Genomic DNA, 115,343 nt, shown 5'->3' with positions numbered 1-115,343 from the left:
AGTTACTTCCTCGGACAGAGGAAGTGTCTCGGCCACACGCGTGGGCGTGCGGCGGTGACGGAGGACGTCGAGGGACGCGGCGGCCGGGGCTGCAGCACGGTGCTAAGCATTGGCGCTGGCGGCTCGCAGCAGGGCGCGGTCAGCGGCTGGGTCATCGCGCCGCCCGTGTGGGTGGAATGGTCATACCGCGGAGCAGGCACCGGATGCCTCCTGCCAGCCGAGGTATCTCCCCCCTGATTATCACAGGCCAGTGGGTTCCCAGTCCCCGACAGAGGCTGGAAACCCACCGAGGATGCCGGTCAGGTCAGGCCTGTGATTCGAGCAGCCAGCTGAGCGGGGTGTCCTCGTTGCGGTCACCGGCGGAGGTCTTCATCCGGCCCACGCTCACCTTCAGGGTGCCGGCATCGAGCGTGAAGCCGACCCTGCCCCCGCCGGCGGGCACGTCATACGTCTGGACGGCCCAGGTGGTCCCTTTGAACACGGCAACGCGGACCTTGGCGTCGTCGAAGTCCGAGCCGAAGGACAGGGAGAACTTCTTCCAGCCGTACGACGCTCCGTCCGTGGGAGGCGGAAGGATCATGCGGACGTAGCTGGGGTGGATGAGCTTGCCGCTTTCGTCGAAGGCGAAGCCGTGGGGGATGTCCTCAGTCTGGAACGATGGCATGGAGGTTTCCTCTCATCAGAGTCGGTCGCCCGCAGGCCGCGGGCGAGCTCAACTACCGGAAAGATCAGCCCTCCTGAGAGGCCGGCACCACCCTTGGCCCGAGCCCAGCAACAGCCTCCGGCCATTGGTGCCGCCCCGTGTTTACCGCGGGCGGCCTGGACGCCAAGCGCCTAGAAGACCGTGACTCGTTCGCCTGCCATCCTCATAGCCACCGCCTAGCACAGTCGCATACGCAAACATGACGCGAAGCAGTCGGCCTTCCTTCACCCACACAGGTGGTCTCCAGGACGTCGCACACGGGGGTTGACAGCGGCTTGATAAGCGAACGAAGCCAAGGCCCCTCGCTACCCGACGTGCTGAACAACTGCTGTCCCGATCTCGTGAATAAGCCAGGGCCGGTCTCGCTTCACCGGCCAGGACCGCTGCGGCAAGTCCTAGCGCGGTACCGTGCACGTCACTGCGGGCGGGGTTGAGGAATGTCTCCCGGCCACAAGGGGCGCCCGGCTTCCGTCCGGGCGAGCTGCCTGCCGATTTCGACCAGGCCCTCGCTCCGGTCGGCGGGCCCGAAGGCCTGGTAGTCCTCAGTCGTCGGATCGTAGGCACGGACCTCGCTGCGCGGTCCGGCGCACACCAGCGCGCGGGCGATGGGCGGCAGGCCCAGGCCGGAGCGTCGCATGCGCGGTCGTGGATGAGCTGGAGCAGGTCCGTGGTGACCGCTGCCCAGTCACCGACCTGAGGCCAGAGCGCCCCGCCGTCCAGTTCGTGGGTGAGCGTGGCCAGGGGCACGATCTTGCCCGGGCGGCGGCCGCGGGTGAGGCGTTCATGTATGCGGGTGCCGTCGGGCTGGCGGACACGGGGGTGCAGCAGGGAGGCTGCGGCCACGAGCGAGGTGTTGATCTCCTCGCCGGGGGTCAGGTGGTACGGCTCGTGGGCGAAGAGCAGGTACACACCGTCGGTGGACTGCTCGGGGCCGTGGTTGGGCATGTCGGTTTCCTCCGTCATCGTCGGTGAAGCGGGCGCTGAGGGCTCGGCGGGGGCTGATGGTGCGGGGCGGGACGGGTGCGGGACGGCGGCTGTCTGCCCGGCCGGCCGTGGCAGGCGGAAGGCTCGTCGTCGGCTGTGGGTGTGAGGATCTCGGCAGTCTGGGCGGCGAGTTGCCGCATCAGTCGCTCCCGGGTGACGAGCACGCCCGTAACGGAGCGGGTGTCGCGGCGTTGGAGGAGGTCTGCTGTGTCGAACAGCTGGTGGTGTCCGATCTGCAGGGCGCGCCGTACTCGGTGCTGGTCGCTGCGGGCGGCCGCGTCGGTGAGCGTGGTGTGCAGGGCGGCCAGGCGGTGGAGGTAGCGGCAGGCGGGTCCGGCGTCGAGGATGCGGACGCTCTCACCGGCGCGGGCATCGAGCACGTCGGGCAGGTGCTCCACGAGCAGCGGGGCCAGGGCGGCCGCCGGCAAGATGATGGTGAACGGGATGCCGTGCAGGCCGGCGAGGGTGGCCGCGGTCAGGGCGAGAGCTGTGACAGCGGCCGTGCCGGGCCGTACGGCCAGTGGGCCGAGGCGGATCCGGTGTGCCCGGCGCCTCGCCAGCCAGCGCAGCCCAAGGCGCTGCGCGCGGGTCGCGAGCGGGCTGAACACGGCGATCCGGTCGAGGTGCTGGGGCAGGCTCCCGTCGGCCAAAACCGTCCAGTCCATCCACCCCCACCCCGTCCGTTCACGGATCAGGACCGGCTCGCAGCCCTGCGCGCAGCCGGCGCCGCAGCAGACGTGGCCGCTGCGCAGCGCGCGGGCCTGTGCCCTCTCCCACCTCCACGGCTGCTGCCGGAAGGGGCGCAGCCCCGGTGCGGGCCCGGTGGCCGGTGGTGTCGGGGTGGTCATGGCGTACTTGACTCGGTCGGGCCGGTGAAGGTCGTGGTGCAGGTGGTGCAGCGTCCGTCGCCGTGAGGGTGGGCGCGGCGCGGGGTGGGGCCGGGGCAGGTTTGGCACAGGGGCCAGTCGAGGCAGGCCGGGCAGAGGTCTTCGCCGGGTGCGGTGCCGGGTACGCCGCAGCCGGCGCATTCGACCAATGCGCGGTAAGTCAGGGCTTCGGTGACGGTGCGGGCCGCGGGCGTCGTGGACGACCGGGCGGGCGTCGAGGGAACGGGCCGCTCGTCGTCCAGGACGTGGCCGCGAGGGTGCGGGCTGGTGAGGGTGGCGGGTGGTGGGTAGGCCTGGGCGGCGCGCAGGCGGGCGGCGATGATCGCGCCGATGCTGGTGCGCACCGGGGCCGGCAGGGGGCGGCCGGCGATGACGTGGCGCAGCTGGGTGCTGGTCCAGCCGGATTCCAGCATCACGGTCACGACGCGGCCCTGGTCGGTCAGTGCCTTCCCGGTCAGCAGCAGCTCGGGCTGAGCGGCCCCGATCTCCAGCAGCAGCTGGATCCCGGGATGCAGCTCATCGGCCGCAAGCACCGGCAGGATCGCCGACGAGGGGTGGGGCGCTGCAGGTGCCGCGGGCGGGCTGCCGGCCGGGGACGCTGCTGCGTCCGGCCGGCCCGTCCCCGAGGAGACGCGCGCGTTGGCGGCGCGGTCGCAGGGACGGAGGGGTCTGGTCTTCTGCTTGTTGGTCTTCTTTCTGTTGGTGTTCTTAGGGGGGCGATTGACCTGCGCAGGTTTATCCACTGGTGGATAACCCGTTTCTGGTGGTGACCTGCGGCTTTGCAGGGCGGGCAGGTCGGTGATGAAGTACACCGCCGCACCGAGGGTTCCGTCTGGGCCGCGCTCGCGTTCGCGGACCAGGAACCCGTGCTGCTCCAGTTCGTTCAGCCCGGTTTTGACCGCCGCCTCGCCGTCACGGCTGCAGCGGGCGAGGTCGGTGACTGTCATCCGCCAGCCCTCCCGGTGTGTGGAGAGCAGGCCGAACAGCCCCTTCGCCTTGAACGACAACCGGCCGTCACGGAAGAGGCCGTTGGCGATCTGCGTGAACTGATCCCCCGCCATCACCCCGCGTCGGATCCCCGTACCAACCCCATCGGCCGACCCCGCCTCCAGGCCCCCAGCCACCGAGCGGGGCCCGGACGGCGCGTCGCGCAGGACGGCGGGGTGGTCGGTGATGCAGTAGACGCTCTCCCCGAGGGTGCCGTTCGGGCGGCGCAGGCGCTCACGGACCAGATAGCCGTACGCCTCCAGCTCTCTCAGACCGGCGCCTACCGCGTCCCGGCCATCGGGGCCCTGGCGGGCAAGGTCGGCGATCGTCACCTGCCAGCCGCTGCGGTGCGTGCTGACATACCCGAAGATCCCCTTCGCCCGGTAGGACAGCCGGCCGTCACGGAACAGACCATTCGCGATCTGCGTGAACTGATCAGCGGCCATCACACCGCGTCGGATCCCCGCGCCGACGCCCCTCACCGCGGCTCCCCGCCCACTGGGGTGACGCGGCCGCCGTCGAGGGCCTGCAGCCGGACTACGACAACAAGCCAGCTGGGCCCGCGGGAAGAGGAGCTGCACACACAATCCATGACGGTCAGCCCACCGACCACCCCCGACCAGACAGACGACCACAACCCCCAACCACCGGTCACGAACCCACAACAAGCGCACCGGCCCGCCATGGTCGGCGCCATGGTCGGCCCAAGCACAGGGCCTCCGGAGCACGGTGGGAATGCACGCTCATGACTGCGCAGAGGCCCCGGCGTGCGCAGAGCGCAGCCGCTGCACACCGCGGGTCGGGGTTCTGCACAGTCGACGTGGGAGGGCGGTTGTGCACAGCAGGGAGTCGGGCTCACCGTTCCTCCCCTGCTACGGGGGTTCGTCCATGGCTGGGGCCATCCAGCCACGAGATGAGACGGGGAAGCACATCCTGTGTTCCCCGACCAGGCAGGCCGCCACGCTCCCGACCAGCCGCCACGAAACCGCGGCGTGCGCACTGACCAGACATGGTCGGCCCCACGGTCGGCCCACCCACAGGGCCTCCGGCGCGCCGGTGGCTTTGTTCAGGAGAACGGGCGCACTGGTTCTGTTCCCGTTCTCGTGGACGGAGCCAGGCGCACTGCCCACCAGCTGCTCGGCCCATGGTCGGGGCGACCACGAGGCCTTCCCGCTCACCCCCGACCAGGCAGGCCGCCGCCACCTCCGACCACCCGCCACGAAACCGCGACCTGCCCACTGACCAGCCTTGGTCGCACTCGTGGTCGGGCCGGCCAAGGGGCCTTTCGCGTGCGCGGGCGAGTGTGCACAGTCGCGCGCAATGCTCCCAGGGCTCAATGTGCAGGTGGCTGCGCAATGCGTGGAGGGGGCTGCACAGTCGGCGTGCGCGGCGAGTGCACACAGCGGGATGCACAGTCGCCGCGGGCTGCACATTCGGTCTGCTGACACGTCAGCCGAGGGGCCGCGCCCTGGTGTTGCCGTGTGCCGGCACGCGCCTCCTGCGTGCCCTGCTCGTTCTCGCGATCCTCGAAGTCGATCGCTGACGGGCGTCGAACTGTCGCGGGCTGCCCGTCTTCGGAGCTGATGGGGTGTCGGGACGGGGCAGGATCCGTCGGCGGCACATGGTGCTGCGGTGCGCGGGCCTGGGAAGGCGGAGATCGCGACCATGGCCGACGACCTGAACGAGACCTACGGCGCGTGGCTCGCCGGACGCGGCCTGTCGGAGGCGATCGAGCGGGCCTGCGCTCGGGGCGCGGCGAGGATGCGCGGGGTCGTAGCGACCCAGCGTCAGTGCGCCGTTTAGTCAGGGTGATGGGGGCGGTTGGGGACGGGCATCCCACCGACGTCGAAGTTCCATACGGCCTCAGGTACCGGCCCGAACGACCCCTCACCGGGCCCGGCCGTGGGATGGTCCGGTTCACGAAGCGGCTGTGCGCCCGGGCGCGCCGCGGCCCGGGTACGCGGTGTGCGTGCCCGGGCCGTGCGGTGCCGGTCCCTGGGGCGGGGCGGGGCGGGTGTCGGTGTCAGGCTGTGAGGGCGTCGTGGAGGGCGTGGAGGCCGTCGCGGTAGATGCCGGTGAACAGGTCGGTGACCTCGTTCTCGGTGGCGCCGTCGGGGTTGAAGCGGCCGGACCACTGGACCTCGGTGGCGTTGTCCTGTCCGGGGACGGTGTGGACGCGGAGGGTGGAGACGTAGCCGTTGACGGGGAAGGGAGCCTGGAGGATGGCGTAGCTGTAGTGGCGTTCGGTCTCGTTGAAGTCGACGAGGCGTTCGACGATGACCTCGCCCTCGGTGTTCCTCAGTCGGCGGACCCGGCCGCCTTCGAGCGGGGTGCTCTCGGGGATGTAGGGGAGCCAGTCGGGTAGGGCGTCGAAGCCGCCGATGAGGCTCCAGACCTTGTCGGGCGAGGCGGGGACGGTGCGGCTGACGGACGTCGAGGCCATGGTGTTTCTCCGGATGGGTGTTGCTGGTGTGGGGGGGTTGGGGGTGGGGGTGGTGGGGGTCAGGCGCCCTTGGGCAGCGGGGCGGCCGGGCTGACCAGGCCGGCGGCCCGGAGGTCGGTCCAGAAGGCGGCCGGGATGTCCTCGTTGAGGGCGGCGGTGTCCTCGGCGATGCGGCTGGGCCGGGTGGCGCCGGGGATGACGGCGGCCGCGACCGGATGAGCCAGGGAGAACTGGAGGGCGGCCGCCTTGATGCTGATGCCGTGCCGGTCGGTGAGGGCCTTGATGCGCTTGACCTTCTCGATGATCTCCGGCGGGGCCTGCTGGTACTCGAAGTTGGTGCCGCCGGCCAGGATGCCGGAGCTGTAGGGGCCTCCGACGACCATGTCCACGTCCTGTTCCTGGGCCATGGGGAGCAGGCGCTGCAGGGCGTGGGAGTGGTCGAGGAGGGTGTAGCGGCCGGCGAGGAGGAATCCGTCGGGCTTGGGCTCGTCCAGGGCGAGGGTCATCTCGATGGGCTCGGTCTTGTTGACGCCCAGGCCCCAGGCGCGGATGACGCCCTCGTCGCGCAGCCGGGACAGGACGCGGAAGGCGCCGGTGCGGGCCTCCTCGAACTTGCTGACCCAGGCGTCGCCGTGGAAGTCCTGGGCGATGTCGTGGACCCAGACGATGTCGAAGCGGTCGACACCCATGCGGCGCAGGCTTCCCTCGATGGAGCGCTCGGTGGCGTCGGCGGTCCACTCGTGGAGGATCTTGTTGGGGTTGCCGTGCTCGAACAGGCCGCCCTTCTCGCCGAAGTCGGGGACCTCGGTCTCGGTCTCGTCGAGGATGACCCGGCCGATCTTGGTGGACAGCAGGTACTCGTCGCGGGGCTTGGCCGACAGGACCTCGCCGAGCCGCTCCTCGGCGAGGCCGGCGCCGTAGAAGGGGGCGGTGTCGTAGTAGCGGATGCCCTGGTCCCAGGCGGCCTCGACGGTGGCGTGGGCGTCCTCGTCGGGGATCGCGCGGAACATGTTGCCCAGCGGGGCGGTGCCGAGGCCGAGACGGGCGGGAAGGATGTTCTTCAAGGACATGGGTGGTGCCTTTTCGATCGGTGCCTTGGTGTGGGGGTGAGGCGTGGAGGAGCGGATGCCCCCCCGTGCGGCGGCCTGTCTGAAGGCGGCCGGAGCACCGGGCGGGGTCACCCGCCGGGGCGGTACAGGCCAACCACATGTGATTGCGATAGCGCCTTACAGGTGAAGACAATAATTGCAGACGCTGGGTAATGCAAGTGGTCCTGTCAGGGAACGATCGCGGGGACCAGGCCGCCTGGCGGCAGCGCTTCGACACCGACTGGGGAGGCAGGAGCCCACGAGACGGGGGCGGAACGTTCACAAGATCCGGCAGGGCGCCAAAGGGCGATCAAGGCGGGCACCGAGCCCTGACGTACGTTCGAACTCGTGACGTGCACCCTGAAATCCCGGCCGGTGTCCCCGTGAGCGGCTGGTGGGCCTACTTGGAAGAACGGACCTGCCAAGAAGTCGATGCCGACGTGCTGCGCGACCGCCGGCTGTTGGCGGTCAGGACCGTCCGGGAGGCGCTGCGCCCGCTGGGGGTGGGCCTGCACGAAGCCGAGCGGGTGGTCCACGCGCGATACGAGGCTCTGGGCGACCGCGTACAGAGCACACCGCCTGATCCGCTGGATCTTCCCTCGCTCGCAGCCCGCGCAGCGGCTCTCCCAGGCCGTGTGAAGGCGGTGGAAGCCCTCTGGGACGGCGATACAGCGCACGACTGGTTCGTACTCCTCATCGCGGTCCTGGACACCCCAGGCGGAGAGGGCCACCTGGCGACCGTCCACCACCAATCTGACGGCCCTCCTCCTGGTGTTGCTGCCGCCGAGGCCGGCCGGACGCTGGCCGGCCACCTTCGCGTGCCTTTCCACTTCGCGTCTCCGGACGTCCCTGATGACGACGCCCCACGCCGGAGGACAATCCAACGGCCGACAAAAAGGCAGTGACCGCGGGAATGGACGGGGTGCTGGGCCGGGTCCAGGGGATACGTCGGAGAAGGGCGAGTAGCGCCGCCGCGGGCCGTGCGCGCTCAGTGGCGCAGGGGCCAGGCCGTGCCGGCGGTGTCGGACTCCTCGCCGGCGTGCCGGGCGCAGGCGTCGGTGAGGGTCTCCAGCAGGGTCAGCGGGTCGGGCAGCGGGGCTCGGGGCCGCGCACCCACCACAAGGAGACCGGACCACCACCTGGTGCCTCCCGATCCCATCAACACGGCCTGAGGTCCGATCCGGCTGCCCCTCCCCGAGACGGTGAACAACTGCTGCCGAGAATCGGGTTCCGGCTCAACTTCCGTGCCGCTGTTACGGAGAGTCAGAATGCCGTGGTCGTTGCCGCGGACGGCAAACAGCGAGTCCGGCTTGCGGCGGGGCCGTCCGACCCGGCCGCGGACCGACGGGATCGCATCGAGCAAGGACAGGAGTTGGGTGACGTCGTTGCGGTTGCCGCCGGTCAGCAGAACCGCGAGCGGGGTGCCGTGCCCGTCGGTGATCGGGGGGTGTGTCGGCCCGGCCTCGGTCGACCGGCGAGGGGCCCGTGTGGACATCCCCGACCAGCGTCAGGCGTTCCAGGCACGTGGTGACGGCCTCATCGGCCAGCAGGGGGTGGCGCGGCTACATCGATCTCCAGGTCGACCTGGTCATGGAAGATCTGAAGACCAAGCCCAACTCCGGTGGCCGCCAGTGGCGATGGCCGGAGCCTGGGTCGCCTTGTGGTGGTACTTGCGGCACCATCTCCGCGAGCAATGAACCGCCCGCCGCCGGACTTGACGGGATCAACCCCACGGGGCTGGCCCCGTCGGCATGATGGCGGGGTGGATCACGTGATAATGGCCGTCTTCGGGCTGAACAAGGACTACACCGTCGCGCTTGTGGGCTTCACAGGGACCTTTCTCGGTGCCGTGGTAGCCTTCCTGGGCATTCGGTGGCAGGTGAAACGCCAGGAGCGGGAGAAGCAGCTCGATCACGCCACTAGAGAGTGCGGGAAGGCTCTGCTGACCCTGCTCCGGCTCTTCAGGAAGCCCGAGTACGAGGGCGGTGACGTCAGCGAGTCCTGGAAGAACGACATGACGGACCAGGTGGACGTCCTGAAGCTCACCATTCCGCTCTTCCCGAATGACGATCTGCGGGAGCGGCTGAACGCCACCGTCGACATCCTGGCTGACTGGCACTACGTGGTCTTCGAGGGGCCCGGCCAGGACGAGTATCCCGAGTCTGGTCCGGTGATACGAGAGGTACTCCAGCACGCGATCGACTGCATGGGCGCGGTCCGCCGAGGAGTACGCCGACTCCCCAAGGAGGGCAAGGCGTTCAAGACCGCCAAGGACAACATCAACGAGTACTGGGCCTATGAGGCGGACAGCCGCCTCTGACCTGCCATAGTCCCTACCAACACGCAGCTGTATTACGCGGGCGCTGACAGACGAAGAGCTGAGCCGGCCGCCGAGGACTTGACCGGATCAGCCCCGAGCGGGTGGTGCCGGTCCAGCGCGGACTGGCACCCGCTGCCTGATTCAGACCCGCTTCACATCCAGGAGGACGCGCTCCAGCGGCATCCCCATGTGGAAGATGATCCACTCCTGGGAAGCGCTCTCGGCCTCACCAGGTGGGCACAGGTGGTCTTGGCCTCCTGCACGTTCAGGTCCCAGCCGTCCCGTGTGGGGGGTGGCTGTCACCGGACACGAGGTGCACTTGCCATGCCAGCAGTTCCCTCCCAACCCCGACCAGATCGGCAACCACCAACTTGACGATCGGTCACACTCCGTCCGGCAACACGTCGGCTGGCTGCCGTGGTCGGGCCCATGGTCGGGCGACCACGGCAGTCGGGTCGTGCAGGCGGCTACGCAATGCGTAGGGAGGTGTGCACAGTCGGCGTGCGCGGCGAGTGCGCACAGCGGGATGCGCAGTCGCCACTGGCTGCACAGTCGGTCTGCTGATACGCAGCCGAGGCCACGTCCGGGTCTTGCCATGTGCCGGCACGCGCCTCCTCGCCCGCCCCTGCCGCTGTGGTTACTGGGGAGGCCGGTGCGGACCCGTGGCGGCCGTGGTCGGGGCTGTGGTCGGGCCGACCGCGGTATTCGTGACCTGTTCGTGATCGTGGTCGGGGTGGTGTGGTCGGTGGTCGGGTCGGGGCTGACGGATTTCCTCAAGGTCAGCAACAACGGTTCCTGACCTGGGAGTTTGACCATGCCTCCTGGCAAGAAGGCCTCACGGAGCGAGGCCGTCCCTGCGATCGCTGCGGGGGTCGAGCTGGAGAAGATGCGGCGGCGCGTGCGCTTGTCGCGCCTGGCGCTGTTCACCGCGATCGCGACCGGCCCCGTCGCCCTGGGCGTCGCGGTGGCCTCCGGTCCTGTCACCGCCGAAGCTGCCTCCCCCCACAGGCCGGCCCCGGTGCGCACGGCGGCGGTCGCGGCCGACCCCGCGGGCTATGCGCAGGTGTTCATCGACGCGTGGCTGCGCAGCAGCGCGGACGAGGCGGGCAGTGCGCAGGCGCGTCTTGCGCAGTCCCTCGCCCCAGATGTGGCGCTGCCGGATCCAGCAGCCGGTGCGCAGTCGAGGCTCCAGTCGGTGACCGCTGTGCGCAGTGTGCAGCGCGACGGGGGTGCGTGGGCGGTGACGGTGGTGGCGCAGTACGCCGACGGCACGGTGCGCTACTTCGCCGTCCCCGTGGCCGGCGACCGGGCGGGTGTCTCGTTTGCGGTGACCGGTGCTCCGGGGGTGGTGGCCGGTCCGGCCCGGGCCGCGGTGCCCGCTTCTCCGTACACGGTGAGCGTTCCCTCCGACGGTGCCCTGTCGTCGACGGTCGGTGAGTTCCTCGGCGCCTACCTCACCGGCACCGGAGAGGTCGACCGCTACCTCGCCCCCGGTGTGAAGCTCACGCCCATCTCTCCCGCCCCCTACCGGGCGGTCACCGCACGGGAGGTGTCGGCGGTCGAGGAAGCCGCGGCCGCCAGGCAGGTACCGGCCGACGGGGCCAAGGCCCGGGTCCTGGTGCAGGCCGAGGCGCGGGATGACGCCGGCCGGTGGCCGCTGGCCTACGAGCTCGCGCTCACGGCCCGATCCGGCCGGTGGGACGTCGCCGCGCTGGAGGCCGGGACCGTCCAGGGCGGGGGTGCGCGGTGAACACGGTGTACGACGTGGTGTTGGCCGGGGAGCTGGACGGCCTCGGGGACGGCTGGATCGCCATGCTCGAGGGCTGGGCGACCAAGGGCCTGCGGGCCGGACTGATCGTGCTGGTCGTCGTCATCATGGTCCAGAGGTTCAGTCTGAAGGCCGGGATCGGCGCTCTCCTGCTGATGATCATCGCGCTGGGCTTGTACAACTCCCGCGAGGACCTCGCGGACATGTTCACCGACGAGGTGAAGAACCCCGCCAACGGCGCCCCCGCCGTCCCCGGACTCGTGCAGGGGACCGGCCCGGCGGCCCGTGTGGGCTCCGGCAGTGCGGGAGGTCTGCTGTGAGCGCCGCCCCCGCGGGCAGGGTCGGGCGTTTCTACACGACCGCGCGCCGTCATCCGTGGGTGCTGGGGAAGGTCGCCGACTGGAAGATCCCGCTCGGCCCCTACACCCCCGCGCAGATCGCCGTCCTCGTCGGCGGCGGGTTCCTTCTCGTCAAGACCATCAGCTGGTGGTCGTGGACGGGCCCGGTCCCCGTGGTGGCCTGGGTGCTGGCCGTGTGGGCGGTACGCCGACCCAAGATCGCAGGCCGCGCTCCGCTGCAGGCGGCGTGGGGCTGGCTGTTGCTGGCCTGGCAGCCGCAGGGCGGCCGGACGGGCGGCCGGGCCGCCCGCGACCACGCCGCCCGCCCCGTACTGGGCGGCTTCACCATCGAGGGAGTCTGTCCGGCTGCTCCGCCGGCGGCGCGGCAGCGCGTGGCCGAGCCGGCCTCCGACCGCAGTGCGCCCCGGGTCCGGGAAGTCCTCGCGCCCGTGCGCCGCCCGTCAACCAGGCAGAGCCGGCCGCCGACGCGGCCTGTGCCCGCATCGCCTGCGCCGGTATCGGCCGCGCCGGTGTCGGGTGTGCAGCAGCTGCTCGCCCGCGTCCAGGAGACGGGGGGTGTGCGGTGAGGGTTCCGGTCCGTCACATCGCCGGCCACCTGGTCTGGTCGACGCACGGCAGCGTGTGGGCTGTCTATCGCCTGCATCCCGGCCCCGATGGGGACGGGCAGCGGGCGGAGACCGTCCAGGGCACCTACGTGCCCGCCGCGGTCCGTGACGAGCAGCTCGCCAAGGTCACGCATCTGGTGCGGTCGTTGTCCGGGGCGCCGCGGTTGTTCGGGCTGTGTGCGCAGGTCGATCCCGGCGAGGTCGCTCTCCAGATGATCGAGGGCATCGAGCCCGCCGGGCAGGTGCCGGGCGAGGGTGCGCATCCGTGGGTGGAGAACGTCGAGGCGACCCTGGATCTGCTGGACGGCCAGGAGATGCACCGCCGCACCCTGTGGCTGGCCGTGCCCCTGCAGAACACCGCTGCGGGCGGGCAGGTGGCCGCGTCGCTGGGAGCGATGTGGGCAGACGTCGCGCCCGTGCTGGGCATGCGGGCCGCGCCCGTGGCGCGCCGTGAGGTGAGCGCGTACCGCGAGCAGGCGTCGCGGGTGGAGGCCGCGCTCGCCGGCGGGATCGCGTTCCGTGCGGCGCGTCCGGCGGAGATCGTGTGGATGGTTCAGCACGCCCTGCACCGCGGCCTGGCGGAGCCGCTGCTGACCGAGGCCGAGAGCAGCGATCTGTACGGCGGGCAGGTGCGGGGCGGGGTGCTGCGCTCCCCCAGTTACGCCGATCTCGGCCAGGCGCGCCTGCAGGAGGGCGGCATCGACCCCGACCTGGACGACGTTGACGAGCTGAAGGGCGCGGGACGTGTTACGCGGTCGGGCCGCTCCGCCTGGTGGCGGCAGAGTGCCGGGTCGCCGCTGCGCAGGCGGTGGCTGCAGGTTGAGACGGACAGCGGGGTGGGCTATCAGGCGCAGCTCGCGTTGGCCGAGTGCCCGCCCGCGGTCGGTGCGGAAGCCGCGGATCTGTTCGCTCAGCTGGAGATGCTCGACTTCCCCGTCGACTACACCGTCGACCTGACCTTGGTGCCGGCGGAGAAGGCCCGGGACCAGGTGCGGCGCAAGAAGAACGAACTCGTCGACCAGGCCGACCAGTACGACGCCCGGCCCACCGGCATGCCCGCCTCCCTCACCGACGCCGCCCGGGACCTGGGTGAGCTGGACGCCCGCCTGTCCCGCACGTCCGTGGAGGTGGAGGTGCAGTCGGTGACGGTGCTGACGGTGTGGGGGCCGACCGCCGCCGTCTGCGATGCCCGCGCCCGGGCCCTGACCGCGCTGCTCAGCGGCGCCGACTACCGGGTGGTGCGCCCCGCCGGACTGCAGGAAGCCCTGTTGACCCTCGGGCTGCCGGGGACCGCCCGGCCGGGCGTGCTGCGGGAGTTCACCCAGCACCAGGTCTCCGAGGACTGGGCACTGTCCGGGGCCTTCACGGTCGGCGAGGTCGGTGATCCGAACGGGATGTTCCTGGGCCTGGACCTGGACTGCGGCACCACCCGCCCCGTGATGATCAACGTCGCGGACGCGCCCAAGCAGGACGCGTCGGCGTCGATGGGCATCGTCGGAGACCTCGGGGCCGGCAAGAGTGTGCTGCAGAAGCTGATCGCGGAGGCCGTGTGGGCGCGCGGCGGCTGCGCGATCTGCATCGACCGCACCCCGGTGCGCGAGTGGGCCACCTTCGCCCGCAGCGCCGCCAGGGGCCGGGTGCAGATCGTCGACGCCGCACGGGCCGAGGTGTCCATCGATCCGCTGCGGATGTTCGACGGGCCAGAAGGCCGCCACTACGCCCTGTCCTACCTCACCCTCCAGCTCGGGATCGGGCCGATGAGCACCAGCGGCGAGGTCCTCCACCACGCCGTCGAGCGGGCCGCCGCCAGTGAGCAGCCGTCCATGCAGCGGGTGCTGGAAGTCCTCGAGGAGATGGCCGGCTCGGAGGCGGGCAGGCGTCAGGACGCGGCGGCCACCCTCGCCGGTCTGATCCGGGTCGTGGAGACCAACCCGCTGGCCCGGATGGTGTTCGACCCCACGCTGCCGCCGGTCAGGCTGGACGCCTCCAGCGCCTCCGACATGATCGTGATCACCACGGCCGGGCTGAAGCTGCCGCCCAAGGCCGCCTTCGACAATCCCGAAGTCCTGCATCAGCAGCCGCTGGAAGCCCTGATCGGCCGCGCGGTGCTGTATCTGATCGCGGCGCTCGCCCGGCAGACCGCGTTCGAGGACCCCGAGCGGTTCACCGCCGTCGTCCTGGACGAGCTGTACTGGCTCACGTCGTCCGCTGAGGGCACCGCCCTCGTGCACGAGATCCTCCACGACGGACGTAAGCACGGCGCCGGACTGATCGCCGGCTCGCACGACGCCGAGGAGCTCGGCCCCGACCGCGGCCTGATGGCCTACCGGGCGCTCGCCCGTACCGCCGACCGCGAGCGGGCGCGCCGCGGTCTGGAGTTCGTCGGCCTGAACCCCGATGACCCCGCGCTGGTGCGGCTGGTGACCACAGGACTGTCCCCCGTCGGCCAGAGCGGCCGCGAAGGCGAGTTCCTGCTGACCTGCCCGCGGCAGAACACCGGACGGGTCAAGACCGTCATCCCGCGCATCGAACGCATCGCCACGTCGATCACCACCACGCCCGGGCACCGCGGCGGCTCTGGCCCGTTGGCCGAGCAGGAGGCGTTGGCATCCAGCGTGAAGAGCAGGCAGGGCTGACCATGGCACGTCGTCCCAGCCCCGGCACGCTCCGCTCCGCCGCCATCATCGTGCTGCTCGCCGGCGTGTTCGTGATGGTCAACAGCCAGGTCGTCTATGCGGCCGGCAGCAACAGCGAGACCGGTGACCTCCTGGCGCCGCTGAACATCACCTCCTCCGAGGGCGTGCCGATCAACGGTTACGAGCTGAGCGCCGAGGGCGGCTCGATCGTCGCCTTCAAGACGCAGGCCCTGGCGTTCGCCCTGTCGGGGCTGTTCACCCTGATCCGGCTGCTGGTCGGCCTGGCCGGGTGGGCGGTCGAGGTGGCCTTCCGGTTCCCGCTGCTGAAGATCCTCACCCGCCCGGCGCAGGAGGTCGCCGACACGTACAACGACGTGGTCGTCGACCAGCTCGGTCTGAAGGGTCTGCTGCTGGCGTGGGCGTTCGTCTTCGCAGGGTTCATGATCGTGCGTGGCCGGGTGGGCCGCGGGCTGGGCGAGATCTTCCTGACTCTGCTGATCGCGGCGTTCGCCGCGTCCGCGTTCGTGCGCCCCGACACTCTTCTCGCGCAGGACGGCCCGCTGGGCCAGTCGCAGCAGGTCGCGGTCGAGGTCGCCCAACAGAGCGTGAACGCCTACGACTGGGGCGGCAAGCTCGCCAGCAAGGGCCCGTGCGACGGCATGGCCGGCAGGCAGGAGATCAAGTGCCTGGAACGGGAGGGGGAGCGCCCCGCCACCGCTGCGGAGGTGGCCCGCCCGCTGCAGGACTCCGTCACCAATGCGCTCATCGTCAAGCCGTACATGCTGCTGCAGTACGGGCGGATCCTCGACCCGGCCAAGGACTCGGACCGCAAGGCGTATGCGGTCCATCTGAAGTGGGTCACGGGCGGCTACAAGACCGGGGACGACGAGCAGGAGAAGAACGACCCCTGCGAGAAGATCCAGGGCCCGGGCAAGAGGTACTGCGAGCGCGGCGACGGCGACAACGGCACGGAAGGCGGGCTGCCGGAGTTCACCCCGGGCGGAGAACTCCTCGATGCGGCCCACCCCGTCCTCAGCGAGGAGGACCAGCAGTTCGCCGCGTTCCTCGCCGACCTGAAGAAGGCCGGCGACGTCGGCAAGGCCTGCGCCGACTATGCGCAAAAGCCCACCTGGTGGCGAGTCGGCGGCGCCGCCCTTCTGCTCGTTGCCGCGCTGTTCATCTGCGGCACGCTCCTGTCCAGCGCCATCGTGCTGCTTGGTACCCAGGGCATCTGTGCCGCGGCCGCCGCCGCGGGCGGTGTCGCCTTCGTGGCCGGCATGCTGCCCGGGCCCGCGCGGCAGTCGGTGTGGAAGTGGCTGTCGCTGTGGGGCATCGCCATGCTCGCCCTGGTCGGCATCTGCGCCTTCGTGCCCTTCTTCGGCATCGCCGTCGACGCCACCATCACCAACGGACCGGACCTGATGGTGGAGCGGATTCTGCTCATCGACGTGCTGGCCATCGCGGGCGCGGCCGGGCACCGCAGGCTGCTGACCGGGATCACGTCCTTCGGCCGGCGCATGGCCATGCGGATGCGGTACGCCAAGGTCGGCGGCACCCACATGCCCGGCGATACCTCCGAACTCGGTGCCGCCCTCGCCATGAACTCCCCGGCCGCTCTGGGTGGCGGTCTGCGCGCGTTCACCGGCGGCGGTGGCGGCCGGTACGGGATGCTCGGCACCCGGCAGCGGCTGATGGGCGCCCTCACCTCCGTGTTCGACGGCACGGGCATGCCCGTCGACACCGGAAGAATGCTCGCCGACGCCACCGCGGAAGCCGGACGCGGCCTCGCGCCGCTCACCGCGGCCGCCGCCGTCGGCGCGACAGGGGTACGGCTCGGCGCCAAGGGCTCGCACTGGCTGCTCATCGGCCGGCGGCCGGACAAAGAGCAGCTGGCCCGGTGGCGGAAGCCCACCGCGGACGGCGACCCGGATGCGGGCACCGCGCAGGGCGGCCCCGGCGACGCAACCGGGGGCAGTGGCAGCGCCGGGCCGCGCCGTCCGGGCGGTCCGCCCGACCGCTACCGCGACGAGGACGGCCAGGTCGTCGACGGCCGCACCGGCGAGGTGCTGCACGACCAGAACAGCGACCGCACCCTGTTGTCGACCCGCGCGCACAACCGGCTGGTCCGCTTCCGCGGCTACCGCATCCTCCACCGCGGCGGCCGAGCCGCCTACGGAGCGACGGCCGGTCTGCCGGAAAACGTCCGGCGCCTGCGAGAGGGCCGCTCCCGCTACTCCCACGACGCCCGCCAGCAGGTACGGGTGTGGGGCAACACCGTCCGAGAAGACGGCCGGGCGTGGGCGGCCGTCGGCCGCCACGTCTCCCGGACCCTGCGGGAGAACACCGACGACCGCGGCGGGCCCGGCCCGTTCGCCGGCCGCCGCCTGCCGGCCGTGACGTCGTCAGCTACCCCCGGGCGTCCGGACGCGTCCCGCCGGCCGGTGGCCGGTGCGACGCCGCCCGCAGCGCGGCGCGACGTCACAGGAACTGCTGGGGCGGCTGTGCGACCGGAGAGGAGGAGCGGTGCTGCCGCTGCAACTGCCAGCGGGGCGGCAGCGGCAGCCCTTCCCGGTGGAAGCCGGGCGGGCAGCGCCGCGCGGGAGGAGGCGCGGGTCCGGATGCAGGAGCTGATGCGTAGGACCGAGCCCGAGGCCGAACGGCTGCGCCAGGAACGGGCGCGGGCGCGTGACGAGGGCGGTGAGGGCGAGTGAGGCCGGTCCGACGCCGTGTGGCCCGGTGGGGGTGTGTGGGGGTGCTGTTGCTGTTCGCCGCCGTGTGCTGTGCCGCGTCTGCCGGGAACGCGATCAGTACCTATGCCGCCCTGAAGTCGGGTGCCCAGGACGAAGGAGGCGGGATCGCCGTCGGCGGCAGCGCAGCGGATATTCCGCCGCGGATGCTGACCGCGTACAAGAAGGCCGTGCAAAAGGTGGGCAGGCATGTGCCGAAGTGCCGGGGCATGCGCTGGCCGATCCTTGCCGGCATCGCCAAGGTCGAGTCCAACCACGCCGTCGGCCGCAACGTCGCCGGCAACGGCGACATCCGGCCCAGGATCTACGGGGTCCTCCTCAACGGCTCAGGTGCGGGCGGGAACACCACCGTGTTCCCGGACACGGACGGCGGCCGCTGGGACGGCACCGCCACCGGGGAGCGAGCCGTCGGCCCGTTCCAGTTCCTTCCCTCCACCTGGGACGGCGTCGGCCAGGACGCCGGCGGAGACGGGACTGCTGACCCGCACAACGCCGACGACGCGGCCCTCGGCGCCGCGGTCTACCTGTGCGGCAACGGACGCGACCTGGCCAAGGAGTCGCAACTGAGGGCAGCGATCTTTCAGTACAACCGGTCCGACGAGTACGTCGCCAACGTGCGCGGTTGGATCGACCAGTACACGGCTGCCGCCGATGGGCCGGACCTGGAGAACGTCACAGGCGACGTCCGCACGGTGATCGAGGCGGCGCTCGCCCAGAGGGGCGTGCCGTACTCGTGGGGCGGGGGGACCGTGAGCGGGCCGAGCACCGGGGTCTGCTGCTCCCCCAGCGGCAAGAGCGGTGCCAGCATCCGGGGCTTCGACTGCTCGGGGCTGACCACCTACGCCTACGCCCAGGCGGGGATCCGCCTGCCGCGCACCGCGGCCGCCCAGGCCGGCGTCGGCCGGCGAATCCCCGCCAGTGCGGGAACACGCGCGCTCCAGCCCGGCGACCTCGTCTTCTACGCCTACGCCCCAGGCCGCGACTCCACCATCTACCACGTCGGGATCTACGTCGGCGGCGGCCAGATGGTCAACGCCGCCCGCCCCGGCACCGTCGTGCGCCTGGACGCGGTCAACGCCATGTCCGGCTACGCGGGAGGAGCCCGACTGCTATGACCACACCCTCGCAGCGCTCACCGCGCCTGCTGCTGGCCGTCACGCTCCTCCTCACGGCAGTGGGGACGGCCATGCTCACGCGGCCGCCCCAGTCCAGTCCCCGAGAAGCCGACGCCCCGGCACGCCAGTCCGCCACCATCCCGTCGGGCCACCCGACTCTGCCTTCCTCGAGCGCGGAGCCTGCGGCGCCCCAGGACAGCACCACCGCTGCAGGCGCATCTGCCCCGGCACCGTCCGCGTCCGCGTCGGCGCTGCCGCCGCACGGCGAAGGGACCGCAGGCGACCGGGCCATCCAGCAGGCCCTGGACACTGCTTGGCCCGCTGACCTCGACGCCGTCGACGAGCGGCAGCTGCTCACGGCCGGCCGTGCGCTGCTGCGAGCCGACGCGACCGGTGTCGGCCGGGACCGGTGGCCTGCGTATTTCGCGCGGCAGGAGGCGATTGCGCCGGCGTTCGCCACGGCCCGCTTCCGGATCCAGGCCGCCATCGCCCGCCAGGACGGCGCCCGAGACCGGGCGGTGGTGCACCTGGTGTGGGCGGGCACCGACCGCGGCGGCACCCACACCGACGGCCGCATCACCGACCTGCACTTCACCCGCACCACCCCGACGAACAAGAAAGAAGGCCCCGCGTGGATCCCACAGCCCCGTCCCTGACCCTCACCGCACCGCTTGGTGACGTCGCCGGGTGGCTGTCCGGCCTGGTCAACGTCGCCGGCTGGCTGCTCACCCACTGGTATGTCCTCGCCCTGCTCGTCGCCGGGTGCTGGGGGCTGGCCGAGTGGGTCGTGCGCCGCCTGGCACGCAAGGCCTCCGCCGAGCGGATGGCGCTGGAACTGGTGCCGACCAGACACTTCGATCCGGGTCCGGAGGAGATCTTCCGCCGCGGCGTCCAGCTCGCCAGGGCGTCCACGTCCATGCCGTGGTGGGCGCCGCGCCGTACGAAGGCCGTGCAGATCCGGCTGCGTGCCGACGGCTCCAGCCCGCTGCGCTACCGCATCGAAGGACCGGCCGGCGGCGAACGACTCCTGTCCATCACGCCGTTCGGACCGGCGGTCACCGTCCAGCGGGGCCGTCCGATCACCGACAAGCCACGCAAGCATGTGGTGCGGGCCGAGTTCATCCTGCGGGGCAAGCCCACAGCCCCGCTGCGCGACGTTCCACTCGACCCCGACCCGCTGCAGCCCCTGGTCGACGCCGTCTCGGATCTGCGGGCCGGACTGGGAGACCTGGCCGAGCTCCGGCTCGACATCCAGCGCGCCCCGAAGTGGACACTGCGGGCCAGGCGGGTGCAGCTGATGTCGGACGCCCGCCGCCGTGAGCGGCGTGAGGCGCAGCGGGCGGCCCGGTGGCTGCGGCAGGACGCCGGCGGTGTGGAGGACTCACTGGGCTGGCAGTTGCAGCAGCTGATCGGCGGCAAGCACAACGGCGGTGGGGCGGGGGGTGGCCGGCGGCTGGTGATGCCGCCGGTGCCGCGCCGGGTGGAGCCCGCCGAAGCGCTGGGCAAGCTCGCCGATGACGACCACCTGGTGCGGGTGCAGCTGCTGGTGATGTGCGCCTCCGACACCGAGGGGCGGGCCGAAGCACGGCTCGCTCAGCTCCAGGCCGGCCTGGACGTGTTCGGCGGCGGCTCCCGGTGGGCGATGCGCGGCTGGCACCTCGGACCGTGGCGTCTGGGGGCGGACCGCTGGCCCAGCCGGCGCGGCTTCGAACGCCGCTGGAACCTGGGGCACTGCCAACCGCCCCGCCCGAACTGGGTACGCCTGGAGGAACTGACCGGACTGCTCAAGCCGCCCACCGTGCACTGCCGGCTGCCGCTGCTCGCCGGTGATCTGCCGACCTTCGAGTTCGGCGATCCCCGGCTGCTCCTGCAAGGCATCTACCAGGGCCCGGACGGTCGCCGTCGTCTGGTCGCCAGCTACGCGGCAGAGACGCTGTTCGAGGTCGGTGTGGGCAAGGCGGGCGGCGGCAAGACCGAGCGGGCCCTCGCGCAGGCGATCGGCTGGGCCCACTCGGGTGGAGGGCTGATGTTCGTCGACCCCCACCGCGACTCCTGGCCCCGCGCCCTGCCGTTCCTCGCCCACGACACCCTCGCGGACCGCATCGCCCTGATCGACCTGGGCGCCCACGGCCCCGCCCCGCACGTCAGCTCGTGGAACCCGCTCGACATGCGCCAGGGCCAGGTCGCGCACGAAGTCGTCGAGGCCACCGCGGACGCCTTCGCCTCCGTCCTCGGCTGGGACGACGCCACAGCGCCCCGCGCCCTGACCATCCTCACCGCCGCCCTCGCCGTCCTCGTCGCCGTCAACGCAGCTGCCTGCCAGGCCGGACGGCCCGAGGACCAGACCACCCTCTTCCACGTGCGGGCCCTGCTCACCGACCCCGCCTTCCGTGCAGCCGCACTCAACGGCGTGGAGGGGCGCCTGGATGAGGAGACCCGCGCCTGGTGGCGCAGCGTGTTCCCCACGCTTCCCGTCGATGCCTTCGCCGTCGTCCTCAACCCGATCACCCGCCTGGCCGCCAACCCCGTCACCCGCGCCTTCCTCGGCCAGCCCGCCGGCGTCTACAACATCCGCGCCGCGATGGACAGCCGGATGATCGTGTGGGTGTGCCCCGGCGGCAACGGACCCACCGACCGGCTCATCACCGCACTCCTTGCCCGCGATCTGCTCCGTGCGGTCCGCTCCCGCCGCGATGTTCCCGAAGCGAAGCGGGTGCCGTTCCGCGCCTACTTCGACGAGCTGATCACCCTCACCGGGGCAGCACCGGAGACGATCGCCGCCATGTTCGAGGACTTCCGCAAATACCGGGTCCACGTCCACGGCATGACCCAGCTCCTCGCCCGCCTCCCCGGCCCGGTACGGCTGTCCCTGGTGCAGAACGCCTCCACCCTCGCCTCCACCGCCGGATCCCAGCCCGCCATCGCCCCGATCACCGCCGAGTGGGGCGACCAGCCAGGTCCCGATGTCGTCGCCGCCCTGGACCGGTTCGACCACTACATGTCCCTGACCGTCCGCGGCCGCCGCGTCGGCCCCGTCAAGATCACCGGACCGCACCTCGACGACGTCTTCGCCGCCTACGCCCGCCCCGACAACGCCGCGGCGTTCGAGCGCGCCGCCCGCACCACGGCCGGCACCGCACCCCTGAACGAACTCACCACCCGCGCCCGCGGCCAGCTCGACCGGGCAAGCGCCTTCCTCACCCAGCTCGCCCCCGCCACCGCGCCAGACAGCCAGGAGAAGACCTACAAGTGACCGCCATCGCCCAGGCCGCGCCCGCCACTCACATCCCGAGCCCCGTCGAACCCCTCCCCCACCAGCTGCTGACCGCACTGGGGCAGCACCGGATCGCCACCACCGGCCAGCTCCACGCCCTGCTCCGCCCCCACGCCAGACGCCAGACCGTCAACACCCCGCTGAACGAGCTGCGCCGCCAAGGCCTGATCGACTCCACGGTCCTGCCCCGCTCCCGCGGGACGCGCGCCTGGTACCTGACCGGTGACGGGGCCCGGATCGTGAAGGACTTCCCCGCCCTGCGAGGCCGGCCGCCCTACCCGATCACCTCCGCCACCGCCGCCTCCCTGAAAACACCCCACACGCTCACAGTGCTGCGCACCCACCTGGCATTCGTCGCCGACGCCCGCCGCCGCGGCGACGAACACGGCTTCCTGGACTGGACACCCGAGGTATCCCACCCCCTCGGCGACGGCGACAAGGTCATCACGGACGCGCTGATGCACTACACCCTCACCGACCCAGGACAGCGGACCAAACTCCGGGCATTCGTCGAAGTCGACCGCACCACCATGAGCAGTGAACGCCTCGCCTCCAAACTGATCGACTACGCACGCCTGTGGTCCTACGAACCACAACCCGTAGGCCGGCAACGCTCACGCCAGCCGGTCCAAGCCGGACCTGGCTGGCTGCGCTGGTACCCCGTCTACCCCCGGACCCTGTTCGTCCTCACCAGCGGCTCCCGGCAAGTCCTGGACCATCGGATCAGAGACCTGCAAGCCATGACGGCGCAACATCCACTCGTGGCAACCATGGCCCGAACGGTGCCGATGGGCGCCGCCGTCCTGGAAGACATCGAGGAGCAGGGGCCTACCGGCGAAGTCTGGACACCGTTGAACAACGGCCAGCCGCGGTCATGGACCGAACTGTGAAGCGATCACCGCCGTGAAGTTGCAGGTGCATCCCGCAAAGGAGGCAGCGAAGGCACACGACAACAAGTCGACAATCGGTTTCGGAAGTGACCGAATACCACCCAAGGTGTTCGAGTGAACTCGCCTCTTCGACTTGGGAGTTGACCGGCATATGCGTAACCTAGCGATCACGCAAACGCATCACCGCAGCTTGGCCGAGCTGTGGAACCGTCCTGCTGTTCGCAGGCGTCGCAGGGCATCGACCCTGTTCACCGCGCCGCACGGGGAGGCAATCGTGGAACGTTGCGCACATCGGATCCTTCACGACCGTACTCATCTGCGAATGTTCTCCGGCACGGTCATGGCACTGTCCGCTGCACTTGCCCTGCCCGCGTGCAGCACGTCTGACGGAGAGGCCAAGACCACCGACGGGGCTTCGAGTGCCGCGCCGGCCCCGACAGCGACTGCGGCACCGAGCCAGTCCAATGATCCGGAGGCGGCTTCCAAGGCAGCTGTCCTGCATGCCTATAACAGCTTCTGGGCCGAGCAGGTTAAGGCGTACGCCAAGGGAGACACGGCAGGTACGGACTTCGGCCAGTACGCCGCTGCAGAGGCGCTGTCGAACGTGCGCAACGATCTCAAGGACTTGCGGTCGAAGGGCATCGTCACGACCGGCGCGCCATCCCATGACGTCACGGTGGAAGAGCTGGTCCCGGAGAAGAAGGTTCCTTACGCCAAGCTGGCGGACTGCTTGGACAGCACGGACTGGAAGTTCGTCTACGCCGATTCCCGCGCGCCTGTGAAGATGCCGAAGGACCGGCTTGTCCGCTACGTGACGGTAGTTGAGGCGGAGAAGTGGGGGGAGCAGTGGAAGATCGTCACTGTCACACCGCAGCAGCGCAGCTGTTAGGCCGCGTCCTCCTCGGATCCGCCGTCGTGGCCGCTTTGGCACTGGCGTTACCTCCGTCTGCCGCTGCCGGGCCGTCCACGGGCGGTAAATGCAGTGGAGCCGGTATGTGGGTGGTCTGCGAGGCCGACGAGGATTCATCCGCCTCTGGCTCGGCCGCCAAACCAGCCGGCTCCGGCTCCGGCTCCGGCGACAAACAGCAGGCCAAACCGGTGTGCACGACCGAGCGGATGGTGCCTCAGCCACCCGCAGGCAGCATGTTCTGGGGTGAGAAGTCACCTGAGGACGGCGCCGTGCACCAGCGGACCTGCCTCAATGGCCCCGGCGGCACTCCGGTGACGGAGAGCGTCGTGCTGGATGGAACGGCGGCCGCCCCCGCCATCGATCCCGAGTTGGTGGCACGGCAGGCGGTGAGCAAGATGAAGCTGCTCGGCCCGACCATCGGCAGTCCGCGGACTGCTGGCCGTTACACGGTCGGGGTGCCGGTGTGGATGTGGGTGGAGCGGACACCTACGTCGTACGGCCCGCAGACGACCAGTGCGACAGCCGGTGCCGTCACCGTCACCGCCACCGCCCGCGTCTCCTCAATCACCTGGAGCATGGGTGACGGCTCCTCCGTGACGTGCAACGGGCCAGGTACGCCCTACCGGTCCTCCGAGGGCATGGCTCAGTCGCCGACCTGCGGCCACGTCTATGCCAAGACTTCCGCGGGTGCTCAGTCCCACAAGTTCACGGTGACGGCGACGTCAACGTGGACGGTCGACTGGAAGGGCGGCGGCGAGGCCGGGGAGTTCACCGAGACCCGTGAGTCCGACGTGCAGGTGGCCGTCGGCGAGTTGCAGGTCGTCAGGTAGAAGCCGCCGAAAGGACAGAACGTTGAGCAAGACCAAGGAACGAGCTGGAGCTCCTGCTTCTGGCGGCATTCCCCACCAGGCTCAGAGCTACGGCCCGGTTGCGCCTCCTCGGGTCTCCGCCCGCAGGCGCCGACCGGGTGTGATCGCTCTGTCGCTGGCGCTGATCGCAGCCGGGGGCGCTGGCGTCGCGGTGCTTCTTCTCCAGGTCGGCAACCGTACCGAGGTGGTGACCGTGGTGCGCGACGTGCAGGTAGGACAGGTCCTGACCGAGCAAGATCTCGGGAACGCGTCGGTCGCCCTAGATCCGGCAGTGAAGGCCGTGCGCGCCGATGAGGTGGAATCGGTGGTGGGCAAGCGGGCAGCTGTCGAGCTGAAGCCGGGTTCGCTGCTGAGCCCGTCGCAAGTCACGAGGGACTCCTTGGTGAAGGCCGGCGAGCAGTTGGTCCCGATCGGTCTGAAGCCCGAGCAAGTCCCCGCAACGGCCCTGGTGCCGGGGCAGAGGGTCCAGCTGGTGCATGTGCCGGTCCAGGGGGCCGCCGAGGCGGGCAAGGAGCCCGGCGGGGACGGTCCGCAGAGCATCGCCGGACGGGTGGTGAAGGCGTCGAAGGCGGCCCCTGGGACGGGGGTGGTGGTCGTCGACGTGTCCACAGCCGCGGAGGACGGCCCGACCGTCGCCGCGTGGGTGTCGGCCGACGCGCTGCGCCTGGTTCTCGACGCTCCGGACGGCAGCTGATGGCCGTGATCGCGCTGGCGGGGTGCAGCGGCGCCCCGGGGGTGACGACCAGTGCCCTCGCTCTGCTGCTGTCCTGGCCGCTTGAGCCGGGCCGAAGGATGATCCTTGCCGAATGCGACCCGGACGGGGGCGCTGTCCTGCATGGCCTGCTGCAGGGCACTCTCGGGGACCGGTACGGGTTGCGGAATCTGTCGGTGGCGGCCCGTAAGGGCGAGTTCGGTGAGGCGTTCTGGCGGCAGCTGATCGATCTGAGCAGCGAGGACGGCAAGGCTGAGTCGCCGCGCGACCGGCTGCTGCTGCCTGGGATCACTGATCCCGCCCAGGCGGCGAGCCTGAGTCCGGTCTGGAAAGGTCTGGCCGCGATATTCCGCGGCATCGACGCCGACCACGGTCACGACGTCCTGGTCGACCTCGGCCGCCGCGGGGCGACCGGCCCGTCGGGTGTCCTGGCCGAGCAGGCCGACCTCGTCCTGGTCGTGGTCCGCAACACTCTGCGCTGTCTGCAGGCCGCCCAGAGCAGGGTGAACGCCCTGTCGGAGCGCGTCGGTGACGTCGGCCTGATCGTGATCGATGAGGGCCCGTACCCGGCGGGTGAGGTGCAGCGGGTGCTGCAGGTTCCGGTGGTGGCGACCCTGCCGTATGCGCCGAAGGAGGCCCGGGTGCTGTCCGACGGGGCAGAGCAGCCCCGCCACTTCACCAAGTCCGCGCTGATGAAGGCTGCCCGGACCACGGGCACGTTGCTGGTGCAGCGGGCGGCCGCCCGCCGTGCCCGTCTCGGCCCGCCCGGGACGGCGGCAAGGAGTGAGGAGGTCAGCTATGCGCGGTAGGCCTCTGCACGCCGACCCTACGGTGGTGCCGCCGCCCGGCAGGCCACCAAAGACGCCGCGTCAGCAGGCGGAGGGCACTCCGGCCGGGTCGGCGGCTGGCACCGGAGTTCTCGGCTCAGCGCCTCAAGTCACGGTCGACTACAAGGTCGCCCGGCACATCGCCTCACAGGTCGCCAAACAGCGCGAAGAGCTGCTGAAGACGGCGCCGGACATGGACCGGGCCAGCGAAGAGCAGCGCTGCCTGGACTGGATCACCGAGGCTGTCGCGGTGTGGTCGGATGCCGCGGCGATGACGCCGCAGCAGGACGAGGCGCTACGCCGGGCGGTCTATGACCTGCTGTACCGGGCGGGGCGGCTGCAGCCGTATCTGGACGATGAGCGGGTCGAGGACATCATCATCCAGGGCCCGCACGAGGTGTGGCTGGACTACGGCGACGGAGAACGCCGCATGGTCGGGCCGATCGCGGACACCGAGGAAGAGCTGCTGGAACTGCTGCGAGAACTGGCCCGGGGTTCCGGGCACCAGGAGCGGACCATCTCCACCGCGAATCCCTCGCTCGCTCTGTCTCTGCAGGACGGGTCGCGGCTGCAGGCGGTCACGGGACTCGGGCCGATGACGTATGCGGTCATCCGCCGGCACCGCGTCTCCCACGCCGACCTGGACGATCTCGTGGGCCTGGGCACCATCGATCCGGTCCTTCGTGAATTCCTGGGCGCGTGCGTGCGTGCGGAGAAGAACATCATGATCGCGGGAAAGCAGAAGGCCGGGAAGACGACGCTGCTGCGGGCGATGCTCAAGGAGTTCGACCCGGAGACGCGGTTCGCGACGATCCAGACCGAGGACGAGCTGTTCGCCCACGCCAACGGCTACCACCGGCAGGTCGTCTCCCTGATCGGGCGGGAGTCCAACGGGGAGAAGGACGCCTCCGGTCGTGGTGCCGGTGAGGTGACGCTGCTGGACCTGATGCATCCGGCGCTGCGGATGTCGCTGGAGCGGATCGTGGTCGGCGAGGTCCGCGGCCCGGAAGTCGTGGCGATGATGCAGGCGCTGACCAACGGCGCCGGCGGCAACCTGTGCACCATCCACGCCCGCCGCCCGGACATCATTTTCGACCGGATCGCCGAGCTGTACGCGCTGGCGCAGGGCAATCTGTCCGAGCAGCTCGCCTACCGGCAGACCGCCAACGGCCTGGACTTCATCGTGTACGTCGACATGACGGACGAGACGCAGATCGGCGGCCACCGCCACCGCTACGTCTCCCACGTCCTGGAACTGACCGGCATCGGCGAGAACGGGCGTCCCGCCACCAACGAGGTCTTCTCGCCCGGCCTGGAGTTCGGTGAGCTGCGGGCGGTGCCGCGGATGGATCCGGGCTGCATCGACGACCTGCGCCGTGTCGGTTTCGACTCCAGCCTGCTGCAGCAGCCTTACGGGGCCTGGCCGGCGCCGCTGGCGCTCAAGGTCGGAGGCGTCCAGTGATCCTGCTGTGGGGGCTGTTGTGCGGCATGGCCGTTGTCGGCGGGCTGATCGGTCTCGTCGCCGGGATCGTCGGGTCGGCGGCACCGCGCCGGGCCCCCTGGTGGCAGCGGATGCTGGCCCGGCGCGGCCCGGACCAGCCTGAGGACGTCCGGATGCGCCGACGGGCCCTGTCCGTCGGCGCTGTCGGGGTGTTCGCCGTGGTCTGGCTGGTCTCGGGGAACTTCGTCGCGGGCGTGCTGCTCGGCGCGGCCGTCATCGGTGTGCCGTGGCTGGTCATGCCGGGGCAGATCGCGGCGGAACGCATCGGCCAGCTGGAAGGCTTGAGTGAGTGGACCGGTCGGCTGGCCGGCCTGCTGCGGCTGGGCATGGGCCTGGAGCAGGCGATGATCACCAGCAGGCAGGGCGCCCCGGACGAACTTGCTGCTCAGATCGTCAATCTGTCCGACCGGCTGCGGCTGGGCTGGCGTCCCGAGGACGCCCTGCGCGCCTTCGGGGATGAACTCGGTGACGTCACCGGCGACAAGGTGGTGGCCGCGCTGATCCTGTCGGTCAATGACCGTGGGCCGGGCCTGGCCCAGGCGCTGGAGGACCTGGCGGGCTCCGTGCGCGACGAGGTCGCCAAGAAGCGCAGCATCGAGGCGGACCGTGCCAAGCCGCGGACCACGGTGCGGTGGATGACCATCATCACCGTGGGCATCGTGGTGGCCGGGTTCTTCGTCCCCTCCTACACCGCTCCGTACTCCACGCTCCTGGGCCAGCTGGTCCTCGCGTTCCTGACGGCCGGGTTCGTGGCCACCCTCGCGCTGATGCGGCAGCTCGGCGCCTTCCGCCACATCCCACGCTTCCTCACCTCCGATCCGGCCAGCACGGTGCGGCTGCCCGCCCCGGCCACTACCGATCTCGATGCGCCGGCTGTGGAGCGCGAGCACGAAGGAGTGAGCCGGTGAACCTTCTGCCTGTCGTGCTGAGCGGTGGGACGGTCGGCGCAGGTGCTGCGCTGCTGGTGCGGGAGATGTTGCGCCCGCAGCCCGCTCTGGCCCCGGCTCTGCAGCGCACGGCGCCGGGCAGCCTGCCCGTGTCCCCGGAGCGGGACCTGGACCGGGACGAGGTGTGGGGGCGGTGGCTGCTGGCCCGCCTCGAGCGCCTGCCCGGCGTGCGCGTGCCTGTCAAGAACCTGGCCCTGCTCGGCCAGGGGCCGGGCCAGTTCATGCTGAAGAAGACCGCGCTCGCGGCGCTCGGGCTGCTGTGCCCCGTGCTGGTGACGATCCCGTGGATCGTGGCGGGTGTCTCGCTGCCGTTCTATGTGCCGGCCGTCGTCGGACTCGCCGTCGCCGTCCTGCTGTTCATCACCCCGGACCTGGCGGTGCGCGACCAGGCCAAGCGGGCGCGGGAGGAGTTCGCCCACGCCCTGGTCGCCTACCTGGACCTGGTCGCGCTCAAGCGGGCCGCGGACGCCGGGCCGACCGAGGCGCTGGAGAAGGCGGCCGCGGTCGGCCGGGGCTGGCCCTTCCTGTATGTGCAGGGCGCGCTGCGCCGGGCCCGGCTGGAGAAGATCCCGCCCTACCAGGCGCTTTCCGAGCTGGCCGCCGAGTACGACCTGCCCGCCCTGGACGACGTCGCCGACATCATGCGCGGCTCCGCCACCGACGGTGCGGCCGTCTACAAGGCCCTGCGGGCGAGGACTGCTGCGCTCAGCGCCGAGCTGCTGGCCGGGCAGGCCGCCGAGGCGAACGCGGCCAGCGAGAAGATGACCGCCCCGGGCGCTCTGCTCGCCGTGCTGGTCATGCTGCTCATGGCGTTCCCCGCGGTGATCCGCATGCTCACCGTCTGATCCGAACCGATCGTGCTGACCGACACCGACAAGGAGAATTCCCGTGAAGCACACCGCTGTCCGTTCCTACCGGGCTGTGCGCTGGCTGACAACGCGGCTGGAGAGCGGCCTCGCCGAGATCCGGCGGCGCCCGGACGGGGGTGACATCAGCATCACCACCGTCATCATCTGGGTCGCCGCCGTCACCGGCGCACTGGTGATCGCCGGAACCATCGCGGCGGTGATCGCCAAGTACAACGGCAGCCTGAGCGGCATCTGATGCTGGACCGTGCCCGCCTGACAGCGTGGTGGCGGGGGCGCAGATGGGCCGACGACCGCGGTGACGCGTCGGTCCAGATGGCCATCGTCTACCCGTTCGTGCTGCTGGCGACGATCGCCGTGATCCAGGCGTCCCTGTGGTACTACGCGCGGCAGATCGCCCTGACCGCCGCCCGCGAAGGAGTCACCGCCGCCCGCGTCTACCAGGCCGGCCCCGCCGACGGCGCAGCCCGCGCCCGCCAGGTCCTGGGGCGCACGGCCGGGGACAGCCTGCGCTCTCTGAGCGTCAGTGCCGGCAGCGACGGTGAACGCGTGCGGGTGCGGGTGACCGGTGTCGCCCAGTCGATGATCCCGGGGGTTTCGGGGCTGACCATCACGCAGTCGGCGTCCGGGCCGGTCGAGAGGTGGACGTCCGCCCCATGAGACTGGTGCCGGTAAGGATGGCTCGCCTACTGCGACGTCGGGGTGGTGACGAGGGCAGTGTCGCCATCGAGGCAGCTATCGTCATCCCGCCGCTGATCATGTTCGTGTGCCTGGCGATCGCCGGGGGGCGCATCGTCACCTCCGGTTCGAAGATCGACGCCGCTGCGGAGGACGCGGCCCGGGAGGCGTCCATCCACCGCACCGCGGCCTCCGCCCAGGCCGCAGCCCAGGCCGCGGCCGCCGAATCTCTGGACGACCAGGGCATCGCCTGCGCCTCCAGCAGCGTCGCCATCGACACCAGCGGACTGAGCGTGCCGGTGGGCCAGGTGGGCACGGTCACGGTGACGGTCACCTGCACCGTCAACCTGTCCGATCTGCTGCTGCCGGGTGTGCCCGGCGCCAAGAGCCTGACCTCGACGGCGACATCGGTCGTGGACCAGTACCGCGAAAGGTCTGATGCACGGTGACCTGGACATGCCGGCCGGCAGAGCGGCTCGACGACCGCGGTGGCGTGACCGTGTTCGTCGCCGTCTGTGTCGTCGTGCTGATCGGCATCATCGGCGTCGCCGTCGACGGAGGCGGCAAGATGCGGGCCACCGAGCGCGCCGACCACATCGCCGGGGAAGCCGCCCGGGCCGGCGGGCAGGCCATCGACCCGGCCGCGGCCATCAGCGGCGACCGTGTCGTCGTCAGGCCACAGGACGCCGTCGCCGCGGCACAGGGCTATCTCCGGTCCGTCGGCGCCACCGGCACGGTGCACGTCTCCGCAGACGGCAAGACGCTCACCGTGCGCACCACCGGCAGCTACGCCACGAAGTTCCTGCCCGTGGTCGGGATCGGTTCCATGCCGGTCACCGGTCACGGCTCCGCCACGCTCCTGCACGGCGTCACCGCACCCCAGTAGAGGAAGACCCTGATGCGCCCCGCCCATGCTCCTGCCGCAGCCGGCCGCACCCCGGTCCGGGTGATCACCGGCATCGTGAGCCTGCTCGTCCTGACCGTCGCGTTCGCCGGGCTGCCCGTACTGCTCGCCTGGGCGACGCCGGTCATCTGGGCGGCAACCCACGACGACCTGGCACACCTGCTGGACCGGCAGGACACCGGCGCAGCGTTCCTGGCACTGCTGCTCGCCGTCGGCTGGACGGGCTGGGCGCAGTTCGCGTTCTGCGCGGTGCGGGAGCTGTTCGCGCAACTGCGCGGGCGTACATGGCGGGCGCCGCGCGGGTTCGGTGCCTCGCAGCGGGCGGCGGCCGCGCTCATCGGCAGCATCCTCGTCCTGCTGCCCACCAGTTCCGCCCTCGCCTCCGACGCACAAGCGGCGACCAGCGCAACCGCGACCCGGCTGCCCGCACAGGCCAACGAGCAGCCTGTCACCGAGCAGGTACAGCCGGACTCAGGGACAAGATCGGCGACGTCGATGCGCACCGTCCAGGCGGGAGAGAGCCTGTGGAGTATCGCCGAACAGCAGCTCGGGGACGGCGAGAGGTGGCGGGAGATCGCCGCGCTGAACGAGGGCCACACCATGGCCGACGGCCAGGTCTTCCAGTCGAACAGCTTCCTGCGCCCGGGCTGGCAGCTGCAGATGCCCTCTGACCACGCCTTCGCGGGCGGTGACCGCACCCAGCTGACCAGCAAGACGACAGCCAACGACGAGGCGAGCGTGCACGTGGTCACCGTCGAGGACGGCGACAACCTGTCGAAGATCGCCGAGGAAGAACTCGGCGACAGCGATCAGTGGCCCACATTGTTCGCCGCCAGCCGCGGCAAGCCGCAGCCCGACGGCCTGCCCGCCATCACCGACCCGGATGTCATCTACGCGGGACAGCAGATCACCGTCCCCGGCGCGCAGCGCGACCAGACGCCGCCCCCGGGCGGCGAGCCGGACCGCCAAAACCGCGTTCCCCTACCCGCTCAGACACCGGACAACGGGCAAGCGCCGGACAACGGGCAGGCGCCCGCGCCAGACCAGGCCCCGCCCCCTGCGACCTCGCCGACTCCCGCCTCGCCGAGCAGTCCATCTGCCGAACAGCCAGGCCCGGAGCGCTCCCCCTCCGCGACGGCTCCGGCGACACCGCAGCCCCACAGCAGCACCCCCTCCATCCCGCCGTCCACGCCCGCCTCGCCGGCTCAGACGCCCGACACCGCAGCCACCCCCACCGACCCTGCCACGGCCGCACCGGCGTCGGCCCGGGCCGACGGTCCGTTGAACCTGCGCATCGTGCTGGGGGCCGGGGCGCTGCTGGCCGCTGCCATCACCGGCGCGCTCGCTCTGCGCCGTACGCTGCAGCGCCGTCGCCGCAAGCCCGGCGAGACGATCGCCATCGCAGGCGAGACCAGCCCGGCCGAGGCGCAGTTGGCGGCGGCCGCCGAGCCCGTCGGCGCTACGCGTTTGGACGTGGCCCTGCGGACCATGGCTCATCAGGCAGCCCGGCAGGAGGACGGGGCAGGTGTGCCGGGGGTGCAGGCTGCGCGGATCGGTGCCCGCACGGTGCACGTGCTGCCCGAGGACCTCTCCCACAAGCCGCCGGCGCCATTCGTGCCTGGGAAGGACGGGTGGTGGGTTCTGGACGCGGACGCCGTCCTCCTCGACGAGGACGCCGCCCGTGACGTGCCGGCTCCCTGCCCAGCTCTGGTCACCATCGGCAGCACGGAGACGGGGGACCTGGTGCTGCTCAATCTCGCCCGGACCTCCGCTCTGCTGCTCGACGGCAACCCCGTGCACATCACCGAGGTGTGCACCTCACTCGCCCTGGAGCTCGCGATGAGCCCCTGGGCGGGCGACGTCGAAGTCGTCACGATCGGGTTCGGCGAGGACCTGCCGCAGCTGCTGCCCACCGCGCGGATCGCCCACATGCGCCAGCCCACGCACGCGCTGCGCGACCTGACCGAACGGCTCCTGGAAGCCCACCAGCTGCCCGACACCGCCCACCAGCCCTACCTGCTGCTGTGCGCGTCCGTCCTGGACGCCGACACCGCCTTCGCGTTCGCCGACGTCCTCGACAAGGCAGGCGACGTCCCGGTCACCCTGGTCGCCCCGGCCAGCACGGCCGCCCCGCACTTCCCCGACGCGGAAATCCTCAACGCCTCCCTCAGCACCCCGCAGATCGTCGACTCCGTCGGCCGAGCGGTTACGGTCCAGCGTCTGGAACACGCCGCCTACCTGCAGATCACCGCTGCGTTTCGCGTAGCCGCACAGCCCGCCCACGCAGCCGAAGGCGCATGGGAGGAAGTCCCGGACGAGCCGACCAGCCTGGACCAGCCGCAACAGCCAGCCCCCGCCAAGCAGGATGAGCAGCAGGAGCAGCAGGCGACGCCCGTGCCCCCGGCGGACTCAAGCGACCCGGTAGCGCGGGTCACAGAGGCAGACAGCGAGGTGTTCCCTGCCCTGCTCGCTGCCGCCACCGACCCCGCCAGTCTGCCCCTCCTGCCCGCGGCCGCACCGACGCCCCTGGCTCAAGAGGAAGACTCCCCCGGCACGGACATTCCAGCAACTCGCACCGCACCGTCCCCGGGCCTCGTCGCCCCGTCCACGAAACCCGGTGAAGACAAGCCCGACACCGGACAGACGACCAGCGCGGCGAACACGACGGCGCAGACGGGACCGGCCGCGGGTACGGCCCGTGACCTGCACGCGCCGGAGATGCGCGTCCTGGGCCCCATCAAGGTCACGGGAGTGGCCGGCACCGGCCACGGTCCCCGACTGGCCCAGCTCGCCACACTGCTCTTCTTCCGGCCCGGGCGCAGCGCCGAGACCCTGTGCGCCGACATGGACCCCGCCCGTCCCTGGAGCCTGAGCACCCTCAACGCCCGGATGCAGGGCCTGCGCCGCTCGCTGGGCAACGACCCCGACGGCCATCCCTACGTGCCGCGCCGCAAGACCGGCAACGACCCCTACCGTCTCTCCCCCGCCGTGCGATGCGACTGGACCCGCTTCCTGCAGCTCACCGAACGCGCCCTGCCCTCAGGCCCGGCCGGCCTGCCCGACCTCGAGCGGGCACTCTCCCTGGTACGCGGCAAACCCTTCGGTGGCACCCCGCTGCCGTGGGCCGAGCCCCACCAGCAGGAGATGACCACCCGGATCGTCGACGTGGCGCACACCGTGGCCACCCACCGCACCGCCCCCGGCCCCCACCGGGATCTCAACGCCGCCCGCCAGGCCGTAGCGACAGGCCTCGACGTCGACAACACCGCCGAGCTCCTCTACCGCGACTGGTGCCGGCTCGAACACGCGGCCGGAAACCGGCAGGGACTGCACACCGCGATCACCCGCGTCCAACACATCAACCGGGAACTCGACTGCTCCCCGGAAACAGAAACCGAACAACTCATCAAGGAACTCCTCAACAACACCAGCAGCGGAACGCGCAAGACCCCGTAGCCGGAAGCACACACGGCCACGGTGGACGCAGGCCATCACGCAGGTTGGAAGGGGATTGCCGATCAACCGACCATCCCCGTCGGCGTGGGACCGACGCGGGACCCCGGGAGAGCAAATTGCTCATGAGCGGAGCATCTCCGCCGGCACGGGGCCGACATCCCGCCAGCCTGCCTCCCCGATGAACTGCGGCGGAACATCCCAGCGGGAGCAGGGAGCAGTCGGTCGTGCTGCCACCGGGTCTGAGGGGGACCATCCCCGCAGGCGCAGGGGCGTCTGCGAGGAGGCCACCACCGGCCTCACGGCCCGGCAGGGGCGTTTTTGTGCGTCCGCGGGCAGGCTACGTGCCAAGAGATTCGATCAGGTGGTCGTCGAGATCAGCGAACCAGTCCTCCCTCCGCCACGGCCGCAGCTCACGACGAGCCCGCCTCAGCCGGATCGATGCCACCCGGCCGCCCATCGACGACGCTCCGTCAATGCACCCGTGCAGTAGATCGGCCGCCGACTCGGGCTCGTTGAGCCGGATCCGGGCGAGGGCCTGATCGGTCGCCACGATCGCCCGCTGCACCCGTTCGCGCGGCGCCCGCAGCGCTGCAGCCGAGTCGGCAAAGTAGTCGTGTGCGTCCCTCGCGTCGCCGACGTACAGCGATGTGACCCCCTCAAACCCGCGCAGGTGAGCCGTAGAGAACGACGTGCCGGCCGGGTCGCCGTCGCGGTCGGCGTCCATGTCAAACCGCGCGAGCGCGAGCGCCGCGCGCGCATGCTTCGCGGCACCTCGGCGAGCGGCGATCTCCGCTTGCAGCGCGTGCGCCCGGGCCCGGACCGTCACGCTGCCACCCGCGCGGGCGTCGCGCACCGCCGCGTCGACGAGTTGCTGCGCCGCGTCTAGACCAGGCGTCGAGTACAGGGTGACCAGGGCGTGACTCATGTGGACGACCGACCGACGCCACGGGACACCGCCCGCCCCAGCCGCGCTGGTCGCCTCTGCGTACAGTGCCTGCGACGCCTCATCGTCGCGTGTCTCGAACGCGAGCCGGCCGCCGAGCGTGTACGCCTGCGACGCGACCGTCTGCAGACCGGGGCGCAACGCGTCTGGCACCGACCCGCCGAGGAGACGGCGGCACGACTCGATCACCGGGGCGAGCAGGATCTGCAACCGCACGAAGGGCAAGCTGCCGACACGGCTATTCACATCAGCGACAACCAGACGCAGCGCATCGAGCACGCCCTCATCGAGCCTGCCGGGATCGCCGAGTGCCGTCGACAGGGCGCCCTCAACCGACGGGCCGAGCAGAGCAAGCAATCCAGCGCCCCTGTCGGTCGCTGTATGCACCAGCAGCGTCCGCAGCTCTTCGATGCGGCGCTCGCTCTCACCGAGGTGCGCAAGCGCGTCGAGCAGCTCGGCGAAGTCACTGCCAGACCCGAGGCATAGACGCCCATCGGTGCCGTAGGCATACAGGTGGGCGAGCAGCAGTTGGTATCGCTCGCCGGGCAGGATCGGTCGTGTGCTTGACTCCCATCGTGCGACGGACCGCTGCACACTCGCGACACTGGCGTCGAACGGCTGCCCGATCTCTGTCGCTTTGTCGACGGCGGCACGGGCGATGTCAGCGAGGGACCAACCGCGGGCGAGTCGTAACCGTTTGAGTGTGGCAGCGCCGACGAGTCTGTCGTACACGCTCATACCGACATGATGCACGGGCGCGGGCTCACACGGGCACAATCAGCCGAGGTTTCCCTCGCTGGGCTGCGTAGTCGATGGTCTGCCACGTGCCCGTCCCCTCCCCAGCTTTGGCGTTGGCGAGCGGGAACCCGAGCACTATATCGGCGTGGTCAACCATGTACCGGTTGCGGGCATGGAACGCCGGCGACCGCAGCTCGTCGGCGCCGAGTTCTATGATCTCGTCGATCCGATCGCGGCACCGCTCGACAGCCTGCCGCGCTTCGGCCGGCTGCTGTGCGACCCTGCCGGGCACGACGATCGTCAGCCGCGATTCGGAATTCCCGGCGAGCCACAGCAGCGAAAGGCTATCGATGCCCCGAGCACCACCGATGTAGAACCGACAGTCGCGTGCCGCCCATGGGGCTAGGTACCGGGCGAACAGGTCGTTGAACCAGACGAGTTCTCGATGCCCGGTCTGCCGCGTACCGGTGATCGCCGCAGATAGAGCCATGATCAACTCCGTGTCATAGGTTGTCAGATCGCGCGGGCGCACGCCGCAAGGTGAGATCGAACCATGGACGCGATGACCGCTACGGCCATACTGGCCGAACAACTCACGGCGCGCGGGCTGTCTGTCACGAAACAGGACGAGGGCACGCTTAGCGTAAAGAACCCCCTGCACTTCCGGCTCGGCGAGACCGTCACTACGGGCGGCGACAGCTACCTCACCGACTACGGATACGAGATCGGGCAATACGGCGACGAGCCTGCTACCGCCGGCCGCATCGCTTTCCTGCTCGGAGTACCGGTCCCGAGCCGACAGGAAGTGATCCCATGATGGCTACTCAGCAGCAGCCCGTTGATGTCGACAAGATCTCGCGGCTCATCGCCGAGGCGCTCAGCGCGACGGGGATCCTGCCACCCATGGACCGGCTCGTGCAGCTCGACGAACTGCTGCGCGCCGAGATCGAGCGGCTCGTACCGATCGTGCAGCGCCGGGCCGACGCCGTTTCGCTCAGGTCCCGTGACTGGTACAAGCTGATCCAGACTGCTGAGCGGGCTGAGGACGCAGCACAGTTCCAGATCGGCACGACCCCGCTCGCCGGGGCAATCCACGTCGCCGAGCTCGCCCGCTGGGTGCACGAACTCCGCGAGGCGCACCTGACGCCGCCGCACGCCTAACTACCCCGCACGCTGACGAGGAACCCATGCCTGACAGCGCCTTCCCGGCACACCCGGCCGCAACCGGCCACAGCAGACGGCAGCCTCCGCAGACCGACGCGATCACGCTGCAGCGTGTCCGCCGTGCCATGGCACTGCCTCTGGTGTTCCTGGCCGTGCTGCTGGGTACCGCCTTCGCCCTCTGGTCGGTTCCTGCGGTAGGTCCCGGCTGGCTCTTGGCCGGGCTGCTCTGCGGGCTGGCCGGGGTCGCGCTGGTGGCAGATCGCGGAGCACGCACGGCCGCAGCAGCCGTGCAGACAGCCCTGGAGGAGGGCCGTACGGCGATGCTGGGCGCGGTCGCGAGGGCGGCGGCAGCCGTCGAGAAGTCGGTGCTGTGGTCGGCGGACGAGCTGTGCCGCGGACAACGCCCGGCGTTGCCGGACACGCAGACGCCGCAGCCTGCCAGTGCGACCGCTGAGATCAACAAGACCTTGGGTGCTCTCCAGGTGCAGGCCGTCGCGTCGCTGATACGCGTGCACGACGAGTCCCAGTCCGTCGTTCTCCTGGAAGTGCTGCGCCGTCTGGCCATGCGCGAGCACGCCCTGGTCGGGAAGGCGCTGGAGGCGCTGAGCGAGCTGGAGATGCTCACCGACGACCCGGAGCTGCTGTCGAAGATCTACGAGATCGATCACCTGGTGACGCGGATGCGTCGCCAGGTCGAAAGCACGGCGGTGCTGGGCGGGCAGTCCCTGCGCAGCGTGCGCCGGCCCGTTCCCGTCGCGACCGTGCTGCGCGGTGCGGTCTCCGAAGTGGTGCAGTACCCGCGGGTAGCGGTCGCGGCCGGTTCCGTCGGTGCGGAGCTGGGCCTTCCCGGACATGTGGGCCCGGACCTGACGCACCTGCTGGCCGAGCTGATCGAGAACGCCTGCGAGTGCTCCGATCCAGCAACCAAGGTGATGGTCCGTGCCCAGCGGGTGTCGAACGGGCTGGCGATCGAGGTCGAGGACCGGGCCATCCCCATGCATCCGCAGACACGCGAGCAGATGAACCGTCTGCTCAAGGCCCCGGGCGAGGTCGACGTCAGCGGTCAGGTGCGGGCGGGGCAGCTCGGGCTGCTGGTCGCCGCGAAGATCGCCCAGTCGCACGGGCTGTCCGTCCTTCTGCAGGAAAACGTGACAGGAGGCACCACCGCCCTGGTCGTCATCCCCGCACGGCTCCTCGTAGCGATTTCCCACGTCGGCGACGCAGACGCGCTCCCCAGGCAAGCCCGTCCCTCCGCACCGCCGAAGGTTGCCGCGGAAGAGAAACTCCCGACGACAGGCCAGATAACGCCCCCGGGCACCGTAGGGGCTCCGGACTCCGCAGAGGCAGGTCACTCTGCTGGTGCGCCCGCCCTTCCCACGCGTACGCGTCAAGCCGGCTCGTTCCGTCCACCCCGTGAGCGGGAGCAAGCCCCCGCGACCGCGCCGACGCCGGGGCTCGCAGCCGCCTTTCGCAACGGCATCCAGGCCGGCGGGACCACCAGCTCTCCCCCCGCCTCGCCAGAGCAAGGCAGGCCCTGAATCTCGCCCTTCCCGCACACCCTCATCTTCAGGAGCGACCCCATGAACACCCATCCCGCGATGAACAACGTGACCGGCGACGCACCCGCATCCCAGACGACGGCAGGCGAACATCGGGACAACATGGCGTGGCTGCTGCGGCAGTTCGCCTCCGACGTCCCGGGCGTCACGCACGCCGTGCTGCTGTCGCGGGACGGGCTGCGGCTGCTGGACAGCGACGTCGACAAGGACTGGGCGGACGAACTGTCGGCCGCGCTCAGCGGAGTGGCCTCCCTCGCGGCGAACATCACCGGCCCCACCCACAAGAAGAGGCCCGCCGGACAGGTCGTCATCGAGCGAGAAGACTGCCTGTTCTTCGTCCAGAGCGCCGGGCGCAGCGCGGCGTTCGAGGGCCATCCGGGTAATGAGCGTGGTGCGGTGGACACGGTTCTCGCGGTCATCGCCACCCCGGACGCCGATGCCGGCACCGTCGGGTATGAGATGGGGCGCTTGGTGCAGAAGTTCGCCCCGTACATGCTGATCCCCGTCCGCGTCGGCACGAGCGGAGAAGTCCGGTGACCGCTCACGGTCACGCGGCCGCGGATGCGAACTTCGTGCGGACGTACGCCCTCACGCGCGGGCGCACCAAGCCGCGGCACCTGCTCGGCCTGGACACGGTGCTGGACGCCGGCCCGGGGCGGCCCGGCCCGGCGCAGGCCGAGGAATGCGAGGAGATCCTCGCTCTGTGCCGGGAGCGCCAGCGTTCGGTGACGGAACTGGCGGGCCGACTCCGCCGCCCCGTCACCGCCGTCAAGGTCCTCGTCTCGGATCTCCTGGACGCCGACGCCCTGGTCGTCCCCGTCACCGCCCCCTGTGCCGCATCCGACACGGACTCGGGTGCCGGCGCCTCCACTCAGCTACTGGCGGCCCTCTCGGCGGGCCTGAAGAGGAAGTGGCCCGATGCCATCGCCTACCCCCAGGCCGGGTGACCCGACCATGATGCTGCGACCCCCGTCGCGCCCGCAGGCCGGTGCACCGAACGTACTGAAGATCGTGATCGCCGGGGGCTTCGGCACAGGCAAGACCACCGCCGTGGGCGCCGTCAGCGAGATCCCGCCGCTGAGCACGGAGGAGTACCTGACCGAGGCGAGCGCGGACGTGGACAGCCTGGCAGGCATAGAGGCCAAGCAGACCACCACGGTCGCCTTCGACTTCGGCCGCCTCAGCCTGCCCGACGCACCCATGCCCCTGGAACTGTTCCTGTTCGGCACGCCCGGCCAGGACCGGTTCGTCGACCTCTGGTACGACCTTTCCCGCGGAGCCGTCGGCGCGGTCGTTCTGGTCGACACCCGCCGCCTGGAAAGCAGCTTCACCCCCGTCAGCTTCTTCGAAGACATCGGCCTGCCCTTCGTCGTCGCCATCAACCAGTTCGACGGAGCACACCGCTACCCGCCCGATCAGGTCCGCACCGCCCTCGAACTCCCTCCATCGGTTCCGGTCGTCACCTGTGACGCCCGCGACCCGAACCACGTCGCCGGCGTCCTGCTGACCCTCGTCGACCACGCCGTCAACCACGCCACCGCGAGCCGTGTTCACCGCGCAGCCACCTCATCCCTCCAGGACGCCTGATGACCAACCAGCCCAACAACCGCTACCCCACGCCTCAGAGTGGCCCGCCACTGTCCTTGCCGCACCGCGGCGCGCGGGACACCCCTCACAGGCCGTCCGTCCCGCCCGGCACCAGCCCGCAGGCCCAACAGGCCCAGGAGTTGGCACGGCGGTATGAGCTGCTCAAGCGCCTCGATGTGCCCACCGTGGCGAGTGAGGGCTTCGACGAGCTGGCCCGGGACATGGCTGTGCGGGCCGGTTTCCTGTACGGGTTCGTCAATCTGTTCCTGGAGGAGCAGACCTTCGTCGGGCTGCACCAGCCGCCCGCGGACAGCGGGTACGTCATCGTCGGCCGCACCATGAGCCGCGACCACGGCTGGTGCCCGGAGGTCGTCACCCGCAAGAAGGCCCTCCCCTTGCACGACGTGCACGCCAGTCCTCGCTTCAGCGGCAACCACGTGGTCGACGCGGTCGGGATCCGCTCCTACTTCGGCGCACCGCTCATCCACGACAACGGCACCGTGCTCGGCACAGTCTGTGTCATCGACCCCGAGAAACGGCCCTTGAATGACGCCCGGCGCCTGCGGGACATCGTCATCAACGCCGGCGCCCAGGTGATGGACCACATCGCCCGAACGCCCGTGCGCTGACACCTTTCGCCACTCGCCCCGGACCCGCTCCGCAGGCCCGGGCCGGCCCACCGTGCGACCTACCGCCAGGGAGAGGGAGACGACCATGTCCGCCACACCCGCCACGCCGCCGCCGGCGCTGCGTCCGTATCTCACTGCTTGCCACGAACTGCTGTGGGATGAGGCGGACGCCTTCGCGGCCGAGGACATCGCGCCGCGCGTCGCTTGGATGGAGGCCGCCCCGGACCGGGTGGAGCGCAAGGTCGCCGAACTGATGGCTGCCCGACGCTGGTTCGCGGTCACCGTCCCGGCCGCCTTCGGCGGGCTGGGCGCCGGACACGTGGCCAAGACGATCCTGGTCCACCGCATCGCGCGGGTCTCAGCGGCTGCTGCGGCCATCCTGCAGGCCACCCTCATCCCCGTCGGTGCCCTGCTGCACTTCGCCACCTACGAGCAGAAGGGCTACTGGCTGTCCCGGGTCGCGGACGGTTCCCTGCTGCTGTCGATCGCCGTGACCGAACCGCAAGCCGGCGGACACATCGGCGGCATCGAGACCACCGCCGAACGCACCGGTAACCAGTGGGCGCTCACCGGAAGCAAGATCCACGTCGGCAACAGCCACCTCGCCGGAGCCCACCTCGTGATCGCCCGAACCGCCAAGCCCGGCGTGAGAACTTCCCAGGCTCTGACCGCGTTCATGGTGGAAGCCGACCGTGCCGGACTCGCCATCTCCGAGCATCGCCCGGGTCTCGGTCTGCACGGCTTCTCCGCCGGCCGCCTCAACCTCGACCACGTCCGCGTCCCTGCGGACAACATGGTCGGAGAGATCGGCCAGGGACTGGCCGTGGCCCAGAGCAGCAGCATCCTGTACGGCCGCCCCAACCTGGCCGCCGTCAGCCTCGGCATCCACGAAGCCGTCGTAGACACCACCACCGGCTACCTCAAGACCCGTCCCCGCTACCGGGGCACCCTGTCCGACCTGCCGGTCCTGCGGGACCGCATCGGCGGCATGGAAGCCCGCCTGCGCGCCGGACGGATACTCGCCTACCAGGCCGTACACCTCCTCGACCAGGGCCTGCCCTGCGACACCGACCTGATCAACGCCAAATACCTCGGCCACCAATGGGCCATGCGGTCCGCCCAGGACGCCATGGAACTGCACGGCGCCCACGCCCTCGACCCCGACTACGCCCTCCAGCGCCGGTGGCGCGACATCCAGCACACCTACCCACCAGCCGGAACCGGCGAGATCCAGCGCATACGCCTGGCCGACACGGCCTTCGACGAAGACCACATCCAGTGGTCCGAACACCTCGCCGCCGAAGCCGCCTGGACACGCCCCGACCCGACCATCGCCTGAGCCCCCGTGCACGGCACCCCGTGAATCCACACGCCGCGCACGGGCCCGTGCCGCCGGCCCCGTCCCCCGCGGGGACCGGCGGCACCCTTCCCACTCAGCGAAGAAAGGTATGGACGCCGTGACAGCCACACCCGGCCTCCCTGGGTGTCCCGATCTTACGAACGACCGTGATCAACCCATCGAAGAAAGGTGGATAGCCGTGACCCCGCCCGTGACGACGAGCGCACCGATCACACCCCTGACACCCGCCCTGCAGCGCGTCGCCCAGCACCTCGCGAACGGCCTCACATCCCAGGAGATCGCAACGGCGACCGGGCTGTCAGCCGCGACGGTCCGGCAGTACGTCCGCGACATCCGCGAGAGCCTGCACTGCCCGCCCCGCTGCAAGCCGCCCGTGCTCGTACACCGCCTGCTCACCGCCCAGCAGGTTCCCCCGCCCCCGGCGGACAGGCCCGCGCCGGACCTCGGCCCAGACCAGCTGATGCTGCTACGAGCCGTCGCCGAGCACAACGACGCCCGCGACATCGCCATCGCCGCCAAACTCGCCCCGTCCGACCTACGTGCCGCGCTCGACCAGCTCCTCGCCGACACGGGCGCACAGGACACCACCCATCTGGTGATCCGGGCGCACGGCTGGAAGCTGCTGACGGCCGGGCCGGCCCACGTGACGCGCAGTGGAGCGAACCGGTGACCAGCCCCCAGACTCCCCTGGTCGCCACGTACGAGGTCCGCACGTTATGTACGGAGGCCGAGCGCGAGGAAGCTGCCGCCCTCGTTCAGGACCGTCAGCGCTGCCTCACCGCACGCGGCCTACGGGTGCCCGCCCGAGCCGTTCAGCTCCCCATTCCGCCCATCCTCTTGACCCAGGACTGACGATGACCACCAATCCAGCTGGCCCGACCGCCCTCATCCAGGACCGGCGCCGCGTCGCCGCGCAGCTCGTCTACGGCATGCCCAACCAGGCGATCGCCGAGCACACCCTCAACACCGACATCGGCAAGGCGATCGGAGTGCGTGGTGACGACGTGCGCACGGAGATTAACGTTGTCACCGCGAAAGCAGCCGCTCTCAACCCGGCACATCTGGTCGGTCTGGCCCACGCTTTGGGAATCCTCGGAAACACGGCACCGTCCGGGCCCCGCCGCCAGTCCGCGCTCGGGTCGCCCACGGCAGGAACTGCCTGATGTGCACCGCTGACACACCGGTGTACGCAATGCTCCCAGTTCTGACTGGCGCGCAGAGAGCCGAAGCTGTGGCGCTCGTCGAGGATGCCACCCGCCGACTCGCCGACCGTGGTATCGACCATCCCACTGATCATATGCTCGGCCTGATCCGGTCGCGGGCCTCCGTCACCGGCTTGTACGACGACGGCGTCCTCGTTGGATGCCTCGCCGTGCATCCCGAACCGGACTTGCGGCACTGGAACGGCGACTGCCCCAGCCTGGGCGTCCTCGTGTCCGTGGCACCGCCGATGCCGGGCCACAATGATCAAACGGCACGGCTGCTGACGCTGTGGCTCGCCGACCGAGCGGCACAGCACGGCTTGGAGTGGGTCTGGTGGGAGGTGCCGTGCGCCACCGACCTGACCCGCGCGACGCTGCTGGACTTTCTGCGCGACCTCGGGTGGGAAGACCTGCCGGCCGTACGTCGCGCCGACGGCGAACGAGTCATACCTCTTCGGCTGCGCGCGGAGAAACGCCCCGCACTCACCGCAGCGGTCTCCGCCTCCGCCGACGCCCTCCCCTTGCTGGCGGTGAGCACCCGATGAGCACTGAGGTAATCACCTGGGCCGCCAGCGTTCACCAGGCATCCCCCTCCACCCTCCTGGTGCGGGCCGGAGCCTGCCACCACGGGCTTGCGGCGAGGCCCACGTGCTGGACACCGCCGTCTGACCAGCGCCCGCCCGAGCGGTCCCCTCACCGACCACTCACCACACGTTCGTGGTGCGCCTGGCCGGAACACACTCACCGAGATCCTCAACCACCCGCTCACCCGCGCGGCGTGAATGATGCCCACGACGCGACCCCCGCACCTTCTATGCCCCGCTTCCCGCCGGCGCGAATCGCCGTCCCGCTCTGCCGTCCCTCACCCGAGAAGTGCGCTGAGGCCTACGCCGGGTTCTGGGAACGCCTCGCCGATCCGGGCCTCCTCGACTGCGCGGTTGGTGTGGAAGTGAACGGCTCCGTACTCCTCGCGATGCCCGTCGGCGGCCTCCGCAGCGGTGGCTATGTGTCGGTAGGAACTGTGGGCGACGCTGTGCGCGTCTGGGCAGCGCTTCGGGGACGGCCTGGATTCCCGCGGGTCCGGATCGGCCTGTCACATCACCGCGATACCTGCCACACCGTCAACTGGGGGCCCCAGCCCCCGGGCGACGCGGATCGCGGCAGGTACTTCGGGTATGCGCCATCCGCCATCCGCCATCGACACCTTCGTCCGTCAAGCTTCGATCCTCGATCAGCAGGCGAGACCAGGGAAGAGTGGACCGGTCCAGCCTGCCGGGCGGGACTGGCAGCAGGATCCGCTGCCCTCGACGCTCCGCGACATCGGCGGTTGCCTGGCCGTGATCCTGATGGGCGTTCTGATCACCCTGTTGGTGTCGGCGGCCCGCGACACCTGGCCGCTGCTTGGCGGCATCTCCTCATCTCTCGTCATGTACAACAGCCCACAGGGCAAGCGATGACCACGAACCTGTCCGGCCCAGCCCCGCGCTCCGCCTCTTCGGTCATGACGGCAGCGGCTCCCGTTCCCGCCCAAGCCGCTCGCCCTACCCGGGAATTAAGCGGTGGCCGGCTTCTGTCGCCCCAGGGTGCCCCAATTGTACGAAGGGCTGCTGCTTATTCATGGCGGGTCGCGAACGGCCGCTCAGGCTGCGGCCTTGGTCAGCAGTTCACGAACACCCTCCGCGTCGCTGAAGGTCTTGAAGCGCGGGACGAGTCCGCGGACGAGCTCTACGCACCGAGGCGCGCCAATCCGGTGCGCAAGCTCCAGGGACTGAGTCGCGACGGCGGCAGCGAGGTCGGGCTCCTTCAGGTCGAGGTGGGTCTTGGCACGATACGCGAGGAAGACCCCGCGGGTCTTGTCCCGGCTGGGCGGCAGCAGGATCTGGCCCTCCTCGATCAGCTGGTGGGCCCTGCGGGTGTCACCGAGGTCGTTGAGGCTCTGCCCGGAGTCCACGGCGAGGTCCGCCTCCGAAAGCCAGGAGCACCACGCGGGAACAGGATCGGGGGTCGGTACGCCGAGGAGGTGTTCGGCGGCGCTCAGGGCCCGCAGCGTCCGTCGCCGTTCGCCCAGGGGGGCCAGGGCTCGGGCGAGCCGGAGGTGGAGCAGGGACCGGGCGGCCGGGTGCTGGGTGCGGGTCAGGGCGCGTTCCAGGATCTGGGCGGCGGTGCGGGGGTCGTTGCGCCAGGAGGCCTGGTAGGCGAGGTCGCTCAGGAGGGCGGCGCCCATGTCGTGATCCGCGCTGGCGTGAGCGCTGTGGAGGCCGGCGATCCAGAACCGGCCTGCTTCACCATGGCGGCCGTGGTCGAAGCGGTGCCAGGCCACGGTCTGGGCGAGGCTCGCGGCCAGGGCGTGGAGCCGGATACCCAGGGCCGGAGAGTAGCGGCCGTCGGCGATCAGGTCGGTCACGGTCGCCAGATGGGCGTCGATGAGCGCAGCGGTGTGCTGCCGCTCCTGGGTGGCCAGAGCCGTCAGCCGCGCGCTGGTCTCCTCCAGGATGACGACGAGGTCCTCGCCGATGGCCTTGCCCTGGACGCGCTCGGTGACTTCCGGCCATGCGTCGGTAGTGGCCCAGGCGCCTGCCAGGGTGATCAGGGCGGTGCCGGAGATCGCGGACAGGACGGTACGGCGGGATCGATCCATCGATGCTCTCACTGCCTCTCGCAGGGCCGGCACGGTACTGGCGGGCCCCAGGGGGACCACGCCGACGTCGGGCAGCCAGCTCGGCCACGACTGCGCGTCGACGTTCTCAAGCGGAACCCCGAAGACCTCGGCGATGTACTCCTGGGACTCCCGGTCAGGTGTGACCCCGTCGACTTCCCACTTGTAGACGCGCTGTTTGGTGGTGCCGGAGCGCAGGCCACGGCGCTCAGCCGCCGCGCGGATCTCCCGGGCGAGGTCGACGCCGGTCATGCCCCGCGCGATGCGCACCAGTGCCAGGGGGTGGGTGTTCTTGGCCACGCCGTCATCCAATCAGCAGAACCCGTGTCGAGCGTAGCCGTCATCCCACCGGGATTACCGGCGGGATTACCGCCAACTCCTGTTAGTGCACGTCCAGTTGATCGACACTCGATCAACCCAGCGATCTCGCCTGCCGGCAGCACGTACCGGTGGCCCGAAGCCGATGTCTCCAGCCTTTCGGCGGCCGGCCCGGGACGCTCCGTGCAGAGCACCACCGAGACCGTTCACACCCCTCGGAACTTCGAAGGACGTCCCGTGACACCCCTGACCACCCTTCCGGCCCGTCGGTACAGATCGACGCTGCGCGTCGCCTCGACGTGGTTGTCGGCGTCATGACCGGCGAGGTCCGTACGCCGACCCGCCCCGAGATCGCGCGGGACCTGATCGGCCGGGTCGAGTCCGCGGCCGCCACCTGGCGCGCCCCGGCCTGGAAGCGTGAAGCTGCTCCGGAAGGAGTTGCGCGTGCGGCCCGGCACGCCATCGAGTCCGACACGCAGGCCCTGCGCCGGATCGTCGCCCGACTGCAAGGTTGGCCCGGCCGCACGCTGGTCGGCGAGGACGGGTGCCAGGCCGCTCTGGCCATCGCCCTGAACAGTGACCACGATCCCGCTATCCAGATCACCCTGCTCCGCCTGCTCGCCGAGGCCGTACGCCGGGGAGACGCGACGACCGCGAAGTGGGCTCACCTGCACGACCGGTGCCTCGTGCGCAGCGGCCGGCCGCAGACGTACGGCACCCAATACTGGCTGCGCGACGGACAACTCGAGATGTACCCCGTCGCCGATCCCGAAGGCCTCGACCAGCAGCGGGCCAGCGTCGGTCTGCCGCCCCATCACGACCGGTTCGTCCTTCTGGAGCGCCGTCACGTCGCCGCGGGGGAGCTGGCCTCGGTCACGCGGGAGAGGTCGGCGGCGTGAAGAACCCGGAACAGGCGACGGCGACGGCGCCGCCAGCGGCCACGGCGGGGCGGCACCACGGTCCGCGCGCGGGCGCTGGAACTGCGGGTCCTCGTCGATGGGGTCGACATGGCCGGGAAGTCCACGCTGGTGCGGGCCCTGGTGGCGGAGCTGGAGGCGCGCGGTGTTCCAGCTGTCCGGCACCGGGGCATGCTGGCCGGTCTCCGCCCTCTGCAGCCGCTGCTGCGGCAGTTGTCCTCCGCGCGGCAGCCGGACAGCTGGTGGACGACCACCGCGTACGTGGTCGGCGGCTTTCTGCTCGACAGACTGCTCGTCCGTCTCCTTCCTCCGCGCCCGCGGGGCCGCGTGATCGTCCAGGACGGCTACGGCGACCGGACGGTGGCGTTCGGGATGGCCGGAGGGCCCTACCTGGCAGCGGCGCTCGCGCTGCGGTGGCCGCGCGCGTTCGCCCGCTTCGACCTCGCCGTCTTCCTGCACGCCTCGCACGAGGCGAGGGCCGCTCGGCTCGGCCAGGGCCGGGACGAACGCACCGTCCGCGACACCGAGTTCACCGAGCGGTTCCGCGCCTTCCATCTCCACGGGATGGGCCGGCGTCACGACCGGCTCGTGGTGCTCGCCAGCAGTCTGCGCAGTCCGGCCGACATCGCCCGGGAGATCGCCGACCGCCTCCTTACCGAGCACGCCCCTCCGGGCCCTGCCCCGGCCCTTCGTCCTCGACCACCGCTACCCGAAGGAGCGAGAAGTGACCGTTCTTGACCCGCCGCCCGCGTCCCGGGCCGGGACCGACCGCACCTGGCACCCCTGGACCCCGATCCAGCAGCGGGAGCGGCTGACGCTCGTCTCCGGACGCGGCTGCCACGTGAGCGACGACCAGGGGCGCAGCTACCTGGACATGCGTTCGGGCACCCTGAACGCGACGGTCGGCTACAGCCACCCGGCGGTGGTGGAGGCGATGTGCAAGCAGGCGTCGAAGCTGATGACCTGGGACCTGGCCGAGGTGTCCACCTTGCCGGCGAGGGCCCTGGCCGACCGGATCGCCGGTCTCCTGCCCGCGCCGCTGGAGTACACGCTGTTTTGCAACGGCGGGTCGGAGGCGACCGAGGCCGCGGTGAAGATCGCGCGGATGTGGCACCGGATCGAGGGGCGCCCCGAGCGCATGGTGGTGCTGTCGTTCGCCGACGGCTACCACGGAGCGACCACGGCGGCGATCGCCGCGACCGCCGCGCCGTTCCGGCGCGAAGGCGTCGGGCCCCTGCCCGAGGGCTACGCTCATCTGGCCACCCCGCGCTGTACGGCGTGCGCGGACGGGACGGAGCACGCCGAGTGCGGCATCCCCGGAGCCGAGGAGTGGGAGGCGCAGATCCTGGCCGTCGGTGCGGACTCGGTCGCCGCCGTCCTCGTCGAGCCGATCCTGAGCATCGGCGGCGTCATCGTCCCCCCGCCCGGTCGGCTGGCCGAACTGCGGGCCCTGTGCGACCGGTACGGGATCCTGCTGATCGCGGACGAGGTGGCCACCGGCCTCGGCCGTACGGGCGCGATGTTCGGTTTCGAGCACGACCTCGGCGCCGCCGGGACGGCCCCGGACATCATCACCACGGCCAAGGGCCTGACCGGCGGGTACGCGCCGCTGGCCGCCGTGACGGTCCGCGCGGACATCCACACCGCCTTCGCCCGCGACCCGCTGCTTGGCGGGCTGCGGCACGGGCACACCACCGGCGGTCACTCGACGGCCTGCGCCGTCGCCCTCGCCGTCCTGGACGTCGTCGAGAACGACAATCTCGTCGCGGCCGCCGCCGCCCGGGGGGCGCAACTCCTGGACGCGCTGGCTCCGTTGAAGGAGAGGCGGGCCGTGCGCGACGTGCGCGGGCGGGGTCTGCTGATCGGCGTCGAGATGGCCTCCATGGAACTGGCCGGCATCGTCGCCCGGGCCGCGCAGGAGCAGGGCGTCCTGATCCGCGCCTTCGGCCCGGTCCTGACCGTGGCCCCTCCGCTGGTCATCAGCGAGGAGGAGGCCGAGTACGGCGCCCGCGTCCTGTCGGACGCGATCGGTGCCGTCACCGCGGAGGGTGCGCGATGAACGGGCTCCGCGACACCGTTGTCCTCCCGCTGGCCGGGCGCGGAAGCCGGCTGGGGCTGCCCACCCCGAAGGAGCTCCTGCCGATCGGGCCGGGCCGCGTGGCCCTGGACGACACCCTGGATCTGCTGGCCCCGCACACCGACCGGCTCCGGCTGGTCGCGGTCCTCGGGCCGGGCCGCGAGCCGACCGCCCGCTACATGGAGCGCCGCTGCCACGAGCTGGGGTTGCCGCTCGCCGTGGTCCGGCAGAACCCGGACCTGCAAGAGTCGACCGGCGCGGTCCTCGGCGCCGCCCCCTGGTACGGGCCCGCGACCCTGGTGCTCCTGGCGGACCAGGTCCTGCACGCGCCGGCCCCCCGGGCCGTCGGCGAGGCCCTGGACCTGATCCACGCCGGACACGAGTCGGTGTTCCTGGCCGCCTGGGAGGACGACGGCGAGCGCCTGGCCGTGGACGGTGCCCTGCACGTGGAGCGGGCCGCCGACGGGCTGCTGCACGTCACCGACTACGCCGACAAGCCCGGCCTGGAGGCTGCGGACCGCTTCAACGCGGTCTGGTTCGGCTACGCCTTCGCCCACCGCGCGGCGGACAGGTTCGTCGACGCGCTGCACCGGGCGACGCTCGGCCTGTCCGAGCACCCGCACCAGATGGAGGCCGTCCTTAGGGCGGCGGCCGTCGAGGTCGGACCGTTCACCGACCTGGGCACGTGGCCCGCGGTGACCGCGCACTGGGCGGGGGCGGGCGCATGAGCCGCATCGGGATCCTTGCCGGGCCCTACCCCGTCGACGACCAGCTCGGCGGGATCGGCCTGCGCCTGTGGGAGATGGCCCAGGCCCTCGCGGACGCCGGCCACCGGGTCACCGTCTGCGCGCCGTACGCCTCGGACTTCACCCACCCCGGCGTCACCGTCGTCGCCGGAGGCGAGAAGGAGACCGTCGCAGCCAGCGATGCGGTGATCACCACCGACCTGCCCGACACCCGGCTCCTGCTGGACGCCTACGAGCGCGGCACGCTCCTGATCGCGGAGAACGCGCCGCCGATCGAGCACCTGCACTTCGACGCCTTCACCGGACCCGGCGCCGAGGTCGAGGCCCTGTACCGGGACACCGTGGCACGGTGGAGGCTGCAACTGCTGCTCGCCGACCACCTGCTGGTCCGCTCGGAGGCCGAACGCGCCTCCACCCTGGGCGCCCTGGTTGCGGCGGGCCGGATGTCGGCCCTGCACCACCGTGCCGGCGCCGACCTCGCCGACCTGGTCAGCCTGGTGCCTATCGGCTACAACCGGCACTCCCTGCACACGGCCGACACCGCCGCCGCGGTCAAGGACGGGGCGTGCGAGCTGCTGTGGAACGGTGGCGTGTGGGACTACTGCCGCCCCGACCCCGTCCTGCAGGCCCTCGCGGCCGACCCCACAAGCGCCTTCCGTCTGCGGCTGCTGTACGCCCCGCCGCCCGGCCGGCTCGAAGGGCTGCTCGCTGCGGCGGACGACCTGGGCGTGGCGGAGCGGGTGCTGCTGCCCGAGGAGCCGGTGGCGCACCGGGCACGCGACGGATGGGTGAAGGCCGCCCGCGCGGTGGTGATCACCGGCGAGCGCACGGCGGAGAACATGACCTGCCACCGGCTGCGGCTGCGGGACTCCGCCCTGTACCGGCTGCCCGTCGTCGTCGACGGCTACGGCGCCACCGGCGATCTCGTCGCCGCCCTCGGCATCGGCCCGGTCATCGACCCCAACCACCCCCAGGCCCTGGCCGCCGCCCTGCGCCACGCTGTCGCCGACGGCCCGGAGCGGGACCGCTACCTCGCCGCCCTGGACACCGCTCGCAGCCCCCACCGCGGCCGGTTCGCCCTGGAACGCCATCTCGCCCCGCTGCTGAGCCTGCTGGAGTCCGGCCACCGGGCGCCGGACCGCACCGACCGCCATCACCAGGCGGCCATCCACACCCTGCTCACCTGCCACCCGGGATTGCGCGAGCAAGCCCCGGCTGTCATCTGACCCCCGGGATCCGGAAGGACTTCTTCTCATGCCCACCCCGCTGATCACCCCCGCCGCCTCCGGCGCCCGGCAGATGTCCGGCTTCACCACCACCCCCGCCCACCCGATCGAGGCCACCGCGTGGAACCTGCCGGACGCGGCCGTACGCCGCCGCATCGCCGACAGCTACCGCAGCCGCGGGTACGCCATCGTGCACGTGCCCGGCACCGCCCCCTCGGCCGAGCACCTGGGCGATGTGTCCGCCGCCCTGCACCTGGGCGAGGTCTTCACCCCGCCGCTGTACACCACGAGCAGCCACACCGCTGCGTCCGGCGTCAGCCGGCTGACCGCCGCCTCCGGCGGGGAGCACCCCTTCCAGGACCGAGCCGGGCAGAACGTGCACTGCGACGGCACCCTCCAGGACCTCCGGCAGATCCCCACCACCCTCATGCTGTGCGTGAGCGCGGCCGCCTCCGGCGGCGTCTCCTTCCTGGTCAACCTCGTCGACGCCTACGCCGAACTGCGCCGGGTCGACCCCGAGGCCGCCGAGCAGCTCGCCCACGACTCCGCCCTGGTGCGCACCTCCACGTTCGCCTCCGGCCGCTCCACGACCGGGCCGGCCTTCGCCCACGAGGCCGACGGATCCTGGATCACCCGCTACAGCCGAACAGCCACCGACACCTACCACGCCACCCCCGGCGGCAAGTCGGCCATGGCGCGGGCCCTGGAGTGGCTCGACGCCGCCGCCCAGCCCGGCAGCGCCTTCCGTACCGACTTCACCCTCAAGCCCGGACAGGCCCTGATCCTGGCCAACGACCGTCTCGGACACGGGCGTAGCGCCTTCCGCGACCACCCGGACACCCCGCGCCTGCTGCTGCGCGCCCTGTTCACCCTCCGCCCGCTCGCATGAGCCCGCACCCGTTAGGACCCTGGCCCATGACCCCGTCCGTACCCAGCGGCGCCGAGCTTCTGACCCGCGGCCTCGATGTGCTGCGCACCCACCAGGAACGCGCCCGGCGCACCCTGAGTCTCATCCCCGCCGAGAACGTCATGACCCCGATCGCGCGACTGCCCTTCGTCGCCGACCTCGCCGCCCGCTACATGTTCGACGAGCGCCCCGACCCGGCGGACGGCGACTGGCGCTTCCCCGCCGGCAAGGAGGCCGCCTGGCTGGAGACCGGCCTGACGGTCCCGCTGCTGCGCCGCCTGACCGGCGCCGCCGCCGTGAACGTCCGGCCGCTGTCCGGGCTGCACGCGATGCAGATGGTCATCGCTGCGCTCGGCGGGCCGCCCGGCAGCACGATCGCCTGCCTCGCCCCGGCCCAGGGCAGGCACTACGCCACCGCGGACGTGGCACGGCAGATGGGGTACACCCCGGTCCACCTCCCCGGAGACGGGACGCACGAGCTGGACACCGACGAGCTGGCCGGCTTCCTGCGCGAGCACCGCCCGAGCCTGATCTACGTCGACCAGTGCCACGCCCTCACCGGCCTCGACATCACCCCGCTCACCGCCGCCATCGACCAGAGCGGACTTGCCACCGCTGTGCACGTCGACGTCTCTCACACCTTCGGCCTGGTAATGGGCGGCGTGCTGCCCAACCCGCTCACCGCCGGTGCGGACAGCCTCTCGGCCTCCACCCACAAGTCCTTCCCCGGCCCGCAGAAGGGCATCATCGCCACTCGCGAACTCACCACCGCCCAGCGGATCACACAGATTCAGCCCCGCATGGTGTCCAACCACCACTTCGCCGCCGTCGCCGCGCTCGGCCTCTCGCTGGCGGCCTTCGCCGACCACGCCGACTCCTACGCCCGCGCCGTCGTCACCAACGCCCGGACGCTGGGCAAGGAGCTCGCCCACGGCGGATGGGCCCTGGCGGGAGCCGAGTTCGGCTACACCCGCACCCACCAGCTATGGGTCACCCGCACCCCCCAGCACAGCGCCCGGGACGCAGCCGGGCGCCTGTACGAGGCCGGATTGCACGTGAACTGGCTGACCGACCTGCCCGTGAACGGACCGGCCCTGCGCCTGGGACTCGCGGAAGCGACGTGGCTGGGGCTGGGCGCCGAGGACATGCCGCGCCTGGCGCAGATCATGATCGCCGCCGCCGACGGGAGCGTCCCGCTGGCCGAACTGGCCGAACGGACCGCCGGCCTGCACCCCGAGGACCCCTACCCATTCACGCCCCGGCTCGACGAGATTGCGACGGCGAGCGCGTCGGCCGACGTGCAGGCGATCCTTTCGGGGGTGACGCGATGAGCACGCTGATGGCTCCCCTCACCGAGGACGCCCCGTGCGTGGCCGTTTACCGCGAACTGCGCGACGGCGTCTCCCGCGCCAGCGCCCAGATCGGCTACGGCTACAACCTCTACCCCACTGCCCCGGCCACCCATCGGTTCTTGCACCGGGCCCTGGCGGAGTGCGCCCGGACAGGCCGTCTGCACGAGTACGGCACCCCCGCCGACGAGCGCGACCGCGCCCTGGCCGCCACCCTGGCTGGCGCCTACCTCGGCGTCGAGCTGGAGGGCGAGCAGGTCATCTTCACCAGCGGGGCCACCGAGGGGGTCGGACTGGTCACCCGGTGGCTGGCCGCGTGCGACGCCGGACTGGTGCTGCCCGCCCCCTGTTACTACGCCTTCGAGCAGACGCCGCGCCGCTGGGGCGGCACCGTCCTGGGCCGCTACCGGCACGACGGCGCCGTCCACGCCACCGGCGAGAGCGCCTCACACACCGCGCTGGTGGAGATCTTCCCCAACGGGGTGACCGGCACCCTCTACACCCCGCCGCCGCTCAAAGCGGACTTCCGGGTCGTCGACGTCGTCTTCCTCGCCGGCGGCACCGGCCCGAGCCCGCACCAGGTCACCGACCGGGTACGGGCCACCCTGTCCGGCCGGGTGGAGGACACGGCCGTGCTGATGACCCCGTCGAAGGACCTGTGCGTCCCCGGGATCCGCCCCGGCCTGCTGATCAGCGGGCACACCTCGCTCCTGCACGCGGTCCGCGACGACCAGTTCGACCGCACTGCCTCGAGCAGCCCCCTGACCGGACAGGTCGTCCTGCTCTACCTGACCGTCCTGCTGCTCGCCGAGGCCGCCCACGCCCCCGACCCGGCCGCCTTCACCCGCCGCTACCGGTGGATCGCCCGCCAGTACGCGCACCACCAGGTCACATGCGTCCCCGCCGAGGTGGACTGCCGGGCCATCGTCGAGCACCTGGACGCGATGAGCCTGCACTTCGCCCGCGGGTTCGAGCTGCTGACCGAGCACGCCGGAGACCTGCTGGAGACCGGCGACCACCTGCGCCCGGTCTCCGGGTACTCGCTGCTGCCCCGCCTGATCGCCTGCCTCGACCGCCCCGAGGAAGCGGTCGCCTGGGTCAACGCCGTCGGCCGCCAGTTCGACCTCAAGCTCAACGCCCATCTCCTCTTCGGCGGCACCAAGGAGTCCTGGCACCACCTGTATCCCGGGCCGCCGCGGATCCGCGTGAACGTGTCCGTCCCGCACGAGAACCTGCTGCACACCCTCGGCCTGCTGCGCGAGGCGCACCGCGGCGTCGTCCTGCCGGCACCCCGGAAGGAGGCGGCGTAGATGACGGACCTCACCGGCCTCCTCACCAAGGCCGCAGGCCGGCGCCCGGACAAGGTCGCCGTCGCCGACGACGAACACGAGCTCACCTACTCCGAGCTGTTCGCCGCTGCCGCGCACACCGCGGCCCGGCTGCGTGAGCGGGGGCTCGGCGGCCCGGTCCTGCTCGCGCTCGTCCCGGGCACCGCGTGGGTGACCGCTCTCCTCGGCGCGTGGCACGCTGGCGTCCCGGCCGTCCCCGTCGACGTGACGCACCCGCCCAAGCGGTTGCGGCAGATTGCCGCCGCCTGCCGGGCCACCGGCATCCTTACCCCCACCGGTAGGGCGCCCGGATGGGCCGAGGGCCTCACCGCCCTCGCCCCGGCCACCATCCCGGTGCCGCCGGGGACCGGGTGGCCGGGACTCTACGCGGACGAGGAGGCGATCGCCTGCATCTGGCACACCAGCGGAAGCACCGGCGCCCCCAAGCCCGTTCTGGTGTCCCACCGCGCCGTCGCCGCCCGCGCGGCGGCCCTGCCTCAGTGGGCGGGCCTCACCCCCCGCGACCGGGTCGCTCAGCTGACCGCCCTCACCTTCGACGCGGTGCTCTGGGAGGTCCTGGGCGCGCTCACGGCCGGGGCCCGGCTGCAGATCGCCGGGCCGCGCGACCGCGTCCCCGGCCCGGCCCTGCCCCGCTTCCTCGCCAAGCACAAGATCACCGCGTTCACCGGCACCCCGACCTACCTGGCCGCCGCCCCGTACACCGAACTGCCCCACCTGCGGCGCATCGTGCTTGGCGGCGAAGCGCTCCACCCCGGGCCGCTGGAGCAGTGGATCAGCCGGTACGACGTGGCCAACGCCTACGGCCCGACCGAGGCGTGCGTCGACGCGATCGTCCACCGGCACGTCCACCCGGACGAAGACCCGGTCCCGATCGGCCTCCCGCTGCCCGGCGTACGGGCCTGGGTTCTCGACGACTACCAGCAGCCAGTAGCGGCCGGGGTGGCCGGGGAGCTCTACCTCGGCGGTGCGGGCCTCGCCTCCGGCTACCTCGGCCAACCCGGCCCGACCGCAGAGGCGTTTCTCCTGCTGCGGCTGACCGGCCCCGACGGTGTCCGGCGGCCCGAGCGGGTGTACCGAACCGGGGACGTGGTGCGCGAGCGTCCGCAGGACGGACGCTTCATGTTCCTCGGCCGCGCCGACGACCAGCTCAACGTCGGCGGCGTACGCCTGGAGCCGGCCGAAGTCGAACAGGCCGCCACCCAGATCCCCGGCGTGCGCGCGGCCGCGCTGCTGACCGACCGAGGGACGAGCGGCAGACCCCGGCTGGTCCTGCACGTGGAGACCGACGACACGGACCTGCCGGAGCGGCTGCGCAGGCAGTTGGCAGGCCGGCTGCCGCCAGCGGCCGTCCCCGCGCTCATCACCGCACGCCTGGCCCTGCCCCGGACCTCCTCGGGGAAGATCGACCGCCGCGCCCTCGCCGCCTCCGACCCCGAGCCCGCGAGCCCGCAAGAGGACACCCAGGCGGTGGAACCGGGGCTGCCCGAGGCCGTCGCGGGCTGGTGGCAGGAGCAGACCGGAGCTCCGGCCGATGGCACGCGGGACTTCTTCGCCTGCGGCGGAGACTCCCTGGGCGCCCTGCTCCTGCTGCAACAGATCAACGAGAAGTACGGCACCGAGATCCCGCTCGACGCGTTCTACGCCGATCCCACCACCCGGTTCCTGAACACTGCACTGACGCCCGGGAGTACACCATGACCTCTTCGGTACGCGGACTGCTCGTCGACGTCGACGGCGTCCTGCGGCTGTGGCCGCGCCGCAGCTCGATCACGGCTGCCTTGGAATGCGGTCTGCCCGAGCAGGCCGTTCGCTCGGTCGCCTACGACGGCGGCTTCGATCTGGCGCACCACGGCGTGTGGAGCCACGAGCAGTGGGTCGAGCAGGTCACCACGCGCCTGAGCGAGGAGTTCGGCGCGGCCGGGAAGCGCGCCGCCGAGCTGTGGGCGGCTGACCGCGGGGACGCCGATCCGGCGATGGCCGACCTGCTGCGGCGGGCCCGCGCGGCCGGGCTGATCACCTGCGCCCTCACTAACAACACCACCGTCGTCGCAGCCGATCTGGAGCTGCACGGGCTTGCCGACGTGTTCGACCACGTCGCCAACTCCGCCGAGATCCGGGTGACCAAGCCCGCCCCCGGCGCCTACGAGGCGGCGCTGGCGCTGATGGACCTGCCGGCCGGGCAGGTCGCCTTCACCGACGACAGCCGGACCAACATCACCGCCGCCCTCCACGTGGGCCTGCACGCCCACCACTACACCGGCGCCGAGGAGTTCGAGCGGTTCCTCACCGGTCTCGGCGTCACGCTCCCCCCGGCAGCTGGCGAGCCTCCGGTCCGCGCCGCGGGCGTGCCCGCCGGGACGGCGCCGCCCTCCAGCCACGCGGAAGCCGACGAGGCGACCACGGTGGCGACCCGCTACCTCACCACCGGCCTGCCCCCGGCGGTGCTCGCCGCCCGCCTGGCCGTACACGACCCGACCGTGACCGTGGTGCCGCTCGGCCCCGACGCCCTGGCCACCGTCGGCGCCGCCGGAACCCTGACCACCTGGCGGCTGCTGCCGCACGGCGCGGACCCGAGGGCCGCCGCCGGACACGTGAACGCCTGGGCGGAGGCGGCCGGTGACGTGGACGCCGAGCACCTGCCGCCCTGGACCCCCGCCACCCGTACAGCCGCCGCCGGACGCGCCGACGACCTGCTTCACCACACCGGCTGGGCCCTTCACCAGCTCGCCGCCGCCGACGCCGGCGGCGACCCGCTGGCGGCCGCAACCCATCTGGACGCCGTCCGTCAGCACCTCACCGCGCTGGCCACCCTGCTCGTGCGGCACCAGCCGGCGCCCTGGCCCGGCGCCACGGCCTCCCGCTACCTCCCCCCGGTCATCCGCGAGGCGCTGACGGCCTCGCGGCGCGCGGACCCGACCTCCCATACCGGTCTCGCCGCCAGCCTCCGGCCGCTGCTCGGCCTCCTGCGCCATCTGCGCCAGATGACCCAGCTCGTCCTGGACACCACCAGCTCCTGGCCGTGGCCGCATACCGCCGCCGCGCTCGCCCCGCTGCTCGACGGGCCCCCGGACCTGACCGCCCGCGCCCCCGAAGACGCCCTCTACACCCCGGCCCTCGCCGCGGTCTACGAGCGGCACCGCCCCCTGGCGCAACCCATGGCCGACGCCCTGCGCTCCTGGGCCGCGAAGGAGCTGTCCGGGTGCGACGTGGTGGAGCTGGGTGCGGGGACCGGGCGGATCACCCGGCAGCTCGCCGGGCACGGGCCCGCCTCCTACCGGGCTGTCGAACCGTCCGCCGCCATGGCCGCCCACCTGCGGGACGCGAACCTTGCGGGTGTCGAGGTCGTCGAGGCCGACGCGCTGCTGCTCCCCCTTCCCGCCCTCGGTGCCGACGTCGTCGTCGAGCACGAGACTCTGCAGTTCGCCGCCGATCCGCTGCTCGCCGCCGACGAGGCGCTGCGCGTCCTGCGTCCGGGCGGCCGCCTCGTCCGGCTGCTGCTGCATCCGGCCGGCCCTCACCCGCTCGCCGGCATCGACGCCGCCTACCGGCGGGCGGCGTTCGCCGACGGTCCGCGCCCGCTGTTCTTCGGCAAGGGCACCGACCAGCGCATCACCGCCCACCTCGCCGCCTTCGGGCGGCCCACCCAGGACCGGACGCTGGCGGACTTCACCCAGCACCGCACCGCCGAGCAGGCCCTCGGTGCGCTCGCCGACCGAGCCTGGCCCTATCAGCACCAGCTCACCGAGCCCGCCCACCGGGACGGTTTGGCGGCCGCCCGGCAGGAGGCCGCCCGCCTGCCCGCGAGCGTGTCCGTGCCCTACGTGCTGCGCGCCCTGATCACGCCCGCCGACCAGGAGGAGTGCTGATGCCCCGCCTTCCCGACGGATACCACTGGGCGTCCGCCCTCGCCGACGCCGCCCGGCTGCTGGACGAGGGAAACGTGCCCGTCCTTCGGCCCGAGGACACCGGGCGCGCCGAACGATGGGCGGACATCCTGCACGCCTACCCGGCGCCCGACCTCGGCCGGGGCGGGCCGCCGCAGGCCCGGGTGGTAAGCCTTGTGGGCCACGAGGACCTCGGCGACCTCGTCGCCCGTATGCTCGGCCGCCCCCACCACGTCCTCGCCCCCGCCCGGGTCCGCGACCCCGGCGCCCTGGGGCCCGAGGGAGGCAGTGTCCTCGTCGTCGCCCGCTCCCGGACGCTCACCCTGAGCGTCCTGATGCCGCTCCTGGAGGCCGCGGCCCGGAACAATACCCTCGCCGGGGTTCTCACCGGCCGCGACGACGCCGCCATCACCTTCGCCGCGGCGAAACTCCTCGCCGCCGACCGGTCCGCCCCCGCGCGCACCGCGCTCCTGGACGGCACCACCGGACTGACCCACGTACTCACCCCCGGGCGCCCCGACCAGCGCAGCACCCTGACCGACGTCCTGGCAGGCGACTTCGCCGGCCTCCTGGTCGACGCCCACGGCTCCGCCGCGCACGCCTCCCTGGGCACCGTGACTTTGTGCGGGTTGAGCGGACCGGCCGAACACGGCCCCGACGGGACAGTACTGGCCGGCGGGTGCACGCCGAGCGTCTGCAAGATCGACCCGGCCGGCCGCACCCGCCCCCTCGCCCCGCACACCCTGCGCGCCCGCGTCCTGGGCCTGTTCGTGTGCAACGCGATCACCCTGGGCGAGAGCGAGCAGTACCCCTCCGACGTGAGCCTGGCCCTGGACGCCGTCGAGGGCTACCCCAGTGCAGTCCTCGGACTGCTGCGCGGCGACCTGGACACCAGCGGGCACGAACCCCGCCTGACCGCCGCGAGCCTGCACTCCGGCGCCCGGCTCGGCCAGATCACCGCGCTGCTGGACGCCGACGGCCACCGCCGGGGCATCCGCGGCCCCTCCGCGATCCTGCTCGGCGACCCCGAACAGCGACTCCACGCGCCCGACACCGCGACCACCGCACCCGTACCGGCGCCCGCGCCCGTCCGGCCGCTCGCCGACGCCGAGGCGCTGAGCGGCTGGCGGGTACGGCTGGCTGACGCCGGAGCCCTCGAACAGGGGCTGTACGCCTCCCTCGATCGGCGCCCAGACGCGGACCTGTCCGCCTGCGTGGAGGAGATGACCTCCTACCGGCAGACCGCCCTGGACACGCTCCTGGCCGCCGCCCGCACGCCGGGCAAGGGATGGGAGGAGCGCGTCGAGGAGCAGAGCCTTCAGTGGGGGCGCACCGTCCTGGAGATCCTCAGCCGTACCCGCGGCGGCGCGTTCTCCCGGCAGCTCACCGCTGCCCGCGCCCACCACCGCACCGCGCACTGGGCGCCCGCGCCCGCGTGCGGATACTGCGGCGCGCCCCGGGAGTTCGAGCACCTGACCAGCCCGCTCGGCCTGTCCGGTCGGCGTACCCTGCGCTGCCCCAAGTGCGGCCCCGCTCTCAGCCTCCCGCCGACCCTGGCCCCCCTCGACATCACCATTCCGCCTGCCCTCCGCCCGGGTCAACCCGCCGAGATCCACGTCACCTTCCCCGAAGAGGCCCGTGGCCTGTTCGCCGTCCATCTGCGGCCCCGCTCCACCCGGCGCGGCTCGTACGATCACGCTGATCTGGCCGCCGCCCCGGGCCAGCACACGATCACCCTCACCCCTCCCTCCACGGACACGCCCCTGGAACTGCACCGAATCTGGGTCGTGCACGCGGACCGCTTCCACGTCGCCTACCACCAGCAGCGCGTCCCCCTCCTGCCCCACCTTGACGCCACCGGCCACCAGCAATAACCGGCCCGGCCGGACACCGGCCGGGGATCAGCACCGAGAACACGAAAGAGACACAAGCATGATCATCTGGGTCAACGGTCCCTTCGGCGGCGGCAAGACCACCACCGCCCAACTCCTCCACCAACAGCTCCCCACCAGTCTGATCACCGACCCCGAGGAGATCGGCTTCGTCCTGCGCAAGAGCATCGGCGATCACCCCAGCCGGCAAAAGGACTTCCAGGACTACCCGGCCTGGCGCACCCTGGTCGCCAGCCTCTGCGCCGAGCTGGACCGCCAGACCCAGGGCGGGCCAGTCATCGCACCGATGACGCTGCTGCGCCGCGAGTACGCCGAGGAGATCTTCGACGCCCTGGCCAAGGCCGGCGTCGAGGTGCACCACCTCCTCCTGCACGCCGACTCCGACACCATCCGGGCCCGTATCGAGGGCAGCATGGAGTTCCCCGACAGTGAGGAGCGCAGCGAGAAGGTCCGCGTCTTCCGGCGCCGCAAGCTCGAGGTCTATCAGCAGGCGTACGCGACCTGGCTGGGTGAGCGGGCCGACGTGATCGACACCACCGCGCTCACCCCGGACCAGGTCGTGGCGAAGGCCCTCACCCTCCTGAACCTGCCGTGAACCACGCGATAGCGAGGATGGCCGGGCCGGCCGAGGTCGTCGCCGACCACAGCTGGCCCGGCACGTCCACCACGGTGCTCCGCCTGCGGGCCACCGACGGACGGCAGATGATCCTCAAGGCCAACACCAGCACCGACAGCTTCCGGCGGGAGCATACGGCCCTCTCCCGCTGGGCCCCGGCGCTCGGCGCGAGCGCGCCTCAACTGCTCGATGTCGACGAGGACGCGCAGCTCCTACTGATGACCGCGGTCGCCGGCCATCCTCTGCAGTCCCTCACCCTCACCGGTCAGCAGAAGCGCCGCGCCTACGAGCGGGCCGGCTCTTTGCTCGCCCGCTTCCATGCCACCGCGCCCCGAACCGTCCTGCCCGCCTTCGGTGCCGAGCGCGCCGCGTACATCCGCGCCCAGCTGACCGACGGGACCCACCCGCTGTCCGGTGCCGACCTCGCAGTCCTTGACGAGGCACTGCACCTGCTGGAAGCCCTCCCTGCCCAGCAGGCGCAGCCCTCGCATCTCGACTTCACCAGTCGCAACGTCCTGTGGAACACCGAAGCAGAGGCGGGCGTCATCGACTTCGAAACCAGCCGCTACGAGGCAGTGGGCCGGGACTTCCTGCGAATCACCCAGCGCACTCTGTACCGCCACCCGGACCTGCGCACCGCGTTCTACCAGGGATACGGCCGTGAACCGGACCGGGCAGAGAGCGAGCTGATGCGCATCTGCACCGTCACCGACGCCGCCGCCATCGTCGTCGCGGGCACCGCCCGCAGACAGCATGCCTTCGCCACCGAGGCCCGCGGCATCCTGACCGCCGCCGTACGCGCCTGGCCCGCCCCGGCGCCGGGGACCGCCATCCCGCACGGACGGAGACCGCTATGACACCCCCACCGAGCGTCGGCGCGAAGACGGCCATCACCGCTACCACCGACTTCCACTCCGCTCTCCACCGCGCCCCCGACCTGATCGCCACACTCCACCGCGCCCGTGCCACCAGCCTGATAGTCGACAGCGGCGACTTCTTCGAGGGCACCTACTACCCCGTGACCAGGGGCGCCGTCGAACAGCGGATCCTCACCGAGCTGTACGACGTAATTGCCCCCCGGCAACCACGGCTGGCCCCACTACACGGGGCGTCTTCACGACCTGACTGTCTGCGCCAACGTCATCGACCCAAGCACGGGCACCTCCTTCTTCCGGCCGCTGCATCTGGCCGAGCTCTCCGGCCGTGCGCTCGCCATCACCGCCGTCATCGGACCGGACGCCTTCGCGAGCATCGCCCCCGACCTTCGCGCTGGCCAAAGGGTGACCGACCCCGCCCGCGCCTTGCACCAGCTCCACGACCAGCACCACCAGGACGTCGACGCCTGGGTCCTGCTCAGTCACCACGGCTACCGGCGGGACCCGGACCTGGCAGGCCGCTGCCCGTTCCTCGACCTCGTCTTCTCCGGCTACTGCCACAGCGCTGACACCGGCCCCGAAGAGATCGGCACCACCACGCTTGTGAAGGCACCCGAGTTCGGTAGAGGCATCGCCACCGCCCGCCTCCACCCGGGCGGATGGACGACCGCCGTCGAGCCGACGGCCTCCCTGCCGTTCCCGGCCGAACTGGACTGGGCGACCGAGGCGATCGGCGAAGCCGAAAAATCGCTGGACGAAGTCGTCGGCCAGCCGAGCAGCCACTGGAAGAACCGCACCTTCAGCCCGGAGGAACTCCTGCGCCGCGTGGCCGCCCGACTACGCCGACAAACTGGGCTCGGCGTCATCCTCAACACCAACGCGATCACCCCCCGCCCCCTCGGAGACGTTCTGACCCGCCGCGAACTGATCGAGCCGGTCCCGTACGACAACCGCCCGCTGCACACCGGCCCCTCGGCGACCGCCCACAGCCGGCCAGTCCAGGACCTGTTCGAGGGCGGTGGCTCCCTCGTCATTCGACGTGCCGGCACGACGCGTCCCGCTCCTCACTACGGACTTCCTGGCGCAGCAGTGCGCAGCCACCTGTCCGTACACGGCCACGCCGAGCCAAGTAGTTCTGGAGGAGCTCACCACGGGGGACGGGCAGTGAGACAGAGCCGACCGGAAACAGCTCACCGACCTTGCGTGCTGACGGCATGCAAAGCGACGGCGTCTCGGCCGGACCGTTAGCGCCGATGCCGCCAGAATCTGCCTGGCACGGGCCCGGCACCACTGCCTCCCTCAGCTACGCCCTCACGACCGCAGGGCAAGTCCACGAACGGGTGACACGAAGCGTTCGAGTATCCCTCCGTGCCCGTCTTGCTGCACTGGAGCGCCGTCCACCGCTCACTAGAACTTTTGTTCACAATCTGCCCCGGGTCTGCCCGTTACAGGTCCATCCGGGGGCCGTTGTTAGAGCACTAGTACCCCTCATGCGCCCTTCTGGAGGACCCAGTGCATCCTGTGCCCGCCCTCGTGAATCCTCCCGCCGCATTCGAACAGCTCCGGTTTGCTATCCCGTATCTGGCCCGGCCCCGACGCAGGGTTGACGCCATTCGCAGCGCAGCACGACCGGATACGAGGTGGGGGGCATGAGCGCCAGCGGTGATACAGGCGCCTGGCCGGAGCACTTCACCGACCACCGCTACGGCACCAACTGCCCGATGTGCGTGAACGACTTCACCGCCGACGACGTCGTCTGGGGCCTCCTTGTCCGGCGCGGGGAGGTCAGCAACGCCTACCTGTGGCGCAGCGGCCAGGTCCGCGGGTACGCCGTCGTGATCTACACCGGCCGTCATGTCGCCGAACCCACCGAGCTGAACGAGGGGGAGGCGGCCGCGCTCTGGCGCGACGTCCTCGCCCTGGGCCGCGCGGTGGAGGCGCTCTACGAGCCGCTGAAGATGAACTACCTGCTGCTGGGGAACCAGATCCCGCACGCCCACTGGCACTGCGTCCCGCGACGTGAAGCCGGAACGGACTTGGCGCCGGGCGGCCCGCTGCCCTTCGACGCACTCGATCTCGGACGGCAGGACGAGGAGCAACTGCAGGCGGATGCCCGAGCACTGCGCCAGCTGTTGCCTCCCACCGGTCGGCCGGGGGTGCGACGATGAACGGCGCAGAGTCGGACGTGATGGTCGTGGCGGGGATCCTGACGCTGTTCTACCGGATCGTCCCGACCGTAGTCGGCGAAGGCCCTGCGGGGACCGCGACCCGCAACTACGTGGCCCGGGACAGCGACGGAGCCCGGTGGTTCGTGAAGGCCTACCCGACGGGCACCGATCTGGACGCGGAACGCCAGGCGCTCGAGCTCGGCCAGTTTGCGCGGCTCGGCCGGATCCCGGTCCCGGTAGTGCGCAAGACTTTGGAAGGTGACCTCATCGCGGCCGCCGGCGGCATGGCGGTGTCAGTCGCGGCGTACATCGAGGACACGGAGACGGCTGAGGGCGGCCTGTCCGGCGACCGGTGGGCCGCGGTGGGCGAGACCGTCGGACGCCTGCACCGGACCCTGGCCCGGCACCCGTCCGGACCTCCGCGCCGCGTGCCCGCCCGGGAAGTCTGCGATGTGAAACGGGCCCGGCAGCGCTTCGACCGGCTGCTCGCCCTCTTCGCCAAGAGGCCGCCCACCTCGGGGTTTCCCGCCTGGGCACGGGAGACCGCCGCACGGCGGCTCGACGCGCTGCCTGCCGTGGCCGCCATGGTCAAAGGTCTGCCAGCGACGTTGACGGTGCAGACCGTCCACGGAGACCTGGCCTCGCCCAACCTGCTCCTGCGGGGACAGAAGGTGGCGGCATTGATCGACTTCCGGCCGCCGGGTCACCGCAGCCCCGCCTGGGAGCTCGGGCGGATCGTCCTCGACCCGCGCACTATCCTGGCGCAGCCTCAGTGGCCTACCGGCCTTGCCGAAGCTGTCGCTGCCTACCGGGCAGCCAACCCGGCGCTGCCGGCCGAAGAGCTCCTAGCCGTGCCCCGCCTTGCCGCCGGGTACCTGGCGTGCTCGGTGTATCCCCTGTCCGAGGCCGTCGACGACCCGGCCGCCGTCACCCCCGAACTCGAGGCGTACGGCCGCAACCGGCAGGCGGCCATGGGCGAGCTGTGCGAGCGCCTGCCGGAAGCCGAGGAGGTGCTCCATGACTTCCTCCACTGACCCCTCCTCCTCTCCTGGCACCCGGCCGTCGTTGTGGCGGCACCGCAACTTCCGCCGCTACCTGACCGGGCAGGCAGCCAGCGTGACCGGCAGTTCGATCAGCAGCATGGTGATCTCCGTGTTGGCGGTGCTCGAACTGGACGCGACCACCGCCGAGGTCGCCTGGCTGACGTTTCTGGGCCAACTGCCGCCCGCACTGCTGGCATTGCACGCCGGGACTCTCGCCGACCGCCACTCCAAGCGGAGGCAGATGATCACCGGGGACCTGGTCAGCGCCGCCGCGCTGGCCAGCGTGCCGGTGGCGGCCGCGCTGGACCGGCTGTCCCTGTCCCAACTGATGGTGGTCGCGGTCGTGCAGGGCGCGGCGGGGGTGCTGCACGATGCCGCCGCGATCAGTCTGCTGCCCAGTCTGGTCGACCGGTCCTTGCTCCAGCGGAGCAACAGCCGCGTCGGCAGCCTCTTCGCCGTCGCCGCCACCGCGGGCAGCAACCTCGGCGCCGTCCTGACCGCGTTCCTCGGCCCGGCTCGGGCGCTTCTCGGAGACGTCCTGTCCTACCTCGTCAGCGCTTGGTGCACCGCCCGCATCCAGGCCCCCGAAAGCTCCCGGCCGGCAGCGGAAGGCCGCCGTCTGCACACCGAGATCGGTGAGGGCCTGCGCTACGTGAACGACGACAACCGGCTGCGCACCCTGACCCTCGTGAACGCGACGACGTCGTTCGCCCTGGCGCTCCTCGATACCTTGTGGGCGCTGTACCTGCTCCGGTCAATCGCGATGAGCGCGACCGCCTTCGGCGTGGCCCTGGGTATCGGAGCCCTGGGCGCCGCGGCCGGGGCTCTGGCCGCCCCCTCGCTCGCGGCCCGATACGGGCCCGGGCCGATGATGCTCGCCGCGCTCGCGATCACCCCGCTCACCCAGATCCCTTTGCTCCTCGCCTCCCCAGGCCTCCTCTGGCAGGTCGCCATCAGTGGTGCGCTTGTTTCTTCAGCTGGCCTGTGCCGCGGCCGCGGGGACGACCCAGCGGACCATTCGTCAGGTCGTCACCGCCCAAGGCATGCAGGCCCGGATGCAGGCCGTGAGCACCTGGCTCACCTCCGGTGCACGGCCAGTAGCCGCGCTCCTCGCCGGCGGGCTCGGCACCTGGATCGGCGTGCGCCCCACCCTGGCCGCCGGCACCTGCCTCCTCCTCGTCCCCCTCATGGTTCTCTACCGCTCCCCGCTGCGCAGCCTGCTGGACATGCCCAGCGCGCCCGCCGTGGCTTCTCCTTCACCCGAGTCCGTCACACCTCCCACGCCGTCGGGGCCGACCGTCCCCCATCCTGCAGTCGCCGCGGATGTGCGGGACGACCGCTCCTCGGAAGGCGGCCCGTGAGCACGAACCCGGACACGGCCCCCAGCCCGGAGCCGTCAGCGGCGAGCCCGCCGCCAGGCGCGCCCCGCTCTCCCCGCCCGTACATCCCGTCCCACATGTCCCGAGGTGATCACGTGCCGCCCTCCCGCTCTGATATCCGCGCGACCATCGGAAGTGAACCAGGCGACTCCTCTCTGGAAGCGACCCTGCGCCGGGAGCTCGCCGAAATGGTGCCTGGCCTGGAACCGGTCGGCCTGACGCCGTACGCCGTGGAGGAGGCCACCAGCATCGACGGCCTGGCGGTGCCCGTCGTGGCCTACGCGGGCTGCTGGAACGGTGACCCGGACGCGGTGGACCTCCACGAAGGCGTCCTGCTGAAGTGGTTCACTGTCGACACCCTCGACCGGGTCCAGCTCAGCCGCGGACTTGGAGGTCTGATCCGCCGCCACGCGGCCGAACACCCCGCCGTGGAAGAGCCCCCGGCCGCGGCCCGTCCTCTACCTGGCGAGGCCCCGGCCGGGACGGTGCTGCACGTCGTCGGCGTCCACCTCCACCTGGAGCGCGACGGCAAGGTCCTGCTGGGACTGCGGCACCCGGACTCGGCGTACGCGGGCGGATCGTGGCACGCCCTCGCCGGACACCTGGAGGGGGAGGCGGCGACCGCCGGTCTTGCCCGCGAGGCGTTCGAGGAGGCCGGGCTGTTCATCGATCCGGCCGACCTCGAGCTCGTCCACACGGTGCACACGGTGGACCGACCCGGAGCCCGGCCGAGGATTCAGCTCTTCTTCCGCCCCCGCCACTGGGAGGGCACTCCCGAGGAACGCGAACCCGACCGGTGTCTCGCCTGGGAGTGGTGGGACGCGAAGGACCTGCCGGAGCCGATGGTGCCCCTACCCCGTGTCGCAATCGAGGGCATCCGGGCCGGCCGCTCCTACAGCGAGCTGGGATGGGAGCGTTGAGCGACTTCGCGGCGATCGGCGCCGCCTACGCCGCCCCTGCGCGCGGCGCGCGAGGACGCCTGTTACAGGCATCTCGGGCCCTCTGCCTGACCGTCATGCCCGTTGCGCCGGCGCCCTGCCATCCACCGCGTCAGGAAGAGGACAGTCATGTCTGCTGACCTGTCCACTACGACAGGTGCCCGCCGCGCCGCTATGGTGGAGCAGCTCAAGGCAGACGGCGTGCTGACCGATGTCCTGCTGCGCGAGGCGCTGCTGTCGGTGCCGCGGGAGGTGATGCTTCCCCACGCGTACGTACGGGTGAGCGATCCGGGCGTCGAGCCGATCGAGTGGCGCCTGCTCGACGGTGCGCATCCTGAGGACCAGGAGGAATGGCTCGACCTGATCCACAGCGGTGAGTCGGTTCTGCTCCAGCGTGACTGGGAACAACTCGACGCGCTCGTACGCGGGCCGGTGACCGGCGGGAACATGACGTCGATGTCGACCTACGGCCAGGCCACCGTTGAAGCGTGCCAGACGCTGCAACTGGCACCTGGGCAGCGGTACCTGGAACTCGGCCCGGGCCCGGGAGTCTCCCTCGCGCTCGCCGCCGCCGTCACCGGCCCCCTCTCGCCGTCGGCGTCGAACGGGACGGTTACGTGGCCGCCTTCGCTCAGCGCAACCTCGACCTGGCCTACCTGATCCACGTCCAGACCAAGGACGGCGATCGCAGGGAAGACAAGGAGTGGGAGTGGGGCGCGTACGCCTTCGGCGAGCAGGGGCCCGCGCTCGCCGAGCGGCTGGTGGCCACGGTCCTGGCCTGGGACCGCCACATCCGCGCCGAAGCCAACGACCAGTACGCCGACCCCGTCCTGACGGTCCACCCGGCCAGCACGCCCAACGATGCGCTGCCCGCCGGCGACGTCCTGGACAAGCGGCACTGCCGCTTGGTGTTCCGGTGGCCGTGACGTGGTGCTGCCCGGGCCCGTTGAGCGTCCTGCCGCCGATGTCGTCGCGGAGGGGGTATGACGATGGAACAGGTCGTCCAGGAGGCGGTGTTCATCGCACCGACGGAGAAGCCGCCTGGGTGCAGCCCCGGCTGACCGGCCCGGACGATGTGACCACGCCGCGCCGCTGGGTCCCCCGGCTGCGCGCCTCGAACCCGGGACGGCCGGGAAAGGTCGATGACCGAAGGCGTCGTCCTGATCCGGCGCGACGCCTTCGGCGCAGTAGGCGGGTGGGAAGATCAACTCTTCCTGTATCACGAGGGGTTCGACCTGGCCTGGCGGCTGTACGAGGCGGGCTGGTGCGGCTGGTACGCGGCGTCGATCCGCATGCACCACCCACTCACCGAACCCACCCGCCACGTGCTGTACCACCGGCTCGCCGCCCGCAACCGAATCTGGATCGCCCACCGCAACCTCCCCGCCCCGCTCCTCCCCCTCTACCTGAGCGCCTGGACCACCATCACCCTGGCCCGGGCCGTGCGCGGCGGCGGACTGAACCAGACACTGCACGGCATGCGCGAAGGATGGACGAGCCGACGTACGAAGCGGCAGCGTCCGATGAGCTGGCGCACCGTCTACCGGCTCACCTCCGCCGGACGGCCGCCGATCATCTGACCTCGTTGCCCCCTCCGCCACTCGAGGAGCCCTTTTCGCCATGAACAAGCCGTCTTTGCCCTCGCTGATGGGGGTGTTCGCGCATCCCGACGACGAGAGCCTGCTGGCCGGCGGTGTGCTCGCACAGCACCACGCCGCTGGCGCCCGCACCTCCGTCGTCACCGCCACCTGGGCGCCGACGAGCCACCGCGCGCCCGAGCTGGCTGAGGCCCTCGACGTCTTGGGCGCCGGGGCCCCGCGGTTGCTCGGCTACGCCGATGCCCGCAACCCCGCCTCGGCACCCGACGGCGCCGTGCGCCTCGTCGACGCGCCCCTCGACGAAGCCGTCGGCGGTCTGGTTGCACACATCCGTGAGGTCCGGCCCGACATCGTGATCGGCCACGATGCCCTCGGCCAGCTCACCGGGCACCCGGACCACCGGCGCGCCCACCAGATCACCCTCCTCGCCGTCGAGGCCGCCGGCCTGCCGCACCTGTATCCCGACTCCGGGGAGCCCTGGCAGCCTGCCGCGCTGTACGCGGCCACACACTCGCAATCCGGTGTGGGTCGACTCGGCCCGCTACTCCAGAGCGTCGGGAAGACGCTCCTCACGGTGCCGGAGGCGTACGTGACCACGACCGTCGACGTCTCACCCTGGGCCGCGGTGAAGATGAAGGCGATCCTCGCGCACCGTAGCGAAGCCGCCCGCGAGCGGCCCCTGCCCGGCCTGCTCGCCCGCCTGCCCGAGCCGGAACGCCACGAGATCATCACCACCGAGTACTTCACCCGGCTCACCCCCGGCCCCGCGCCGGGTGCCCCTCACCGGCTCGTCGCCTGACCGACCGCCGTCCACTCGGTCCCTCCCGCACGATCGGAGACGAGATGACTGTCAAGCCCGCCCCTGACACGTCGCCCAGCACGATGATGGCCGACGAGGAGTACAGAGCCGTACGCGCCGCAGCCGCCCTATGGGTGGGAACGTCCGTGCTGATCACAGACGAAGGCGGCCGCATCCTGGTCCAGCACGTCAACTACCGCACGACCTGCCTCCTAACTGGAGTACGAGCGGGTTCCCACGAGTGCTGAAGCGGTACGTCGTGCCATCTCAGCTGGTAGGAGGCTCGCTGGACTCGATGAGCAGACCTCCCGGATTTTAGGCTGTTCTCCTGAATTTCAGGAGCTGCTGCTGTAATTTCGCTGTCCATGGCAGATCTCAGGACTCGCGTGCTCTCCCTTGTACCGCCGCTCAGCGAACCGCCTTCCGCAGACGGGGAGTTGCCGGGCGACGAGCAGGGGCTGAGTGATGTCCTGTCGCTGCAGCGCAGGTATGCCGGTGGGGCCGACCGGGAGGACGAGCAGCTGTTCTTCATGGACACGCTGGTCGAGTACCAGTGGGCACGAGATGTGGCGGGCCTGGCGTCCTCGACGCTGGACGGGCTGACGAAGCCGGTGATCGAGGTGTGTGACCACTACGGCGTGGTGCCGTGGCGGTTGTCGCCTCGTCATGTCGATGCCTACTTCGCCGGGATCGGCAAGCGCCAGGCGCCGACAGTCCGATCGAAGCTGAATCGGATCGATCACTTCTTCGCGTTCCTGGAGCAGCGCTACGCGCACGAGATCTTCCGGCGGTTCGGGGCGACGGTCGAGTCGCCGATCGATCCGTTCAACCGGCACGCACACCGCGGCGACTTCGGCCTGCGGGTGCCGCCGTCGGCGCGGGCGGTCGGCGAGTTCTTCACCGGTTGGCGACGGGAGCTGGCGCACGCCCGCAAGGAGGCCGTGGCGTGCAGGGACTACCTGATGGCGAAGTTGATCTACATCTCCGGGGTACGCGCTTCGGAGCTGTGCCAGATGCGTATGAAGGACCTGCACTGGGAGGCGGGCGACTTCGGGCGATTCGTCGTCCAGGGCAAGGGCGCCCGAGGATCGGGGCCGCGGCAGCGCGAGGCGTTCCTGTTCTCCGAGGGTCGTGAGCTGTTGTGGTGGTACGTGGAGGAGGTGCGCGGGTTGTTCTCGGACGACCCAGAGCACCCCGAGTCGCCCGTTTGGCCCTCGGAGCGCCTGGCCCGGGATCTCGGGGGCGAGCCGAGTCCGGTGGGGCCGGCGGTGACGACATCGACGTTGCGGAAGGCGCTGGGACGGGCCTCGGCGGCTCACCTGTCGGGTCCGGTCGAGCGGATCTTTCCGCATCTGCTTCGGCACGCTTGTGCCACGCACCGCTACGAGGCGGGGATGTCGCTGTGGGAGGTGCAGAAGTTGCTTGGTCATGATTGGACGACGACCACGGTTCGGTACATTTTGTCTGCTCAGGGTGATCCGGAGATGGCGAGCCGGCGCTCGTCGGCTCGGGCATCACAGCGGTTGCGCGTGGACGCGGGGGGTCTGTCGTGAAGTGGAACTTGCGGTGGGCGGCGGCCAACCGGGGCATCTGGCGGCCAAGCGAGCTGATGCCCGTGTTCGAGCAAGTCGGGTTCACTCCGTCGCTGTCGAAGGTCTCCGCGCTGTGGTCGGGTACGCCGGTGACGGTGCGGCTGGAGGACCTCGACCTGATCTGCGCCGCGCTGGACTGCACGGTCGCGGACCTTCTGGTCGCCGAGCCCGTGGCCCGGAAGACTCCGGCAGCCCAAGGCGAGGAACTGGCGAAGGCTGCGGGAGAGCTGCCGCGGCCGGTGCCACGCCGACCGGGCGGAGCGGGGCGGCCGAGGTCGCTCCCGCCGAACTGAGATGGCCCGATCACGCCTTCCTTCGCTGGGGCAGTGCGCGGGGTGTCTCGGCTGGGGACCGCGAGCGCAACCGCCATTCTGTTCCCCGTGCCACCAGTGGCGCTCCAAGCGTTACCACCCGGCAGCCGAGTGCAGACGCTGCAAGCGGCTGTGGCGGGTCAACAAGGAAGGCTTGGTTGCGTCCTGGGAAGTGGTGTACGGGTTCCCACCTGATCCGGGCGTTTGTCCTGGCGTCGGAGTGAGGGTCCGGATATGAGAACGGCCACCGGCTGATCTTCGAGGTGTCGAAGCTCCAAGGAGATCAGCACGATGACCGCACCCGACAGTCTGCCCCTGCACGCCCTCGCAGAGGAGAATCTGGCCGCGGCGAGTCCCGATCTGCTGCGCGCGATGATCAAGACGTTCGCCGACGCCCTGATGTCCGCGGAGGCTGATGCCCTCTGCAACGCCGAATACGGGCAGGTCAGCGACGAGAGGGTCAACCATCGCAACGGCTATCGCCCGCGCGAGTGGGACACCCGGGCGGGCACGGTCGAGCTCGCCGTTCCCAAGCTGAGGCAGGGCAGCTATAAGGTAAAGCCGATAAAGCAGACGGTACGTGAACTACTCGGACACCCCTACCCCTCACGCATCCCCAAGGGCGTGTTTGTCGAGCAGTGGGTGGGAATCTCCACCGACGAGTTCCACCGCGCCAAAGACGCCGACGTGAAATACATGCGCAACCGGCATCCACTCCTAGAACTTGGCTGGAGCAGAGCGGACTGTGTCCGATACCTGACCTCGCTCGGGCTGGCCGATACACCGAAATCGAGCTGCCTGGGATGCCCGTTCCACGGAAATGCGCAGTGGAGGCATATCAGGGACACATCCCCTTCCGAGTGGGCAGACGTCGTCGAATTCGATGCGGCCATCCGGCAGGGCAATGCCCGCGCCAACGCCTCGGGCAGCCGACTGCTCGGCGAGGCGTTCCTGCACCGCTCCCGCGTCCCGCTGAGCCAGGCGCCGATCGACCACGTCACCGCCGCCGAACGGGCAGCACTGCGCATAGACGCAGACGAAGCCGACGCGCTGGAGAACGGCGTCGTGGACGGCTGCTCCCCCTGGGCGTGCCGAGGGGACACGGACGCGCTGACCCGCGACGACTTCAGGCTGGCCACGTGATACTCGACCTCTTCGCGGGGCCGGGCGGCTGGAGCAGGGCACTGGGCGTCCTCGGCGTGCGCGACGTCGGCCTGGAATGGGACGAGTGGGCATGCAAGGCGCGCGTGGCCGCTGGACAGTTGACGATCCGGACCGACGTGGCCATGTATCCGACGTGGCCCTTCCTCGGCCGCACGCGCGGGCTGATCGCCTCCCCGCCGTGCCAGGCGTGGAGCATGGCCGGCAAACGCCTCGGCCTGGTGGACCAGCCGCTGGTGCACGCGGCGGTGGAGGATCTCGCTGCTGGACGTGACACCCGCGAGCGTCTCCTCGCCGCCTGCCGCGACGAGCGCTCCCTGCTCGCGGCCGAGCCGATGCGCTACCTGCATGCCCTGAACACGGTCGGAAAGCCCGAGTGGGTCGCGATGGAGGAGGTGCCGGACGTTCTGCCGCTGTGGAAGCAGTACGCGGCCGTTCTGCGCGGCTGGGGTTTCTCGGTCTGGTACGGGATCCTCAACGCCGCCGACTTCGGCGTTCCACAGACGCGCAGGCGAGCGATCCTGATCGCCTCCCGGGTGCGTACGGCACAGCCTCCCACGCCCACCCACGCCCAAGTCGCCGAGCCTGACTCGCTGTTCGGTCCGGGCCGCGCCCGCTGGGTCAGCATGGCCGAGGCCCTCGGATGGGGCGCGACTGACCGGCCCGTTCCCACCGTCTGCGCCGGCGGCGGACCCGGCGGCGGACCCGAACCGTTCCCTTCGGGCTCCCGCAAGTCGCTCTCCGACGCCCGGGAGCACGGCACCTGGATGCCCAGGCCGGACGGTGTTCTCCTGCAGTCCCGCCGCGAAGGAACTGGCTGGAAGGCACGGCACGGCGCACGACAGAACCGTGCCGCCGACGCTCCGGCGCCGACGTTCACCGCCGACGCACGCCGCTGGTCCTGGTCCCTGCGCAGCAACAACCAAGCGAACGCCACCGTCCGCCCGCTGTCCGAGCCAGCGGGCACACTGTTCTTCGGGCACCGCGCGAACGAGTGCACCTGGGTCGCCGAACCAGCCTCGCCTCCGACCGAGGACACGGACACGCCAGTGGTACCCGAGCCGATCCGGATCACCGCCCGCGAGGCCGGCCTCCTGCAGACCTTCCCCGCCGACTACCCCTGGGCCGGCAACAAGGGCCAGCAGTTCTCCCAGATCGGCAACGCCGTACCGCCGTTGCTCGCCGGCCACCTCCTCGCCCCGCACCTCGGCGTCACCGTCAACCCCGACGACTTCACCCTCGCAGCCTGATGCCCCACGTCCCCGAACCCGAAGAAGACCACCTCGATGCCATCGCACCGCCGCAGCCGGTGTTCCACGTCGAGCAGGCCCTCCTCGGCGCCCTCCTCCTTCATCCACACCGCCTCGGCGACGTGACCGGCATCGCCACCGACTCGTTCTCCACCGCCGCGCACGCCGCCCTGTTCACCGCCATCAGCACCCTGCCTCCGCCCGACCCCGCCGAGCACGCGAAGAACACCAAATGGCTCGACCAAGTGCTCGCCACGGGGCGCGAACAGGCGCGCGGACTGACCGCCTCCTACCTGCACACCCTCGTCCAAGTCTGCCCCTGGCCCCGCCACGCACCGGCCTACGCACGGATGGTCGAGGCCGAACACGCCCGCCGGCGCCTGCAGACGGCCGCCGAACGCCTCATCCAGAGCGTCGACGACGCCACCCACCCGTACCCAGTCGAGACAGTGCTCGCCGAGGCCGACGCGCTCACCGCGGTCGTGGATGACATCGCGAGCCGGTTCCCGCCGCGCACCGGAGTGCTGCCCCGCACCGCGGCACCGCCGCCAGCCATCACCACCGACCACTCCGAGGCGGTCGAGGAGGAGCAGCTGCTCCTAGCGACCGCCACCGCCCACCCCGCCGACATCGAGTCCGTCCGGTGGTTGCTCCCCGACGACCTCACCCGACCCCTGCACGCTGGCCTGTGGCAATGCCTGACCGCCCTGGCCCGTCGCCGCGAGCCCGTCGACCCCGTCACCGTCCTATGGGAAGCCCAACAGCGCGGCCTGCTCGACAACGCGAGTGAACCCAGCAAGGTGCTCCGCCTGCTGGCCGAACCGGCCGGATCCGTGGAGCACTGGGCCGAACGCGCCCTGCAACGCTCCCTCCTAGCCACCGCCGACCACGCCTGCCGGCGCATCTCGGCGTACGCCGGAGACCCGGCGAACACCCCGTACCAGCTCGTCGTCGGCGCCCGCCGCGCCTTCGCCGACATCAGCGCCGTCCGCACCCGCTGGCAGCACGCCACCGGAACCGTCCCGCCACCACGACCGCGCCCGGCACCCGCCACTCGCGCCGGCTCGCCGACCACGACGGCCGCTCACGCCACCCGCGCCACGCGCGCAACCCGATAAGCACCCCGCACACGCCGGTGGCCGGGCCCGAAGGCCCGGCCACCGGCAGAAGAGACGACACCCCAACGTGACTCCCCCCATTGACGCTCACGTCCGCCTCGACACTCACCCAACCCATCCCAGCGCCGTGACCGCCGTCCTGACCGGCAGCCAGGCCCGCATCACTCTCATAGCTCTCGAGGCAGCCGACTGGGCCGTCCTCGCGGCCAACGTCCTGGTCCTAGCCCGCATCGACCACGAGGAGCCCTACTGGGCGCAGGACGCAGCCAAACATCTGACCGTCGGCGCCATCACCGTCGAGATCACTCCTCGGCTCCAGGAGGCCATCGACGAGGAATGGAACTGGGCCAACTACCCGATGCCCTGGTACACCCGCAGCGAAATCCGCGAGGTCTCCAACGAGGCCCAGAAGATTCACGACGACATCCGCCACGGCCAGCTCCTCATTCACGCCCAGGCCCTACTCGCCTTCGAGAAGGTCCATGCGGCCGAGATGCGCCCCGGCCCGGCGCCCATGACCGACACCGAACGCGCCGCCGTCGAAGCCCGCGCCGTCTTCGACCTCACCGCAGCCAAGCCCGAACCCTCCAGCCCGGAGCCGGAGACAGTCCCGGTCTACCTGGCCGACGCCGGCGACCACGACGCCCTCCTCGACGCCTTCCTGGATGCACACGGCGACTGGGAACGCTGGCGGACCTGGTCGGACGAGACAACCTACGCCATCCACGAGTCCCAGACCCTGCGCATCGAGCGCGTTCACGAGACCTCGGCTCACGAGACCTCGTGGACCATAGCCGCCTACGAGACGCCCGTCTCCGACCGCATGTGGGTCCTCACCGCGACCGGCGCCATCCCCGCCCCGGTGTTGGAGGAGCTGCTAAATCACCTCGCCGACGGCGAAGGCTGGGACACAGTCATCGGCGCCCCAGCAGACGAGAAGATGGTCACCGCGGCCACGCAGCCGCTGTCCGAGGCCGGATGGAAGCACACCGTGGACGGTCGACGGATCCGCTGGACGTCTCCCGCTGGGGACGCGGGCATCCAGTTCGACGCCTTCACCACCCAGCACCCGAGCCAGAACCTGGCCACATGGACCGTATGGGCCGGTGCCGATCCTGACCGGCCCGCGTGGACCCTCACCGCGTCGGCGCACACCCCAAGTTCGCTGCTGGCCGACCTCTCCGAAAACCTCGTCCACGGAACCGGCACCCGCAGCGCTCAGGCCGGGGGCCGCGAACTAAGAAAGAAATGCGCCGTCACATCGCCGACTGCTCAGACGGTCATGGGCAGCCTTGCAGTCAGCCGTAGGCACTGATCACGGGTTCGCCGGAAGATGCCACCGGACGACCAAATCTTGACAAAGGCCGCCCATTACCAGCGACGCCGTCGGCCGCCACTCCACCGCCAAGCCCGCGAATCAGCTCGTGCGCACAGTTCACCTGCCTCGGCTGCGTGACTCCACCCGTACGTCGTCCGTCCAGTAATGGCGGAACGGAACGCGTTCCTGCGAGTGAAGCCCGAGGCGGGTTCCGGAGACCCGACAACGGCGATAGGCGCTTTGCTGCCCTACAGCCCCTGGGACTACCACGGTGCTTGCGACCAGCGAGTGACGAGGCCCGGCAACCGACACGGTTTGCCGGGCCTCATGGCATCGTCAGTCAACGAGGTAGTGGGCTTCGACGTAGGCGACGGTGGAGCTGTACGGCTCCCCCACCGGCTTCAACATGTATCGGCGGAAGACTGCGGCGGTTGCACGGCGGACGCCGCGGTTGCGGGCCTCGGCGTTGTCCCATGACTGGGCGAGGGTGCGTTTGACCACCTGGTCGATCTCCTCGGCCAGGTTCCGCTCTGTGACGGTGAGGCCGGACGGTGCGTGATCGTGGATGATCCGCGACAGGACACCCACGTGGTCGTCGTCCAGTACGACGGCTTCGTCGGGGTGCTTCTCGGCGTTCACGATGGCACGGGCGACCCGGAGTGCTTCGGCCAGGAACTCCATGGCGTCCTGGGCGTTCTGGATGATCCGGTCCCGTAGCTGCCTGATCCGTTCTGCCAGGGCGGTGTACTTCGCGGACCCAGGTTCGACGCCCTTCTCAAGGGCGGCCTTGATGTGGTCCAGGATCTCTGCCGCAGACGGCGGCCTTTTGTCCTCGCTGTCGTCCTTGTCGGGCTTGGGACGGACGAGGGCCAGCAGCTCCTTGAGGATTGTGATGCCCTGGGCATCCAGGACGAGGGCTTCTTCCTGGGAGGCGGCCACCGAGAAGGAGTGGACGTGTGCGTTGATTATCTCCAGGACCATCGGCCCCAGCTCGCCCAGTCGCTCCTTCCTTTCCTCGTCGGAAGACTTCTTGAATAGGGTCGTGTACGCAGACCCGAAGAGCCCGAACCCGTCCTGGTACTTGGCGACCCGCTTGTCCGTGTTGATGAGTGGGTACAGGCGGGCCAGAAGCCGGTAGTTCTTGCTGAAGACCTCGGCGGCGTCAGGGTTGGCGTCCAGGAAGCCGTTGATGACACGTACGGACTCGTATCCGTGGGCCGTGAGGTCGAGGCCGTCCACGTCTGCGAGGAGGTCTTCGATGCGGGCGAAGGTGGTGCGGAACTCGGCGACCAGGTCGGTCAGGTCGGTGACGAACCCGCCGCCCTTGCCGGCGGACCCCTCCGAGGTGGGGTCGACGACGGCACGCTGGACTTCTTCGGCCAGGCTGATGTAGTCCACGACCACGCCGGTGGTCTTCACGAATCCGGTCGGGGAGATCCAGGTGCGGTTCGGGCGGGTGATTGTCTGGAACAGGTTGTGAGCCTTCATGGGCTTGTCCAGGTAGAGGACGCCCTCGTTGGGGGCGTCGAACCCTGTCATCAGCTTGGCCGTCACGACCAGGAAGCACAGTGGGTCATCCGGGGTGAGGAATCGCCGCTTCTGGTCTTCCTCGTCGACCTCGGAGAGCCGGTAGGGCCGCATGGCCGCTTCCTCGGTCTTGGCGTCCGAGACGTGGATATTCACCTCTGCGGTGATCCGATCGTGCTTGCCGACCTCGGCGAGTACTTGCGACGCCTCGAAGCCGGCCAGCAGCTCGTTGATCTTGTCCGTGTATGCCACGGCCAGCTCACGATTGTAGGCAACGACCTGCGCCTTCAGCCCGTTGCGATAGGTGCCGGCCAGGTAGTGGTCCACGATGTCCTGGCAGACCGTGTGGATGCGTTCGGGGTTGGCGAACACCGAGGTGAGGCGCCCGAACTTGCGGGACAAGGTTTCACGGTCGGGGTCGTCGAGGTCGAATTCGTCGGCGAACTGGTCGAACTCGGCCTGTAGGGCCCGGTCGTTCATCTCGAAGGTGACCGGGTGCGGGTCCAGCATGACTGGAACGGTTGCCTCGTCCTGGAGAGACCGGGACACCGAATATCGATGCAGCACCCTGTTTGGGTCGGTCTCCTCACCGAAGAGGGCGAAGGTGTTGGTGGCGAGGTTCCTGACGGGTGTGCCCGTCATGCCGAAGAACTTCGCGTGCGGCAACGCTGCGCGCATCTGCCCCGCCAGGGAGTCTTCCTCGGATGACTGCGTGCGGTGTGCCTCATCGACCAGCACGATGATGTTGCGGCGGGTCGACAGGTTCTTGCCGGCATCGGCGAACTTGTGGACAGTCGTGGAGATGACGCCGCGCACATCGTCAGCCAGCAGGGAACGCAACTCCTTGCTGGTGGAGGGCTGGTGGAAGTAGGCGTCTCCCATCGCGGAGGTGAATACCCCGGAGGTTTGCCGCACGAGCTGGGTTCGGTCCGAGAGCAAGATGATCGTGGGTGACTCGGTGCGGGTGTCAGCCAGTAGCAGCGAAGCAGCGAAGACCATCAGCAGCGTCTTCCCGCTGCCTTGGTGGTGCCAGATCAGACCTTTCTTGCCGTCGGCCAGGACCCGCCTGTGGATCAGGTGGGCGGCCTCCATCTGTGGGTAGCGGGGCAGGTACTTCCTGTCCGCCCCGCCTCCGGAGGTGTCGAACAGGGTGAAGTTGGCGAGCATGTCCAAGACTGTGGCCGGGTTGAGAAGCAGCTCGACGGAGCGCTGCACGTCGGCCTGCCCGGACAGGTTCTCGTCGTCGTCAGTGGATCGGAACGGCTGCCACAGGTTCAGGGGCGCACCAGCGGCACCGAACCGCAGCTTCAGCCCGTCGGAGGCGACAGCGAAGACATTGGGGGTGAAGAACCATGGATATTCGGTGGCGTACACGTCGTTGATCTCGCGTGCGGCGTCGGCCCACCCGGACTTAGCGGTCGGTGACTTCACCTCTACGACAACGAGGGGCAGGCCGTTGGCCCAGTACACGAGATCGAACCGGCGGGGGGTCTTGCCGGGGATGGTTATGGTCACCTCGTCCGACACGACAAGGGCGTTGGTGGTCGGGTGCTCGAAATCGATGACCTTCAAGGCGTGCCACACGCCGTCGGCGCCCCGGAACTCCTTGTGCCCGCGGAGTAGTTCCAGTACCTGCTCGTTGGCGCGCACCAGCCCGCCTTCGACGGCGTTGACCGTGGCGATGATCTCCTCGACCACGGCGTCCACGTCGAGCCCGTCGATCACCTCAGGGTTGAGCCGGACGATGGCGTCCCGCAACTGGTCGGCGAGCACCGTTTGTGTCGTCTCACGCGGCAGCGACCTGCCCGCTTTGTAGCCCCATCCCATCGGGAGGGACCACTGGATCATCGAGTTCTGGAACTCGCGTTCCCGTATGCCCTTAGCCACGGCTCAGACCCCCAGTTCGGCAGACTCAATCTCGATGGTGCGGTCCAGCAGTCCCGCCAGCAGCCCAACCCGAACTTCACGGAGGCGCGCGGCTTCAGAGACGACAGCTTCACGATGCCCCCGGAGCCCAGACAGCGCGGCATCTACCGAAGCGATGCTGTCCGGACAAGGCATTGCTACCTGGATCGAGAACAACTGCTTGCGGTTCACCTTGGGCATCTTGGTCCGCCCAGCCATCGAAACCGCTGACTCGACTACGCGCTCTTGGAGCAGTACCTCACGTAGCAGGGAGGCGGGAATATCACCCTTGGGCCTGAGCGGATAGGCGTCCGCACTGCACAGCCCTGAGAATCCCGGCACAGCAACCTTCCGCAGCGCGGGACGGATTTTCGAGTAGATGACATCACCTTCGCAGAATAGGAACTTCCCGCTGATGATCTTGTCTTCCCGAGCGGTTCGTGCACCGACGATCTCCCCGGTGCCTTTGGCGATCGTCTCAACACCAACGTGGGTCAAGTCCGCGTACTCCTCCAACCTCGGGTCCACGAGCCGAGCGGTCAGCTCGCAGACATCAGAGAGTGGGGTCAAGGGCGCATCCTTGAGTAGCGATTCACGTGTTGCGTCATGAATCCGAGCGAGCGCTTCCGCTTCCCGGCGGAGTGCGTTGATCTGGTCATCGACCGCGTCGAGCACCTCTACGATCCGAGTTTGTACCTCACGGGGCGGGATCGGCAGTTGAATCTGCAAAAGCTGCTCTGGGTTGAGACGCTTGCGCCGTTGAACCGTCCCGCTCACTCGGTTCTTCATCTCTGCCCACAGTCGCGGTGAGCCACAGACATGCCTCATCCAGTCGGGCATCACTTCTGGGCCAAGCGTGAACGTCGGGAACTCGTTGCTGACGACGAACCCGTCGAACTCGGCAGGTACTACGGTGATCGGGCCCTCCCACGCAGTCAGCTTTCGCATCACGACCTGATCGGCGCGCAGCACGTTCATTGCTGCGTACTCTGTATCTCCGCCGTCGAGCTCCCCCTTAGCGACAACGCCCTTCCCTGCATTCAGGACACCGGCTAGACGGTAGGTAGTTGCAGGCTTCATCGGTGTGCGCTGGATGTCGAGACGCATCACTTCCCCGAGCGCACGAAGCGGATAGCCGTCACTCGCCGAAGCCCTGGATCCCTGTGGCGGAACGGCTACTACCTTGCGACGCACGGGAGACTCCAGACCACCGAGGCTGATCTGCTGCCAGTCACTCATCGAAGCCCTCGATCCCGGCGGCAGAGAGGACCGCGAGCATGCGCTGCTCGGCCTTCTGGCGCTCGGCCCGGGCGATGTTGTAGGCGTCGATGAGCGTGCCGAGGTCCTCTTGCTCAGCGGCGGCCTGCTTGATGTAGCGGCCAATATTGAGGTCGTACCCGTTCGCCACGATCTCTGTGGTGGGGACGAACCGAGCCGAGAGGTCAGTCTCTTCGCTGCCGTCGGAGCGCGAGTGGTAGGCGGTCACGACGTTGGTGATGTCTACGTCCGTGAGGACGTTGCGGTTCTTGGCTTTGGTGAATCGTGCGGAGGCGTCGATGAACAGCACGCCGTCCTTCCGCTCCGGGGCCTTGGTGCCAGGGGCACGGAATACGAGGATGCAGGTCGGAATCGTTGTGCTGTAAAAGAGGTTCGCGGGCAGCCCGATCACGGCTTCCAGGAGGTCGTGGTCCAGGACGCGTTGACGGATCGCTGCTTCCTGGCCGCCTCGGAAGAGGACGCCGTGCGGCAGGACGACGCCGGCGCGGCCCTTCTGCGGGTCCATGCTAGCGATCATGTGCTGCACGAATGCCCAATCCGCCGACGACTGTGGGGCGACCCCGCCGATGGCTCGCGGGTCGTTGGTCCAGGGCTTCCATTTCAGGCTGTAGGGCGGATTGGCGACGATGATGTCGAATTGCTTGACGGACCCGTCCGGCTTCTTGAAACGCGGGTCCCTCAAGGTGTCGCCGACCTCGACCTTGAATTCGGTCAGGTTATGCATGAAGAGGTTCATGCGGGCCACGCCAGCAGTGTCCGTTACCGCCTCTTGGCCGTTCAGGCTGAGTGTGTACCCCCGCCCGCCGTGGGCCTTCAGAAGGTTCGCGGCGGCAATGAGCATGCCGCCTGACCCGCAGGTCGGGTCGTACACCGACTCGTGGTTCTTGGGGCCCAGCAGTTCGATGATCAGCTCGACGACCTCGCGCGGCGTGAAGAACTGGCCAGCGCGGGTACCGGACCCGTCCGAGAACCGCTTGAGCAGGTATTCGTACGCTCCACCGAGCACGTCGTGGGACATGTTGCCCTCGTGCATCTTGGGGACGCGGTTCATCGTCCGCATGACCGACGCCAGCACCTCCCCTGGAAGCACCGCTTCGGAGGTCCAGGTCATGGACCCGAAAATTCGGGAGAACTTGTCAGGGTTGGCCGACTCGATGGCCTGGAGGGAAGCGCGAACCCGCTGGCCGAGGCCGTGCTGGGCGACGGTGGCGAGGATGGATGACCAAGAGGCGCGGCACTCGGCGACGGTACCGGGGAAGATGAAGGGGATCTTGAACGTCTGGTAGTTGCTGTACTCGACCTCGTCGGCTTCTTCGGCTGAGAGGTCGAGGTCCTCGTTCTCCTTGAGGAAGGTCTGATGGGTGTGCTCCCAGGTATCCGACAGATACTTCCAGAACATCAGAGGGAAGACGACCGAGGAGTACTGCGCCTCGGGCATCGCCACGCGCAGCTCGTCGGCGGCGTCCCACAACCGGTTCTCGATCTCCTGCTGGGTCACTGCCATCAGTCGGGGGTGTCCTTGCTCGTCAGAGGGTGGCGGCCCGAAGGCCGTGAAATCCTGCTGGTCACCCTATTTAGGGCGGGCTCTGCATGTACACACCAGGCTTACCTGCCGGGCGAGCACACGCGGAGCGTCGCACTCCCTGCGCGGGAGACTCACAGACGATATCCGCCTCCCCGGAACCACGAAAAACGGCAAACGACGCAGCCATCGGGACGCACCCTGCGGTGCCCTCGGGCATATGCGCGCGGGTAGCCGACGGCGCCCTGCACACCCCCGTCGCCACGTTCGTCCGCCGAGCCCCACCGCTCGAGAGCTGCCCGCACCAGACCTCCCAGGACGCAGCACGATGGCTTGCTACTCCTGTCCGATCAGTGCAACTCGAGTGAGGTACCGGGCTCGCCCCGATGCCATTTTCCGGCTCGCGAGAGGCGGGAACCATCATACGTAAGCTCATGCGGGCAACTGCGGAGACGTCGGCAACAGTGCTATGGCATATCCCACCACCCAACACTGACAGTGCGGGCCGCGCGCCTTCCCGGAGCCGAAGACAGAGCGGTTTCAGAGATCCCCATCGAAGGATCCCGCAGGCCGTAGCACAGCTGTCCACAGTGCCGTCCGGCAGCGCCAGCCGACGGTAATCGAAATCATGAGCGGATTAATCGTATAAGCGTTCGAATTCTGAGTGGCGTTGTCAGTGCGGTCGGGTATACCGGTCGGCTATGAGTGTTGCTCAGGATGCGGCTGCGTCGGCCTCCGGCGGTACGCAGCCACCGTCGGTTGACGGCGACGTTCCAGATGGCCACCGCCCGGCTGCTGCGGTTCCTGCATCGCGGGACGCTGGCCTCGGCGGAGAAAGAGACCCACGGACCGCTCAGGACGACTACCTGCTGGTTGAGCTGGTGTGTGCCGCGTTGGCGAAAATCCGCCTCGAACGACAGCGGGCCGGCGTTCAAGCTCGCGGCACGGACGGGTCGGGGCCATTGCCGCGTGCCTGGCGTGATGCACGAGGCCGCTTGTGGTGGAAGGCGCAGTCACTGGATTTGGAAGGGCCCGGCAACGACCTGGAACTGTTCGACTGGTGCCGTCGCCCGCTGAGGTCGTGGCCTGCACCGCTCTCCCTCACCGAGGGCGATCTCGAAGCGGTGCTGCTGGAGGGCGATGCCCTGTCTGAGTTCGCCGAGCAGGCTGCAGACCTGATCCAGCACGCTGACGTCGAGGCGGAACTCGTTCAGAATCAGGTCTTTGCCGCCCTGATGCTGTGTGCACGGATGAACGGTAGGGACGACGACGCTGTCCAGCGGGTCTACTGCCGGCTGCGGCGCCTGCTGATCGACCGTCCGGTGCTCAGCGACCGCGAGGTCCAGGCACTGGCGCGGGAACTCCCCGCAGCGGACTCCGACCATGACTCATTCCTCGCGAAATTCGTCCGCATCGCCTACGTCCACCACCCGGTCCAGGCGCCGGGGAAAGTTCGCCTTCGGCGCTGTGCAGACTGCCGAAATCCGGTTGACGACGGGGCCGTTGGCTGTGGGGCTCCCGGCTGTACCGGGGTGCCAGAGCAGTACGAGGTGACGTGTCTGGGCGCGTATTGGGCCCAGCACCGGGCAACCCGCCAGTTCTTCCACGATCCGGGACTGCTGGAGGGACGGCTGCTGGACCGCCTGGGCGAAGTCGCCGACGGCACACTGTGCATCGAGGACTGGCCGTGCCTGGACGCGTGGGATATGGCGTTGACGTTCGAGGCCCGGGAACCGGGTGCAGAGGCGGAGCGCTGGGTCGTCGATGCCAAGGACTGCTCAAGCCCTGCCCTACTCGCCCGGGGCTTTCGTTGCGATCCACGCGTGCCGGCGCGGCGACGCATCATCGTCATCCCCATGCACCGCCTCAGAACTCCCGGCTACCGCACGGACCTTGAGCGCGAACTGCAGGGCCGCGTTTCCGGCGTCGAAGTCCTCGACGAGAAGACATTCCTGCGGCAGGCCACCGTCCGTGCGCGTCAGGCAGGAGGAACGCGATGAGGGACACCCGCGCCTGGAGCAAGCAACTGGTGAAGGAGCTGACGGACGACAGCGTGCGCCCCCTGCTCGGCCCCCTCAGGCCGTGGGAGATCTGCGCGCTGGAGATGGGCCTGTCGTTCCTGGACGACCATCTGCCCGGCCAGGGCGTCGGCGCGCTGCGGCCGGTGCTGTCCGGTTACATGCGTCTGGATGAGGACCTGGGTCCGCAGCTGCGGACTCTGCGGGAGGTGATGGGCCCGCTTGCCAAGACCGGAACCATGCGGGAGAAGCTCGATCAGTACGTGAAGCTGCCGGTACAGGTGCGGGGCTTCGAACCCTGCGACATGCGCGGCCACAAGCCGGAGTTGTCGACCGTGTTCACCCGGCGGTCCACCCCGTACGCCGCGGCCCGTCATGACCTCTACCGTCAGACGCTGCAGAAAATCGCCCCCTACCAGACGGCGTCCCCGTACCGGCCGGTGCCGCCCGGTTCGGTGTGTTCTTTCGAGCGGGCCGACGGCAGGCGGGAACAGATCCGCGTCCCCGAGACTCTCATCCCGGCGCCGGCACCCGCGGTGCTGTCCGCAGCAGTCTCCCGAGTGCAGGAGCCCATCCACCTCACGCGGAATGACTTCCAGTGGGCTGCTGAACAGATCGATAAACTCCTGGAAGCCCATCCGGAGATCGAAAACCGGGACTTCGTCAAACGGTTCGAGCAGATGGAAGCCCTGCTGGCCGACCACACCGAAGGTCATCTCCTCGATCAGCAGTGGCGGATGACCATTGACCGCATGTGGCACGTGGTCGGCCTGATGAACAGCGGCAAGTCCACCCTGCTGGACCTGATCGCCTTCATCGTCGCCCGCCGCGGCGGCAAGGTCGGGTTCGTCCTCGCCTCCGGCAGCGACGTGTTCGCCAAAGTCAGCTTCCTGCAGGCCCTGGGCATCGATGCCGTGCCCATCTTCGGACGCACCCGGGAAGGCGTCCACAAGGACCGGTTCTGGCGCTCCCTGCTCCACGACGGCGAGACGACATTCCCCACGGGGCTGGACCCTGCCGCAGCGTTCGCCGACGACCAGTGCTACCTGGAGGAGCTGCGGCTGACCAGCAGGACCGACCGGGCCCCGCTGCCCCGCGAGGAGCGGCCCTGCACAGGCCGTCTCACCGTCGTCGGCGAGAGCGGGCGTCGAGACTGCCCGCTTCTGTCCCAGTGTCCTTCGCATACCGCGGCACGCAAGGTTGCCGAAGCACAGGTGTGGGTGACGACCGCGGCGGGCCTGGCCTCGACGAGGATGCCTCAGTCCCATATCGAGGTCCGCGTCGCCGAAGCGGCACAGCACCACCTGTCCGTCCTGCTCGTCGACGAAGCCGACACCGTGCAGCAGCAATTCGACGACCGGTTCCTGCTGCACGAAATCCTTTCCCAGCCCGGCAGGGGCTGGAGTCACCGGGTAGGCGACCGCATCGGGCAGCGGCTGGAGCACTCCTGGTTCCTCGATCTGCTGAACCCGGAGGTGACGGCTGGCGACAAACATTTCCGTCGGCACGATCAGGCACTGACCGAGCTGTACCGGCTGGTCATCGCCTCTGGTGCGGACGCACTGCGCGACGTCATAGCCGAGGGACCGTTCACCGGCTACAGCCTCATGCGGCGCTTGGCCCGCAGCCTTCACGGCCTTGGTGAACGGACTGACTTCACGGACAAGACGGAACAGGAAGAAGCCGCCGACTACTACTTCGAAGAGCACTTCGCCTCGCTGCTCTCCGCCCCGTTCCAGGCTCCTGCGGCGAACTGGGCCGAGCTGATCGAGGCGATGACGGCAGCCCACGACACTCGTGTCTCGGCCCAGGAGGCCGCAGAGGCATGGATCACGACACACCAGCCCGCCATCGACGAGCCGAAGGTCCGAGGCACGCTGGCGGAGTACGCACAACTGCTGCAGGCCGGGGTGTGGGCCGCGCGAATCACGACCTCCTTCTTCGAAGTCGCCCAACGGCTGCACGCCATCAGCTCCTCCCCGATCGGCGACGGAGAGGACTTCTGGAGCCGGCAGCCGCCACGTGACCTGATGCCGTTCGTGCCCGAACAGGCTGCCGGGAACCTGATGGCACTTCAGTGGCAGCCCAACCCCGGTGGTGACAGCGGGTCGTTCAGCATCCTGTGGCTGCGCGGGGTCGGCCGCTGGTTGCTCTACCACCTCCATGATCTCCTGACAGCCGAGGGCATCGAGGGACCGCATGTCGTCCTGGCCTCCGCCACCAGCTGGATGCCCGCCTCGCCCCGCTTCCACCTGGACGTCGCCCCGAACCTGGTACTCCGGGAGCCGGCCAAGGCCAGGGCGGCGCTGAAGGAGAGCAAGATGTTCTTCCGCCCGCCGCGCTACCCCGACGGCCGTCCCGTCTTCACTTCGGGCACCGGCGGCGACCCCATTCGCCATGCCCACGCGCTGTGCACGGCCGCCGACTGGATCTGCAACCCGGCCCCCGGTGCGCGCGAGTCCCTGCTCCAGCAGGCCCGTCTGCGGCTGGCCGACGACCGTCAGCAGGTCCTGTTCACCGTGCAGAGCACCCGCGATGCCCAGACAGTCGCCGACTACATCAACCACAAGACCCCGTACACGGCCCTGCACGTCATTCGCGACGACGACCCGCCCACCCGGCACAGCATCCCGAGGCGCCGCCTGCCCACCTTTGCCGCGTCCGACGCCGACATCCTGGTTGCTGCCGAAGGCGCCGTCCAACGCGGCCACAACATCCTCAACGCTCGCCGCGTCGCAGCCCTCGGCGCGGTGTTCTACCTGGCCCGCATCCACCCACCCGCCGACGATGCCACCTTCCCGCTGTCCCTGCTCAGCCGCGAGGCGATGCGCCGCCTCCGCGACCCGATCGAGCTGGCCGACCCCTCGGTCGATCCCGTCGACCTCGCGCGCAAACTCCGCCACGGCGAACGCCGCCGCTGGCAGCAGCGGGTCGGAGAGCCGGTCCTGTTCTCCCGCCTGACCGACCCGGTCGAACACGCGGCGTTCGTCGGCAACTTCCTCGTCCCGCTCCACCAAACAATCGGCCGCGGCATCCGTGGCAACGAACCGGTTCTGGTGTACCTCTGCGACGCTGCCTTCGCGCCCCGCACCGCCACGCTCGACGAAACCGCGGCCGACACTCCCCGCACGAGCGTGATCGTCGCCGCCCAGCAACTCCTGCACGGTTGGCTCACCGATCCAGGCCCGACCGCCACCGCGGCACAGCGCCTCGACCATGAACTCGCCCACGCCTGCTGGGGCCTGGCCTCCCATCTCCTCGACAACATCGACTGGGGTCACCGCTGATGCCCGCCTACCGCGCCACCCAGGCCACCGTGCTCACCTTCGCTACCGGGGCCAGCTGGCCCGTCACCGGCTACCGAGCGACCTGCCCACCGGGGATGCTCAGCCTTCTGCAGGACGCCTGGGAAGCCCGCCCCGGCCGTCGAAAGCGCAACGGACCCGACAGCCTGCCCACCAGGTCGCTGAGGGACTTGATCACCCTCATCGACCCGGAGATCACCTCCGTGCACTGGGACCCTCGCCATCCGGCCTGGCTGCGCGCGCGGACCGAGATCGACCCGGATCTGCTGCTGATCGCGCTGTCGGCATGGGCCTCCGCTCATGTGGCGCCCCAGGTGCCGGACACCGACTGGTACGGCCGTCTCGAAGGCGCCGGACAGTTCGAATGGATCCCCGAAGACCTCGACCTCGCCCAGCACGGCCTTCATCTCAACGGCACCGCCAACCCTCCCGCGCACGTCTTCGACCTCCTGCCCAGCCTCGTCGCCGAACATCTCACCACCACCGATCTTCAGCTCCTGGGCCACCGCCGTGACCTGCGGCTCGGCCCCACCCAGGCCGACGGCCGCCGCGCCCTGCATCTCGGCCAGCCGGAGCCCCTCATCGATGACGACGGCGCGGCCGGAGCCAGCGTGGACGTCCTCACCCTCCACCTGGAAACCGTGCCGGGGGTCCTTGAAGTCCACCTCCACCTCGACCTGGGCATGACCCGCTTCGCGACGAACGCGCTCGACTACATCCCCCGCCGCGGAAACGGCGACCCCACCGTCAGCGTCCTGCTCTCCGCCAAAGAGGGATTCATCCACCGCCGCGAACGTCCCATGCTCCTGCAGAGCTCCGTCATCATCCGCCGACGCGGACAGGACAGCTCATGGACCTGGCAGCCGGGCGTCGCCAGCATCCTCGCCCGCCTCACCCACCACGAGCCGCCCAGCCTCGACGAACTGCGCGCCGCCCCGGGCAACGCGGCGGCTCAGCCCTTCGCCGCGCACATCGTCCACAGCACCGGCATGACCTACCGCCATCCGAACCAGGACGGCGCCCCGCCGGCTCGTGCCACCCACGACCACCCCGTCGGCCACGGCTACCAGCCCCGCGACCATATGGAGGTCCTCACTCAGGTCGCCCGACAACTGGAGGACAAGGGGCTGGTCCCCCTGACGCCCAGCCCCAAGGCACGGACCCGGTCGAAGACACGCCTGCCGATGCATCTGCCCGACTCCCCCACGTACGAACTCGAAGTCTGGGCCTCTTCCGACCGCACCTGGCAAGGTCTACAGACAGCCGCCGCCGACAAACTCGGCCTGACTCCCGCCACCTCAACAGCGGCGTGCGCCAGCTTCACCGGACCGATCAACCTCACCCTCCACCGCCACGACCCGCAAGACTTGACCGCCGGTCTGCCACGCTCCACCAAGTCAGACCCGGCAGCCCGGCGGGCCGCCTACGAAGCCAGCGAGGTCGAACGCACGGCGCGAATCACCCGTGCATTCCCCCGCCTCGCCCACCCCATCGCCTGCATCGTGGAGATGGAAGGCGCGGCCTACTTCTCCCGCACACACCAGCGCGACCCCAAAACCCTCTTCAAGAAAGTCCTCCCGAGCCTGCGCCGCAACGTCCAGGGCCTGCGCCCCATCCCGCCGGCCAACCCCAATCCCAGCAAAGCAGCCCTCGCCAAGCGTTTCCCCGGCACCGACTTCGCGACCACCGACATCGAGCGCGCCACTTCCGCCCTCCGGGACGCCCTCCGCCAGGCCGGACACCTGCCCAAACTCCCCGCCCCACCCGGCATCGAAGGCCCCTTCGAGCTGATCACCGTCTGGCTCGCCCCCGCAGGCGAGCGGATGCTCGTGCCCATGCTGATCCGTCAGCACACCCACGAGGAACCCACGGCACAACTCATGACGACGACGGGCAGCCCCACCGAGCGCCCCATGCCGTTGACCGCCCTACCGGAAGCCCTCGTGGCCGGCCGCGGACGCGTGCCCCGTACCGCACGCGCGGCCCTCGCCGAATTCCTCACCAACGCCCTGTCGCTCGACTCCACCGCCAATCGCCTGCTGCTCGTACGCCGCGCCCGGACGAGCGACAAGGACATCTGGCCCTGGCTCCAGGACAGCCGCATCACCTTCGACCAGCTCGTGCTGCCGGGCATCGACCTCACGGCCCCCAACGCGGACCCAGACCACCGTAAGCCCGGCGACCAACCGGGCCTGCGCATCATCCGGCTACGCGAGCGCAGCGATCGCTCTGCGGTGCCCAGGGCCTTCGGTGTCACCCAGGAAATGGTCAGCGCCGGCGACGACACCGACGAGCTGATCCCCGTCACCCGTCACGGACGATTCTCCGGCCTGGTCGAAGTCGGGGAACGCGCCTTCTGGGGCATCAACCCGCGCCCCGATCAGAATCAGACCCCTCTCACGATCACCAAGTTCGACCCGGCCCAGACCGGTAACCGGACCTGGACCTGCTCCAACCCGACCTCCCTGGAGATCGTGCCCGCCTTCCTCCAAGACGGCGACAACCCGGCCGACTGGGCCATGTACGTCCAGGCCCAACGACGCCTCCACGCCCACACCGACATCGCCACCACGTGGCCCGCCATCGTCCACCTCGCCGAGCTGATGGAGGAATACATCGTCTGATCGGCCAGCCCATGCCGCTGCTGACTGGTCAGGTCACACGCGCTAGCCGGACGTGTTGGGACCTCCCCCTGAGTGGTGGACACGCTGATACTGGATCTGCTTGATCCGGAGGAAGTGAGAAGACCGCCGATGGCGATGAAGGACTACTCGGACGAGTTCAAGGCCGATGCCGTGGCCCTGTACGAGTCCACGCCCGGGGCGACGTACAAGAGCATCGCCGCCGACCTGGGCATCAACCGGGCCACCCTGCGTGAGTGGGTGCTGCGGGACCGCGAACGCCGCGGTGTCGCCGCCGCTGCCCCGTCTTCGGGCGGGACGCCGGCGTCCCGGGCCGTGCAGACGGCATCGTCCGCCGATCCGGACGAGCGGATCCGGCAGCTGGAGGCTCGGGTGGCCGAGCTCGAGGCGAGTGAGCGGAAGCTGGCGACCGAGCGGGACATACTCCGCAAGGCGGCCAAGTATTTCGCCGGGGAGACCAACTGGTGAGTCGCTTCCAGTTCGTCGCCGACCACCGGGACGCCTACGGCGTGAAGCGGCTTTGCGAGGTCTTGGACCTGAACCGGTCCAGCTACTACAAGTGGCTCTCCGGCAGGAAGGCGCGGTCGTCCCGGCAGAGCGAGGACCGGCTCCTGGCCGAGCGGATCCGCGAGGTCCACGGCGAGTCCGGCGGCGCCTACGGCTCCCCACGGGTGACCGCCGAGCTCCGCGCGAAAGGCCTGCGGATCAACGAGAAGCGGGTCGCCCGTGTCATGCGGACGTTCTCCATCACCGGCATCCGCCTGCGCAGACGCGTCCGGACCACCGTCCCGGACCCGACGACCTCACAGGTTCCGGACCTGTTCCAGCGGGACTTCACCGCCAGCGAGCCAGGGCGGAAATACATGGGCGACATCACATATCTCCCGCTCGCAGGCGGGGAGTTCTTCTATCTCGCGACCGTGCTGGACTGCTTCAGCCGCAAGGTCGTCGGCTGGTCCATCGCCGACCACATGCGCACCGGCCTGGTCGCCGACGCACTGCAGATGGCGGCCTCGACCCGCAGCGGCCTGGACGGCTCCGTGTTCCACTCCGACCACGGGGCCCAATACGGCTCCCGGGACTGCGACCAGCTCGGGGTGACCCGGTCGATGGGTGCAGTCGGCACCAGCGCGGACAACGCCGCCTGCGAGAGTTTCCACGCATCCCTGAAGCGCGAGACCCTCCAGGGCGCCCGCGACTACAGTGACGCCGGCACCTGCAGAAGGACGGTATTTGCCTGGCTGGCCCGCTACAACACCCGCCGCCGGCACTCCGCCAACGGCCACCTCAGCCCCAACGAATACGAACGCCGACACCACGCGGCTAAGCTCACGCTCGCCGCGTGATCAACGAAGCGTGTCCACCATCACGGGGGAAGGCCCGTATGAGGCCATCCGGCTACGCGTCACCGCACCCAGGTAGATTCCGCCGAAAGCCGCCCAGGTAGCAATGGCGGATTCTTCGGCGGGCCGTTGTCGTCACCGTACGAACCGCAGCGGCCATGCATCCACGTCGCGGACAGCGGACACACAGATCGTCCCACGTCATTGAGGGTCCTCCCCGCCCACGTCCTCCATCGTCACTGGGAGCTCCGGGTCAGGAGTCGTACGCCCATGCCCGGCCGGTCTGCCGGTACTCCTCAACGCGGATAGGCAGAACCCCTGACTGCATACGATCCGTGTACAGCAGGCCGTCGAGGTGGTCAATCTCGTGCTTGACGAGGCGGTCCAGGCCGCGCTGGTAGACGTTGGTTACCGTGGCACCGTTGAGGGATGTGGTCTCCACGGTCATTCTCAGAGGGCGAGACACCTTCCCTCGCACGTTGAAGAAGGACAGGTACCCTTCGTACTGCTCATCGCTCTCCTCCGACACATCCGTGACACGAGGGTTGAGGACGACGATGGGGCCAGCGCCGGACTCGGCAGGCTGAACGACAGCAGCAGCACGGGTAATGCCGATCTGAGGCGCGGCGATCCCCAGCCCTTGGCGAAGGTGTGCACCTGGGCGATGCACTCTATGAACGCGAAGAGTCTGTCCACAACACGTTCCGCGCCATCCCGCTCGGCGGGAAGGTCGAAGGGACGTGCCGGCTCACCGAGGATGGGGGCGCCCGCCTGGACGACCCCGAGGTTGCGCGTCTACTCGCTGGGCCCCTTGGCGCACCAATCATCATCACGTTTGTCACGGGGTGAGATGATGACCCGCGCCCGGCTGGTGGGTGGCCGCCGGGCCTGGGAGGGTAAGTGGCTGGGGTCGAAGGCCGAGCACTGGTGGATGCCTGCTGGGCTGTAGCAGATCTACTGCGGAGCAGCATGCCGGCCCATCAGTACCGCAACGTGATACTCCCGTTCACCTTTCTGCGCCGGATGGACTGCCTGCGCCGGCATGAGGTGGGCCTGGGGCTGAAGGTGACGGCCACGGAGGGGGAAGGCGGCGTCGCGGCCGCAAGCTCGGACTCGGCGCAGGCCGGACTGGACGAGACAGCCGGAGCTACGGACACTCGGGACAGCCTCGGCGGATTGCTCACGGCGGTTGACGAGGCGTCACCGGATGCCGAGAAGCTGCTCGCCGAAGCACTGGAGGGCTTTACGCGAGTTTTCTCCGCCGAGGTCGTGGAAGTACTGGACGCGTTTCAATTCGCCGCTGAGGTACAGAGGCTGGCGAGCGCGCGTGTGCTGCGTGGCGTTGTGTCCGGGTTCGCAGAGCTCGATCTGAGTCCTGATGCCGTCTCCGACCAGGAGATGGGGTCGGCGTACGAAGAACTGGTCTGGCGTCTCGTCGAGGCGGCGCCGGAGCGATCGGGCGAGCACGCGAGCCCCCGCGACGTGGCCACGCTGGCCGCCAGACTGCTGCTCGGCCCAGACGCGGCGACGCTTGACCGGGCGGGCCGGCCCATCGCCGTCCATGATCCGTGCTGCGGCACCGGGGGCATGTTCACCGCCGTCGAGGACTACCTGCGCGGCCTGGACAGTCCCCCCGAGGTGAGGGTCTTCGGCCAGGAGATCAACCCGGAGAGTTATGCGATCGCCCGCTCCGAACGCATCTTGAGCGGCACGGATGCGACGGGCATCTGCTTCGGGAACGTCCTCAGCGACGACAGGCACCGAGGCGAGACGTTCGACTATCTGCTGTCGAACCCTCCGTGGGGGGTGGAGTGGCGACGGACACACAGCGAAGTGAAGCGCGAAGCTGAGGAGTTGGGCCACGACGGCCGCTTCGGGGCGGGGCTGCCGCGTATCAGTGACGGTTCCTGGCTCTTCGTGCAGCACATGGTCGCCCGTATGCGGCCTCCGGCCGCAGGTGGCGGCCGGGCAGCCATCCTGCTCCCTGCCATGACGCTGAACCGGGGCGGTACCGGATCGGACGAGGCGAAGCTCCGGCAGTGGCTTTTGCAGAACGACCTGTTGGAGGGTGTGGTCGCCCTGCCCACGCATCTGTTCGTCAACACCGGTCTCTCCGCGTCTCTGTGGCTGCTGTCCAACCGCAAGCCGCCCCGGCTGCGGGGCAAAGTCATCGCGTTGGATGCCCGGGGCCACTTCGCGACCCTGCGCGGGACGCTGGCGAGTAAGCGGCACTATCTGACGGACCAGCACATCGCCCGCCTCGGCGAGCACTACGAGGCCGCATACGGGGGCAACTTGGGGGAGCGGCAAGAAGCCGATGGTGAGGACGGGGCGTTGCTCCTCGACGTCGATGACCTTGGCTATCAGGAGGTCACGGTCGAGCAGCAGCTGCGGCAGTACTTCGCGGTGAGCGACGACACCGTCAGCGATGCCGAATCCTGGCCGACACGTGTATCCTTCGACGGAACGGATGCCCTGGTGGGAGCACTTCGTGCGTTGAACGGGCAGAACTGGCCCACCTGGAACGCGTTCGAGGGCGCCTTCTCCACGGCCCTGAAGAACGCAGGTCTGTCGGCGGAGCTCCCGCGTTCATTGTCGCGCCGGGTACGACAGGCGGTGGCCGTATCGGCCCCGGAGGGGGAGCTCCAGAAGGACACGCGGGGGCGTCCGCTGCCGGATCCCGAGCTGCGGCACAAGGTGCGGGTGCCGCTGGGACAGGATGTGGACGAGTTCATCGAGCAGGAGATCGCGCCCGAGTACCCGAACCTGTTGCGCGATCAGATCGGCGTCGAGACCGGCTACGCGTTGCCCCAGGCCCCCTTCCTGTTCGGCGTGCCCGGTACGGGCTTCGGTCCACTGTCCACGGTGGCACGGCGCGTGGGAACCGGCTCACCCGGTAGGCGGCCCACGGGCCTGCCTCTGCTGAGCGGCCGAGACCTCCAGACGGTGGCGACCGCGGCGGAACTCTCGGAGTCTGCCCGGCCAGGGCAGGCTGTGGCCATCTGTACCGGCGGTGACGTGGTGGGACTCGCGGGCAACTGGCGTGTGTTGCCTGCGGAGTTCGGGGACGCCGTGACCGGTCTGACCGTGCTGCGTCCTATCGGCAACAACGGCCGAGCCTTGTGCGAGTGGATGCGGACTCGGGCGAGCGAAGAGGACGGCCCTTACTCGCGCGTGTCCATGAACTCGCCCGTGCCTGTCGAGCTGATCAAGGACCCTGAGTTCAACGCGCATCTGGACGACCTCGACCACGGCAGAGCGGCGCTCGCCGTCACGACCTCAAGAATCCTGCCGAACGTGTTCCAAGGTATGCAGGCTGGTCTCGACGAGATGCGCCGTGTCGCCAAAGCATCCGCATACGAGGCGCGCATCATCGAAGAACTTGTCCAACCGCTCGGGGACCCGGTCCGACGGGCCGAGTGGACCTACCCGTACCACGTCGCGGCGCTGGCCCGGCAGTACCGCATCGCCACGACGTCGGCCCATCGCAAGGATGCTCTCCTGAAACTCGCGGAAGGCGTGGCGCGCTGTGTCGGGGTGCTTGCCGTCGCGGTCCAGATACACCGTGACCAGGGCTACGTTGACACCCTTCGTAGAAACAGATCCCTCTCGCAGGGCGGTGCGACCTTCGGGACATGGGAGAAACAGATCGAAGCCCTGGTCAAGGCCGGGCCTATCCCCGAACTTCCGGAACTGGAGGGCTCCCTGGACCCTGGTGGGGTGCTCGGAACGCTGCGCGAACTGCGCGGGATGCGGAACGACTCCAGCCACGCGAGCAGGGTGCAGCCGGAACACAAGCTGGAGCGGGAGGTCGAGACGCTTCAGCCGCTGGTCGTGGCGGCCCTGGAATCGGTGGGCTGGCTGTCCGCCCTCCGCTGGGAACTGGTCGACACCTGTGCGTACGCCGGGAACGGCGGATTCACCCTGATCGGGCGACGTCTCCAAGGAAGCCATCCTGACTGGGAGCCTTTCGAGCGCTCGTTCCCCGACACCCTCGACCCAGACCGCATCTACGTGGAGGGCCCCTCATCCCCGCGACCGTTGCCGTTGTGGCCCGTGGCACGGGCCGAGGTCTGCGAGGACTGCGACGCGCGGGAGCTGTTCCTGTTCCACAAGTTCGACAAGACGAGCGGGGACATCACAATGCGCTGCGGCAGGGATCACAAGTTCCCTCGGGACGACACCTGAAGTCGTGCCACGCCCGCGGCCCTGGACTCCAATGGGTTCGCGCGTCGGGCACCCCCGCTGAAGCGGTGGCCGACGAACTGGTCGCGCCCGGACTTGCCCCCGAAAGCGGGAGCGACGCCGCAGTGTGGCGCCCCGGGGCAGAGATGGAGCACTTCCGTGGGCTCATCCACCGGCTCGGCGTCACCGTCGTCGGCCCCGACGATACCGCCCCGCACGTGAGCGGGCGCCCCCTCCCTGACCCACACGCCACGGCCCGCCTCGTGGCGGCCGTGGCCCACCTAGCCACGTTCCGCTGCGCACTACGGGCAGAAGACGGTCAGGATCCTCCTTGCTCGGGGTGACGAACGGCATCACACCGCGGAGCGCGCCCGCCACTGTCGCGGTAGCGGGACTGAACACGGCCATGGCGATGGCGAAGGCGGCGAGGGTGGCGGTGGCGTGATGGCCGAGCAAAGCGGTGTCGACCAGAGCGCCGGCCGAGGCAGCGATCATCGTCAGGTATAGCGGGAGCGCTGTCGCCGCTATACCGATCCACGTACTGCGCTTGGCCGGTCCAGTCCCCGTGCTGATCACGGCTTCGATCATCACACTGCGGAAGCTGACAAGTCAGCGGAAGCGGTGAAACTCCGACCCTGCAAACTCAGGCGGACGGTCCTCGGCTCCTTCGCCCAACTGGAGGTGGGCGAGTCAGTCGCCTTGTCATGAGGATGATGAGTGCCCAGTTCAGGTTACTTTGCAGTGCTGCGGGAGGCGTTCGTCGAGATGGTCTCCCAGTTACGGCCGCGCTATGCGGGTGGGCTGTGGAGCCGCACCAGCGTCACAGAGGGTCGGGCACGCGGATGCCGGGCCGGTGAGATGCCCACGAAGGGCAACGCGATAGCTATCCGTCTTGTGACTCCGAGTCGCTTCAGTCGCTGCTGATGCGGTGCGAGCGGTTCGATCCGCGATTTTGATGACGCGACTCGGGCGCGGCGGAATCCTGTGCTCGGTCGCTGGCCGTTCATTCGCTGCCGCAGTGGCGTCCTGTTCACGGGTCGCTTCGTCACACCCGAAGCGAGCACCCCCTGCGGGGCCGGGGTCGGTCGTGGGAAACACTGGACCGCCCGGCGGTGCGCCCTGCGTCTCGCTGATGCTGCCGCCGCCGGGCGCCGTCATCGGCCGCCGCTCCTCGTACGGGCGCGCGTACTGCCACCCGTGATGACGGCCCGCCTTGCGGCCATCGGGATGCGGTGGTCGTGACCTTGTTCCGTCCTGTGCGACGCATCCCCGGGCAAGGGAACACGCGAGACGCATCAAAGGCTGGTTGCGCATGTCCTACGCTCCCTGAGGGGGTGGGACGTGGAGTTCGAGGTGGGGTTGCCGCGGTACGGGCGGCGGCCGGGGTTGCGGCGGTTGCCGTCTCAGCCGCGTCAAAGGAGACGGCAGTCGCTGGGCTCGCTCTTCTTCGTCCGTTTCCTGCTCGCGCTGCCCGAGGACCCCCTTGAGGCGTTCTCCGCGCTGTTCGAGCCGGTTCGCAAGGCTCTCCGCCTCCTGCTGCGGCTGCTGAACGGGCCGGGCATGCGCGGCGGCTGGGACAGTGACGCCGGACGGCTCGTCCTCGCCGTCCACACCGCCTACTGGACCAGGGACGCACTCCGCGCGGAGCAAGCACAGTGCCTGCTCGTGGTGGCTGACGGCAGGATCGCCGTGCGGGCGGTCTGGCAGGACGCCTCGCATGCCGTGTCGTGCCCACACGCGGGCATACGCGTCACCCCTTGGCCGCGACGACGCAGGCGCCGCGTGGACATCGCCTGCACCGACGGTTCCTGGCTGACAATCCGCACCTCCCACACCCACTCCGCCGACCAGATCCGCACCCTCCTCACGCCCTGAGGAACCGCGCTCACCGCCACAAGCCGGGAACACCAGGAGGAGCGGGAGCTCCGGCTTGGTGCATGGGTCAGCAACCAACGCCGCCGGACCGCGGCCCTCTCGCCGGGGCGGGTGGAGCAGCTCTCTGCCGTCGGCATGCGATGGACATAGAACATGGGCGGGCACCTGCGGGACCGCGTGACGGCCTGGACCGCCAGGCGGTAGAACCCGACGTGTGGCTGTCTTCTACTGCGCCAAGTGCGCAACCGCGCTCACCGGGGACCTGGTGGCTCTGCCCACCGTCCCGGACGTCGACGACCCGGACGACGGCCGGGACAAGGAGACCGGGCGGGCCCGCTCCACTGTCCCGCGCGGGCACTACGCCATCGACCCCGACCCGTGGGGCGCGCCCTTCGCTCCTGCCCCCGTACCCCGCCAGCACGCCAGCAGCTCGGGCCGCGAGCTGCTGCGGTCCGACACCTGGGCCACCGTCTCCGCGGGACAGCGCAACAGCGTCGTCGTCCACCCCGACGACGTCCTGCCCCGCCTCGCCCCCTTTACATGCGGGGACAACTGGACTGGGTGCTGTGGCCCCACCGGCGCGCATGGCCCCAACCTGGCCTGCGCCTGCGGCTCACGCCTAGCCACCTGGGCCGCCGATTGCCTGGGCCCCAACGAACTCCACCTCGACCCCGTCCGCGTCTACGCCTGGCACCAGGGTGGAGACGGCCGAAGACGCCCTTGATTCCGAGGAACAGCCCTGACCATCCCAGGCAGGAGGATCCGGCCTACCGGTGACAGGTCAATGAAATGGGGAACGAAGAGCGAGCCTGGGGATTTCCACGAAGCCTCGTCAGGCTGTTGGGCGATGCCGTTGCTGCCGGTCCAGACGGCGGCGAAGGCGGTGGCATTGAACAGCTCACATGCCGCGTTCGGGGCCTTCCCAGCTCGTCATCGGTTCCGTCTCGCTCATCGGCCTGCTCTCGAAGACGATCGGCCCGGCATAGAAGACGCCGCTTCCCGGTCCGAACATGTCTTCTCCGACCAGATACCGGTGCAGCCACTCGGAGAATGACATGTCGTACTCGTGATAGAGCGCCTCGCCTCCGTCGCAGGAGAAGAGCCTCCACCCTCCCGTGTCTGCGTCGGCGATGCCGAAGAGGTTCTCACCGCGGTCGGTGTCGAGCAGCGGAATGAGGCCGGAGGGAGCACCGAAGGGTGAGTCGGGGAAACCGCGGCGCTTGAGGTCCTGCAGATCGCTGTGGGAGAACGCCTGGATCGTCTGCATCATCCAGTCCCGCAGGTTCCACCGGCGAGTGGAGGGGTGATCTAGGTAAAGGTGCACGTTCAGTTGCACCGGAGCGTACTTGCCGACGATTTCCTTGTAGTCGTCAGGCAGCCGGACCCTCAGCTCGTCTTCCAGTGCACGCCAGTTCGCAGGAGGCCCGGACTGTTGTCTGCCCTCCCCCAGCATGCGGATGACGGAGTCGGTAAAGCTCTGCGGCACTGCTACCCCCGGCGTCTGTTTCGAGGACCTGGTCGCCGGCCCACCCTCCTGCCACAGGTGGGTGGGTCGCATGCCTTGTGGTCCTGCGCTGCTGCAGTGAAATGACGGCGATTCTATTCGAGACGCGCAGCACAAGACCGTGGCAGGGGGCAGGGGCCCCTCCCCACCCGAGAGAGGGCGAGGGGGGGGCGGCCCGGCGGCCGGGGACTCGACCGCACAAGGGGGTGGTGCGGGGGCACCCTCCGGCCACGCCGACACTGCCCCCCACGAGCAGCCCCGCAACCCCCTGACCGCGGACGTCGAGGACGCGAGACGCTTCAGGAGGCAGGAGGACGCGGAAGGCCCACCCACCCGGGGTGCGCTCTGTGGGGCCAGTGCCAGCTGCCGGCGTACTCGTCTATGTGCAGAGCTGCGTACGGATGAACGGGCAGAGCAAGGAGCCTTGTGAAGCGCGAGCGTCGTGGTTCGAGATGATGGCGCGGTGTCTCTTCGTTATTTCAATCAGACCGGCTGGACTGCGATCTTCAACGGCACCGACACCGAGGTCGGCCGCATGGTGCGTGTGGAGGGCTGGGATCAGGCGACTGGGACGGCCCTGGTCGTCGATCCTAAACGTGGGGCCCTTCGTCCGGTGACGGACTACGAGGACTTCTCCCACCTGGAGGGAGCCGACCAGGTCGTGGCCGCGGTGCCTGGTGGAGGGTGGCGGGTGCACTGGAAGGACGAGGGCCCAGGGGGAACGCCGCTGACGGAACAGGTGCTGGCCTGGCTCATCACCTCGCAGGGGCGGGCGACGGCCATCACGGTCGATGCTCAGGGGCATGTCGAGGACGCTGATGGGGCCGACGCCTTCATTCCGCCGGGCGAGGATCCGGTGTCCTGATCGCAGCTGGTCAGGCCACGTCGTTCTCTCGCGCGATGGCCTGGAGGCGGTTCTTGAGCCGGTAGCTGGGGCCGTTGATGGAGATCACTTCGCAGTGATGGAGAAGCCAGTCGAGGATGGCGGTGGCGAGGACCTCGTCGCCGAAGACCTGGCCCCATTCGCTGAAGGTCTTGTTCGAGGTCAGGATGATCGAGCCCTTCTCGTAGCGCTTGGAAATGACCTGGAAGACCAAGTTCGCCTCAGCTCGTTCGAGGGGCTGGTAGCCGTCCTCGTTGACGACGAGGACGCCGGGCTGCAGATAGGTGCCGAGCTTGTTCGTCAGACGGCCGGCAGCCTCTGCGGCCTTGAGGTTGCGGACCATGTCGTCAAGGCTGGTGAAGTAGATCGAGTAGCTGCCCCGGCAGGCCTCCCACCGCCACCGCAAGACCGCAGTGGAGCCCCCGGACACCGAAGACTTCGACCAGGCGCTGCGCGTCCAGCTCAAGCAGGTGGAGCAGGCCGCCCGGACGGTTCTGGAGAGCCTCACCGCGGCGGACGGGGACGTGTCCGAGCCGCTGCAGCAGATGGTGCGCCTGCAGGTCCTCGCCGAGAAGCTCACTCCCCACATGGTGGCCAGAACCAAGCTGCGCGGGGCCACCTGGGACCAGGTCGGCGTCCTGCTGGGCACGACCAGGGACACCGCGCGCAAGAAGTTCAACCTGCCCGCCCGCCGGAGCGGCCAGCGGTCGGTGCCCGTCGTGCTGCCGCCCTCCCTCGCAGGCCCCGCCGCGGCAGGCCCCGCTCCAGCGGCCGACGCCGCCGTCCCCACGGCCCCGGACGGCGCCGACGCCGGCGGGGACGGCACAGGCAGCCACTCACCCCCCACCCCCGCACCGGCGCCCGGTGCCCTGCGCGCTGCCCGCCACCGGCGGCCGCGACCTGGCCACCGTCCTCAGCAGCCTTCAGCGCGCCTCCGGCCTCAGCCTGCGCGCGCTGGCCGGCCGCGCCAGCCTCTCCCCCGGCTTCCTCTCCCGCGTCATGTCCGGCGAACGCTTCCCCTCCTGGAAACACGCCTGCTCCATCGCCCGCGCCTGCGGCGCCGACCCCGAGGTGTTACGCAGAATCTGGGAATCGTCCAACGCCCGCCGCGACAACCAGCCCCGACTCTCCACCCTCGCCTCCGCGCTGCGCTTCCTGCACCTGCGCGCCGGCAGCCCCACCCCCTGGGCCATCTCCGTCACCAGCAACAACGACCTCGACGAGGACTACGTCGCTGGCCTCCTCCAGGGCACCACCACCGGCCCCTGGGAAGACATCTACCGAATCGTGTAGCTCCTGGACGGCGAGCCCTCCTTCTTCCTCCCCCTATGGGAAGCCGAAGCCTTCACCCAGCCCACACCACCCCCACGCAGCCGAAGGCGCATGGGAGGAAGTTCCGGACGAGGCCACCGGCGTGGACCGGAGCGAGCGGAGGAGCAGCCGGCCGCGTCTGGGGCCCCTGCGGACTCAGGCGACGCGGTAGTGCAGGACACGGAGGCAGGCACTCGCCGACCCGAAGCTGGCGTCGCCCTTGAAGGTGGCGGCTGCCGATCGGGCCGGCCCTGCTCGGCCCCGCCCGAGTCCGCCTGGGATGATTCCCGAACGGGCCGTACTCATCAAAGGCGAAGACCCGGGCAGGGAAGCGGTCGAGAACAGCACAGGTTGGGCCCTCGGCTGCTTCAGATCAGGGGCGACCCTTCAGCACTGGCCCATTCGAACCCAACGCGGGGCCACCCCCGAGGGACTTCACCCCTGACAAGAGCCTGCAGGAAGTCGATAAACCCGCCCGGAAAGATCTGAACCTCAGAGCATTGCCGGAACGAGACAGCCACGGCCCAATGATGGTTGTCGACCGACGGCGGAACCAGCAGACAGATGTCGCCATTGAAGTCGTGATAGGCCCATGGCAGGAACCTGGCTAGCCCGGAACTCTCTCCGGGCGACTGGTCGATCACACCTTCCACACCTGCCAAGAAGGTCTGGCGCTCCTCCTGCATGACCTTCAGAAGAGGGTCGATGCCCTGAACCGTTTTCATCCTGTCCTGCAGGGGTGATGGCGCAGGTCAGCGGGGTGGCGTGACAAGGCGAGGCTCCTGGTCGTTGCGGTGGTGTTCTCTACGCACCTCGCTTCGTCCGAGGAGCCTCGCTTGGTCCCGTATCGTGCCACGCTCGACGTCCCTCACGAGCTGGTCGAGCATGTCTCGTGGCTCATCTATGCCCGAAGGTGTGAACGCGGCACGCGGTGGCGGAAGCTGGGCTGCTTCCAGCAGGCTCTGCTGGCGCTGGTGCACCTGCGCAAGAACGAGACGCTGCCCCAGCTCGCGGCGGGGTTCGGGGTCTCCACCGCGACCGCTTGGCGGTACGTCGACGAGACCCTCGACATCCTGGCCTCCTGGGCTCCCGGTCTGCACGAGGCCCTCGTCGGCCTGGGCGAAGGAGACTTCGTCATCGTCGACGGAACGCTCATCCCCATCGACCGCATCGCCGCGGACCAGCCGTACTACTCCCAGAAGCACCGGAAACACGGCATGAATGTCCAGGTCGTCGCCCGTCCGGACGGCACCCCACTGTGGTTCTCCCGCGCGACGCCGGGACGCACCCACGACCTGACGGCGGCCCGCGCTCACGGCATCGTCCAGGCCTGCCTCACCCGGCAGATCCTCGTACTCGCGGACCGCGCCTACCAGGGCGCCGGCGCCACCTTCCGCACCCCGTACTACCACCACAGCGAACAACCCGAGCATTACCAGCAGTTCAACCGCGACCATGCCCGGCTCCGGGCGCCCGGCGAACGCGCCTTCGCTCAACTCAAGACGTGGCGGCTGCTGCGGCGAGCCCGCTGTTCCACCCGCCGCATCGGCACGGTCGTCCAAGCCGTCCACACCCTGCTGACCTGCACCTATTCAGGATGAAAACGGGTCACTGTCCGTCCGTTGATTCAGGCCTGGCGTGCTGATTTCTTGACTGGGCGCTTGTGGCCAGTGCTGGTAACAACCGAGCGTCAGCCGAAGAGGACCCATCCCCTGACAGCCGCGACCACCGCGGAGATCGCCGCCAATAAGCCCCACAGGATTCTCATGTGGTCTTCGGTGAATCGAGGACCGGGCGGGCCGCTCGGCGAAAACTTGCAGGTGATGTCGTACACCCGGAGAGCGAGATTGCGATAGTCCAGGGCTATCAGCGTGCCCAGGACAGCAAACCCCACCGCCCACACAAAATGGAACATTCGATGAAACTCCGGATACTGGGCGCCAAATAACCGGGCGGGTTGGACCGGGAAATGTGCTGCGTTTGGTGTCAGCGGCGGGTGACGGTGTAGCCCGCGTCATTCACGGCGCGCCCTGATGATCGCCACTCCACTGCCACCTCGCAGACGATAGTCATTCCACATTCCGCTACTACACCCCCGGCGACGAAACCATCGCCGTCCGCACCAGCAGCGGCTTCTCCTACGCTTCCCGCGTCGGCACCGCGGATCGGCCAGTTCCCGCAGCCGATCTCACGGTGCTGATGAGTGGGCGACTTGAGCCGACAGACGGAGGCAGACTTGACGGTGCATCGAAGCTCCGTTGCGGGACGGCGACTTGGGAAGGTCACCTCCACAACGGAGCTTCATTGCGTCCGGTCGCGTACCGGCCAGCATTGTCATACCGCCGCGACCTGCACACCCGCGCGATCACCACGACTTTGCAATCGCCTTGCCCTGGGTGTCAGCTTGCCCTCGCGTCAGGTGAGACCCATCCGAATCTCGACCACCAAACTGACCAGAGACACGAACGCTATCACTCCGGCAGCGAACCGTATCGACCTCGGGGTAGCCCTTTCTGTAGGGCCGGGGACTACACCCGCCAGGAACAGGAATATCCGATCAGCCATCTGCGCGATGTTGAAAACGGTGACTAGCCCCAGCGGGAAGAGGATCCCTGAGACCACAAGCCACCCGACGTTCATCTCGGAAGAGACATACCCTGCGAGTTCAATCACGTCGACCTGATTCATCCGATACCAAATATTCTCTTTGAGATATCACCGATTCGACCAACCCGTGTATCGCGCGAAGTGGTTACGCCTGCCTCGAAACCCAAGCCTCCGACTAGGCCAACGCTGGTGGTCCCCACTGGCTCACCACGACTGTTCGTCGTATCGATCGCTCTCTCGTGGCTTATCGTTGCACCTACACCATACGCCGCAGTGAGGGTACCACCCCAGCCGTCTCATCGGAGATTATCGAAGTCAGTGGCGTTGCTGCTCATAAAGGAGACACCACCGTTGAACCCGACAGACGGAGTCTCCGATCCACGACTCAGGCTGATGCCGTAGTCGTTACCTCCATCGGGCCTCCTTGTCCCGACGAGACAAACCGATCCTGCTACCCCGAATCCAAGACCTGCCGATCCGCTCAAACACAGTCCCGTGGTGTCACCGCTGAAGCTGTGAGCCACCTTTTTCCCCTTGTCGGAGAGCCATCCACCGAAGGAACTAATACCCTTCTTGACTTTATCGCGAATTCCGTCCTTCTTATGCTTTTCGGCTTCTGCGGCCTTCCTGCGGACCTCGGCTTGAGCCTTGATGCGAGGGTCTGACACGCTACTCACGTACTTGACTTTGGGAGGCTGCTTTTTGTAGTAGCTGGAGTTGTAGTAGGTGTTGTAGCTCTTTTTGAGGGTGGCGAGTTTCTTTTTATATTTCTTGGTTGTGTGGCCCTTGCTGTCGCGGTAGCCCCACTTCTGGTAGGCGTGCTTCATGGCTGTGGTGTTGCCGTAGCCGAGGCCGGTGAAGTCGTCATAGAGCATCCGTCCGTCTGGGTCGGATGCGGTGACGGGCCGGCTGTTGGCGTATGCGTAGGCGTTCATCTGGAGGGGGTCGTCGAGGTTGATGAGGGGGTCGACGGAGATGAAGGTGCCGAGGGTGGGGTCGTATTCGCGGGCGCCGAGGTGGGTGAGGCCGGTGGGGTCTTCGGTGCCGCTGACGAAGCCGCGGGTGCCGGGAAGGGTTTCACTCTGTTCGGAGCGTTGCTGGCCGAAGGGGAGTTGGCGGCGGCGGGTGACGGCGAGGGTGGTCATGGCGACCGCTGTCATCGCGGTGCCTTGGTGGTCGTTGATGAGGTAGGAGAAGCCGCTGGTGGTGCGGACGGCGATGGTTTCGTCGCCGTGGGTGTAGTAGCGCACTCCTTCCTTGGTTCCGGTGGGGGTGATTTTGAGTTCGTTGTTGCCGGGGAGGGTGAGGGTCTGGGTGCCGTCGGCGTCGCGGGCGATCATGCGGTTGCCGTCGGCGTCGTAGAGGTAGCTGGTGGTCTTGCCGGCTTCGGTGATGGTGGCGAGGTGTCCCTCGGCGTCCCAGGCGAGCTTTTGGGTACGGGAGCCAACCGTGCGCGCTGTGGTGTTGCCGGCCTCGTCGTAGGTAAAGGTGCTCGTCTGTCCGTTGTTCGGGCCGCCGCTGGTGGTTGCGGACTGCGGGGCGTGGGGGACGCTGCCGCCCGCAGGGTTGTGGGTGTAGGTGGTGGTGGCGTCAGCACTGGTGGCGCCCGTGGCGTGGTCGACCAGTTTGGTGCGGTTGCCGACGCCGTTGTAGGTGTAGGTCTGCCAGTAGGGGCTCGGTCCGCCGACGGTGGTGCTGGTGGGCTTGCTGGAGCAGGTGCTGGTGGTGGTCCAGGCTTCGGTCAGGCGCTGGAGGGCGTCGTTGGTGAAGCACTGGGTGTCGGTGGTCTTCTGGGCGTCCTGTCCGCTGGTGGTGGTCAGGCCGGTGACGTTGCCTGCGTCGTCGTAGGTGTAGGTGGTGTCGTCGATGCGCTGGGGGGCCAGGTCGCGGTCGGAGGTATGCCGGGTCAGGCGTCCGGTGAATTCGTCGTAGTCGCGGGTGAGGTAGACCTTTTTGCCGAGGGTGCCGAATTCGAGACGGCTGGTGCGGGAGAAGACGTCGTACTGGGTGTCGTTGACGAGGGTGACGGCGCCTGCGGTGGTTTTCAGCGGGAGGTGATGGTCACCGTAGACGGTGGTCTGGCGTTCGGTGGGGAGGTTGCCGACGGCCGGGTGCTTGATCCATTCCTGGGCGCCTGTATAGGTGTTGTAGCCGAAGGTCCAGGTGTAGGTGCCTGCGAGGTTGCCGGCGCCGGCGGGGATGGTGACGGTGCTGGCGGTGGGCTGGTAGGCGTCGTTGTAGGCGGTGGCGGCGGTGGTGTAGGCCTGGCCGTCGATGTAGCGGGTGCTGCTGGTCGGCTGGCCCTTGGCGAGGGTGTCGTAGGTCCATTCGGCCAGCAGGGTGCTTCCTTGCTTCAGGGTGCGCTGGCGGCCGAGGTCGTCGTAGCCGGTGGTGAGGGTGATGCCGCGGGCGTCGGTGACCGCGGTGGCGCGGCCGAGGTTGTCGTAGGTGGTGTGGCTCTTGCCCTTGTCGGGGTCGTTGACGTCGGTCTGCTGGCCGCGGGCGTCGAAGGTGTAGGTCCAGGTGTTGCCGGCCGGGTCGGTGACGGTGTCCGGCTCGTCGTACTTGCCGTAGGTGTAGCGCGTCGTCTGGTACTGGGTGCGTTCGGCGTTGGTGTACTGCAGCAGGTCCGTGGTTCGGCCCTGAGCGTCGGTGATGGTGGTGGTGGCGGTGCCGCCGGTGGGCGGGATGACGGTGGTGCGGTCCCCGCCGTAGACGGTCTTGGTGCGGAATGCCTCATCGCCGTTGTGGCGGGCGATGGCGTCGGTGACGCGGCCCTGGCCGTCGTAGAGGTTTTCCACCATGGTCGGCACGGTGTTGTCAGCTGCCGTGACGAGGGTCGCGGAGGGGGCTCCGTTGGCGTAGTAGGCGCTGTAGGTCTTGGAGACCAAGCCTCTGGTGTCGTAGCGGGTTTCGGTGATGACCCGGTTGGGGGTGCCGACGGCGGGTGCCTGGGTTTCGCGGGCGCGCAGCAGTCCGTCGTAGATTTGGTAGCTGGTGGTGTAGGTGCCGTCGTGCTGCAGCGTCTTGGTCGCCACGGCGTTGGGAGCGGTTTTCGAGATGGTGTACGTGTACTCGATGCTGGGCTGGCTCAGGTGGTCGGCCTTGGCCCAGCCGGGTCGCCACACCTTGAGGGTGCGGCCGAGACCGTCCAGGACTGCGTCGGTGCGCTTGCCGTTGGCGTCAGTCAGGGCCGTCGGGGCGTTGCGTGTGGGGTCGTAGGAGGTGGTGACCGCGTGTTTGAAGGCGTTGGTCTCCGTCTTGGAGGTGGGCGCTTCGACGGTGGTGGGAGTGTAGTTGGTGTAGGTGGTGATGTTGGCGGCGTTGGTGTCGGTCAGTTCCCGGCCGTGCTGGTCGTAGGTGTGGCGGGCGGTGGTGAGGTAGCCGGTTCCCTTGGCGTCCTGCTCGTCCAGGCGGGTGACGTCGCCCTTGGTGGCAGGGGTGTCCAGGCTCGTGGCGCCGTCGTAGTAGTAGCGGGCGTCCGAGATCAGGTCGGCGGGCAGCGAGGGTGTCTTGTCGCAGGCGGCGGCGACGGTCTTGACTTGCTTGGGCAGGTCGAGGATGCCCGTGGTGGAGGCGGCGTAGGAGGTGGTGGTGCATTCCTCGTCGCCGCTTTTGGCGAGGTCGCCGAGGTCGGACTCGGTCAGGGCCTGGCCGTAGCGGTCGAAGGTCCGGACCGTTTGGGTAGCGCGCCAGCCGGAGCCGACGGCCGTACGTGTCTTTTCCTCTGCGGTGCCGGTGGCGTAGGCCTGGAGCGCGGTCAGGCCGGTGCGGGCCTGGGTGGCGGTGGCGGCCGAGCGCCAGGGGGTGTAGCTGACGGTCTTCTGCAGGGTTCCGCCGTCGTTGCTGTAGACGGCGTCCTCGCGTGGCATGCCGGCGAAGGCCGGGTGGTCGGTGGCTTCGTTGCCTTCGTGGTCGGCGATCCTGGCGCCGGTGATGCCGCGGAAGTAGCGGTGCTCCTCGAGGGACTGTTTGCCCTGTGCGGGTGCGCCGGTGCGGACCTGGACGCGGCCGTAGCCCTGGCGGTCGCCGTAGGTGAGTTCGGCGGGTTTGGCGAACTCGTCCTCGTCCTTGCCCCAGGCCATGCCGTCCAGGTAGCTGTAGTCGGTTTCCTTGATGGGTGCGCCGCCGGTGTTGTCGCTCTCCAGTACCTGGGTGACGACGTAGGTGTGGAACCAGTCGAGGTAGGGCTTGTATTCGGCGGCTGGCGCGTCCGGCGGGGACCAGATCACCGGGTAGCAGCGGCGGGTGTTACTGGTCGGTGAGGGGACGTCGCCGGCCTTGCAGTCGGCCGGTGAGTAGGTGGCGCCGATGGTGGAGCCGGTCTCGGTGTTGATGGCGTAGACGCGGTAGCGCGTCAGCGGCGGTACCGGGTCGGGAGATCCTCCGGTGGTGGCTCCTTCGACCCGGTTGGGCAGCTGCTGGCCCATGAAGGTCACGGCCGGCAGGGTGATGTCCCCGGTGCCGGTGTGGCCGGTGCGGGTGAGGGAGGCGAGCCACAGGGCAGGGTTGGAGCCGTCTCCGGTGGCGGGGAACTGGTGAGTGAGCTTCCAGGTGTCGACTGGCTTGTATGCGCCGCCGGTCAGGATGCTGGTGTCGACTTGGGTGAGGCGCTTGCGGGTCCAGAAGGACGGCGAGTAGCGATCCTTGCAGTCCTGGCCCGAGGCGCAGTGCCGGTCGAAGGGGACGTCGGGCCAGTTCTTGGCGTGGGCGGAGTCGAAGGTCCCGCAGTCGCTCAGGCAGCGCTCGGCGACAGTGAAGTCGACCTTGCCCGCCGCCGTCTGGGTGTAGATGGTGTCGCCGGCACGCAAGCCGTAGCCGATGTGGTCGAGGTAGCCGCCGCGGTCGTAGACAGTGGCGGTGGAGGCTCCGGTGTCGGGGTTGACGTTGCGGCCGTAGTAGTTGGTTTCCTTGTTCCAGTAGTAGGCGCTGGCGTCGCCGTGCGGGGTGACGACATAGTCCAGGTTCCACCGCCAGGCCTGCTGACACCAGGAGTCCTTATAGGCGCTGGCGTGGCAGGGCTCACCAGTCTGGTTGCCGAAGACCGGGAGCGTCCAGGTCGAGTTGGTTTCGGTCTTTCCGGAGGACCAGCCGGGCAGGCGGTTGTAGCCGAAGTAGTACTGAGTGCCGTCGGGGACGGTCACCCGCCAGTACTCGCCGTCGTTGTCACCGTTGCCGCGGTCGGTGCTGGTGAGCTTCTCGACCTTGGTGCCGTCGTCGTCTTCCAGGTGCCACTGCCCGGAAGCGTCATCCTTGACGAGGACGTTGGACTGGCCGCCGAGAGTGAGGACGGCATTGTCCTTCTTCCAGCACTGGTCGCCGCTCTTGTCGGTGCCGTTGCTGTTGGTGGTGTCCTCCGAGCAGGGAATGTAACGGCGTTCGATGGACCCTATGTCGAGGGACCATCCGTCTCCGACCCAGTTGGCTTGGTTGTTGGTGGCGGCGGTTCGCCCGTCGACGGCTTGGGAGCTGTAGGACAGGCTCAGGTCTGGCCCGTCTCCCGCCGCTACTGCGGGCGTGTCGAGATCGTAGCTCCAGGTGAAGGCGCCGCTGGAGCCGCCGGCCGACCATGAGGCAGAAGGCGAGAGAGGACTGGCCGTGAAGTCGCCGGAGGCTCCTGACGCTGCAGCCGTCGCCGCTAGCAGCACGGTTCCTTCGGCAGCGGTCAGGCCGCTGGCTGAGCGGGAAGAGGGGGTCTCGGACAGGGGCGTGGACGCTGCGGCCTTGCTGGTCGCCGGCAGATTCACGGCGGCTTCTACTGTCGCGTGCTTGCTGTCGTTGCGGGTGGGCAAGTCGGTGCTCTTGGTGCACGCTGCCTTGTCCGGCGTGCTCAGAGCGCAGGCGGGCAGCTGCTTGAGCCTCAGACGGGAGGCCCAGTCACCGCCATAGGCGTGACGAAAGCCGGAGTAGTCCACCTGTACGTTGACCGGTCCTGCCTCGCCGCTGCCTGACCGCACAGCGAGGACAACACCGTTCACGCCGAGTGCCTTGGCCGTGGCTTGGTCGAGCACCTGCACCTGCGCCTGCGCGAGCCCGTCGGTCTTGCCGGTCTTGCTGGTGAGCACGCTCTTACCCACGCGTACCGATGGGTCACCGGCCTTGGCAAGCCCCGTGGGGGGAAGGGGAACTGTGGAGCTTCCGGGTTTGGGCCATTCCACCTTTGGCGCACCCTTCCAGGCACGCTGCGCCGTCTGGTCCGGGCGGTCGAGCGCGTGGACCTGCACTGCGCCGGTCGGCACAGGATCGGGCTTGCGCAGCTCACGCAGCGCCAGGTCAGCAGCGGCTGCAACGGGCTCACTGAGCATCCCGATGGCCAGATAGCTGACAACAGTCACCGCGACGCCACGCACCAGACGTCGGCGGTGCCTCAACGCACGAGGTCTATGGGCAGAGTTCGCCCGTGAACCGGACAAGGTTCCCCCCTGGGAAGTTATCAGGAACAAGATCCAAACATAAGTCCGAAGGAACGTAACACCGTATGACCGGACGGCAACAGAGGGCGACCGCTATTTCGCCAGCCCTTCCTTCGAACACCACGGCAAGGCAAGAAGAGCATCCATCAAGCCACAGGGAATCTTTCTAGCCATAAAGTTGCCGCACACGCCCTCGGCATATGCCAAAAATCTCCCCAATGAGGCAATAAAGGCATTCTCGTTTCGGTCATAACGGGCAAATATCGCACAGGCTTGTTTTGTGCATACTCGGCTCTCTACGGTGCGTAGTTGCATTGCCACTAGGGAGGGAAAACCGCACCATGACATGGGCTCACCACCCCAAGAGACGAACACTCCGGGCGGGTCCGGCGGCCGTTGCGCTCGCCGCGATGGCACTCACACAGGTCGAGTGGGCAGAGCAAACCGCCAGCGCCGCCACAGCCGCGGCCACGGCGCAGAATTCCTCGGCTGCCCTCGATTCACAGAGCCAGAAGGCCCTCGCCGAGGCCCAGGAAACAGGGGAACCTGTTGAGATTCTGGGGCAGCGCTCAGAGACCTCCCAGGTCTTCGCCAACCCCTCCGGCACCTTCACCGAGGAGCGCTATGCGCTGCCTCAGTGGGTCCGCAAAGGACACAAGCTCGTCGACATCGACCCCACCCTTCATGCCACAGCCAACGGGTACGAAACCAAAGCCACCGAGACCGAGGTCACCTTCTCCGGCGGCGGTACCGGCCCCATGGCGACCGTCGTCCGTGATGGGCGCAGCCTCGCCTTTTCCTGGCCGGGAACTCTCCCGTCGCCCCAGATTGTCGGCGAGACCGCCACGTATTCTGAAGTGTTGCCAGGGGTCGACCTCAAGCTTCACGCCACTCCAACCGGTTTCGGCCAAGCATTGGTGGTGAAGAGCGCGGAAGCCGCCACCAACCCCGAGCTCAAGCAGCTGGACTTCGCAGTGACCAGCAACGGAGTGGAGCTCACGAAGGACGCCCACGACAATCTCCGGGCTTTCAATCCGGCCGGCCAGGAGGTCTTCACGGGGCCGGCGCCCAGAATGTGGGACAGCAGCACCAGCGACGGCGCGCTGCCGACATCTGCGAAGCAGAGCCCTACTGCTCTGGCCGGGACTGCAGCCGACGGCCCCATCGACGACGCGTTTTCCCCGCCTCCGGGAAGCCAGCAGGCACCCGTCCTGCTCGAGACCGACGGTAAGACGGTCAGCCTCACCCCCGACCAGGACCTGCTGACCGGCGAGAACACCCAGTTCCCGGTATACATCGACCCCTCGGTCACCGGCTCCAGGTACTCATGGGCCATCGTGAACAAGAAGTTCCCCAACAACTCCTTCTACAACGGAGCAGGCTGGATCAACTCCGACGGCAGCAAGGGCACCACGACGGCCCGCGCCGGCTACGAGAACGAGACCAACGGCGTCACCCGCTCGTACTTCCGCATGAACACCAAAAACTTGTGGAATACCAACAAGGTCATCACCAAGTCCACATTCCGCATCAAGAACACGTGGTCTTGGTCCTGCAACAAGCGGAACGTAGAACTCTGGCGTACCGACGCCATCAGCTCAACCACCACATGGGACAGCCGCCCCACCAGACGCGAGAAGCTGGCCACTGTTTACGACGCCAAGGGATGGGGCTCAGCCTGCCCTGCCGGCAACCTTGCATTCGACACGACGGCCGGCGCCCAGGACGCCGCGGCCGGCAAGTGGAACACACTCCAGCTCGAGCTCGCGGCCGCGAGTGAGACGGACGTGTACGGCTGGAAGAAGTTCGACGCCAACACAGCCGTACTGTCCACTGACTACAACACGGTGCCCGACGTCCCCACCGGCCTGTACACCTCACCGGACACCGGCGCGACGTGCGGAGCCACGACCCCGTACACGGTGATCGGAAACACGGACATCACCCTGGGCGGCACCTTCCGTGACGCCGATGGCGGAACAGTCAAGGCCCTCTTCGTCCTGTGGCCCACCGGCCACGGCGGGGCGAGCAACGAGGTCCGCACCACGGTGTCCACCACTTCCGGGACAGTCGGCAGACTGGTCGTCCCCAAAACCAAGCTGGCCTCCCTGCTCACGGATGCCGGTGTCACCGGGATCGGTACCTTCTCGTGGTACGCCAGAACCCAGGACGGCACCAGCTCCAGCGCCCCCAGCACCCAATGCCACTTCCAGTTCGACGGCACCCGCCCCAGCAAACCGCCGACCATCTCCTCCCCCCAATTCCCCGACGGCACCCAGGGCTGGCCTGACAACACCAGCCCCGTACGCACCGAAGGCACCTTCAGCCTCGGCAACGGCGGCGTCACCGATGTCGCCAAGTACGAGTACTGGACCGACTGGGACCCCACCGTACGAACCGCCACCCCCTCGGCCCTCGGCGGATCCACCAGCGTCAAAGTAACGCCCACATCGGCCGGCTCCCACCGCCTGTACGCCCGCAGTGTCGACCGGGGGAACAACACCTCCGACCGCGCTGTCTACCTCTTCTACGTCAACAGCCTCAACATCACCGACAAGCCCGGCGACCTCAACGGCGACGGCAACAGCGACATATACGGAGTACGCACCGACGGAATACTCCGGCAGTACTCCGGCACCGGCAACGGAACCGTCAGCATCTACTCCGAAGGCAGCTCCACCAGATTCAACGGCGCATCCATCACTCACCGCGGCGACTGGACCGATGACGGATACGAAGACCTCATCTCCCTCAGCGGACCCGCAGGCAGCAAAACACTCCAGGTCTACCCCAACAACGGCTACGGCTACGCCTGCAGCACCACAGGCGAAGAAGTCTCAACCGGCAGCGGGACATGCTCCACAGGCCGCCAGGAACTGACCGCCTACGACCCCGCCAACAGCCACTGGAGTAACGCCGACCAAGTCATCGCCATCGGCGACGTCGACGGCCCGCTCGACGTCGACAACGACGGCACCATGGACGTCCCCGGCTTCCCTGACCTCATAGTCAAGGAAGGCAGACTGCTCTGGCTCTACTACGGCGCCAGCAGCTACCACCTCGACGAAACCACCGAACCCGTCCTCATCGGCAACGGCAACTGGCCCGACTACGACCTCATCGCCCCCGGAGACTTCGACAAGAACGGCCACGTCGACTTCCTCGCCCGCCAACGCAGCACCGGCGACCTGTTCCTCTACCCCGGCACCGGACCCGCCGGAGAAGGGCTGGGAGTAGGCGAGACCCGCATCAACATCGGCTCCGGCTGGACACCGGCGAACCGACCGCTCATCACATCAGGCGGCGACGCCGACAACGACAACAAGCCAGACCTGTGGGCCACCAGCCCGGACCCCACAAAGGGCCTCTACTTCTACCCAGCAGTAACCACCACAGGCCACGGAACCCCCATCTCCGTCGGCACCAACGGCTGGCTCGACTTCGAGACACTCAGCTAACAACCCACTGCTCAACGAGCCCGCGCTGAGAAACCGTCACAGCGCGGCGAGCCAGCCGTATCCCAGCAGTCCGATCCGAGGAACGCCCCCGCCGGCACACCACATGCCGACGGGGGCCACGGACGCCACCCCGGCCCGGACAGTCGACAACATGCGGCGCGGTCCGGGGCTACGTCCCGCTCGTACCGGGGCGACTCCCGGGATAGCGGGACATCGATCAGCGAGCGAGTCAAGCCAAGTCGTTGGTGTAGGTGAACTGCTCCCCCGCCAAGGCCCGGCGGTCGAGTGAGACGAAGTACGAGGGCGACAGAGTAGCCGACGGTGGGCCTAGGCAGTTTCGTTTGGATCACCGGGCGGACCAGAGGAAGATGCCCGCGATGTGGAGTCCGGCCAGGTAGATGGTGGCGGTCTTCTCGTAGCGG

Annotated in this window: 92 protein-coding genes and 6 pseudogenes; 77 read left to right on the top strand and 21 right to left on the bottom strand. The window is 69.6% G+C overall.

Translation table 11 applies throughout. The features are described from left to right. Window positions 1-304: 304 nt before the first annotated feature. From ACH499_RS30170 to ACH499_RS30155, 4 genes are all read right to left on the bottom strand, one after another. Window positions 305-664, bottom strand: a complete 360-nt coding sequence (locus ACH499_RS30170) for a hypothetical protein (protein ID WP_356206269.1) — start codon at window positions 662-664, stop codon at window positions 305-307. A 454-nt stretch (window positions 665-1,118) separates the two neighbouring features. Continuing rightward, window positions 1,119-1,340, bottom strand: a complete 222-nt coding sequence (locus ACH499_RS30165) for a hypothetical protein (RefSeq protein WP_399019776.1) — start codon at window positions 1,338-1,340, stop codon at window positions 1,119-1,121. Window positions 1,341-1,662: 322 nt separating this feature from the next. Then, complete coding sequence (locus tag ACH499_RS30160) at window positions 1,663-2,535, bottom strand: hypothetical protein (RefSeq protein WP_399019774.1); 873 nt, start codon at window positions 2,533-2,535, stop codon at window positions 1,663-1,665. Further along, window positions 2,532-4,007 (bottom strand): hypothetical protein, encoded by a 1,476-nt coding sequence (locus tag ACH499_RS30155; RefSeq protein WP_399019772.1) that lies wholly within the window; start codon window positions 4,005-4,007, stop codon window positions 2,532-2,534. Before ACH499_RS30155 ends, ACH499_RS30160 begins: the two co-directional genes overlap by 4 nt. 1,186 nt (window positions 4,008-5,193) lie before the next feature. On the opposite strand from ACH499_RS30155, the gene ACH499_RS30150 reads away from it, so the two are divergent. Beyond that, window positions 5,194-5,364, top strand: coding sequence for a hypothetical protein (locus ACH499_RS30150; protein WP_399019770.1), 171 nt, complete (start codon window positions 5,194-5,196; stop codon window positions 5,362-5,364). Window positions 5,365-5,584: 220 nt separating this feature from the next. Here ACH499_RS30150 and ACH499_RS30145 read toward each other — a convergent pair whose 3' ends face one another. The 4 genes and pseudogenes from ACH499_RS30145 to ACH499_RS30130 form a co-directional block, all read right to left on the bottom strand. Further along, window positions 5,585-6,004, bottom strand: coding sequence for an SRPBCC family protein (locus tag ACH499_RS30145; protein WP_399019768.1), 420 nt, complete (start codon window positions 6,002-6,004; stop codon window positions 5,585-5,587). A 59-nt stretch (window positions 6,005-6,063) separates the two neighbouring features. Beyond that, window positions 6,064-7,074 (bottom strand): aldo/keto reductase, encoded by a 1,011-nt coding sequence (locus ACH499_RS30140; RefSeq protein WP_399019766.1) that lies wholly within the window; start codon window positions 7,072-7,074, stop codon window positions 6,064-6,066. Between the two features lie 1,006 nt (window positions 7,075-8,080). Then, window positions 8,081-8,211 (bottom strand): annotated as a pseudogene (locus tag ACH499_RS30135) (DNA primase); the annotation flags it as partial. A 112-nt stretch (window positions 8,212-8,323) separates the two neighbouring features. Next, a pseudogene (locus tag ACH499_RS30130) lies at window positions 8,324-8,576 on the bottom strand (IS5/IS1182 family transposase); the annotation flags it as partial. Between the two features lie 278 nt (window positions 8,577-8,854). On the opposite strand from ACH499_RS30130, the gene ACH499_RS30125 reads away from it, so the two are divergent. From ACH499_RS30125 to ACH499_RS30020, 22 genes are all read left to right on the top strand, one after another. Continuing rightward, a complete protein-coding gene (locus ACH499_RS30125; protein ID WP_399019764.1) occupies window positions 8,855-9,412 on the top strand; it encodes a hypothetical protein in 558 nt (185 codons plus the stop codon). Between the two features lie 814 nt (window positions 9,413-10,226). After that, window positions 10,227-11,162, top strand: coding sequence for a conjugal transfer protein (locus ACH499_RS30120; protein ID WP_399019762.1), 936 nt, complete (start codon window positions 10,227-10,229; stop codon window positions 11,160-11,162). Beyond that, window positions 11,159-11,500 carry a hypothetical protein gene (locus ACH499_RS30115; protein WP_399019760.1) on the top strand — a complete coding sequence of 114 codons (342 nt, stop codon included), beginning with the start codon at window positions 11,159-11,161 and terminating at the stop codon, window positions 11,498-11,500. The genes ACH499_RS30120 and ACH499_RS30115 overlap by 4 nt, the downstream gene beginning before the upstream one ends. Continuing rightward, on the top strand, window positions 11,497-12,105 hold the full coding sequence (locus ACH499_RS30110; protein ID WP_399019758.1) for a hypothetical protein: 609 nt from the start codon (window positions 11,497-11,499) through the stop codon (window positions 12,103-12,105). The genes ACH499_RS30115 and ACH499_RS30110 overlap by 4 nt, the downstream gene beginning before the upstream one ends. Continuing rightward, window positions 12,102-14,780, top strand: a complete 2,679-nt coding sequence (locus ACH499_RS30105; RefSeq protein ID WP_399019756.1) for an ATP-binding protein — start codon at window positions 12,102-12,104, stop codon at window positions 14,778-14,780. The genes ACH499_RS30110 and ACH499_RS30105 overlap by 4 nt, the downstream gene beginning before the upstream one ends. A gap of 2 nt (window positions 14,781-14,782) precedes the next feature. Beyond that, entirely contained in the window at window positions 14,783-17,491 is a 2,709-nt protein-coding gene (locus ACH499_RS30100; RefSeq protein WP_399019754.1) for a hypothetical protein, read from the top strand. A 41-nt stretch (window positions 17,492-17,532) separates the two neighbouring features. Then, a complete protein-coding gene (locus ACH499_RS30095; protein ID WP_399019751.1) occupies window positions 17,533-18,642 on the top strand; it encodes a C40 family peptidase in 1,110 nt (369 codons plus the stop codon). Then, on the top strand, window positions 18,639-19,298 hold the full coding sequence (locus tag ACH499_RS30090) for a hypothetical protein (RefSeq protein WP_399019749.1): 660 nt from the start codon (window positions 18,639-18,641) through the stop codon (window positions 19,296-19,298). Before ACH499_RS30095 ends, ACH499_RS30090 begins: the two co-directional genes overlap by 4 nt. Then, the gene (locus ACH499_RS30085) at window positions 19,274-21,895 is read left to right on the top strand and encodes an ATP/GTP-binding protein (protein WP_399019747.1); all 2,622 of its coding nucleotides are present in this window, start codon (window positions 19,274-19,276) and stop codon (window positions 21,893-21,895) included. The genes ACH499_RS30090 and ACH499_RS30085 overlap by 25 nt, the downstream gene beginning before the upstream one ends. Beyond that, window positions 21,892-22,806, top strand: a complete 915-nt coding sequence (locus ACH499_RS30080; protein ID WP_399019745.1) for a replication-relaxation family protein — start codon at window positions 21,892-21,894, stop codon at window positions 22,804-22,806. The genes ACH499_RS30085 and ACH499_RS30080 overlap by 4 nt, the downstream gene beginning before the upstream one ends. Before the next feature lie 190 nt (window positions 22,807-22,996). Continuing rightward, window positions 22,997-23,695: a hypothetical protein gene (locus tag ACH499_RS30075; protein ID WP_399019743.1), complete on the top strand. Its 699-nt coding sequence runs from the start codon at window positions 22,997-22,999 to the stop codon at window positions 23,693-23,695. 104 nt (window positions 23,696-23,799) lie between these two features. Beyond that, the gene (locus ACH499_RS30070; RefSeq protein WP_399019742.1) at window positions 23,800-24,546 is read left to right on the top strand and encodes an ATP/GTP-binding protein; all 747 of its coding nucleotides are present in this window, start codon (window positions 23,800-23,802) and stop codon (window positions 24,544-24,546) included. A gap of 22 nt (window positions 24,547-24,568) precedes the next feature. Then, window positions 24,569-25,279: an SAF domain-containing protein gene (locus tag ACH499_RS30065; RefSeq protein ID WP_399019740.1), complete on the top strand. Its 711-nt coding sequence runs from the start codon at window positions 24,569-24,571 to the stop codon at window positions 25,277-25,279. After that, entirely contained in the window at window positions 25,279-26,106 is an 828-nt protein-coding gene (locus ACH499_RS30060; RefSeq protein WP_399019738.1) for a hypothetical protein, read from the top strand. The genes ACH499_RS30065 and ACH499_RS30060 overlap by 1 nt, the downstream gene beginning before the upstream one ends. Then, on the top strand, window positions 26,096-27,586 hold the full coding sequence (locus ACH499_RS30055) for a CpaF family protein (RefSeq protein ID WP_399019736.1): 1,491 nt from the start codon (window positions 26,096-26,098) through the stop codon (window positions 27,584-27,586). Before ACH499_RS30060 ends, ACH499_RS30055 begins: the two co-directional genes overlap by 11 nt. Next, on the top strand, window positions 27,583-28,533 hold the full coding sequence (locus ACH499_RS30050; protein WP_399019734.1) for a type II secretion system F family protein: 951 nt from the start codon (window positions 27,583-27,585) through the stop codon (window positions 28,531-28,533). Before ACH499_RS30055 ends, ACH499_RS30050 begins: the two co-directional genes overlap by 4 nt. Further along, on the top strand, window positions 28,530-29,417 hold the full coding sequence (locus ACH499_RS30045) for a hypothetical protein (protein WP_399019732.1): 888 nt from the start codon (window positions 28,530-28,532) through the stop codon (window positions 29,415-29,417). Before ACH499_RS30050 ends, ACH499_RS30045 begins: the two co-directional genes overlap by 4 nt. Window positions 29,418-29,460: 43 nt before the next feature. Beyond that, window positions 29,461-29,676: a hypothetical protein gene (locus tag ACH499_RS30040; RefSeq protein WP_006134994.1), complete on the top strand. Its 216-nt coding sequence runs from the start codon at window positions 29,461-29,463 to the stop codon at window positions 29,674-29,676. Further along, window positions 29,676-30,098: a TadE family protein gene (locus tag ACH499_RS30035; RefSeq protein ID WP_399019730.1), complete on the top strand. Its 423-nt coding sequence runs from the start codon at window positions 29,676-29,678 to the stop codon at window positions 30,096-30,098. The genes ACH499_RS30040 and ACH499_RS30035 overlap by 1 nt, the downstream gene beginning before the upstream one ends. Window positions 30,099-30,115: 17 nt before the next feature. Then, complete coding sequence (locus tag ACH499_RS30030; protein WP_399019728.1) at window positions 30,116-30,565, top strand: TadE/TadG family type IV pilus assembly protein; 450 nt, start codon at window positions 30,116-30,118, stop codon at window positions 30,563-30,565. Further along, the gene (locus tag ACH499_RS30025) at window positions 30,562-31,002 is read left to right on the top strand and encodes a pilus assembly protein TadG-related protein (protein ID WP_399019725.1); all 441 of its coding nucleotides are present in this window, start codon (window positions 30,562-30,564) and stop codon (window positions 31,000-31,002) included. The genes ACH499_RS30030 and ACH499_RS30025 overlap by 4 nt, the downstream gene beginning before the upstream one ends. 12 nt (window positions 31,003-31,014) lie before the next feature. Further along, complete coding sequence (locus ACH499_RS30020) at window positions 31,015-34,476, top strand: LysM peptidoglycan-binding domain-containing protein (protein WP_399019723.1); 3,462 nt, start codon at window positions 31,015-31,017, stop codon at window positions 34,474-34,476. Window positions 34,477-34,813: 337 nt separating this feature from the next. Here ACH499_RS30020 and ACH499_RS30015 read toward each other — a convergent pair whose 3' ends face one another. Then, window positions 34,814-36,157 (bottom strand): hypothetical protein, encoded by a 1,344-nt coding sequence (locus ACH499_RS30015; protein WP_399019720.1) that lies wholly within the window; start codon window positions 36,155-36,157, stop codon window positions 34,814-34,816. A gap of 25 nt (window positions 36,158-36,182) precedes the next feature. After that, window positions 36,183-36,647, bottom strand: coding sequence for a hypothetical protein (locus ACH499_RS30010; RefSeq protein WP_399019880.1), 465 nt, complete (start codon window positions 36,645-36,647; stop codon window positions 36,183-36,185). 63 nt (window positions 36,648-36,710) lie between these two features. On the opposite strand from ACH499_RS30010, the gene ACH499_RS30005 reads away from it, so the two are divergent. The 13 genes and pseudogenes from ACH499_RS30005 (at window position 36,711) to ACH499_RS29945 (ending at window position 45,115) form a co-directional block, all read left to right on the top strand. Then, on the top strand, window positions 36,711-36,974 hold the full coding sequence (locus ACH499_RS30005) for a hypothetical protein (protein ID WP_399019718.1): 264 nt from the start codon (window positions 36,711-36,713) through the stop codon (window positions 36,972-36,974). Next, a complete protein-coding gene (locus tag ACH499_RS30000) occupies window positions 36,971-37,318 on the top strand; it encodes a DUF6415 family natural product biosynthesis protein (protein WP_399019716.1) in 348 nt (115 codons plus the stop codon). Before ACH499_RS30005 ends, ACH499_RS30000 begins: the two co-directional genes overlap by 4 nt. Before the next feature lie 26 nt (window positions 37,319-37,344). Further along, complete coding sequence (locus tag ACH499_RS29995) at window positions 37,345-38,859, top strand: sensor histidine kinase (protein WP_399019714.1); 1,515 nt, start codon at window positions 37,345-37,347, stop codon at window positions 38,857-38,859. Between the two features lie 42 nt (window positions 38,860-38,901). Continuing rightward, window positions 38,902-39,417, top strand: coding sequence for a roadblock/LC7 domain-containing protein (locus ACH499_RS29990; protein WP_399019712.1), 516 nt, complete (start codon window positions 38,902-38,904; stop codon window positions 39,415-39,417). Further along, a complete protein-coding gene (locus ACH499_RS29985) occupies window positions 39,414-39,827 on the top strand; it encodes a DUF742 domain-containing protein (protein ID WP_399019710.1) in 414 nt (137 codons plus the stop codon). The genes ACH499_RS29990 and ACH499_RS29985 overlap by 4 nt, the downstream gene beginning before the upstream one ends. A 7-nt stretch (window positions 39,828-39,834) precedes the next feature. After that, entirely contained in the window at window positions 39,835-40,467 is a 633-nt protein-coding gene (locus tag ACH499_RS29980; protein WP_399019708.1) for a GTP-binding protein, read from the top strand. Then, window positions 40,467-41,096: a GAF domain-containing protein gene (locus tag ACH499_RS29975; protein WP_399019707.1), complete on the top strand. Its 630-nt coding sequence runs from the start codon at window positions 40,467-40,469 to the stop codon at window positions 41,094-41,096. Before ACH499_RS29980 ends, ACH499_RS29975 begins: the two co-directional genes overlap by 1 nt. Window positions 41,097-41,181: 85 nt before the next feature. Then, window positions 41,182-42,435 (top strand): acyl-CoA dehydrogenase family protein, encoded by a 1,254-nt coding sequence (locus ACH499_RS29970; RefSeq protein ID WP_399019705.1) that lies wholly within the window; start codon window positions 41,182-41,184, stop codon window positions 42,433-42,435. A gap of 199 nt (window positions 42,436-42,634) precedes the next feature. Beyond that, the gene (locus ACH499_RS29965; RefSeq protein WP_399019703.1) at window positions 42,635-43,126 is read left to right on the top strand and encodes a LuxR C-terminal-related transcriptional regulator; all 492 of its coding nucleotides are present in this window, start codon (window positions 42,635-42,637) and stop codon (window positions 43,124-43,126) included. 184 nt (window positions 43,127-43,310) lie between these two features. Then, the gene (locus ACH499_RS29960) at window positions 43,311-43,619 is read left to right on the top strand and encodes a hypothetical protein (RefSeq protein WP_399019701.1); all 309 of its coding nucleotides are present in this window, start codon (window positions 43,311-43,313) and stop codon (window positions 43,617-43,619) included. 68 nt (window positions 43,620-43,687) lie between these two features. After that, entirely contained in the window at window positions 43,688-44,203 is a 516-nt protein-coding gene (locus tag ACH499_RS29955) for a hypothetical protein (protein ID WP_399019699.1), read from the top strand. Next, window positions 44,200-44,829 (top strand): annotated as a pseudogene (locus ACH499_RS29950) (DUF6302 family protein); the annotation flags it as partial. The gene ACH499_RS29955 and the pseudogene ACH499_RS29950, both read left to right, overlap by 4 nt. 4 nt (window positions 44,830-44,833) lie before the next feature. After that, window positions 44,834-45,115 (top strand): hypothetical protein, encoded by a 282-nt coding sequence (locus ACH499_RS29945; protein WP_399019697.1) that lies wholly within the window; start codon window positions 44,834-44,836, stop codon window positions 45,113-45,115. 182 nt (window positions 45,116-45,297) lie between these two features. Here ACH499_RS29945 and ACH499_RS29940 read toward each other — a convergent pair whose 3' ends face one another. Next, the gene (locus ACH499_RS29940; RefSeq protein ID WP_399019695.1) at window positions 45,298-46,614 is read right to left on the bottom strand and encodes an XRE family transcriptional regulator; all 1,317 of its coding nucleotides are present in this window, start codon (window positions 46,612-46,614) and stop codon (window positions 45,298-45,300) included. Between the two features lie 332 nt (window positions 46,615-46,946). On the opposite strand from ACH499_RS29940, the gene ACH499_RS29935 reads away from it, so the two are divergent. From ACH499_RS29935 to ACH499_RS29795, 29 genes and pseudogenes are all read left to right on the top strand, one after another. Then, a complete protein-coding gene (locus ACH499_RS29935) occupies window positions 46,947-47,531 on the top strand; it encodes a DUF6624 domain-containing protein (RefSeq protein WP_399019693.1) in 585 nt (194 codons plus the stop codon). Window positions 47,532-47,639: 108 nt separating this feature from the next. After that, entirely contained in the window at window positions 47,640-48,287 is a 648-nt protein-coding gene (locus tag ACH499_RS29930; protein WP_399019691.1) for a hypothetical protein, read from the top strand. Further along, the gene (locus ACH499_RS29925) at window positions 48,274-49,608 is read left to right on the top strand and encodes an aspartate aminotransferase family protein (protein ID WP_399019690.1); all 1,335 of its coding nucleotides are present in this window, start codon (window positions 48,274-48,276) and stop codon (window positions 49,606-49,608) included. Before ACH499_RS29930 ends, ACH499_RS29925 begins: the two co-directional genes overlap by 14 nt. Then, entirely contained in the window at window positions 49,605-50,354 is a 750-nt protein-coding gene (locus tag ACH499_RS29920) for a hypothetical protein (RefSeq protein WP_399019688.1), read from the top strand. Before ACH499_RS29925 ends, ACH499_RS29920 begins: the two co-directional genes overlap by 4 nt. Next, on the top strand, window positions 50,351-51,598 hold the full coding sequence (locus ACH499_RS29915; RefSeq protein ID WP_399019686.1) for a hypothetical protein: 1,248 nt from the start codon (window positions 50,351-50,353) through the stop codon (window positions 51,596-51,598). Before ACH499_RS29920 ends, ACH499_RS29915 begins: the two co-directional genes overlap by 4 nt. 28 nt (window positions 51,599-51,626) lie before the next feature. Then, complete coding sequence (locus ACH499_RS29910; RefSeq protein ID WP_399019684.1) at window positions 51,627-52,487, top strand: TauD/TfdA family dioxygenase; 861 nt, start codon at window positions 51,627-51,629, stop codon at window positions 52,485-52,487. 26 nt (window positions 52,488-52,513) lie between these two features. Further along, complete coding sequence (locus tag ACH499_RS29905) at window positions 52,514-53,836, top strand: hypothetical protein (protein WP_399019682.1); 1,323 nt, start codon at window positions 52,514-52,516, stop codon at window positions 53,834-53,836. Further along, window positions 53,833-55,164 (top strand): aminotransferase class I/II-fold pyridoxal phosphate-dependent enzyme, encoded by a 1,332-nt coding sequence (locus tag ACH499_RS29900; RefSeq protein ID WP_399019680.1) that lies wholly within the window; start codon window positions 53,833-53,835, stop codon window positions 55,162-55,164. Before ACH499_RS29905 ends, ACH499_RS29900 begins: the two co-directional genes overlap by 4 nt. Continuing rightward, window positions 55,165-56,901, top strand: a complete 1,737-nt coding sequence (locus tag ACH499_RS29895) for a non-ribosomal peptide synthetase (RefSeq protein ID WP_399019678.1) — start codon at window positions 55,165-55,167, stop codon at window positions 56,899-56,901. It abuts the gene before it with no gap. After that, window positions 56,898-59,069, top strand: a complete 2,172-nt coding sequence (locus ACH499_RS29890; RefSeq protein ID WP_399019677.1) for an HAD-IA family hydrolase — start codon at window positions 56,898-56,900, stop codon at window positions 59,067-59,069. The genes ACH499_RS29895 and ACH499_RS29890 overlap by 4 nt, the downstream gene beginning before the upstream one ends. After that, on the top strand, window positions 59,069-60,961 hold the full coding sequence (locus tag ACH499_RS29885) for a hypothetical protein (RefSeq protein WP_399019675.1): 1,893 nt from the start codon (window positions 59,069-59,071) through the stop codon (window positions 60,959-60,961). Before ACH499_RS29890 ends, ACH499_RS29885 begins: the two co-directional genes overlap by 1 nt. A 58-nt stretch (window positions 60,962-61,019) precedes the next feature. Continuing rightward, window positions 61,020-61,574, top strand: a complete 555-nt coding sequence (locus ACH499_RS29880) for an AAA family ATPase (protein ID WP_399019673.1) — start codon at window positions 61,020-61,022, stop codon at window positions 61,572-61,574. After that, on the top strand, window positions 61,571-62,452 hold the full coding sequence (locus tag ACH499_RS29875) for an aminoglycoside phosphotransferase family protein (RefSeq protein ID WP_399019671.1): 882 nt from the start codon (window positions 61,571-61,573) through the stop codon (window positions 62,450-62,452). Before ACH499_RS29880 ends, ACH499_RS29875 begins: the two co-directional genes overlap by 4 nt. 213 nt (window positions 62,453-62,665) lie before the next feature. Further along, entirely contained in the window at window positions 62,666-63,718 is a 1,053-nt protein-coding gene (locus tag ACH499_RS29870) for a bifunctional metallophosphatase/5'-nucleotidase (RefSeq protein ID WP_399019669.1), read from the top strand. A 401-nt stretch (window positions 63,719-64,119) separates the two neighbouring features. Next, on the top strand, window positions 64,120-64,638 hold the full coding sequence (locus ACH499_RS29865; protein ID WP_399019667.1) for an HIT family protein: 519 nt from the start codon (window positions 64,120-64,122) through the stop codon (window positions 64,636-64,638). Continuing rightward, the gene (locus tag ACH499_RS29860; protein WP_399019665.1) at window positions 64,635-65,672 is read left to right on the top strand and encodes a phosphotransferase enzyme family protein; all 1,038 of its coding nucleotides are present in this window, start codon (window positions 64,635-64,637) and stop codon (window positions 65,670-65,672) included. Before ACH499_RS29865 ends, ACH499_RS29860 begins: the two co-directional genes overlap by 4 nt. Further along, a pseudogene (locus ACH499_RS29855) lies at window positions 65,656-66,585 on the top strand (MFS transporter); the annotation flags it as partial. The gene ACH499_RS29860 and the pseudogene ACH499_RS29855, both read left to right, overlap by 17 nt. Before the next feature lie 61 nt (window positions 66,586-66,646). Next, window positions 66,647-67,042 (top strand): hypothetical protein, encoded by a 396-nt coding sequence (locus ACH499_RS29850; protein WP_399019888.1) that lies wholly within the window; start codon window positions 66,647-66,649, stop codon window positions 67,040-67,042. A gap of 206 nt (window positions 67,043-67,248) precedes the next feature. Further along, on the top strand, window positions 67,249-67,980 hold the full coding sequence (locus tag ACH499_RS29845; protein ID WP_399019878.1) for an NUDIX domain-containing protein: 732 nt from the start codon (window positions 67,249-67,251) through the stop codon (window positions 67,978-67,980). A 147-nt stretch (window positions 67,981-68,127) separates the two neighbouring features. Then, window positions 68,128-68,658, top strand: coding sequence for a hypothetical protein (locus ACH499_RS29840; RefSeq protein ID WP_399019663.1), 531 nt, complete (start codon window positions 68,128-68,130; stop codon window positions 68,656-68,658). Further along, complete coding sequence (locus tag ACH499_RS29835; RefSeq protein WP_399019661.1) at window positions 68,616-68,924, top strand: hypothetical protein; 309 nt, start codon at window positions 68,616-68,618, stop codon at window positions 68,922-68,924. The genes ACH499_RS29840 and ACH499_RS29835 overlap by 43 nt, the downstream gene beginning before the upstream one ends. A gap of 216 nt (window positions 68,925-69,140) precedes the next feature. Next, the gene (locus ACH499_RS29830) at window positions 69,141-69,578 is read left to right on the top strand and encodes a glycosyltransferase family 2 protein (RefSeq protein WP_399019659.1); all 438 of its coding nucleotides are present in this window, start codon (window positions 69,141-69,143) and stop codon (window positions 69,576-69,578) included. A gap of 40 nt (window positions 69,579-69,618) precedes the next feature. Next, the gene (locus tag ACH499_RS29825; RefSeq protein ID WP_399019657.1) at window positions 69,619-70,395 is read left to right on the top strand and encodes a PIG-L deacetylase family protein; all 777 of its coding nucleotides are present in this window, start codon (window positions 69,619-69,621) and stop codon (window positions 70,393-70,395) included. Window positions 70,396-70,760: 365 nt separating this feature from the next. Then, a complete protein-coding gene (locus ACH499_RS29820; RefSeq protein ID WP_399019655.1) occupies window positions 70,761-71,948 on the top strand; it encodes a tyrosine-type recombinase/integrase in 1,188 nt (395 codons plus the stop codon). Further along, complete coding sequence (locus ACH499_RS29815) at window positions 71,945-72,280, top strand: helix-turn-helix domain-containing protein (RefSeq protein ID WP_399019653.1); 336 nt, start codon at window positions 71,945-71,947, stop codon at window positions 72,278-72,280. The genes ACH499_RS29820 and ACH499_RS29815 overlap by 4 nt, the downstream gene beginning before the upstream one ends. A 309-nt stretch (window positions 72,281-72,589) precedes the next feature. Beyond that, on the top strand, window positions 72,590-73,441 hold the full coding sequence (locus tag ACH499_RS29810; protein WP_399019651.1) for a transposase: 852 nt from the start codon (window positions 72,590-72,592) through the stop codon (window positions 73,439-73,441). Then, a complete protein-coding gene (locus ACH499_RS29805) occupies window positions 73,438-74,709 on the top strand; it encodes a DNA cytosine methyltransferase (protein ID WP_399019649.1) in 1,272 nt (423 codons plus the stop codon). Before ACH499_RS29810 ends, ACH499_RS29805 begins: the two co-directional genes overlap by 4 nt. Further along, a complete protein-coding gene (locus ACH499_RS29800; RefSeq protein WP_399019647.1) occupies window positions 74,709-75,827 on the top strand; it encodes a DnaB-like helicase N-terminal domain-containing protein in 1,119 nt (372 codons plus the stop codon). Before ACH499_RS29805 ends, ACH499_RS29800 begins: the two co-directional genes overlap by 1 nt. Window positions 75,828-75,894: 67 nt before the next feature. After that, the gene (locus ACH499_RS29795; RefSeq protein WP_399019645.1) at window positions 75,895-77,142 is read left to right on the top strand and encodes a DUF317 domain-containing protein; all 1,248 of its coding nucleotides are present in this window, start codon (window positions 75,895-75,897) and stop codon (window positions 77,140-77,142) included. A 339-nt stretch (window positions 77,143-77,481) separates the two neighbouring features. On the opposite strand, the gene ACH499_RS29790 is transcribed toward ACH499_RS29795, so the two are convergent. The 3 genes from ACH499_RS29790 to ACH499_RS29780 are packed head-to-tail and all read right to left on the bottom strand — an operon-like array spanning window position 77,482 to window position 83,359. Next, window positions 77,482-80,559, bottom strand: a complete 3,078-nt coding sequence (locus ACH499_RS29790; protein ID WP_399019642.1) for a type I restriction endonuclease subunit R — start codon at window positions 80,557-80,559, stop codon at window positions 77,482-77,484. A 3-nt stretch (window positions 80,560-80,562) separates the two neighbouring features. Further along, window positions 80,563-81,816, bottom strand: coding sequence for a restriction endonuclease subunit S (locus ACH499_RS29785; protein ID WP_399019640.1), 1,254 nt, complete (start codon window positions 81,814-81,816; stop codon window positions 80,563-80,565). Continuing rightward, window positions 81,809-83,359, bottom strand: coding sequence for an N-6 DNA methylase (locus ACH499_RS29780; RefSeq protein ID WP_391037684.1), 1,551 nt, complete (start codon window positions 83,357-83,359; stop codon window positions 81,809-81,811). The genes ACH499_RS29785 and ACH499_RS29780 overlap by 8 nt, the downstream gene beginning before the upstream one ends. A 719-nt stretch (window positions 83,360-84,078) precedes the next feature. Here ACH499_RS29780 and ACH499_RS29775 point away from each other — a divergent pair. The 4 genes from ACH499_RS29775 (at window position 84,079) to ACH499_RS29760 (ending at window position 92,688) form a co-directional block, all read left to right on the top strand. After that, entirely contained in the window at window positions 84,079-85,377 is a 1,299-nt protein-coding gene (locus ACH499_RS29775; protein ID WP_399019638.1) for a hypothetical protein, read from the top strand. After that, window positions 85,374-88,682 carry a hypothetical protein gene (locus tag ACH499_RS29770; RefSeq protein ID WP_399019636.1) on the top strand — a complete coding sequence of 1,103 codons (3,309 nt, stop codon included), beginning with the start codon at window positions 85,374-85,376 and terminating at the stop codon, window positions 88,680-88,682. The genes ACH499_RS29775 and ACH499_RS29770 overlap by 4 nt, the downstream gene beginning before the upstream one ends. Beyond that, entirely contained in the window at window positions 88,682-91,324 is a 2,643-nt protein-coding gene (locus tag ACH499_RS29765; protein ID WP_399019634.1) for a pPIWI_RE module domain-containing protein, read from the top strand. The genes ACH499_RS29770 and ACH499_RS29765 overlap by 1 nt, the downstream gene beginning before the upstream one ends. Before the next feature lie 129 nt (window positions 91,325-91,453). Further along, a protein-coding gene (locus ACH499_RS29760) for an IS3 family transposase (protein WP_399019632.1) occupies window positions 91,454-92,688 on the top strand; the annotation gives its coding sequence in 2 pieces (ribosomal slippage) (window positions 91,454-91,796 and window positions 91,796-92,688; 1,236 coding nt in all). A 250-nt stretch (window positions 92,689-92,938) separates the two neighbouring features. Here ACH499_RS29760 and ACH499_RS29755 read toward each other — a convergent pair. After that, on the bottom strand, window positions 92,939-93,355 hold the full coding sequence (locus tag ACH499_RS29755; RefSeq protein ID WP_399019630.1) for a peptide deformylase: 417 nt from the start codon (window positions 93,353-93,355) through the stop codon (window positions 92,939-92,941). A 230-nt stretch (window positions 93,356-93,585) separates the two neighbouring features. Between ACH499_RS29755 and ACH499_RS29750 the strand changes: the two genes are divergently transcribed. The 4 genes and pseudogenes from ACH499_RS29750 (at window position 93,586) to ACH499_RS29735 (ending at window position 99,469) form a co-directional block, all read left to right on the top strand. Next, a complete protein-coding gene (locus ACH499_RS29750) occupies window positions 93,586-96,873 on the top strand; it encodes an N-6 DNA methylase (protein WP_399019628.1) in 3,288 nt (1,095 codons plus the stop codon). A gap of 1,392 nt (window positions 96,874-98,265) precedes the next feature. Next, on the top strand, window positions 98,266-98,745 hold the full coding sequence (locus tag ACH499_RS29745; RefSeq protein ID WP_399019626.1) for a hypothetical protein: 480 nt from the start codon (window positions 98,266-98,268) through the stop codon (window positions 98,743-98,745). Between the two features lie 39 nt (window positions 98,746-98,784). After that, window positions 98,785-98,895: pseudogene (locus ACH499_RS29740) on the top strand (helicase associated domain-containing protein); the annotation flags it as partial. A 64-nt stretch (window positions 98,896-98,959) separates the two neighbouring features. Then, a complete protein-coding gene (locus ACH499_RS29735; protein WP_399019624.1) occupies window positions 98,960-99,469 on the top strand; it encodes a hypothetical protein in 510 nt (169 codons plus the stop codon). A gap of 174 nt (window positions 99,470-99,643) precedes the next feature. On the opposite strand, the gene ACH499_RS29730 is transcribed toward ACH499_RS29735, so the two are convergent. Further along, window positions 99,644-100,303, bottom strand: coding sequence for an SMI1/KNR4 family protein (locus ACH499_RS29730; protein ID WP_399019622.1), 660 nt, complete (start codon window positions 100,301-100,303; stop codon window positions 99,644-99,646). A 409-nt stretch (window positions 100,304-100,712) separates the two neighbouring features. On the opposite strand from ACH499_RS29730, the gene ACH499_RS29725 reads away from it, so the two are divergent. Continuing rightward, window positions 100,713-101,114, top strand: coding sequence for a hypothetical protein (locus tag ACH499_RS29725; protein ID WP_399019620.1), 402 nt, complete (start codon window positions 100,713-100,715; stop codon window positions 101,112-101,114). A 10-nt stretch (window positions 101,115-101,124) separates the two neighbouring features. Here ACH499_RS29725 and ACH499_RS29720 read toward each other — a convergent pair. Beyond that, window positions 101,125-101,539, bottom strand: a pseudogene (locus ACH499_RS29720) (ATP-binding protein); the annotation flags it as partial. 457 nt (window positions 101,540-101,996) lie between these two features. Between ACH499_RS29720 and ACH499_RS29715 the strand changes: the two are divergent. Then, on the top strand, window positions 101,997-102,425 hold the full coding sequence (locus ACH499_RS29715; protein ID WP_399019618.1) for a helix-turn-helix domain-containing protein: 429 nt from the start codon (window positions 101,997-101,999) through the stop codon (window positions 102,423-102,425). A 386-nt stretch (window positions 102,426-102,811) separates the two neighbouring features. On the opposite strand, the gene ACH499_RS29710 is transcribed toward ACH499_RS29715, so the two are convergent. Then, window positions 102,812-103,168, bottom strand: coding sequence for a hypothetical protein (locus ACH499_RS29710; protein ID WP_399019616.1), 357 nt, complete (start codon window positions 103,166-103,168; stop codon window positions 102,812-102,814). Between the two features lie 111 nt (window positions 103,169-103,279). Between ACH499_RS29710 and ACH499_RS29705 the strand changes: the two genes are divergently transcribed. Next, window positions 103,280-104,044 (top strand): IS5 family transposase, encoded by a 765-nt coding sequence (locus ACH499_RS29705; RefSeq protein WP_399019614.1) that lies wholly within the window; start codon window positions 103,280-103,282, stop codon window positions 104,042-104,044. 89 nt (window positions 104,045-104,133) lie between these two features. Here the strand turns inward: ACH499_RS29705 and ACH499_RS29700 are convergent, their stop codons facing one another. From ACH499_RS29700 to ACH499_RS29690, 3 genes are all read right to left on the bottom strand, one after another. Then, window positions 104,134-104,358, bottom strand: a complete 225-nt coding sequence (locus ACH499_RS29700; RefSeq protein ID WP_399019612.1) for a hypothetical protein — start codon at window positions 104,356-104,358, stop codon at window positions 104,134-104,136. A 500-nt stretch (window positions 104,359-104,858) separates the two neighbouring features. Next, window positions 104,859-105,131 (bottom strand): hypothetical protein, encoded by a 273-nt coding sequence (locus ACH499_RS29695; RefSeq protein ID WP_399019610.1) that lies wholly within the window; start codon window positions 105,129-105,131, stop codon window positions 104,859-104,861. Between the two features lie 215 nt (window positions 105,132-105,346). Continuing rightward, on the bottom strand, window positions 105,347-111,385 hold the full coding sequence (locus ACH499_RS29690; RefSeq protein WP_399019608.1) for an RHS repeat domain-containing protein: 6,039 nt from the start codon (window positions 111,383-111,385) through the stop codon (window positions 105,347-105,349). 488 nt (window positions 111,386-111,873) lie between these two features. Here ACH499_RS29690 and ACH499_RS29685 point away from each other — a divergent pair, with 488 nt between their 5' ends. Further along, window positions 111,874-114,921 carry a VCBS repeat-containing protein gene (locus tag ACH499_RS29685; protein WP_399019606.1) on the top strand — a complete coding sequence of 1,016 codons (3,048 nt, stop codon included), beginning with the start codon at window positions 111,874-111,876 and terminating at the stop codon, window positions 114,919-114,921. The last annotated feature ends 422 nt before the right edge of the window (window positions 114,922-115,343 follow it).

Origin of the sequence: Streptomyces sp. NPDC018947, assembly GCF_044390505.1 — a bacterium.
Taxonomy (GTDB): domain Bacteria; phylum Actinomycetota; class Actinomycetes; order Streptomycetales; family Streptomycetaceae; genus Streptomyces.
The sequence above is the reverse complement of the archived record's forward strand: the minus strand, read 5'-3'. Positions and strand labels throughout refer to the sequence as shown.

Bases quoted from the DNA above. Each gene is read 5' to 3' on its own strand.
- ACH499_RS29810 (WP_399019651.1), top strand. From the start codon at position 72,590: ATGACCGCACCCGACAGTCTGCCCCTGCACGCCCTCGCAGAGGAGAAT.
- ACH499_RS29825 (WP_399019657.1), top strand. From the start codon at position 69,619: ATGAACAAGCCGTCTTTGCCCTCGCTGATGGGGGTGTTCGCGCATCCC.
- ACH499_RS29775 (WP_399019638.1), top strand. From the start codon at position 84,079: ATGAGTGTTGCTCAGGATGCGGCTGCGTCGGCCTCCGGCGGTACGCAG.
- ACH499_RS30160 (WP_399019774.1), bottom strand. From the start codon at position 2,535: ATGACCACCCCGACACCACCGGCCACCGGGCCCGCACCGGGGCTGCGC.
- ACH499_RS29935 (WP_399019693.1), top strand. From the start codon at position 46,947: ATGACCGGCGAGGTCCGTACGCCGACCCGCCCCGAGATCGCGCGGGAC.
- ACH499_RS29830 (WP_399019659.1), top strand. From the start codon at position 69,141: ATGACCGAAGGCGTCGTCCTGATCCGGCGCGACGCCTTCGGCGCAGTA.
- ACH499_RS29700 (WP_399019612.1), bottom strand. From the start codon at position 104,358: ATGTTCCATTTTGTGTGGGCGGTGGGGTTTGCTGTCCTGGGCACGCTG.
- ACH499_RS29820 (WP_399019655.1), top strand. From the start codon at position 70,761: ATGGCAGATCTCAGGACTCGCGTGCTCTCCCTTGTACCGCCGCTCAGC.
- ACH499_RS30120 (WP_399019762.1), top strand. From the start codon at position 10,227: ATGCCTCCTGGCAAGAAGGCCTCACGGAGCGAGGCCGTCCCTGCGATC.
- ACH499_RS29980 (WP_399019708.1), top strand. From the start codon at position 39,835: ATGATGCTGCGACCCCCGTCGCGCCCGCAGGCCGGTGCACCGAACGTA.
- ACH499_RS29930 (WP_399019691.1), top strand. From the start codon at position 47,640: ATGGCCGGGAAGTCCACGCTGGTGCGGGCCCTGGTGGCGGAGCTGGAG.
- ACH499_RS29710 (WP_399019616.1), bottom strand. From the start codon at position 103,168: ATGAAAACGGTTCAGGGCATCGACCCTCTTCTGAAGGTCATGCAGGAG.
- ACH499_RS29895 (WP_399019678.1), top strand. From the start codon at position 55,165: ATGACGGACCTCACCGGCCTCCTCACCAAGGCCGCAGGCCGGCGCCCG.
- ACH499_RS29890 (WP_399019677.1), top strand. From the start codon at position 56,898: ATGACCTCTTCGGTACGCGGACTGCTCGTCGACGTCGACGGCGTCCTG.
- ACH499_RS29880 (WP_399019673.1), top strand. From the start codon at position 61,020: ATGATCATCTGGGTCAACGGTCCCTTCGGCGGCGGCAAGACCACCACC.
- ACH499_RS29905 (WP_399019682.1), top strand. From the start codon at position 52,514: ATGACCCCGTCCGTACCCAGCGGCGCCGAGCTTCTGACCCGCGGCCTC.
- ACH499_RS29960 (WP_399019701.1), top strand. From the start codon at position 43,311: ATGACCACCAATCCAGCTGGCCCGACCGCCCTCATCCAGGACCGGCGC.
- ACH499_RS30145 (WP_399019768.1), bottom strand. From the start codon at position 6,004: ATGGCCTCGACGTCCGTCAGCCGCACCGTCCCCGCCTCGCCCGACAAG.
- ACH499_RS30100 (WP_399019754.1), top strand. From the start codon at position 14,783: ATGGCACGTCGTCCCAGCCCCGGCACGCTCCGCTCCGCCGCCATCATC.
- ACH499_RS30000 (WP_399019716.1), top strand. From the start codon at position 36,971: ATGATGGCTACTCAGCAGCAGCCCGTTGATGTCGACAAGATCTCGCGG.
- ACH499_RS29910 (WP_399019684.1), top strand. From the start codon at position 51,627: ATGCCCACCCCGCTGATCACCCCCGCCGCCTCCGGCGCCCGGCAGATG.
- ACH499_RS30170 (WP_356206269.1), bottom strand. From the start codon at position 664: ATGCCATCGTTCCAGACTGAGGACATCCCCCACGGCTTCGCCTTCGAC.
- ACH499_RS29920 (WP_399019688.1), top strand. From the start codon at position 49,605: ATGAACGGGCTCCGCGACACCGTTGTCCTCCCGCTGGCCGGGCGCGGA.
- ACH499_RS29845 (WP_399019878.1), top strand. From the start codon at position 67,249: ATGGTGCCTGGCCTGGAACCGGTCGGCCTGACGCCGTACGCCGTGGAG.
- ACH499_RS29995 (WP_399019714.1), top strand. From the start codon at position 37,345: ATGCCTGACAGCGCCTTCCCGGCACACCCGGCCGCAACCGGCCACAGC.
- ACH499_RS29840 (WP_399019663.1), top strand. From the start codon at position 68,128: ATGTCTGCTGACCTGTCCACTACGACAGGTGCCCGCCGCGCCGCTATG.
- ACH499_RS30070 (WP_399019742.1), top strand. From the start codon at position 23,800: ATGTGGGTGGTCTGCGAGGCCGACGAGGATTCATCCGCCTCTGGCTCG.
- ACH499_RS29885 (WP_399019675.1), top strand. From the start codon at position 59,069: ATGCCCCGCCTTCCCGACGGATACCACTGGGCGTCCGCCCTCGCCGAC.
- ACH499_RS29695 (WP_399019610.1), bottom strand. From the start codon at position 105,131: ATGAATCAGGTCGACGTGATTGAACTCGCAGGGTATGTCTCTTCCGAG.
- ACH499_RS30015 (WP_399019720.1), bottom strand. From the start codon at position 36,157: ATGAGCGTGTACGACAGACTCGTCGGCGCTGCCACACTCAAACGGTTA.
- ACH499_RS30005 (WP_399019718.1), top strand. From the start codon at position 36,711: ATGGACGCGATGACCGCTACGGCCATACTGGCCGAACAACTCACGGCG.
- ACH499_RS29800 (WP_399019647.1), top strand. From the start codon at position 74,709: ATGCCCCACGTCCCCGAACCCGAAGAAGACCACCTCGATGCCATCGCA.
- ACH499_RS30060 (WP_399019738.1), top strand. From the start codon at position 25,279: ATGGCCGTGATCGCGCTGGCGGGGTGCAGCGGCGCCCCGGGGGTGACG.
- ACH499_RS29990 (WP_399019712.1), top strand. From the start codon at position 38,902: ATGAACACCCATCCCGCGATGAACAACGTGACCGGCGACGCACCCGCA.
- ACH499_RS29970 (WP_399019705.1), top strand. From the start codon at position 41,182: ATGTCCGCCACACCCGCCACGCCGCCGCCGGCGCTGCGTCCGTATCTC.
- ACH499_RS29900 (WP_399019680.1), top strand. From the start codon at position 53,833: ATGAGCACGCTGATGGCTCCCCTCACCGAGGACGCCCCGTGCGTGGCC.
- ACH499_RS30010 (WP_399019880.1), bottom strand. From the start codon at position 36,647: ATGGCTCTATCTGCGGCGATCACCGGTACGCGGCAGACCGGGCATCGA.
- ACH499_RS29730 (WP_399019622.1), bottom strand. From the start codon at position 100,303: ATGCGACCCACCCACCTGTGGCAGGAGGGTGGGCCGGCGACCAGGTCC.
- ACH499_RS29915 (WP_399019686.1), top strand. From the start codon at position 50,351: ATGAGCCGCATCGGGATCCTTGCCGGGCCCTACCCCGTCGACGACCAG.
- ACH499_RS30055 (WP_399019736.1), top strand. From the start codon at position 26,096: ATGCGCGGTAGGCCTCTGCACGCCGACCCTACGGTGGTGCCGCCGCCC.
- ACH499_RS29945 (WP_399019697.1), top strand. From the start codon at position 44,834: ATGCGCCATCCGCCATCCGCCATCGACACCTTCGTCCGTCAAGCTTCG.
- ACH499_RS29780 (WP_391037684.1), bottom strand. From the start codon at position 83,359: ATGGCAGTGACCCAGCAGGAGATCGAGAACCGGTTGTGGGACGCCGCC.
- ACH499_RS30035 (WP_399019730.1), top strand. From the start codon at position 29,676: ATGCTGGACCGTGCCCGCCTGACAGCGTGGTGGCGGGGGCGCAGATGG.
- ACH499_RS29865 (WP_399019667.1), top strand. From the start codon at position 64,120: ATGAGCGCCAGCGGTGATACAGGCGCCTGGCCGGAGCACTTCACCGAC.
- ACH499_RS30140 (WP_399019766.1), bottom strand. From the start codon at position 7,074: ATGTCCTTGAAGAACATCCTTCCCGCCCGTCTCGGCCTCGGCACCGCC.
- ACH499_RS29975 (WP_399019707.1), top strand. From the start codon at position 40,467: ATGACCAACCAGCCCAACAACCGCTACCCCACGCCTCAGAGTGGCCCG.
- ACH499_RS29685 (WP_399019606.1), top strand. From the start codon at position 111,874: ATGGCACTCACACAGGTCGAGTGGGCAGAGCAAACCGCCAGCGCCGCC.
- ACH499_RS29765 (WP_399019634.1), top strand. From the start codon at position 88,682: ATGCCCGCCTACCGCGCCACCCAGGCCACCGTGCTCACCTTCGCTACC.
- ACH499_RS30165 (WP_399019776.1), bottom strand. From the start codon at position 1,340: ATGCGACGCTCCGGCCTGGGCCTGCCGCCCATCGCCCGCGCGCTGGTG.
- ACH499_RS29785 (WP_399019640.1), bottom strand. From the start codon at position 81,816: ATGAGTGACTGGCAGCAGATCAGCCTCGGTGGTCTGGAGTCTCCCGTG.
- ACH499_RS29860 (WP_399019665.1), top strand. From the start codon at position 64,635: ATGAACGGCGCAGAGTCGGACGTGATGGTCGTGGCGGGGATCCTGACG.
- ACH499_RS30155 (WP_399019772.1), bottom strand. From the start codon at position 4,007: ATGGCCGCTGATCAGTTCACGCAGATCGCGAATGGTCTGTTCCGTGAC.
- ACH499_RS30090 (WP_399019749.1), top strand. From the start codon at position 18,639: ATGACCACACCCTCGCAGCGCTCACCGCGCCTGCTGCTGGCCGTCACG.
- ACH499_RS30030 (WP_399019728.1), top strand. From the start codon at position 30,116: ATGGCTCGCCTACTGCGACGTCGGGGTGGTGACGAGGGCAGTGTCGCC.
- ACH499_RS30020 (WP_399019723.1), top strand. From the start codon at position 31,015: ATGCGCCCCGCCCATGCTCCTGCCGCAGCCGGCCGCACCCCGGTCCGG.
- ACH499_RS29770 (WP_399019636.1), top strand. From the start codon at position 85,374: ATGAGGGACACCCGCGCCTGGAGCAAGCAACTGGTGAAGGAGCTGACG.